Origin of the sequence: Microcoleus sp. FACHB-1515 (genome assembly GCF_014696105.1) — a bacterium.
In the GTDB taxonomy this organism is placed as follows: Bacteria; Cyanobacteriota; Cyanobacteriia; order Elainellales; family Elainellaceae; genus JAAUTJ01.
The window spans coordinates 1-115,343 of record NZ_JACJPO010000018.1 but is presented as its reverse complement, the minus strand read 5'-3'; the positions used below and the strand labels follow the sequence as shown (position 1 = coordinate 115,343).

The window sequence follows — 115,343 nt, the reverse complement described above, 5'->3', positions numbered from 1 at the left end:
AACGGCTGGGGACCTGTGGAGCGCAATCGAGCCAATGGTGAACAAGCCGCAGGTGATGGCGGCGTCCTCACGCTCAATGGCGTCACCTATGCTAGCGGTCTGGGTGTTCATGCCAATTCCGACATCACTTACGCCCTCGGCGGCAACTACACTCGCTTCATCTCTGACATCGGTGTAGACGATGCGGTGGGTGACAACGGCAGAGTCGTCTTCCAAGTGTGGGCAGATGGCACACGGCTGTTTGACAGCGGCCTCATGCGCGGTTCGACAGCAACTCGCACAGTCGATCTTGACCTGACGGGACGACAGTCGTTGCGCTTGGTGGTGACCGACGGCGGCAACGGTATTGGTTTTGATCATGGCAACTGGGCAGGAGCGCGGCTAATTCCTGCTTCCGGCACGCCCACGCCCACACCCACGCCCACACCCACGCCCACACCCACACCCACGCCCACGCCCACACCATCAGCGTCTGTGGCTTTGAGCAGCCTCAACTGGACATCGGCGACGAACGGCTGGGGACCTGTGGAGCGCAATCGAGCCAATGGCGAACAAGCCGCAGGTGATGGCGGCGTCCTCACGCTCAATGGCGTCACCTATGCTAGCGGTCTGGGTGTTCATGCCAATTCCGACATCACCTACGCCCTCGGCGGCAACTACACTCGCTTCATCTCTGACATCGGTGTGGACGATGCGATGGGTGACAACGGCAGCATAGCCTTCCAAGTGTGGGCAGATGGCACACGGCTGTTTGACAGCGGCCTCATGCGCGGTTCGACAGCAACTCGCACAGTCGATCTTGACCTGACGGGACGACAGTCGTTGCGCTTGGTGGTGACCGACGGCGGCAACGGTATTGGTTTTGATCATGGCAACTGGGCAGGAGCGCGGCTAATTCCTGCTTCCGGCACGCCCACGCCCACACCCACACCCACGCCCACACCCACACCCACGCCCACACCCACACCATCCGAAACGATCGCGCCCACCGCGACGCTTGCGGCTTCCGCGTTGAATGCGAGCCTTGCTGCTCCCTACACGTTTACCGTGACCTATGCGGATGCTTCGGCGGTGAACGTCGCCACGATCGATAGCGCGGATATTCGCGTCACTGGTCCGGACAGCTTCTCGCAGCTTGCCCAGTTTGTCAGCGTCACGCCCACCACAAACAGCAACTCCGTCACGGCGACTTATCGGCTCACCGCAGCGGATGGCATCTGGAACTGGAATGACCGGGGAACCTACACGGCAACCTTATTGTCCGGAGCGGTTCGCGATACGCTGGGCAACCGAACCACTGCCGATCTCTCACTCGGAACGTTCCAGGTCAACGTTGCCTCCACGATCGTGGTGGGAACCAACAGTTTCCAAGTCACAGAAGGCGGTGCTGTCCTCGTTCCCATTCAGCGAACAGGAGATACGACGGGCACTGCAACGATCAGTTACTACGCGGGCGGCAACACAACAGGCGTCGCGGGCGTCAACTACGTTGCCATTCCTTCGTCTACCCTGACCTTTGAGCCAGGAGAATCGCTGAAGAACATCACCGTGCAAACGCTAGATGATGGCGTGGCAGGCACCAATGTCAGTGTCAGTTTGCTGATTGAAAATCCGAGCGGAGCCGACCTTGGCCCATCGCGAACTTCGGCGATCGCCATTCGCGATCGAGTTGCCGCAACGTCGACCTATCTGAGCGATTTGCCTTGGACAACCGCAACGAACGGTTGGGGACCTGTCGAAAGAGATGAAAGCAATGGGGAAGCCGCACCTGGAGATGGCAGTCCGCTGACGCTCAACGGCACGGTCTACAGCAAAGGCTTGGGCGCTCACTCCAACTCACGAATCAGCTACAGCTTGGGAGGAGGCTATAACCGATTTACTGCCGCTGTTGGCGTGGATGATAGAGTGGGTCCGAACGGCTCAGTTGTCTTTCAGGTCGTGGCGGATGGCGAAGTGCTGTTTGATAGCGGCGTGATGACTGGCAGCAGTGCCACCCGATTGGTCAATGTGGATGTTTCCGGTAGACAATCCCTGACGCTGATCGTCAACGACGCGGGCGACGGTCTGAGTTTTGACCACGCAAACTGGGCAGACGCACAACTGATCGTTGGAGATGCGCCGCCCCCCCCACCCCCGCCCCCACCGCCAACAGGCGACACCATCCGTCGAGAATCAGTCTTCACCGGGCTTAATCAGCCCACCACGTTTGACTGGTCGCCCAACGGTCAACTGATGTTTATTGCACAGAAGGGAGGCGTCGTCAGGGTGGCTGGACCTGGTGGGCTTCAGGCGACTCCTTTCATTGACATCTCGTATCAAGTGAATGACGTTGCCGATCGCGGTTTGCTGGGGCTAGCAGTCGATCCCTTCTTCGGACAAGGCCGAGGTCGAGATTTTGTTTACCTGCTGTTCACCTACGATCCGCCCGAAACGCAGAACAGCAGCGGGCTGGCCGCTCCAGATGAATCCGGCAATCGTCCGGGTCGCCTGATTCGAGTTACGGCCAATCCAGCTACGAACTACACGACAGCGCTGCCCAACAGCGAAGTCATCCTGCTGGGTCGAAACAGCCTTTGGCAGTACACGAGCCGTCCTGATGTTGACAGCACGGCCAATTTCACGACTCTCCCGTCGGGCATCGTGAATGGCTCAAGCATCACAGCACCCGCATCTTTGATTGAAGATCCAGACAGCGCCAACATTGGTCGAGACTATCAGTCCACTGACAGTGACTTCGATCGAAACAACAACATTCGAGACTACATCTCAGGCGACAGCACCAGCCACAGCATCGGACAAATCAAATTTGGACTCGATGGCTCTTTGTTTGTCTCAATTGGTGATGGAACTTCGTACAACGGCGTTGATGCGCGCACCATTCGGGTACATGATGTCGATAACCTATCGGGTAAGCTGCTGCGAATCGATCCGCTCACGGGGCGCGGCTTGTCAGATAATCCGTTCTTTAACGGCAATCCAGACAGCAACCGCTCGAAAGTCTGGAATTCAGGATTGCGTAATCCCTTCCGGTTCACCATCCAACCGGGCACAGGCACTCCGTATATCGCGGACGTGGGCTGGACAACATGGGAGGAAATCAACGTCGGTACAAGGGGTGCAAACTTCGGATGGCCGTACTTTGAAGGAGCTTTCCAAAACAGCAGGTACAGAGCTTTGCCACAAGCTGAAGACTTCTACCGCAATGGACAAGCGACCACCCCGCTCCTGGTTCGCAACCATGATGCGGCTCAAAACCCAGATGGAATTGGCGCGACTGCTTGGATCATGGGTGATTTCTACACCGGAAATACGCTGCCTGCCGCGTATAACGGTGCATTGTTCTACAACGATGTGGGTCAAGGAACGGTCTATACAACGTTCTTGAATGCGGATGGAACCGTTCGATCGACTCAGGTTGTTGATAGCTTGCAATACATCGTTGACATGGAAACCGGACCCGATGGCTACCTATACTACGCCAGCCTTTATGGTGGTGAAGTTGGACGGTGGGAACCTGCTTAATTGATTCTTGAAGTGTGAATGGGCAGAAGATCTAGCGAGGGCGAAAACTCATCACTGACTCAAGTGTTTGATTCACTTCTAGTCATTCTGCTCACCAACACTTCAATGCAGTTAAGCTGCTAATCGGAATCCAAAGTTAGGGCGTTGTTCCGACCGCATGATCCTCTCCCGCCCTCCTTAATAAGGAGGGAGCCAAACCGCTCCTGCTAGAGCTGTTAAAGCATGTCCTAACTTCAAGACCTAGCGCTGCTACATGGACAGCGCTAGGTTTCATTATTTTCTAGCCGGAAAGATTGAATGCTGTCCTGCGATCGCTCCCGATCGATTCAGCAGATTTTGGCTTAGATTGTATGCTACTGAAGATGAGTTTATGCTGCTGGAAACAGGCGACCTGTCCACGACAAAGACGAAATACGATGTTAAGAATTGAAGGGTTACATAAGCGGTTTGGCGATCGATTGGTTCTGCGGAATTTATCGCTGCACATTGCTCCGGGAGAAATTTATGGTTTGCTAGGTGCCAATGGAGCCGGAAAAACCACAACGATCAACATTATTTGCAATTTACTCAAAGCCGATCGCGGCTCGATCGCTATCAACAATCAGCTTGTTTCTGAACAAACCAAACCGCTAATTGGTATTGCTCCGCAAGAAAATTTGCTCTACAAAACGCTAAGCTGTCGCGAAAATTTGCAGTTTTTTGGCAGAATTTACGGCTTGCGGGGCGATCGTCTCCAGCAACAGGTGCAGCGCTGTTTGGAAGCAGTGCATCTGCTCGATCGCGCTTCCAGTCCGGTTGAAACGCTCAGCGGCGGAATGCAGCGGCGGCTCAATATTGCGGTTGCGCTCGTTCATCAGCCAAAACTGGTCATTCTCGATGAACCGACAACCGGACTCGACATCGAAGCGCGGTATGAAGTTTGGGATCTGATTCGTCAGCTTCAAAAGCAGGGAATTACTGTTTTGCTGACGACTCACCTGCTAGATGAAGCGGAACGGCTATCTAATCGAATTGGCATTTTAAAAAGTGGGCAAATTGTTGCGGAAGGATCGATCGATCAGCTTCGTCAGCGCATTGCCGCACAAGAAATTGTTGTTGTCCAAACGCCTGAGCCGGAGAATGCGATCGCCCGTGCTCAATCGTTCCACTGGCAGCATCGCTACTACGGCAGCGATCTGGCCTTTTGGCTACCGGAATCGCTGGAGCTAAAAGAAATTTTGGAGCGGTTTGACGGCGTGAAGCTGGACTCGATCGCTCGTCAACCTGTTCGCCTCGAACATATCTACGTCGAGGTAACGCAATCGTAAGGGCACGGCGTGCCATGCCCTTAAAAAAATTCAACCTTTGCTTAGTCGAATATGTTCCATGATTTGCTGGCGGCGATCGGATGAGATCGTCGGATTTGCGGCAGCCTTGGTGACGTAATCTCCAGAACTGCGGGCGAGATGTTCCATGATGCGCTGTTTGCGGCTGTCGTTGCTTGCCATGATCGGACTCAATCAGTACATCTTTATTGTGTGTAGATTTTGCAACATTTGCCACCTATCTCAGGGCTGTCGCTGACTGGAAAGGCTGTCACTTACTGAGAAGCGTTGAGATGCCGCTGAAGCAGGCCAACAACGACAGCAGGCAGTTCGAGGTGCGGTAAAACGCCAGAGTCGGAAATCACGTCGAACGTCTGCACGGCTTTTGGATTCAGAGCGGCCAAGCGGCGACCTTGATCAACAGTGCCAAAGCGCGATTTTTCGCCCCAAACGATCGCCGTCGGCACATGCAGTTGATTCATATAGAGCGACAGATCAAAGCACAGATCGCCCCGCAGTGAAGACAGTGCGGCATATTCAGCGTTCATTTGCAGGGCAGAAGCGAGATAGGCCTGCACGATTTCGTCTGTGAGGCGCGATCGATCGGCAAACAAAAATTGCTCAAGAAAGTTTCGCACGGCGGCTTCGTTCGCGGCGCCAACCGAGTAAATGAAGCGATCGAGGAAGGGAATTTTGGCAATCTGAGCGGGAATGCCGCGCCCATAGTCGATGCCGAAATCGCCGTAGCCAGAAGGCGAAACGAGAAATAGCGACTTGAATAAGTTCGGCTTTTGGATGGCGAGGCGGATGGTGAGTCCCGCTGTGAGTGAGGAGGCTATCACGATCGCGCTTTCGCCCAAACTCTCAATGAATTCTGCGATCACCTGAAAGTAATCTTCGGGCTGGTAGTCCCTTACGGGATGTGTGGATTGTCCCCAGCCGATTAAATCTGGAGCAACGATCGAATAGTCGGCGGCAAAGGCGGGATAAACTTTTGACCATTCATAGGCTGAGGAGCCGCCACCTAAGCTGTGTAGAAAAATTAAGGGCGGGCGATCGCGCAGCGCTCCCGACACGGTATCGAGCGGGGTGTTCCAAAAGTCTCGATCGCTGGTGTAGTAGGCGAGGACGCCAAGAGAGGTGGAGGTGGCGCGTTGAACGAAGCCAGGCGGTTGAAATTGCAGCATGGAGAGGGCGATCGAAATCAAACTTCTCTAGGCTACTGTGGCGAATTAGGATTCGGTAGATGGATTTTTTAGGGTGAAGATTACCTCTGATTTTCTGAACCAGTAGAGGCTAGGGTGAGGTTTAACAGGAGTGATCCTCCCCAACCCTCCTTACTAAGGAGGGAGCCGAACTGCTCAAAGTCCGGGTTCTCAAGGGGAATTGAGGGGGGAGCGATCGCTCAGTCAATGTGGTCTTGGCATCGGTCGGTCGTCCGCGTCCCTCGCTTTCGAGCCTCCTGCCTTTTCTGCGTTTTCCTCATTCCTCCTTTGTGCCGTAGAGGAGGCCGAACTTGACCAGGCCGCGATCGTAGCCGCGCTGCATCAATCCCAGCGATAGGGCGGCCTGAATCGTTGTCCAACCGGATTGCAGTAAGCCCCAAATTGCAGACGGGGTGAGGGCAGAATCAATGACGACGTTCCAAAAGGGAGCGACGGCTTGTGACCAGTCGGCTGTGCGAATGTCGGCAAATCCGATCGAGCGGGCGATCGCTTCGTACTGCGGCAGCGAGATCACGTAGGGGAGACAGTAGACGCGGTAGATGTCGTTGAGGTGGTTTTGTTCGTCGGCAGTGAGCGGGGCTTGGTCGATCGATCGGTGACACCAAGTTGCCATCAGAAATGTGCCGCCCGGTTTGAGGACGCGATAGCACTCTTGCAGAAAGCGGGCTTTGTCTGGCATATGTTCGCCGCTTTCGAGCGACCAGACGAAATCAAAGCTGTTGTCGGCAAAGGGCGTGTTGAGCGCGTCGGCAACAAGGAACTGAGTGCGATCGCTCAGGTTGGCGGTGCGGGCGCGATCGATTGCGCGGTTGGCCTGCACAGGACTGAGAGTGATTCCCGTTGCGCGGGCGTTGAATTTTTCGGCAAGGTAGAGCGAACTGCCGCCGATGCCGCAGCCAACATCGAGAATGTTTTCAGCCTGGGAAACGTTTCCCCAAGCCAGCAGTTCTTCAATTAAATCAATTTGGGCTTGGCGGCGGTCTTTGCGATCGCTTCCGGTTGCGCCGTAGTAGCCGTGATGCATGTGTTCACCCCAAATCTGTTCCCACAGGCCAGAGGAGGCATCGTAGAATTCACGGATTTGCTGTTGCAAAGAAGCGGTCATCACAGGGTAATCTCAGAAAATATTCTTGCAAAATTCTAGCTGATGACCGTTTCTCGAACGATTTGTCTGGGATTTTTGGCTGTGATTGCGATCGGAACGCTGCTCTTGCTGCTGCCCGGAGCCACCAGCAGCGGCGACTGGAACGATCCGATCGTGGCGCTCTTTACGTCAACTTCGGCGGTTTGCGTAACGGGGCACATCATTGTTGATACCGGAACTTATTTTTCGGACTGGGGGCATGTTGTCATTGCCGCTCTTGTGCAAATTGGCGGCTTGGGCTACATGACGGCAACGACATTTCTGCTGCTGCTGCTGGGTCGCAGGTTTGGGCTGCGCGATAAGGTGGCCGTTCAGCAAGCGCTCGATCGCCCCGGACTCGAAGGCGTTTCACAAGTGATTCAGTCCATCATCGCGACAACGCTGCTGTTTGAGTTGACGGGCGCACTTTTGATGATCCCAGTGTTTTTGCCAGATCACGATTTCGGTCGAGCGGTGTGGCTAGCTCTTTTTCACAGCATTACAGCTTGGAACAATGCGGGCTTTAGCTTGTTCTCCGATAATTTGGTCGGCTACCAGTCTTCATGGCTGATCAATCTGGTAATTCCCGGTTTGATTATTTTTGGCGGCATCGGCTATGAGGCGATTTTTGAGATGTATCTGTGGCTGCGATCGCGACTTCACCGAGGCAAGCAGCCATCGATCGAGCGACCTGTACTCTCGCTCAATTTCAAAGTTGCCGTCAGCACCACGCTGGTTCTACTGGTGCTTGGCACGATCGGATTGTTTCTCACTGAAGTCAACAATCCCGGTACGCTTGCCCCGCTCGATCCGGTAACGCGCCTGTTGACCGCGTGGTTTGCCGCAGTGACGCCGCGCACAGCCGGATTCAACACGATCAATGTCGGTGAAATGACAACGGCAGGCTTGTTCATTTCGATCGCGCTCATGTTCATCGGCGGCAGTCCGGGCAGCACAGCGGGCGGCATCAAAACCACGACCTTGCGGGTTCTCACGCGCAGTACGGTTGCCGTCTTGCGCGGACAGGAAACGGTGCAGATCTACGAGCGCCAACTGCCGATCCCTGTTATTCTCAAAGCGATCGCCGTCGCCGTCGGGTCGATCATCACGCTGATTGTCATGACCGGACTGATCACCATTTCTGATCCGCAGCTAGACTTTATTCAAATTCTGTTTGAAGTGGTTTCGGCGTTTTGTACGGTCGGGCTGTCTACGGGCATTACGGCAGGTCTGTCGGTTTTTGCCAAACTAGTGCTGGTGGCAACAATGTATATCGGTCGGGTGGGCGTGCTGCTGCTGATCGGTGCGCTGTTGGGCGATCCCAAGCCAACCGTCATCCGCTTTCCTCAGGAAAATCTGCTGGTTGGTTAAAGCTGTTTTGGCAAGCGCGATCGCTGCTAGTTTAAAGACCGAGGCTTAGATTGAACGTTTGCTTGCAGTTGCTCGATATCCTCGGAGAAAATTCGTGAACCTGTCTTCTTTAGGCTTTTTTGGCAGTCTACGCAGCACCCGACCGAGCAAGCAGTTTGCGGTCATCGGATTGGGGCGATTTGGCCGTGCGGTCTGCCAAACGCTGCACAATTCCGGCTTTGAGGTCATGGGAATCGATTCAGACGAAAAGCGCGTCGCCCAATTGCTCAGCGACAACTTAGCCGTGCGAGCGATCGAACTCGATTCAACTGACCCTGCCGCCCTCAAAGAAGCAGGCGTCTTTGAATTCAACACGATCATCGTGGCGATCGGCAACTATGTGGAAGAAAGCGTAATTACAACGCTCAATCTTAAAGATGGCGGCGTGGAACATGTCGTTGCTAAAGCCTCGTCGCAAATTCATGAAAAGCTGCTCAAAAAAGTCGGAGCCGATCTGGTCATCTTTCCAGAACACCAAGCAGGCTGCGAACTGGCACGATCGCTCACACAGCCCAACATTCTCGATCGCTTCGATCTTGACCCGGAAAACAGCATTGTCGAACTGCTGGTTCCCGAAGCGTTTGACGGCAAAACGATCGCCGAACTGCAACTGCGTAACAAATACGACCTGACGCTGCTGGCCGTCAGCTATGATGGTCGCTTCACAATTAATCCGCTACCAAGTCGGCGGCTGCGTCGCGGCGAAGCGATCGTCGTGATCGGCTCGAATCAAGGACTTGGCGCACTTCCTACGTGAGAATTTCCATGCGCGTGATTGGCTTGATCAGCGGCACCTCGGTAGACGGCATTGACGCAGCGCTTGTTGAAATCAGCGGCACAACTCACGATTTGCAAGCTCAACTGATTGCTGCTCAGACTTATCCCTATCCTGCCGATTTGCGCGATCGCATTCTTGCGGTCGCAGGTGGAGCCTCGCTTTCCCTCGCTGATTTTGCCGCTTTGGATGACGAGATTGCGGCAGTTTTTGCGGAGGCGGCGATTGCCTTAGCCGCTAATCAGCCATCCGTCGATCTGATTGGCTCACACGGCCAAACGGTTTTTCATCATCCCCGTTCGAGCGACCACTCTCTAGCTTATAGTGTCCAACTGGGTCGCGGAGCCGCGATCGCCCGCCTCACTCAGATTCCGACAGTCAGCAACTTTCGCGCCGCTGACATTGCAGTGGGCGGCGAAGGTGCGCCAATGGTGTCGCCCGTCGATGCCTGCTTGCTGACGCATCCCACGCTCGATCGGGCGGTGCAAAACATCGGCGGCATCGGCAATGTCACCTATCTGCCTGCCGATCGCAGCCAAGTCCTCGGTTGGGATACGGGTCCTGGCAATTCGCTTCTCGATCTCGCTGTCCAGCAGCTATCGGATGGAACTCAGCGATACGATCGCGATGGCGCATGGGCAGCCAGCGGCCAGCCTGACCTGGAACTGGTCGATCGCTGGCTGGGTCACGACTTTTTTCAAGCGCCACCGCCCAAATCGACCGGACGCGAATTGTTTGGCGCGGATTACCTACGCGATCGACTGGCCGAAGCCCATGACCTTGATTCGGCTGACATTCTCGCCACGCTGACGGAACTTACCGCCGCTTCGATCGCTCATAGTTACGAGAACTTTTTGCCTCGGTTGCCAGATCAAGTGTTGCTCTGCGGCGGCGGCAGTCACAACCGCTACTTGCGATCGCGCCTTCAGGCACGATTTCAAGCAACGGTGCTTACGACGGATGAGGCCGGATTGAATGCGGATTTTAAGGAAGCGATCGCGTTTGCCGTCCTTGCCTATTGGCATCAACTCGGCATCCCCGGTAATCTTCCGGAGGTGACAGGTGCAGCGAAAGCCATGATTCTGGGGGAAAGCTACATACCGAGTCGCCAGTTCTCTAGGTAATACTGATGAAAGATAATTCAGCGTCTTTCGATCGGCCTTGGGCGAATAAGATATCAGGAATGGCTATTGTGTCTCACTCTTTTCTTTTGGAAGCAGGCCGCTGGACGCTGCAAGGAAGCTGGCTCGATCGCGATGGCCTGCCTGTCACCGTCAAAGGCAAAATCCTGGTGGCCTGGAGTCGCGACGGCTGGTATACGATGGTGACAAAGCTAATGTTTCCCACGATCGATCGCCCCGAAGTTTCTTTTCAATATCGCGGACGCCTCAATCCGGGTGAGCGCCAATACACTTTTGTTTTGCAACATAGTGAACTGGGTCGCGTCGAAGGTGAAGGCTGGATCGCGCCCGAATCGATCGTACAGCGCTACTGGGTTTTGGGCGATCGTCAGCGTCGAACCGGATTTGAAACGCTCCATCGCCTCGACACTCACAAATATTGCTTGTCCAGCAGCATCATGTCCGGCCACTATCTCAGCAGCACGATGGAAGCGATCGTCGAACGTCACGAAGCTTAATCGCGCCGCACTCAGCGATCGCTATCCTGAGAAAGCAGTTTTTCCGTTATATGTGTGGCTCACCGCAATCCGACTCCGACTGTTGATTTGATTATTGAACTGAGCGATCGATCGCAGGCGGCGATCGTCCTTATTGAGCGGCGCAATGAGCCTTTCGGCTGGGCGCTTCCCGGTGGCTTTGTTGATTATGGCGAATCAGTTGAAACCGCTGCCAAACGCGAAGCGCAAGAAGAAACAGGCTTGGAAGTCAAGCTGGTTGAGCAGTTTCACGTATATTCTGATCCCGATCGCGACCCGCGCCAGCACACGCTCAGCGTTGTCTTTCTTGCCACTGCCAGCGGCACACCTCAAGCAGGCGACGATGCCCAGAGCGTGCAAGTGTTTGAACTCGACCAACTGCCGACGAACTTGTGCTTTGACCACGATTCCATTTTGCGCGACTATCAACACTATCGCGCCACTGGTCATCGTCCTGCGCTTGGATAATTCACATGAGTCGCACTGTCATTCACACTGAACAAGCTCCTGCCCCCGTCGGGCCATACAGTCAAGCGATCGCTGCTGGGTCGTTTCTTTTTGTTTCAGGTCAAATTCCGCTTGATCCTCAGACGGGCGCGATCGTCAGCGCAGAAGTGAGTCAGCAAACCGAGCAGGCGATCGCCAACCTCGTCGCGGTTTTGCAGGCAGCAGGCGCATCGATCGCAGATGTGGTTAAAACCACTGTCTATCTTGCGGATCTGAACGATTTCAACGCCATGAACGTTGTCTATGCCCGCTGGTTTGACGAGGCAACTGCGCCCGCTCGCGCCTGTGTGGAAGTCGCTCGCCTGCCCAAAGATGTGCGGGTCGAAATTGACTGCATCGCCGTTTTGCCATCGTAAATCGTTCTGAGCGGGCACATTCGCGCTCGATCGTCCGTCAAGCCATTCGTTGTTCACAGGCAGCAGCGATGTCATTTCGTTTGAACTCAGCCCAAAGCCTCAAGGTGCGATCGAATCCTGTTCGGCTGAACGACCGACTGGGAGACGATCACAAGCTGTATCAGTTCAACCTGAAGCAGCGCAGCAGCTTGAATCTCAAACTGCGTAGCTTGGGCGCAAATGCGGATGTGGAACTGATTCAAGACCGCGATCGCGATGGACGTGCAGAGCTTGGCGAAACCGTTGCCAGTTCGCGATCGGCCAGCGGTTTAGACGCGATCGACATCCAGGGTTTATCCGCAGGAACATATTTCCTTCGCGTGCTGCCCAAGAGCGACGACGCGATGCGCTATCGGCTTCAGGTTGCCGCCACACGCACAAATAAAGTCAGCGAAGCTTATGAAATCGTGCAGCGCACCAATGCGTTTCGCGAGTCAAAAGGGTTGCCTGCGCTCGCGGTGAATACGCAACTGACGCAGGCGGCTCACGCGTATGCTCGCAGTTTGGCGATCGACGACAACTGGAGCCACACCGGAAAAGACGGCTCCTCCCCCTGGGATCGCATTAAAGCGGCAGGCTATGACTTTTCACAAGCTGCCGAAAATCTGGCAGCGGGACACACTACAGCCGAAAGCGCCATGCGCGGCTGGATCAACAGTCCCGGCCATCGCGCTAACATGCTGGCCTATCAGGTGCAGGAAATTGGCGTTGGCTATTTTGTCCTCAAGCCTGATCCTGGACGGTTCACATTTAGTTCCTACTGGTCGCAGTCGATGGGCACACCGATCGATGTCCGCGTCATCCCCAACGTCCCCGATAACGGACGCAACGGCTAGCCTTCCAGCATTTGCAGACGATAGAGGCTGGCATACAGTCCACTCAGGTTCAGCAGTTCCTCGTGCGTGCCAGATTCAACAAGCTGGCCTTGCTTGAGAACCAGGATGCGATCGACATTGCGAATGGTCGAAAGTCGGTGCGCGATGATGATCGCCGTTCGGCCTTCCAGCAGTCGCTCTAGCGCTTCTTGAATCAGCGATTCCGTTCCGACATCGAGATTGGCCGTTGCTTCATCAAGGACGAGAATCGGCGGATTCCGCACGGCAGCGCGAGCAAACGCCAAAAGCTGCTTTTGCCCGCCAGATAAATTCGTGCCGCGTTCGCGCAGTTCCGTGTTATATCCTTGGGGTAGCTGCTCGATAAACTGAGCAACGTTGGTTTGTTCGGCAGCGTGGCGAATTTGCTCGATCGAATAATCCTCCCCCAGCGCAATATTGCTTTTCACATCTCCCGCAAACAAAAAGCCGTCCTGCAAAATCACCGTCAGGCGGCGACGCAGTTCCGCTTGGGGGAGGTCGCGAATATCCACGCCGTCGAGCAAGATTCGCCCTTTCGTCGTTTCATATAGCCGACACAGCAAGCGAATAATCGAACTTTTTCCGGCTCCTGTCGGGCCAACCAGCGCAACTTTTTCACCCGGACGAATCGTGAAATCTAAATTTTTCAACACATATTCATTGGGTTTGTAGCCAAACCAAACTTGCTCAAAGCGAATTTCGCCCGGACGATTTGGAGTGTCGGAAATTGACAGGCGGAAGTCGGCAGGATCGCGAATTTCGATCGGTTCGTTGAGAATATCACCCACTCGCTCTAGCGCAGTAAATCCCGCTTGAATGGACGTGAATTTTTCTGCAAATTGACGCAGCGGATTGAACAGTCGCTGACCAAACAAAATAAATGAAGCGAGCGTTCCAAAGGTGATTTGATTTTGCGTGACGAGAACGCCGCCGAGCCAGAGAACACCACCGATCGCCACGAGCGACACCCACTCTAGCGTAGCGGAAACGGCAGAATCATAAAAAATGGTGCGATCGACTTCTTTGATGTATCGCAAATTGATTTTACGAAACAAATCAGCGTTGAACTGTTCACGTCGAAAAAGCTGCACGACGTTAATGCCGACAATGTTTTCTTGCAGCGTGGAATTGAGTGCTGATAATTCTTCTCTAGCGCGATAGTTGGCGCGGCGATAGCGCTGCTGAAACAAAATAATTAAAGCGGTAATTGGCAGCAGCATCAATACCAGCAAGAGCGCCAATTCCCACTGAAGCGTAAACATCACCACCACGATCGTCAGCATCGAAAAAAGATCGCTCAAAATGCCGATCGCGCCCGTTGAAAACACATCGCCCAATGCATCCACATCGCTGGTGAGCCGAGTGATCAGGCGACCGACCGGAGTGCGATCGAAAAACCGCACCGCTAACGACGTGACGTGATCAAACAAATCTGCGCGAATGCTGGCGGTGATTCGCTGGCCGACTTTTTGAATCAGAAAATTCTGCACCCCCGTCAGGGAAAGCTGCACCAAAATCGTCACCAGCAGCAGCCCCACCAAAAGATTGAGTCCCTGCGCCAAAGTTCGCCCCTGCAAAAATCCTACTGTCGGCTCACCCCGAATCAGCGAAATCGCCTGTCCCACCAAAATCGGCTGAATCGCATCCGAAAGCGAAAGTGGAATGAGCATGATCAGCGCGATCGCCAGCAGCCGAGTATTCTGCCGCGCATACGGAAACAGTCGCCGCAGCAGTCGCCAGTCGGTTTCACGCAGTCGAGATTTTTCGCGAATGGAATCAGAGGTCATAGCGGTCAACTGGAGGCGGGTTGCAAACAGGAGAGCCTTCTATTTTGGCATTGCGAGCGCCCCTTGCTGAATCCTCCATCAGCACGATGATCGCCGTTTTGTTCCCTGGTTCCCGCTGATAGACAGATTTTTGATTGGACTAGCGATCGCCTTTTTTTGAAACCTTCCGGAATCAGGAAAAGCGCCAGTCTACGTGAATTTGCGGCGGCAAATGTTTGGAACGACGCAGCAGCAGTTGATACAGGACACTGGCACAGTTGACAAAGTCGAACGGAACTGCACCCTAAGGCGCGATCGCCAGCAAATAATCAAAACATCACCAGAGCAATTCTACTGAAACGTTTTGAAGCTTCAATTGCTCTACTTCATCTGCCCTAGCCATCACTGACAGGTTATTCGCTATGAAATCTTCTCTTCGTCGTTCGATCGCTGCCATCGCTGCTACTGCCACTGCCGCTGCGGGTTCGATCGCCACGCTAACCCCCGCTTTGGCCGCCACGTTTGGACAGCGCGAAGTCGATCAAAATAAATTCGTTGCGGTTGCGGCTCCATATGGACAATCGCAACATCAGCTTCTTGTGCTCGAACAAGTTTCTAATGCTCGTCAGTGCTGGAGCGAGTCGGGCAATAATCCGGTTCAGGTGGAACCGCTGCTGCTCAACTTTGACTTTACGGGCATCTGTGGTCGCAGCACCGACAGCAACGGCTACTCAATTCGCATGAATGGCGAAGACTTGGGCTTGCGCTACAGCCTGCGCGTCGTCAACCGCAACGGTGACTTGGTGCTGGTGGGTGCGCCGGACAATCGCAGCCAGCCGACACTCGAAATCGGTCGCGCCAACGGAACCATTCCGGGTTTCGCCAAAATCAACCTCAATCCCGGCTGGCGCTTTACCAAGCGGACGTTTGGCGATCGCACCCTCGGCCATGTCTACCTCACCTATGACGGTGCTGCTCCGACGCCGACGCCCAGCCCAACCCCAACGCCCAACCCGACACCGACGCCCAACCCGACGCCGACCCCTAATCCCACACCGACCCCTAGCCCAACTCCGGTTCCCACGCCAACGCCGACGCCCGGCATCAGCTTCCGCGATGTTCAAGGCGACATTTATGCCAGCGAAATTCAGCAGGCAGTCAACAGCGGCTTTATTGCTGGCTTCTCGGAAGACAATACGTTCCGTCCGCAAGCGACCTTGACCCGTGAACAGTTGGTTTCGATGGTGATCGATGGTTTGCGCCAGTTGCCGCGCACGTCGCAAACAATTCCAGCGATCACAGTTCCATCTTCGGTGGCGCGATCGCCCTACCGTGATGTCAATGCTTCGCGCTGGAGTGCCGCCAAGATTCAAGTCGCTCGCGATCTCAACATCGTCAGCGGCTACCAAGACGGCTCGTTCCGTCCGGCTCAACCTGTCACCCGTGCAGAACTGATTGCCATCTTGCGCCGCGCTGCGATCTACGGTCAAACGTTGCAAGGTCGAAGCCAGCAGCTCAGCCCGACTCAGCAGGCGCGTTCCTTCTCAGATACGGCAAACCACTGGGCAAGCCAAGGCATCAGCGAAATGTCGGCTTATGGCGGTGTTGCTTCTCCTGTGAATGAAACGGGTACTAGCTTTGCACCCGACGCTCCGGCTCGCCGCAACTATGCTGCTGCCGCCACAATGCGGATGCTCAACGCCGTTCGCGCTGGACAGCCGACCGCTCAACTGTCCCCCCAGCAGCCCAATTCCGCTGAGCCTTGGGCAAACCTGCCTGTGGTGCGTCCTGCCGATCCGATCGTTGTGAACGTTCCCTAACCCGTGTGAACTTCTGTAGGGGCACGATGCGTCATGCCCCTACATCAACCGTTTCTACGATTCATCAAGAATGGCCGCAAAATCGAGCGGCGGCACGGTGCGATCGTCCAGCAGTTGATTAATCTGAGCGGCAGTTGCTTCACCCGAGCGCAACGCCGCTTCTACATTTGTGCCGCCGCACCAATCGCCACAGCACGCGATCGGCAGCGGATGCGTCGCCAACAAAGTCAAATCGGGACAGGCTCGCCGCACAAACGCATAGCGCCAGCGGTGAATCTGCAAAATTTCTGGCTGATTGAGCCAGGGCAGCAGGTTCGAGGCGCAATCGAGCAGGTGATTTGCGATCGCCTGCAAATCCTCAGCCTCCAAAAATCTGAGCGCAAATTCCGCGCTGCTGTGCAACACCATCACCGGAGCCGCAGAATTTTTGCGCTTGCTGCTGTCGATGCCAATCCAAGTCACATCGTCGTGATTCACCTCGATCGATCGCCAAGGCAAGCTTTCCACTTCAGCTTGATACTTGCGGTCATAAGTCGCGATCACCGTCAGGCACGGATCGAACTCAACCGATCGCACCTGAGTCAGCAAATCAGTCGGGGGAAACGCGATCGATTCAATCAGCGTGGCGGCCTGGGGAGCCGGAATCGCCAGCCCGATCGATCGCGCCTCAAACGCTTCGCCTGATTCGCAAGTCAGCCGCCAGCTTTCGCCCGCCGCCAGCTGAACGACGCGCAGGCTGTGGTGAATCTCAAGCTGGGTGGCGAGGGCTTTGGCGATCGCTGTCATGCCGTCTGCGGCTGCATAGCGCGGAGGAACGGCAGTCGAACCCAGTTCACCATTCAGTTGGTGTTCGGAATCCGTCCAAGCCTGAAGTAAATTGCGATCGCGCCCTGCTTGAATCAGTTCACCCGTTCGAGTGCCTTGCTCATCCAAAAAGCGAACGCCGTGATCTGCACAGGTGTTTGGCAGGCGGCGCGTGGCAAGCCGTCCACCCAGGCCGCGCGATTTTTCGATCAGGGCAACCTGATAGCCCGATCGCCTCAGTTGCTGAGCGCAAATCAAGCCTGACAAGCCTGCGCCGACAATGGCAACATCCAGCATTCTTTCAAATTCCCCCAATTACGCAGTGAGATGGAGTGCGAGCCAAAAAGCAAACTTCGGCCAGCTTTGCGACATGCCACACTTCACTGTACAGATTCATCCACCCTTGCTTCTACTTTCTCAACTGTGTGACTCCTGTGACGAGGCGATCGGTTTCGGGACGTGTCGGGCACATCATTCTTCACCCATACGGCCTGCAACCGCTAGAGTGAAAGAAACGCGATTAGAAATTGCATTGGAGCTTGAGCGGTGGAAAAGTCGAGACTTCCGATTCGATCGCTCACGCAATATCACGTCAAGCTGATTGCCGCCTTGCTGATGGTGCTCGATCACGTCGGCGCGATTTTATACCCGGATGTTGAAGGATTGCGGGTAATTGGCCGCTTGAGCTTTCCCCTGTTTGCCTGGCTGTTGACGCAAGGTGAAGCGCATACGCGCCACTTTGGGCGCTATGCATGGCGACTATTCATCTGGGGCTGTCTGTCGCAATATATCTACTGGCGGGCGTTTGGCGTACCGGGACAGTTGAATATTCTGTTTACGCTGCTGGTGGGGCTGCTGTGCCTGCGAGGGGCGCGAGTTGCTCCTGCATGGCAGGTGGCAATTTGGCTGGCGGGTGCAGGCGTCGCCACCGTCGCCAATATGGACTACTGGGGCTATGGAATCTTGATTATTGCGATGCTGGCGCAGTTTCAGCGGCATCTGCTGTGGTGGATTGGCTGGATTGGGCTGCATGTGATGTTGGCGATCGCGCTGCCCAACTTTGGCACATCTCAGTTTCCCGCCATTTTTGCCCCTTTGATCTTAATCTCGACAAGCGGACGACAAGGCGCAAAAGCACGCTGGTTCTATTTGTTCTACCCCGGACATCTGCTGATTTTGATTTTGATTCGCGCCTATCTTTCCTAAAGCAGATTCGATCGATCGCACCCGTCCGTAAAGATAGCCTTCATGCAAGTTGCTTTTGTTGCCGGAACCTATCAGCCCGATCGCTGCGGCGTCGCTCACTACACTGCTTGTTTACGCCATCAGCTTCAAGCCATTGCTGTTGAATCGATCGTGCTGACAACAACCGAACTGTTGAATTCAACTGCTGATCCGACGGTGAAACCTGTTGTGCAAGGTTGGCGACTGCGCGATTTGCCTGCGTTGGTGCGATCGATCCACATGAGCAATGCTGACCTACTGCACATTCAGCACGCAGCGGGAACCTATGGATTTGAGCGAGCCATTTTTCTGTTGCCCCTCCTCTTGCGGCTGAGCGGCTGGCGCAAACCGATCGTTACGACCGTGCATGAATATGGCTGGTGGGAATGGCAACCCAAAGGCATTCCGCTGCAATTGATTGAAAGTTTGAAGCAGTGGGGCCAAAAGCGCGGCTGGTGGGATCGCGAAGATGGCTTTTTGCTGACGGGCAGTGAGGCGATCGTCACCACAAACGCCGAAGCCGAAACCGTCCTGCTCGATCGACTCCCCGCCCTTCAACCCCGACTGCATCGGATTTCGATCGCGGCCAATGTTGAAGTTGCGCCGATCGATCGATCCACTGCACGGCGATCGATTCGCCAAAAATGCGGCTGGCCGGAGGAAGCGGAAGTTGTCGCGTTCTTTGGCTTTTTGCATCCTGTGAAAGGACTGGAAATCTTGCTGAATGCGTTTGCCGAAATTGCACCTCAGCAGCCACAGGCGCGATTGCTTTTGATTGGCGGTGTCGAAAGTTTGGCGTTGCGAGGTGTAGAGGCGGCAGCATATTGGGACAAATTGGCGGCGATCGTCTCCGATTTGGACTTGGGCGATCGGGTTCATCTCACCGGATATTTGCCTGCGGCAGAAGCGTCTCACTGTCTCAGCGGCTCGGATATTGGCGTTTTGCCGTTTCATCATGGCGTAACGCTCAAAAGCGGATCGCTGCTGGCACTGCTGGCGCATCATTTACCCACGATCGCCACCGTCTCGACCACGCCCGACCCAAACTTGGCGGCAAACGTGGTGCGGCAAATTCCGACTCGCGATCGATCGGCTTTGGCAGCGGCCTTGCTGGAATTGCTGACGAATCGAGCGTTGCGATCGCAGCTTGCCCAGCAAGGAGCAGCGTTCGTTGAGCCGTTTGGCTGGCCGTCGATCGGGCAGCAGCATCGAGACATTTATTTACGCTGTCTTAATAATTCAGCTCAGTTACAGCGCGATCGTGCGATCGTAGAAACAAGCGACCTCCTCAAGCTTTAAGAAATGAATTTTCTTCGATTTCGCTGGCTGCAACTGCTGATGATTTTGGCGCTGGCGATCGCGCTCAGCTTCCGCGCCACGTCAGCTTCTGCCCAGTCCACCGCTCAGCTTAGTTCGCAAATTTCCCGACTCGAAGCGCAAAACACGCTGCTGCAATCGCGAGTCAGTCGGCTGGAAGCCGCGATCGGTCGAGTCGGAAACAATCCGCCGCTTCCTGCCGTGCCACCACCTTCTGCTCCGGCAGGCACGTCTGCCTTGGCAAGTGACCCGATGTTTAACCGACTGGCAACTTTGGCGATCGAACTGCGCGATCGAATCATTGTCCTAGAAGACCGCTTGGGCATTCGCCGCCCTTCACCATGAACGATTTTGCTCAACTGCTGCTCGAAAAGCGCGAAGTCATTGTCGATCGCTGGGTGAACGCCGTTCGCCAAGATCCGCGCATCGAAGCGACACGTGAACTGAGCTACAAAGCCGTGCGCGACAGCTTGCCGATCGTGATCGATGCGATGGCAACAATGCTGTCGCAAACGCAAGCCAACGACGTGAAATCGCTGGTGGCTGCCAGCTTGGAACATGGCGACTTGCGAGCCGAGCAGGGCTTCGATCCCTCAGAAATTGCTCAGGAATATCATCTGGTGCGATCGACCATCTTTGAAGTGCTAGAACCCGACTTACTGAAAAGTTCGCCGCAAGAACTGCTCCGCGCCGTGCGCTTGATCGATGCCGTTGTGGACGAAGCGATCGCTCGCTGCTTCAACAGCTATACCGAAGGTCGATTGCGCGAACTGGAACAGCTTCAAACGCAACTCAAGCTCACCAATCAAGAACTCACGCGCCTCGTTCGCGCCAGCCGCACCAACCTCGCCCAGCTTGCCCACGAACTCAAAACGCCACTCACCGCAATTATTGGCTACGCCGATTTATTTTTGCGGCAGCATCGCCAAAGCGATCAGGTGAAAAACTCTGTCACCAACTTGGAAAGTATCGATCGCGTCCTGCAAGGCGGCAGGCAGCTTTTGCGGTTGCTCAACGACGCCCTGGAAATTTCGCGCTATGAAGCCGGAAAAATCTCAGTTCAGCCTGCCGCGATCGAAGTTTGCAGCTTGATTGCCGATCTGGTGGAAATGCTCAAACCGCTTGCCAGCGCGAAACAAATCGAGATTGCGATCGACACCGATCGCGCTCCCGATCAAGTCATTTGCGATCGCCTGCGCCTCCAGCAAATCCTCACCAATTTGATCAGCAACGCCATTCGCTACACCGACACAGGCCACATCCAAATTCGCAGTTGGACAATTGCGCCGGATCATTGGGCGATCGCCATCTCCGACACGGGCACAGGCATCCAGATTGAAGACCAAACCCGCATTTTTGAACCCTACGAGTGCGGCAACCACCGCAACGGCGACAGCACCGGATTGGGATTGGCAATTGTTTCTCGTTTGGTCAAACTGCTGCACGGCTCGATCGATCTGCAATCCCAAAGCGGCAAAGGCTCAACGTTCACCGTCATTTTTCCGATCGACTTTCCAATCGATACACAGACAGCGATCGCGAAAGCGTAAGGCTCCGACCGTCCAACATAGAGCTTAGTTTTACTTAACGATTGGGTCTAGAAATATAAAAATAGCTAATCACAAGCTTTGAGTATTGACATTTTACAAACTCTTCCAGCTAGGTGACGATACGGAAAGCGTTAAGAAGTGTCAAAGTTGGGAGGAAAGTGAATGGTTGCCGTTACGCCTCAGCCGCCCGCCGCCTCAGCCCGTTTAACAATGCAGTCGATCGAAATTGCCGCCGAAACAACGGCGATTCGATCGCTCGATTGGGATCGCGATCGCTTCGATATCGAATTTGGTCTTAATAATGGAACTACCTACAATTCCTTTTTGATTCGTGCCGAAAAAATTGCGCTCGTCGATACTAGTCATCAAAAATTTCGTCAGCTTTATCTGGATTTGCTAACCGGATTAATCGATCCAACTTCGATCGACTACCTGATTATTAGCCATACCGAACCTGACCACAGCGGACTCGTAAAAGATGTGTTGCAGCTTGCGCCCCAAATTACGATCGTCGGCGCAAAAGTGGCAATTCAATTTCTCGAAAATATGGTGCATCAGCCGTTCAATCATCTAATTGTCAAGAGCGGCGATCGCCTCGATTTGGGTCAAGGTCACGAATTGGAATTTGTTTCTGCTCCGAATCTGCACTGGCCGGATACAATTTTCACCTTCGACTACAAAACCGGAGTTCTGTTCACCTGTGATGCGTTTGGAATGCACTACTGCGACGATCACACCTTTGATGAAGACCCGGAAATTCTCTCGGCTGACTACAAATATTATTACGACTGTTTGATGGCTCCGAATGCGCGATCGGTTCTTGCTGCCCTGAAGCGAATTGAGAAACTTGACATCAAAACGATCGCAACCGGACATGGCCCCTTGCTGCTGCACTATCTGCCCGATTGGATCGATTCCTACCGAGTTTGGAGTCAAGAACAAACGAAAGCGGATGTTTTGGTTGTCGTTTTCTATGCCGAAGATTACGGCTATTCTGAGCAGTTAGCGCGATCGATCGCACACGGCATTGTTAAAACTGAAGCTGCTGTTGAGTTGATTGATTTAAACACAACTGAACTCCAAGAAGTCCGCGAACTGGTGAACATTGCGGCGGGGATTGTAATCGGAATGCCGCCGCAGTCAAACACTGATGCTCATGCGATTTTAAGCACTATCTTGGCCGCTGCTCATTCCAAGCAGTCGATCGGATTGTTTGAATCTGGCGGCGGTGAAGATGAGCCAATCTATCCACTCCGCAATCAGTTTCAAGAAATTGGATTGAGCGAAGCGTTCCCGCCAATTTTGGTGAAAGAAGCACCTTCTCAATCGATCGAACAGATTTGTGATGAAGCGGGTATTGATCTGGGTCATTGGGTGACTCGCGATCGTACTGTTAAGCAGATGAAATCGATCGATTCCAATCTCGATCGCGCTCTGGGACGCTTGAGCAATGGCTTGTATGTTTTGACGGCACAGAAGGGCGATATATCGAGTGCGATGATTGCCTCTTGGGTGATGCAGGCGAGTTTAGATCCGATGGGCGTCGCAATTTCGGTTGCCAAAGATCGAGCGATCGAAGCTTTACTACATCCAGGCGATCGATTTGTTCTCAATGTTTTAGAAGAAGGCAATTCGCAAGCGCTGATGAAGCATTTTCTCAAGCGATTTGCACCGGGAAGCGATCGATTTTCAGGCGTCAAAACCTACGCAGCCACGAACGGTTCACCAATTTTGGCAGATGCTTTAGCTTATTTGGAATGCGAAGTCAAAAGCCGCTTGGAAAGTAGCGATCACTGGATCGTTTACAGCAGCGTTCAGGTTGGCCGAATTGCGAAACAGGATGCGCTAACCGCTGTGCATCATCGCAAAGTTGGCAACCACTACTAAACCAACTAAAGAATTCAACGAACGGTTACGGTTCCAAAATCTACCTTCGATCGAGGCTATTCCAATGCAAAAACCACTCAGAAATTCAACAGGTCACTGGTTAGATTCGCTCTACAGCGTCAGCGTTATTCGTGTTCTCGAAGCGATTCAAGATCTGATTGTGATTTCGCTTTGCATCGGGCTGTTCAGCTTCATGGTGATGCAGTTGCGCGAGATGGTGCTGTCACTCTTGCCACCGCTGGATTTCCAAAATGTCACGTCGGATATTTTGTTTCTGTTGATCTTAGTTGAACTGTTTCGACTGCTGATCATTTATTTGCAGGAACATCGCGTTTCGATCGGTGTTGCTGTTGAAGTTTCGATCGTTTCTGTGCTGCGAGAAATCATTGTGCGCGGCATTTTGGAAACGCCTTGGACGCAAGTTTTAGCCACCTGTTCGTTTCTACTTGTTCTAGCTGTTTTACTCGTCGTGCGTGTTTGGATGCCGCCGACATTTGACGGCATTGATCCGGAACAGCAAGTATCAGAGCGGCATCGCCGTCGCACCGAAACGGATGAATTACACAGCCCCTCTGTGATCGCTACGATTTTCGATCGCACTGAATAAAGGAACTTAATCATGCTGCAAACTGCTACTCGTTCCCGCGATGTTCAAGTTGCTCAAATTGCATCGCGCACCTCGATTTTGCGATCGCGCACCTGGGATCGCCTCAAGTTTGAAATTGAATATGCTCGTCAGCGCGGCACAACTGCAAATTCTTATCTCATTCGAGGCGATCGCACTGCTTTAATTGATCCCCCAGGAGAATCGTTCACTGAGATTTTTGTGCAGGAATTGAGTCAGCAAATCGACCTCGATCGATTGGACTACATCATCTTGGGGCACGTCAATTCTAATCGAATCGCTACGCTTTCTGTGCTGATGAAAAAAGCTCCGCAGGCAACGATCGTTTGTTCGAAACCTGCGGCGAATGCGCTCAAGGCAACGAGTTTTGATTGGAAAGTGCAAGCAGTTCGATCGGACGAAACGATCGATCTGGGACAAGGGCATTTGTTGCAGTTTATTCCGGTTCCGATGCCGCGCTGGGCAGATGAACTGTGCACTTACGATCCACAAACGCGCCTGCTGTTCACCGACAAATTGTTTGGCGTTCATCTTTGTGCAGACGAAGTGTTTGATGAAAATTGGAAGCAGCTTGATGGCGATCGCCGCTATTATTTTGACTGCCTCCACGCTGCCCAAGCCAAACAGGTCGAAGCTGCGATCGATAAGCTGACTTCGTTTCCCGCCAAGGCATACGCACCCGGACACGGCGCGATCGTCCGCTACAGCCTCAGCCGCCTTAGCTACGACTATCGCCAGTGGTGTCAACAGCAAAAATCGCAGGAGTTGCGGGTTGCCCTGCTGTATGCGTCGGCTTATGGAAATACGGCGGCGTTGGCGCAGGCGATCGCGCAAGGCTTGATTCAGGCGGGCGTGGCGGTCGAGTCGATCAACTGCGAACAGGCGGAACCTGCCGAGATTACGCGATCGATTCAGGCTTGCGACGGCTTCATCATTGGATCGCCCACGCTAGGCGGTCACGCGCCGACGCAGATTCAGACGGCTTTGGGACTGGTTCTATCAGCAGCGGCGAAAACCAAGCTGGCAGGCGTGTTCGGCTCTTATGGCTGGAGCGGTGAGGCGATCGATCTGATCGAAACCAAGCTGCAAGATGCCAACTACCGCTTTGGCTTTGCGCCGATTCGCGTCCGCTTCAGTCCGGATGCAGCAACGCTAGAAGCGTGTGAAGCGGCAGGTGCAGAGTTTGCTCAGGTTCTCAAGAAGACGAAGAAATTGCGATCGCCGCGTCAGGCCGTAATTCAAACCAGCAGCGATCGCACGGCGCAAGCAGTCGGGCGGATCGTCGGTTCGCTTTGCGTGGTGACGACGCGATCGGGCGAGAATCACAGCGGCATTCTCACCTCTTGGGTGTCGCAAGCCTCGTTTAACCCGCCCGGACTGATGATTGCGGTTGCGCCAGATCAAAACGCCGATCGCCTTACATCTCCAGGCGATCGCTTCGTCCTCAACATTCTCAAAGAAGGTCGGCAGCTACGCCGCCATTTCTCCAGCCGCAGCCAGCCGAACGCCAATCCGTTCGCCGCACTGGACACGCAAACGGCCAGCAACGGCTGTTTGATTCTCAGTGATGCCTTGGCTTATCTAGAATGCACGGTGCAAAATCGCATGGCCTGCGGCGATCGCTGGCTGATCTATGCAACGGTAGACAATGGTGAAGTGCTGGAGCCGACAGGCATTTCAGCGATCGAGCATCGCAAGTCGGGAATGCATGGCCTGTAGGACGATCGGTGGTTCAGCACTCATAAAGCGGCTGAACCACCGAAACGATTAGACCGAGACAATTAGACGATTTGCAGAAGCAAGCTGTTAACGAGGGCGAGTGCGATCGCGCCCAAAATTGCGCTCACGATTCCATTTCGCAAGCGGAAACCCTGCACCAGCCAAGCGGCTAAACCAAAGATGATGATATTAATCACCCAGGTAAACAAGCCGAAGGTGATGAAGGTGAGCGGAATCGAGAAAAAGGCAATTACTGGACGCACAAACGCATTGAGCAATCCGAATACAACGCCGGAAATCAGCGCTTTCACGGGACTGTCAATTTCAATTCCCAAGAAAGGAATATAGGAGAGAATCAGCAGACTCACTGCTGTGACAAGAGCAAGAATAATAAAGCTAACAATCATTAACGTTCGTCCTGTTTGAAATTGAATGGCTGTCTGGAGTTGAACAAGCTGGCGATCGATCGAATTCTACGAATCTTGTCAGATCTCGCCCGCTAATCATTGAAATTTAATAGTTATTTAGCAAAATGTTCCAATTGGGCTGATCGGCTCGCGCCGAACTCGCACCATCGTCAACTCGAACTTGCTATCATGCAAGCTTCACCATCCGTCGATCGACATGACTGATTTTGCGCTGAGCTGGCAAACGCCGCCCGACCCGATCGCCAAAATTCTCGATGCTGCGCCGCCGCCCGCTCTGATGCTTTCGCCCGATCGCCAGTGGGTCGTTGAGCTAGAACAGCCCGCCATGCTGTCGATCGCGGAACTTGCCGAGCCAGAAGTGGCGATCGCCGGATTTCGCATTAATCCCAACACGAATACGCCCGCTCGTCACGGCACTTATCGCAGCATGAAGCTGGGCAAATTTGACGAATTTCAGCCGCAGCCCGTCGATTTGCCGGACGATCCTCGATTGAGCTATTTCAAGTGGTCGCCAGACGATCGCCACCTCGCTTTCACCTTGATGCAGCCGAATGGCCTTGAATTGTGGGTGCTGAATTTGGAGGAGGGCAAGGCGCGATCGCTCACTGCTCCGATTCTCAATGCCACGTATGGAACACCGTATCGCTGGCTGAATTCGGACACTTTGATTTGCAAATGTGTGTGGGATGAACGGGGCGAACTGCCGGATCGATCGATCGTTCCTGCTGGCCCGATCGTGCAGGAAAATCTTGGACGCAAAACGCCAAATCGCACCTACACCAATCTGCTTCAATCGCCGGACGATGAAACTCTGTTTGACTACTATGTGACTTCGACGCTGGAGGCCATCAAGCTAGACGGGTCGCGATCGCGTTTAGTCGAATCCTGCATCATTGACGAAGCGCGGCCTTCTCCTGACGGCAATTATATTCTGTTGAAAACGCTGCATCGGCCTTATTCCTATCAGCTTCCTGCCGGATTCTTTCCTAAGAAAATTCAAGTTTTGGATGCAGCAGGAACACCTGTTTATGAAGTTGATAATTTGCCGTTAGCCGACAGTCTTTCCACTAAATTCGACTCGGTGCGACCGGGATGCAGACGCAGCCATTGGCGAAACGATCGCCCCGCCACGCTCTACTGGATTGAAGCGCTCGACGAAGGCGATCCCGATCGCGATGTGCCCTATCGAGATGCACTACTTGAACTCGATGCGCCATTTGTTGAAGAACCGCGCCTCTTGTGGAAATCTGAAGACCGATTCCGTAAGGTGTCGTGGGGACGCGACGATCTCGCTTTGGCGTGGGAAAGTTCTTTCGATACGCGCCGTTTGCGACTGTGGCGACTCAATCCTGCTCAGCCCGATCGCGCCCTGCTGCTGGTCGATCGCAGTTCCGAAGACCGCTATCGCGATCCGGGAATGCCGCTGGCGACACCGGGAAAATTTGGCCGCGATGTGCTGCACATCACGCCGGACGGGGAAGGGATTTACTTTAGCGGCAGAGGGGCATCACCAAAAGGCGTGTATCCGTTTCTCGATCGCTTCGACTGCGAAACCGGAGAAAGTACGCGCCTGTGGCAGTGCGAAGATCCGTATTTTGAAAATGTGGTTGATATTTTAGACGATGGCGCTTTGCTGACGCGCCGCCAATCCCAGACGGAACCACCGAACTACTTTCTGCATCAGAACGGCACGATTCGGCAGCTTACGGACTACCGCGATCCCGCTCCAGAATTTGCCGGAGTGCAAAAAGAACTAGTGCGTTATCAGCGATCGGACGGCGTTCAGCTAACCGCGAATCTCTATCTGCCAGCGGGATATGACCGCGATCGAGACGGCGCACTGCCAACGATCTTCTGGGTGTATCCTGCCGAATTCAAAGACCGCGAACTGGCCGGACAAATCACCACCGCAACCAACACCTTCAGCCGCCCACATTACACTTCGGTTCTGTTTTTGCTGACGCAGGGTTACGCCGTTTTGGATGATCCCAGCTTGCCGATCGTCGGTGAAGGCGAGGCAGAACCGAACGATACCTACGTCGAGCAGCTAATTGCTGGAACGAAAGCGGCGATCGATTACCTGGTTGAGCGGGGCGTGAGCGATCGCGATCGATTGGGCATTGGCGGACATTCCTACGGCGGCTTCACCACTGCAAATCTGCTTGCTCATACCGACTTCTTCAAACTGGGGATTGCTCGCAGCGGCGCATACAATCGCACCCTCACGCCCTTCGGCTTTCAAGGCGAACAGCGCACCTTTTGGGACGCGATCGACACCTACATTGAAATGTCACCCTTCACCCACGCTGCCAAAATTAAAGCGCCCCTGCTGCTGATTCATGGCGGCAACGACAGCAACGCAGGCACTTACCCGATGCAAACCGAACGACTCTACGAAGCGCTTAAAGGCTTGGGCGCAACGGTTCGCTGGGTCGTTTTGCCGCTGGAAGATCACGGCTATCGATCGCGTCAAGCGGTCGGGCATGTGCTGTGGGAAATGGTGCAGTGGTGCGATCGCTATCTCAAGGGCGCACCGCCTTCAGGCGAAGATGCTGAGGTTGAGTTCGCGGGCGATCGTCTCGATTAGCGCTAGCCCAACGACCGGATTGCCAACCGAGTCAAGAGCAGGGCTGTAGCAGGCGATCGCTCCTCTTCCTGGAATCGTCGCCAGCAGCGCCCCGCTGATCCCCGATTTGATCGGTAGACCGATGCGGACGGCATAAGCGCCAGAAGCTTCATACAGGCCGCAGGTGAGCATCAAAGCGTTCACAGCAGCGCGATTCGCAGCTTGAATTTGCGGCTGCGGAAGCGCCAGCAGCAAGCCCAATCGGGCTAAATCCTGCACGTTGGCAGACAGGCAGCAAATCTGCTCATAAGTTTCTAGGGCAAGCTGTGGCCGATCGAGGCGATTGGCGGTCGTGAGTGCCTGCACGATCGCCTGATTGGGAACTCGCCCTGCCGACTGCACTGAGGCCAGCATTGCCGCATCAAACGTGAGCTTGCAGCCAGCGTAGTGGTTGAGCCACAGGCGCAGATTTTCGCAGCGATCGCCCGCCGTTTTGCCAGGAAGCTTGTCGGCCAGCACGATCGCACCGCTGTTAATCATTGGGTTGCGCGGCTGTCCGCGATCGAGCGTCAGTTGCACCAGCGAGTTAAACGGCGCATCTGAAGCTTCTGTTCCCACCCAGCCAAACACGGTTTTTGCGCCGACCTGTTGCAGCAGTTGCAGCAGCACAAACGGCTTGATCGCGCTCATCAGTACAAAGCGGCGATCGATCGATCCCCAAACCTGTCGCACTTCGCCGTCAATGCACAAGGCAAATTCATCCGGCTGTGCTTTGGCAAGCAGCGGAATTCGATCGGCCACGCGCCCGCTTGCGGCTTGCGATCGCGCCTGCTGTATCCACTGTTCGAGATCGGCCAAATTCAATTCAGCAAATAAATTCAAGATCGTTGCGCCAAAGGCATCTTGCATCATTGTTAATCAAGGTTCGTTCAAGGCGCAAAAATCAAGCAGCAAACCGCCATACTTGACTCCAGCAGATTGACAGGGCGGCGATCGAGCGAAATCGCCGCCCCATTTTTCCTCGATAGAATCTAAAAAAGCTTGCCCTCCATCTTGTCAAGTGGTAAACGATAGATTTGTTTTTTGTTAAATGCGTCTTAGGGTGTGGCAAAGTTAAACTTAACTTCAACTTAAGAAATTCGATCGCCACTCACTGCCTGAATTCATATCAACTGACTGCGATAGGAATTTGCCATGCCGCTACCTCGTGTCTTGAGCGCGATCGTTGCCATTATTTTTGCTTTAGGAATGACGCTGCTGGGCGGTTGGTACTTCACGCTGGGGTTTGGCGTGATTATCTACCTCGGTCAGCTTGAATATTTTCAATTAACGCAGGCTAAAGGCATCGCGCCCGCTGCCAAAACCACGATCGTCGTCAGTCAAGCGCTACTTGTCATCTCAACGATCGCTCCCACCACCCTTGCCGATGCCGTTCTCCCCGTTGCCGGAACCTGCATCTGCTTCTACCTCTTGTTTCAGCCAAATCTTGCCTCGATCGCCGACATTTCCGCTTCAATTCTCGGCCTGTTCTACTGCGGCTATCTGCCGAGCTACTGGGTGCGGTTGCGATCGCTCGGTCAAGCAGCCGTCAGCAATCTACCGCTCGATGGCTTCTGGCCGACTTCGCTGAACCTCGACGCTCTACCGATCGGCCTGACGACGACGCTACTTGCCTTCTTCTGCATTTGGGCAGCCGACATCGGTGCTTACGTCTTCGGCAAATTCTTTGGACGCACTAAGCTATCGAGCATCAGTCCCAAGAAAACCGTTGAAGGCGCAGTCTTTGGCGTGGCAGCAAGCGTGGCAGTCGCGATCGCAGGCTCTTGGCTGCTCGACTGGTCAGGCTGGCCGCTAACGGGACTCGCCCTCGGCCTAATCATCGGGATTGCCAGCCTCCTCGGAGACCTAACCGAATCAATGATGAAACGCGATGCAGGCGTCAAAGACTCCGGCCAACTAATCCCCGGTCACGGCGGCATTCTCGATCGCGCCGACAGCTACGTCTTCACCGCCCCACTCGTTTACTACTTCGTCACCCTCCTGCTCCCCCTCCTACCCAACTAAAGCGAGAGGCAGAGGGCAAAAAGGCAACGGTTCGGAAATGAGGGACGCGGCGGGTAAGCCAATGTGGCGCACATTGACACCCACAGATATGACCTTTGGGAGTCCAGAGGGCAGCCCCTAGATCGGGGTTGGAGGTGTGGAGGAGGGGGGAACCCCCTAGCCTCCACTGGCTCGGAAAATCAAAGGCAATCCAACCCTACGGAACTTGCCAAATCCGCTGGTGATAAGCCTCCGGTTCCGCATAGGGATCGATCGCTGCATGACTGTGATCATGTCCATGATGGTGATGATGTCCATGCTCATGACTGTGGCTGTGCCCGTGTGCGTGACTGTGCCCGTGATCATCCCCTAAAGCAGCAAGCCGGAACTTGCACATCTCACAGTTCATCTGCACCTGACCAAGCTGCGTTTCAATCTCGCGATCGCGCAACACGTGAAATAGCTGCGGATGCAACCCCATTTCCGGCAGACAGTCCACCTGAATGTCGGGGAAGTGCGATCGCTGCTCGTCGGCAATCTGATAAATCTTTTTCAGCAACGCCCCCGTAAACAAAAAGTACGGCAGCACAATAATCCGACGAGGTTGATAGAGACGTGCCCGCCGGAAGCCTTCCTCCATGCGCGGATGCGTAATTCCAATAAAGCAAGTTTCAACCGTACTATAGCCGCTGCCTTCCCACACTAATCGTGCCATCTTCGACACATCGCTATTCGCATCCGGATCGCTCGATCCCCGTCCGACAAACAGCAAAACCGTATCAGCGCGGGAAATTTCCGAAAGGCGATCGAGTTCCAAGAGCCGATCTTTCCACAAATCCAAAATTCCCGGCGTGATGCCAAAATGCCGCCCGTAGTGAAACTTCACCTGCGGATGCCGCAGCCGAGCGCGATCGAGTTCATTGGTTACATCAAACTTGTTGTGACGAGCCGCAAACAGCAAAATCGGCAGCGCAGACAACTCGGTATAGCCCAACTCAACGCAGCGATCGACTCCTTGCTGAATCGTCGGTTCGGTCAGTTCAAGGAAGCAGGGGATGACCGGACGCGATCGATCGAGTGCCTGATACGCTTCGGCAAAATCAAGCAGTCCTTGCCGACCTGCTTCATCACGGCTGCCATGTCCAATCAGCAAGACGGGGCGATCGATCGGCAGTTTAGCCAATTGTAAAGACTGTTTATCCGGGGCAGAAACCATCAAAAACTCCTTTCCTGTGTCGCGCAGGAAATAGAGTGAAGGAAGCAGCAGCGCGGCATTCTGGCTTGAGGCTGTTTAAAGTCAACGCCCTCTTACAGTTGCGGCACAGCACCGGACTTGCACCGGATTTTCCCGCTCTGTTGCTGTTCACTATTGCCTCGTTATCTTAGCGGATCGGTTGCACCTGCCAATCTGGGGGGAGGGGATGCGATCGCCATTTTCAGCCGGAATTTTGCACAGCCAACTCTTGCAGGCGAATCATCAGCCCTAAAAATGGATTTAAGTAACAAAACTTATACTTGCTCTCATGTAACTGAGGTCTATCCCTTATGATTTTCAAGTAGTCTCTTGTTGCGATCGCGACATACTTCTTCATAAAGCGGTAGGGGCGATCGAAACGTTTTAATCTAAAAACTGAACTGAATTGACCTCGATCGTCGATTTGGTGAACGCTTTCCTCGCGATGGCTTGCCCCCGTCAAGTTCGTTGCGATCGAAGCGCCTCCAGCTTGGCTAAATGTCAATCTGGGCAGATTTGACTCGAATCACTAAGGCAATCACAAGATAGGGAGCTTTTGGAATCCAATGAGTGTTACAGCAAGTGGTGGAAGCTCTGTTGCACGCCCGCAGCTATATCAAACCCTGCCGACGACAACCATTAATCAGGCAGAACAGCAAGACCGTTTTTTGGAACGGGGAGAACTCGGAGAGCTTAAAAGCTACTTCAGTTCCGGTCTTCAGCGCTTGGAGATTTCCCAAACGCTCACGCAAAACTCAGAACTGATCGTTTCGCGTGCCGCCAACCGGATTTTTGTCGGTGGCTCCCCGATGGCCTTTTTGGAAAAGCCCGCAACCGAAGATCAGCCCGTTGCTGTCGGCATGGGCGGCATCGCGATCGACACCAAAGAAGCAATGAAGCTGGGTACGGCCACGTATGTATCGAGCAGCGGCGGCTTCCTGGAAGGACTGCGATCGCTGTTCAATTCGTCCAGCAGCGGCCCCGCTCCGGCAGGTTTCCGCCCGATCAACGTGGCTCGCTATGGCCCGTCCAACATGCAAAAGTCGCTGCGGGATCTAAGCTGGTTCCTGCGCTATGTGACCTATGCGATCGTCGCTGGCGATCCCAACATCATCATCGTCAACACTCGCGGTCTGCGCGAAATCATCGAAAATGCCTGTTCGGGCGAAGCGACGATCGTGGCTTTGCAAGAAATGCGGCAAGGTGCGCTCGCCCTGTTCCGTCGGGATGCAGATGCGTCGGCGATCGTCGCTCAGTATTTTGACGTACTGATTGGCGAGTTCAAGGCTCCCGCACCTTCGGATAAACTGCGTCAGCGTCCCTCTGGCGATCTGCAAGGCTTGCAATTGCCGCAAATCTACTACAACGCCGCTGAGCGTCGGCAGAAGTACGCGATGAAACCGGGTTTGTCGTCTTCTGAGAAGAACGAAGTCGTCAAAGCGGCCTACCGTCAAGTGTTCGAGCGCGACATCACCCGCGCCTATTCGCTCAACATCTCGGATCTTGAGTCGAAGGTGAAGAACGGCGAAATCTCGATGAAGGAATTCGTTCGCCGTCTCGCCAAGTCGCCGCTGTATCGCAAGAACTTCTTCGATCCGTACATCAACAGCCGCGCTTTGGAATTGGCGTTCCGTCATATTCTCGGTCGGGGTCCCAGTTCGCGGGAAGAAGTGGCGAAGTATTTTTCGATCGTCTCTTCCGGTGGCCTCCCCGCCCTGATCGATGCCCTGGTTGACTCCAAGGAATACGGCGACTACTTCGGTGAAGAAACCGTTCCCTATCTGCGCGGCTTAGGCCAAGAAGCGCAAGAGTGCCGCAACTGGGGGCCGCAGCAAGACCTGTTCCGCTACAGCGCTCCCTTCCGCAAAGTGCCGCAGTTCATCACGACCTTTGCGGACTATCAGCAGCCCTTACCGGATCAGCATGTCTACGGTTCGGGTAACGACCCGCTGGAAATTCAGTTTGGCGCGATCTTCCCCAAACAGAACACCAATCCCAGCACTCGTCCGGCTCCGTTCGGTAAGGACACCAAGCGGATCTTGATTCACCAAGGTCCTGCGATCAACAACCAGAACAGCAATCCTGCGGCTAGAGGTGAGTTCCCCGGTTCGCTCGGTCCCAAGGTGTTCCGCTATGACCAAAGCCCCAGCTTTACGGGCATTCAGGTCGGACGGCGATCGACCAACACCCAAGGCATCAGCACCAAGTTCTCGGAAAGCTCGACACAAGCCGTGATCCGGGCTGCCTACCTGCAAGTGTTTGGCCGCGATGTGTATGAAGGTCAGCGTCAGCGCGTCGCTGAGATCAAGCTGGAGAACGGCGAAATCTCGATGCGTGACTTCATTCGCCTGCTGGCAAAATCCGACCTGTTCCGCAAGATGTATTGGACTTCTTTGTACGTCACGAAGTCGATCGAATACATCCACCGTCGCCTCCTCGGTCGCCCCACCTATGGCCGTCAGGAAAACAACAAGTACTTCGACATCTGCGCCAAGCAAGGCTTCTACGCTTTGATCGACGCGCTGATCGACAGTCCAGAGTACAGCGAAACTTTTGGCGAAGATACCGTTCCCTACGAACGCTACCTGACGCCTCAGGGTGTGGCACTGCGGACAAATCGGATCGGCAGCATTGTCGATAAGGGCACGACTGTTGAGAAGGAAGAAACCCCGCGTTTCGTCGAACTTGGCGCAGTTCCCGACAACCGCACCGAACCGGATGTTCAATTCCGCGTTGCTCAAGGCGTCAACAAGCAGCGCGAACAGACGAAGATCTTCAAGCTGCAAAATACGAACGACAAGAACGAAGTCAACACGATTATTCGCGCCGCCTATCGCCAGATTTTCGAGCGCGACATCGAGCCGTACATCGTCAAGAACGAATTCACCGAACTCGAAAGCAGACTTGGCAACGGCGAAATCAACGTCAAGGAATTCGTGGAAGCTTTGGGAACTTCGCGGCTTTACATCAAGGAGTTCTACACGCCCTACCCGAACACGAAAGTAATCGAACTGGGCACGAAGCACTACTTGGGACGCGCTCCCCAAGACCAAGCGGAAATTCGCAAGTACAACTTGATTTTGGCCTCGGAAGGTCTGAAGGCGTTCATCACCGCCCTGACGACAACCGAGGAATACACCAAGCTGTTTGGCGAAGACACGGTTCCCTACCGTCGCTTCCCGACTCTGCCTGCCGCCAACTTCCCGAATACCGAGAAGCTTTACAACCAGCTCACCAAGCAAAATGATGATGTGGTTGTGCCCAGCTTTGAGCCTGTGAAGACGCGGATGGACATCACCAAGATGCCGCTGATGGGCTTGGCGATGAACGACATGGCCGCGAAAGCGCGTCAGGTGGACATGAGCCAGCCGCTGTTTATTCAGCTCGGTCGATCGTTCTCCAACGGTGACGGTCAATCGGTCGAAGTCGGTGTCGGCACGTTCCGCCGCAAGCCTGCCCGCATCTTCCGCTCGAATCCGGATCTGCCGATCGCCGAGAAAGAACAAATCATCAACGCGATCTACGTGCAGGTGATGGATGCGTTCAGCGGTCAAATTGGCAAGGAATTCCGGCGATCGGATCTGGAAAGCCGCCTGCGGAACGGCGAAATCAACGTGCGCGAATTTGTCCGTCAACTGGCAAGCTCTGAAGGCTATCGCCGCCGCTACTACACGCCGTACCCGAATACCAAGGTGATCGAACTGCTGTTCCGCAACATCTTGGGACGCGCTCCGGCCACGCAAGCCGAGATTCGCGAGTACAACAAGCTGCTGGCCGATGGCGGCCTCAAGGCTGCGGTCGATGCAATGGTGGATAGCGCTGAGTACGCTCGCTTCTTCGGTGAAGATGTCGTACCTTACCGCCGCTATCCTTCGCTTCCGGCTGGCAACTGGCTGGGCAGCACCAAGGCAACTGCCGACTTGATTAAGCAAGCTTGGTCAGATTTGTCGCCGTCCACCACAACCGGACAGTTCAAGTAAATGCTAGAGTTTTGACAACGAATCCAATTCGTTGAATGGTTTTTTCCCGCTCTGGAGACAGGGCGGGTTTTTTATTGAAGGGCGATCGAACACCTGCTGCGGCTTGCGATCAGTGAAAACGAGCAAGAGGCATTTATTCCTTCCACACGCTGACAAATTGCTTTGAGAACTTGGAGGAGTCGCGATCGACTTTAACTAGTGAAAGTTCGATCGATCGCGTCCCAAGACCAATTCCACTGCAACAAGTTCGATCGCCCCTGAATTGCCACCGCTCCCACAAAATTCGACGCAACATTCAACTCCCAAATTGTCCAGTCGATCGGAATTTGTTCATTTAAACCGTTGGCAATTCCACAGCCGATCGCCTTCAAATACGCTTCTTTTCTTGTCCAACAGCGAAAAAAAGCAAGCTGCTGTTCTTCGGACGGAAGGCAAGCGATCGCCCTCACTTCTTGCGGATGAAAATAGCGATCGAGCAGCGATCGAAACTCGATCGATCGAATTTGTTCGACATCCACACCGACAGGCTGATCGATCGCGACGGCAATCAGCGCCCAATCGCTCGAATGTGACAGGTTAAACTCGATCGCACCATCGACCAGAAACGGTTTGCCGCGATCGCCGCAGGCAAATTGCAGGCGATCGGGCGGAGTTTGCAGGTATCGGCTGAGGATGAGCCGGAGGGCGGCGTGACTGGCGATGAAAGGGGCGGGCAGTCGGAGGCGATCGGCACGAGCTTGTTCGGCAGCGTCGAGGAGCGATCGCAGCGGGGAAGTGGAAACGGTGAGATTGACGCGCCAAACCTGCACCTGACCGGGTGAAAGGGAAGGATGCGATCGCGGAAGCTGCCAAATCACATGACCGGATGGAAGTAGAACGCTGCGCCCAACACGGTGTAGGTTGCCAGCAGCAAAGCGCCTTCGAGCCAGTTTGATTGACCGTCGAGCGTGATGATGTTGGCGACGGCAACGGCCAGCGTCACAGCAACGACTTCAAACAGATTGAAGCTCAGATCCATCGGCTGACCGATCGCCCGTCCCAGCAGCACCAAAATCGGCGCAACCAGCAGCGCGACCAGCAGGCTCGACCCCATTGCGACCGAGACGGACAGATCCATATTGTTTTTAATCGCGACTCGAACGGCGGTGACATATTCGGCAGCACCGCCGACCAGCGGCAGCAAAATCACTCCGGTAAACAGCGGCGTTAAGCCCAAGCCTGCCGTCGCTTCTTCGACTGCACCCACAAAAATTTCCGATTCAAAGGCAACGGCGATCGTCGAAATCAGCAACACGCCAATCCACAAAGTTAAATTCGGCTTTTCCCCTTCGCCGTGTCCTTCCTCTTCCAGATCCGCCACGCCCACGTCATATAAATAGCTGTGGGTTTTGAGCGAAAACAAAACGGTGGCCGCGTAGACGGCAATCAGGACGATCGCCACGAACAGCGACAGATTTTCGATCGCCTTGGGTTCCACCACGTTTGAAGTCGAGATCACCATTGCCGGAAGCACGATCGCGGTTACGGCCAAGGTCATTGTCGATCCGTTGGCGCGAGCGACGACAGGCTGAAATATTTGTTCTTTGTAGCGCAAGCCGCCCAGCAGCATCGACAAGCCCATAACGAGCAGCAGGTTACTGATGATGGTTCCGGTAATACTTGCCTTGACGATATCGACCAGTCCGGCGCGGAGGGCGACGATCGCGATAATCAGTTCAGTGGCATTTCCAAAAACGGCGTTGAGCAAGCCGCCGATCGATGGCCCCGCCACGATCGCGACTTCTTCAGTTGCGGTACTCAGCCAGATTGCCAGCGGCACGATCGCCAGTGCTGCCGTGATGAAGACGGTCAGTGCGCCCCATTCGAGCTTTTCGGCGGCGATCGAAATGGGAATGAACAGCAGCAGGCCAAAGGAAATTAAATTTTTGGTTGACATGACGAGAGATGAGCTTTCTTCAGTCAATCATAGAGGTGTGTTCTGCCGTTTCCTCTGTGATGCTGCGGATTTGAATGGCGGGAGGTGGCGGATCGAAGACGATCGCAAACTCAATCTGTGAAATCATCTGTTTCACCACCAGCAAATAAGCCTCTGCATCATTGCGCTGACGAAAGCGGGCGATCGGATGATGTTTGAGGTGCGCGTTTAAGCGATAGATCACCCAAGGATGCAGAAGATCTTGATAGCTCATTGGTTTTATCCAGGCAAATGCGACACTGATGCAAGGACAGTCGCAGCCAGTCATTCCGCAGGCTGTCCTTTGCAGTAGTTAGAAGATATCTCATTTTGAGGCATTGTTTTGAGACTGTCGATAGATGCCTCAAAATGAGCTTAGTTGCATCAACATGGCCGAGCGCAACAAGCGACAAAGACAAGCAGGCGATTCGCCGCTAGAAATCATGAGAATCGATCGCACGACGCTGACGCAGGACGAACTCGCCATGCGTTGCGGAATTCCCCGTGCAACCTATCAGCGCTGGATTTCTGGTAAAACGGAAGCGCGGCTCAGCATTTCGCAACTGAAGCGATTGTGCGAAGAACTAAAAATTGAGCGAGTGGATGAGCTTCCTGACAATTTTGCGCCGATCGCACCGTCTGAGTGAGGCGATCGGCCTGAGTTTTGCGTGATGAAAGGTTTGTCTTTAAAGCGATGAATCTTCCGAATCGCGGCGGAGATGATCGTTGAGATCCGTCATGTTGTCAAGCATCTCCGGGGCAACAGCCGGATTGCTGACGATGTCGCGAGGATTGCCCTGAAAGCCGCCTTTGTAGACGAGATCGATCGGGTCGGCCATCCGCACATCGGTTTTCACATCTTCATAGGAGTGCTGTACTTCGTCTTGATTGGGTGCGCTGTCGGGCTTCTCAGTCGTCATCGTTTCAGTTTGAATTCTTCAATTCAAGTTAGCTTTGCAGATGCGATCGCCAACACTGTCAAAAGGTCGAAATTGCTTGCTGACCGCTAGACTGAAGACAAATTGAGTTTTGTTGCTGCGATGAGCTTGACGACTCAGCTTCCGATTCCTACCTTCTTTCAGGCCGATCGCGTCGGCCAAGTGTGGCGCGTTCCCTATCAAACCAGAGCAGCGGAAGCGCAAGCCTGGGCAAAACAGCACGACATTTCGCCTGCGGCCAGCGATCGCGTGAAGATTTGCCTGATGGCGATCGACGTGCAAAACACCTTTTGCATTCCAGATTTTGAATTGTTCGTCGGAGGGCGATCGGGTCGCGGAGCCGTTGAAGATAACGTGCGGCTGTGCGAATTTGTCTATCGCAATTTGCCGTATCTGACGGCGATCGCGCCCACAATGGATACGCACACGGCAGCGCAAATTTTTCATCCCGCTTTTTGGGTGGACGAGTCGGGCAACCATCCGCCTGCGATGACGATGATCGAGCCGAAGGACGTACCGCAGCAGTGGCGCGTCAATCCGCTGATTGCGGCCAGTCTGGGCTATGAGCCGGAGTTGCTACAAATTTACGCCGAGCATTACGTGCGGCAACTGAGTCAGGACGGCAAGTATCCGCTGACGATTTGGCCGTTTCACTCGATGCTGGGCGGCATTGGTCACGCGCTTGTTTCCGCCTTCGAGGAAGCCTGCTTTTTTCACAATCTGGCGCGGCAAAGTCAAACGCGCTTTGAAATCAAAGGCAGTAATCCGCTGACGGAAAATTACTCGGTTCTGCGTCCGGAAGTGCTGGTCGATCAGGAAAGCCGATCGATCGCCCAAAAAAATACAAGCTTCTTGCAAAAACTTTTAGAGTTTGACTATCTGATTATTGCCGGACAAGCGAAAAGTCACTGCGTCGCCTGGACGATCGATGATTTGCTGAACGAAATTCAAGCGATCGATCCGACGCTGGCGCAAAAGGTGTATCTGCTGGAAGATTGCACTTCTCCAGTTGTCGTGCCGGACGTGGTGGACTTCACTGAGGCCGGAGATGCCGCGTTCGATCGGTTCTCCAAAGCTGGAATGCACCTGGTCAAATCGACCGATTCGATCGAGTCTTGGCCGGATCTGCAACTCTAGCCTGTTGCAAATATAGTTCGCCAGTCCTACCTTGAGTGCCCCTTAATTTGCAACACAGAATCTACAGACTATCTGTCCAACCAATCACTGCTAGTTTGATGCTGCAATGATTTCGCATTCTTCCTTTCGATCGCACTGGTCGATCGATCCGGCGATCACGTTTCTCAATCACGGTTCGTTTGGTGCTTGTCCGATCGCGGTGCAGCAGGAACAGCAGGCATGGCGCGATCGATTAGAGCGCGATCCGATGCGATTTTTTGTTTGGGATTATGAGGAACTGCTTGATCGATCGCGTGAGGCAATGGCTGCTTTTGTGGAGGCAGATGCGGCGGATTTGGTGTTTGTTCCCAATGCCACAGCGGGCGTAAATGCCGTGTTGCGATCGCTCCATGTGCGTCCGGGCGATGAGCTATTAACGACCAGCCACGAATACAATGCTTCGCGCAATGCCTTGGATTTTGTGGCGGCACAAGCTGGGGCGATCGTGACGGTTGCCGAGCTTCCATTTCCGATCGAATCTGCCGATCAGGTGATTGAATTCGTGTTAGCAAAAGTGACAGATAAAACACGATTACTCCTCATCGATCACGTCACAAGTCAAACAGGTTTAGTGTTACCGATCGAACCAATCATTTCTAAGCTGTCAGCCGCAGGAATTGCAACTTTGGTGGACGGAGCGCACGCACCGGGAATGCTGCCGCTGAACTTGAAAAAGCTCGGTGCAACCTATTACACCGGAAATGCACATAAATGGCTTTGTGCCCCAAAAAGTGCTGCTTTTTTAGTAGTCGATCGCGCCCAACAGTCACAAATTCGTCCGCTGGCAATCAGTCATGGCGCTAACTCTTTGCGGCAAGATCGATCGCGCTTTCAGCTTGAATTTGACTGGACAGGAACGGCTGATCCCAGTGCAGTTTTCAGCATTCCCAAAGCGATCGAATATCTCGGTTCGCTGCTGCCTGGTGGCTGGCCGGAACTGATGCAGCATAATCGAAATTTGGCGATCGCGGCTCGCCATTTGCTGTGTGATGCGCTCAAAATTTCGCCGCCTTGTCCGGCAGCAATGCTTGGTGCAATGGCCGCCATTCCATTGCCAGATGGGGACTGCGAATTGCTGTATCGACAGCTAGTCGATCGTGCTATTCAAGTTCAGCTTCAAGCTTGGCCGCGATCGCCAAAGCGCATTTTGCGAATTTCAGCACAGCTTTATAATCAGCTTGCGGACTATGAATGTTTAGCAACTGCACTGCAAATTTTGCACCAAAGCTACTGAGATTCGTCGCGATCGAGTTCCAGTACGGCGACAAGCTGCCCATGATCCGATTGCCAAAGCGGAATTTCTTCATCCATTAAAGCTTGATCGATCAGGTGATCGTTCAGCACTGAAACATGGCCGACTCGTCCAATTCGGCGCGGATTTCCTGATACAAATTCTTGGCTAACCAAGATTTGATCAAGCGTTTCGTAGTGCCCGTTGTGAATGTGCGTATAGAAAAAATCGCCGTAGCTGCGACGTGCCTGAATGTCCTTAACGTTGTAGAGCAGCACATCCCAAATTTGGCGTTTGCGATCGCTCGGCAGTTCTCGATGCGGCGGTTCTCCTGCGATGATTTGCGTTGTGACGGCAAGCGCCGTGTCATTCACATCACCCATCACAATCACAGGATAGTCTTGATTTTGCAGCGTTTCCATCAGCAGCATTCGCAAAGCTGTCGCTTCTGCCGCCCGCAAAATGAGCGATCGCGCCTGCCCTTTTGCTCGTTCGATCGGGTCGTGGCGATCGACATCTTCCGGCAAAATTGGACGTTTGGATTTGAGGTGAACGACAAAGACAATGCACTCCACACCATGAATCGCAATTTTGACAGATAAAACAGGACGCGAGAAGCGATCGAACGACAGCAGTTCTCCTTGAATATCGAGTTTGGCAGCAGCGGGAAACTGCTCGATCACCTGATAGCTCAAGATTGGAAAGTTAGAAACTAAAGCAACAGCAGGACTGTCATTGATATGCTTGGAAACAACAAGTTTTGCCGAATCATAGATTCGACTTTCGGTTAAAGTTTCCTGTAAGGCTTCAGTATGAAAAACTTCTTGAAAACCAACAATGTCGGCTCGCATTCGCTGAAGCTGATTCGCTGTCCAAGTTTTTTTGCGGCGGTAGGTTTCAGGGCTATAAACTTCACGATAGAAACGTGTATTCGGCAAAGCAAGATTGCACAGGTTAAACGTTCCAATGCGAAAGCGATGAGATGGCATGAGAATTTGGAAGAAGAAGCGATCGATCCTACCGAGAAACGCTGCCGCAAACGTCGAAACTTAAGAATTGATTTGGAGTTTTGGCGAGACTGTAAGGTTGACGAAACTGTAGCGATCGCAGCAAATCCGCGCTGAATCACCAAATACGGTAAAATCTGCCTACAGTGCCGCCCCAACTTAACGATTTGCCGCGAATGATTTCTGTTTCCGATCGCATGACCGCTCTGCGCGATCGCGCCCAGTGCGCTTTAATTCCGTTTATTACAGCGGGCGACCCCGACCTTGAAACAACGGCCAAAGCGCTGCAACTGCTCGATGCCAACGGTGCAGACATCATTGAGCTTGGCGTGCCCTATTCCGACCCGCTTGCCGATGGGCCAGTCATTCAGGCGGCGGCGACTCGCGCGTTGGAAAACGGCACGACGATCGATCGCGTCCTCGATATGCTGCGCGACATAACGCCGAAGCTGAACGCGCCGATCGTCCTATTCACCTACTACAATCCCATTCTCAATCGCGGCATCGAACCATTTTTGAAAGAGATCAAAGCGGCGGGCGTCAGCGGCTTAGTCGTGCCCGATTTGCCGCTGGAAGAAGTCGATGCGCTGCTTCAGCCTGCAACAGCGATCGGCATTGAGGTCGTGCTGCTGGTTGCGCCCACCAGTCCCAAAGAGCGAATTGAAGCGATCGCTCGCCAGTCGCAGGGCTTTGTTTATCTGGTCAGCGTGACAGGCGTGACGGGAATGCGAACACAAATTCAAGACCGTGTGCAGGAGTTGGTCAGCGATTTACGCAGTGTTACGGACAAAGCGATCGGCGTGGGATTTGGCATCTCGGAGCCGTCGCAAGCGCAGCAGGTGATGGAGTGGGGCGCAGATGCGGTGATTGTGGGCAGCGCGTTTGTCAAACGCTTGGCAGAAGGCTCGCCAGAACAGGGATTGATGGCGATCGAATCTTTCTGCCGCAGCCTCAAGATGGCACTCAGCTAGTCCACAAAAATTGCTTTTTTGAATTCTAATTTCGCCGAACTCACAGAGCAAATCAATCGGCTAAAACTGACGAATTGCTGACTGAAAGCAATCGATTTCTACGGCAAAAATCAATCGAAACCTGAATTAGAACGATCGTATTATCGAACGACTGTATTATGGAAGCAGTTCGATCGAGCGATGGTTGGCATGGAACTTGAGCAGCCTCTTGGTTCAGTGATTCAAGGCTCTTTGAGTCAAGGCTTAGAAGTGCGTTTGCATCCCGACGTTTCCGTTGAAGAAATGCGCGTCGGAAAATTTCTCGTCGTGCAGGGGCGGCGATCGCGCTTTTTCTGTATGCTCACCGATGTTGCCTTGGGAACCGCAAATCCGCGCATCCTTGCCAATCCGCCCGATCCGAATAATTTATTTTTGCAGGAAGTTCTCGCAGGCAGCGGCACTTACGGCACGGTTAGCCTCACGCCAATGCTGATGTTTACGCCGACTGCACCCAGCGAAACGCCAGAAGAATTTAAGCCAGAAAAAAAGAAGAAATCAAAAGTTTCCGAAGGTCAACTGTCACTCGGATCGTTCGAGCCGCAGTCGAATAGCGGCTTTGAACTGTTGCCTGTGAAGACGATTCCGAGCCATTTTTCGCAGGTGTTTGATGCCAGCGATCGCGACTTTCGTGCGGTTTTTGGCTGGGAAGATGACCCGCACCGACGCAATTTTGCGATCGGAATGCCGATCGATATGGACGTGCCGATTTGTATTGACCTCGATCGATTTGTCGAGCGCAGCAACGGCGTGTTTGGCAAGTCTGGCACAGGCAAATCATTTCTGACGCGCCTCTTGCTGTCGGGGATTATTCGCAAGCGGGCGGCGGTGAATTTAATTTTCGATATGCACTCGGAATACGGCTGGGAAGCGACTCGCGAAGGCAAGCAGTTCAGCACCGTCAAAGGCCTGCGGCAGCTATTTCCCGGACAGGTGCAGATCTACACGCTTGACCCGGAATCGACCAAGCGGCGTGGTGTGCGCGATGCTCAAGAGCTTTTCATCAGCTACGACCAGATCGACGTGGAAGATTTGATGCTGGTGCGCGGCGAGTTGAACCTCTCAGAAGCTAGCCTGGAGAACGCGATTATTCTCCGCAACGAATTCGGGCGAAGCTGGATTACGCGCCTGCTGTCGATGAGCAATGAGGAAATTCAGGAATTTTGTGAAGTCAAGATGGGCAGCAAGTCCTCAATTATGGCGCTTCAGCGCAAGTTGCAGCGGCTTGACGACCTGAAATATCTCAGGCAAACCTGCCCGCACAACTATGTCAGTCAAATTCTCGAATCGCTGGAAGCCGGAAAGCATGTCGTGGTGGAATTCGGGTCGCAGTCGAATTTGCTGTCATATATGCTGGCGACGAACGTGATCGCCCGCCGCATTCACGCCAGCTATGTCCACAAAGCCGAGAAATTTTTGCAGACCAAAAACGTCAGCGATCGCCCCCAACCGCTCGTCATTACGATCGAAGAAGCCCACCGCTTTCTCGACCCGTCTACGGTCGGTCAAACGATCTTTGGCACGATCGCCCGCGAAATGCGGAAATATTTCGTTACCTTACTCGTCGTCGATCAGCGTCCGTCCGGCATCGATAACGAAGTGATGTCGCAGGTCGGGACGCGCATCACCGCTTTGTTGAACGACGAGAAAGATATTGAGGCGATTTTTACCGGAGTGTCAGGCGGGCAAAGTTTGCGATCGGTGCTGGCGAAACTCGACTCCAAACAGCAAGCCTTGATTCTCGGTCATGCCGTGCCGATGCCCGTCGTGATTCGCACCCGTCCGTATGACGAAACCTTTTATGCCGAAATTGGCGCGATCGACTGGGAAGAAGTGCCGACAGAGGCCGTGATCAAAGCGGCGGAATCGGCCAAGGCGGATTTGGGATTTTAGGGAAGCTGCTTCAAATTCAAAGCAGAAAAAAGGCGCAGCCAATGCCGCGCCTTGCGAAGTTCAAATTGGATGAGGTTAGCGATCGACCGATCCCATGATGATATCGACGCTGCCCAAAATCGCCATGATGTCTGCCACCTTCACGCCTTTAAGCAGTTTCGGGAAAATTGGCAGATTGTTGAAGTCTGCCGCCCGAATCTTCCACCGCCAAGGAAACACGTTGTCATCGCCAATCAGGTAAATGCCCAATTCACCTTTGCCGCTTTCAATGCGGAAGTAGTGTTCGCCCTTGGGAATCTTGAAAGTCGGCGCGATTTTTTTGCCGATGAACTGGTAATCAAACCCGTTCCATTCAGATTTTGGCCCTGCGGCGATCCGCTTGGCTTCCAAGTTTTCGTAGGGGCCACCCGGCAAGGCTTTGAGCGCCTGCATGATGATCTTGGCGGATTCGCGCATTTCGCGGATGCGGACGATGTAGCGGGCAAAGCAGTCGCCCGCCGTTTCCCACTGCACTTCCCAGTCAAGTTCGTCGTAGACTTCGTAGTGATCGACTTTTCGTAAATCCCACTTGACGCCGGACGCCCGCAGCATCGGTCCCGACAAGCCCCAGTTGATCGCTTCGTCACGTCCGATCGTGCCCACGCCCTCGACCCGTCTACGGAAGATCGGGTTGTCCGTGATCAGGCGTTCGTACTCATCGACCTTGGGCAAAAAGTACTCGCAGAACTCTTGGCACTTGTCCACCCAGCCGTAGGTCAAGTCCGCCGCCACGCCGCCAATGCGGAAGTAGTTGTTGTTGATCAAGCGGTAGCCCGACACGGCTTCCCACAGGTCATAGATCATCTCCCGTTCACGGAAGATGTAGAAGAATGGGGTCTGAGCGCCCACGTCGGCCATGAACGGGCCAAGCCACAGCAAATGGTTGGCAATGCGGTTCAGTTCCAGCATGATCACGCGAATGTAGCGGGCGCGTCTGGGAACGTCGATGCCCGCCAGAATTTCCGGCGCGTTCACCGTCACGGCTTCGTTGAACATGCCTGCTGCGTAGTCCCAGCGAGACACATAGGGCACAAACATCGTATTCGTGCGGTTTTCTGCGATTTTTTCCATGCCTCGGTGCAAATAGCCGATGACAGGTTCGCAGTCCACCACGTCTTCACCGTCCAAGGTGACAATCAGCCGCATCACTCCGTGCATGGAGGGATGGTGCGGCCCCATGTTGATCACCATCGGTTCGGTTTTGGTTTCGATCATTGCCATAGCTAAACAGTCTCCCCTCGCGATCGATGTCAGGTGGCCTTGGTCGCGAGGGGCAATCCCTCGCCAAAACTCATATTCTGATAAATTGTTGCGCTTTCTTAATTATACGGATTGTGCATCCGTAGAAGTGTCGATCGATCGACAACTTCTAGGGCAAATTATCAGCTTTTTTCAGGGATCACGATAACCAAACCTGAAGCGATCGCCACCCAGCCGCCATACTGGAAATGCATTCCTTTTGTTCGATTGCATGATCCAGCCGTCTCCGCCTGCCTTTGTTCATATTCCCGTCCTCGGTTCAGAAGTCGTGGAAGGGCTGTCCGTGCGTCCGGGCGGACATTATCTCGATGCCACAGTCGGCGGCGGCGGCCACAGTCGGATGATTCTTGAAGCGGCGGCGGACGTGCGGATTACGGCGATCGACCAAGACGCACAAGCCATCCAAGCGGCTCAGGCGAAACTGAAGGAGTTTGGCGATCGCGTCCAGTTCCACCGGAGCAACTTTGCTGAATTTCGACCTGTGGAATTATTTGACGGCATCATTGCCGATTTGGGTGTGAGTTCGGCGCAGTTTGACACGGGCGATCGCGGCTTCAGCTTCCGCCTCGAAGCACCGCTCGATATGCGAATGGATCAGCGACAGGAATTAACTGCCGCAGACATCATCAACACTTGGGACGAAGCAAAACTGGCCGACATTTTCTTTCACTATGGCGAAGAACGCTTGTCGCGACGAATTGCGCGGCGAATTGTGGAGCGCAGACCGTTTCAGACGACGATCGAACTGGCAGACGCGATCGCCTACAGCGTTCCGCGCTCCTACCGCTACGGACGCATCCACCCCGCCACTCGCGTCTTTCAAGCCCTCAGAATTGCCGTCAACCAGGAACTTGCCGTTCTCGAAACTTTTCTGCAAAAAGCTCCTACCTGGCTGAACCCAGACGGGCGGATTGGCATTATCAGCTTTCACAGTTTGGAAGATCGCCTGGTGAAACATGCCTTCAAAGATTCACCTTGGCTGGAAGTGCTAACGAAAAAGCCGATCGTGCCGCAAGAATCTGAACTGGAAGCGAATAGTCGGGCGCGATCGGCTAAGCTGCGATTTGCGCGACGAGTTGAAGCAGAGCGCGGCTAAAGATTTACCTCTTCAAGCTGCAACTTGTCTCTTGCTAGGATAGGATGACGAGATGACAAGATCGGGGAATTTCTACCCCAATAGGTATATTAGACTCGCAACCAAATCGGTATATTTGACCTAAGCAGCTTTTGCTATCCGTTTCGCATTGCCATTGCCTGACATTTAGAAAACCATGAGTGAAATTCGTGTTGCCCTAATTGAAGACCATGACCTGACTCGCGTGGGAATGCGTACCGCCCTTCAGCAGCAAGAGGGCGTCAAGGTCATTGGTGAAGCTGCCAATGCGACCGAAGGCCTAAAGCTGTTGCAGCAAACGCAGCCCGACATTGCGATCGTTGATATCGGCCTGCCCGACATGGACGGCATCGACCTGACGCGCCAGTTCAAATCGGCACAGGCTGAGCAGGAAGACGCCACCACCAAAGTGCTGATTTTGACGCTCAACGATAATGAAGATGTGGTTTTGGCGGCGTTTGCGGCTGGCGCAGACTCCTACTGCATGAAGGATGTGAGCTTGGAGCAGCTTGTTGAAGCGCTGAGAGTCACCAACAGCGGCAATAGCTGGATCGATCCGGCGATCGCTCGCATCGTCCTCAAGCAAACCCGCCAGCCACAGTTAGGAGCTGCCGATCCAAAAAGCACCGTGTCGATCGGTGCAGTCGCTCCAGAATACAGCCAGATTCTCGAAACCTATCCGCTGACTGAGCGCGAACTGGAAGTGCTAGAGCTGATCGTGGCCGGATGCAGCAATGCGGCGATCGCTGAAAAGCTCTACATCACGGTGGGAACGGTGAAAACGCACGTCCGCAACATCCTCAACAAGCTGTGTGCCGATGACCGGACGCAAGCCGCTGTCCGAGCGTTGCGATCGGGCTTGGTTGGCTAGCAGCCAAACTTCATAAAGTTCCTGTAATTGAAATGCCCTCTTCTACCGCACCGGATGCTCATCAAAGTAGAATGAGGGTATTTTCTGCATCTACCCCCAGTCGATCGCGTCGCTAACTTGAACACTTGCTTTCACCTGCTCCTACTTTGGACTGCGGTGCTTTAAACAAACCTCAGTTCAGTGAGTCGTGGCACCAAGGAAGTTAGCGAATGTGAAGTCTGGGGTATTTTGCTGTTGGGGGCGATCGTCACGCCAAGCCGTGCATTCAAAAGATTTGATTTTTTGACTCTGTGCAAGCTTGTCTGGCAGCAATCGCGATGGCGAGCTTTCCGTTGAACGTGAGTCGCATTTTGGTTTCGCAGTGGAGTGTCGTATGGCTCTGCCAGAGAAAAGTAAGCTGAGATTGATGGTTGTTGATGACGAATCAGACAATCTCGATTTGCTCTACCGCACCTTTCGTCGGGACTTTGAGGTGTTCAAAGCCGCAAGCGCCCTCGAAGCGCTGCAAATTCTCGATCGCGTCGGCGAAATGAGCATCATCATTTCCGATCAGCGAATGCCCAAGATGAGCGGAATCGAGTTTCTGAGCCGCACCGTTGAGGCGTTTCCCGACACGATCCGAATCGTCCTGACGGGCTACACGGACGTTGAAGATTTAGTCAGTGCAATCAACACGGGCAAGGTATTTAAATATATCACCAAGCCTTGGAACCCGGATGAATTGCGATCGGTGGTGCAGCAAGCGGCTGAAACCTATCAGGTGCTCAAGCATCGCACGATCGAACTGCGTCGCGCCCTCCGTCGTGAATCTTTGTTCAATGCCGTCACCACTGCGATCCGCGAATCGCTCGACTATCGCAGTATGCTGCAAACGATCGCCAGCGCGATCGGACAAACCTTCGGTGCAGACACTTGTATCCTTCGCCCCGTCGAAACCGTGAACGGTACTGCCCAGTATCGCCTGTTGCCCGAAGCGTTTTCCTACTCGCTGCCTTCGACCGAAGCACTGGTGTCGATTGCATCCCTCTCAGCCAACGCCCCCGTCGAACTGCTCGATGCCCCCTGTTTGACTGAAGCAGAAGCGCTGCGATCGGTTTTCCAGCATCGCCAGATTCAACTGAGTCAGTGCAGCGGCGATCATCCGCCCCGCGCTCAGTTGTTCGTTCCGCTCACCTATCAGCAAGAACTGTTGGCCGTTCTCATGCTCTACCGCAATGGCCCTGCGCCACCCTGGACAAGTGAAGAAATCGAACTGCTCAACGGCGTTGCCGAACAAGCTGCGCTTGCCATTTCGCAAGCCAAGCTGTACCAGCGCATTCAGCAGCAAACCGAGCAGATGCGATCGGAACTCGCGGTCGCCCATCAAATTCAGAGCAATCTGCTTCGCCAGCAGTTGCCCGAACTGGATGCGGCCAAGGTGCAAGCCTGCTGCTATCCGGCTAGAGAAGTCGGCGGCGATTTCTTTGAGGTGTATCAGCATCCGCAGGGCGATCTGTGGCTGGCAGTCGGAGATGTTTCTGGCAAAGGCGTTCCGGCTGCGCTGTTCATGGCAAGCGCCATCTCGGTTTTGCGGCGCGAACTGGGACAGGAAACTTCACCAGAACCGGATATCGTGATGCAGCATCTAAACAGCAGCTTGTCTGACAACCTCGTTGGCAGCAACTGCTTCATTACGATCGTGCTGGCTCGCTATCGCCCCACTAGCGGCCAGCTATGCTATGCCAATGCTGGACATATCTATCCCCTAGTGTGGTCGCGCACCGAAACGCAGACTCCCACCTACCTGAAGGTGCGGGGTGTGCCGCTGGGAATTTTGCCCGTTTGGAAAGCTCCTGCGGGCGAGGTGACGTTGCGATCGAACGATATTCTGCTGCTGGCAAGCGACGGCATCACCGAGGCAACCGTCGTCGATGCCAATCACAACGGCAAAAACGCCATGCTTCAGCAGGAAGGCTTGTGGCGGTTGCTTCAGCAGCAGGCAGTGCTCGATTTGCCAAAGCTGCTGTCGCACATTCAGTCACATACCGAAATTCAGGAAGACGACCAGACCATACTTGCTTTGGAGGTTTTGTAGCTCATGCGAACCGAGTTGCATGTACCAAGTGACCTAAAATTTCTCAACATTGTAGAAAGCTGGCTGCTTGGCGCATTAGAAATCGAGCTAGGTGATGATGTTGATTGGCCGCGCCAGGCAAATCGACTCCGGCTCGTCCTAGTCGAAGCCTATTCCAACGTGGTGCGTCATGCCCATCGCGACCAGCCCAATCTGCCCGTCTTGATGCGGCTGGAGCTGAAAAATCGAGACATTGTGCTGGAAATTTGGGATCACGGACGCGGCTACGACCTTTCCACCTATCTGCCGCCCACGCCCGAAGACAAGCAGGAGGGTGGATATGGCTGGCTCATTCTCAATCGACTCATGGATCGGGTGGAATATCGCCTGCAAGTGAACGGGCGCAACTGTCTCATGCTGGAAGCAACACTGCCGCAGGAAGAGCGGAATTAGTCGAGCTTCGAGGTGGGCGCTGAGCTGAACGGTGTCTGGTAAAGCGTCGATCGCTAGCTTGCCTGTGGCGGATCTTGCCTCTTTCTAGAGGAGAAAAGCGATCGCCCGAACGACAAGTGTTGTATCTTTAGTTAAGCATTCTTTTACACGGCGCTTCATTCGCGATGTCTTCTAGCTGGCTGACGCCCAGTCATTTTGTGATGCTGGGCTTGTTGCTTACGTTTGCGGTCGCCCACAGCGGACTGGCCTCACTTCGGGCAAAAGCAGAAAAGCGAATTGGCGCAAGACTCTATCGCGTCCTGTTCGCGCTGGTTAGCTTGCCGCTTGCCGTCATCCTCATCGTTTACTTTTTCAACCACCGCTATGACGGGTTGCGCCTGTGGAACGTGCAGGGCGTTCCCACTGTGCAGTCGATCGTTTGGATTTTGTCGGCCATTTCATTTTTGTTTCTCTACCCCGCCACGTTTAATTTGCTGGAAATTGCGGCGATCGAAAAGCCGCAAGTCCACCTGTATGAAACGGGGATTATCCGGATAACGCGCCATCCACAGATGGTCGGGCAGATCATCTGGTGCATTGCCCACACGCTTTGGCTGGGGACAACGTTTACGCTGGTGACTTCGATCGGGCTGGTGCTGCATCATCTGTTTGGCGTTTGGCATGGCGATCGCCGTCTGAGTTGGCGCTATGGCGAAGCGTTTGACAAGGTGAAAGAGCGCACTTCGATCGTGCCGTTTTTGGCAATCGTGCAGGGAAGACAAACAGTGGTCTGGCAAGAATTCATCAAGCCCGCCTATTTAGGCGTAGCCGCTTTTGTCCTCCTACTTTGGTGGGGACATCCAGCTTTAATTCATGCCGCCAATCTTGTCCACTGGTAGGATGATTTTAAGCAAGATCAAAGCAAAAATTTAAGAAAACCATAGAGGGATCAACGTGGAAGCGGTTAGCGAAGAAACGTTTCAGCAAGAAGTTTTGAATGCTTCGACTCCGGTTTTGGTGAATTTTTGGGCACCTTGGTGTGGCGTTTGTCGCCTAATGTACCCGCTGCTCAATCAGCTTCAGGGCGACTGGGACGGTCAGCTTAAGCTCGTCAGCATCAATGCCGACGCCAACCTGAAGCTTGCGAGCACCTATCGTCTTTCAACTTTGCCGACAGTACTGCTGTTCGATCGCGGCCAGTTGCTCCACCGCCTCGATCAGTTCCACACACCCGCCGAGATTCGCACAGCGGCTCAAGGGCTAGCCGTCGCCCTCGAACAGCTCAAGAAAAGCTATTTGCTGCTATAACTAGCTGCTGTAGCTTTGTTGGGAAGCGTGGCGGAGGGCGGTAATTGTTTCGATCGCCACTGTCGCCACGCGATCGATTTCGGCTTCCGTGTTGAACCGTCCGATGCCAAATCGCAATGAAGCATAAGCAAGATCGTCCAATCGTCCGATCGCTCGCAGCACATGAGACGGTTCGGTTTTCGCGCTAGTGCAGGCAGAACCGGAAGAAAGCGCAACGACAGGCTGAAGACCGAGCAGTAAGGCAGAACCGTCTACGTCTGCAATACTCACATTCAGATTTCCCGGTAGTCGTTCGATAGAATGTCCATTGAGAAGAATGCCGTCGATCGCGCTGAGCTGTGTCCACAGGCGATCGCGCAGTTGCCGAATTCGCTGAAATTCTTCGGGCTGCTGGGCGATGCCGAGTTCGATCGCTTTCGCAAAGCCAACAATTTGCGGCGGGTAGAGCGTGCCCGAGCGCATTCCGCGCTCATGCCCGCCGCCGTGAAGCTGCGGTGCAAGCTGAACTCGTGGATTGCGACGCCGCACATACAACGCTCCAATTCCTTTTGGCCCGTAGATTTTGTGCGCGGTCAGAGACATCAGGTCGATCGCCATCGCATTCACGTCGATCGGAATTTTGCCGATCGCCTGCGCTGCATCAGTGTGAAACAGCACGTTGCGGCTGTGGCAGAGTGCGCCAATTTGGGCGATCGGCTGCAAGACGCCAATTTCGTTATTTGCCATCATCACCGAGACAAGAATCGTGTCGGGGCGAAACGCCTGCTCAAGCTCAGCAAGCGCGATCAGGCCGTCGGGCTGCACGGGAAGAATCGACACCTCAAAGCCGATCGACTCCAGATAGCGGCAGGGGTCAAGAACGGCGTTGTGTTCGGTTGCAACGGTGATGATGTGTCGTCCGCGATCGAAATACGCCTCGGCTACGCCCTTGATCGCAAGATTGTTTGCCTCGGTTGCGCCGCTGGTGAACACGATTTCTTCGGGCGCTGCGCCGATCGACTCGGCCAAATCCGATCGCGCCTGCTTCACGGCACTTTCGGCTTCCCAACCAAAAGTATGTGAATTGCTGGCTGGATTGCCAAACTGAGTGGTGAAGTAAGGCAGCATGGCTTCTAGGACAATCGGATCGATCGGGGTGGTGGCGTGGCAGTCGAGATAGATGGGGCGATGCGGCATGAATTCGCAGAGAAATTGAGCTTCCTTGATTGTGGCAAACCCTTTTGACAGCGATGGAGCGAGTGATGGGTCTGCATCAGGCAGTTGCTTTGGGAAAGGGAGGGCGATCGCTGCTTCGAGACGGATGCGACTGCCGCAAAATTCGCAAGTGATCTTCGAGTCCTAACTTTGCGCCTTTTTGATAGATTCGCTCTCTTGAGTTAACAGAAATAAAAGTTTGATTTGAGAGGTTGAGCTTTTCAGATTGACCCAGAAATAAGAAGCCGTTTTGCTGAAGCGCAAAATGAAAGCGAACCGCGATCGCGGCTTGCGTTTCAACATCGAGATAAATCAGAACATTGCGACAGACCAGCAAATCAATTTTAGACATCGGCGCATCTTCAGTCAAATTATGATGACCAAATACAATTCTTCGCCGCAGTGCTGAGTGAAAAACATATCCGCGATCGATTTTTTCAAAGTATTTCTCTAGCCAGTCTAGAGGAATCTCTGCAACGTCTTCTTCGGCATAAATGGCTTGTCGAGCTTGCTGGAGCGCATCCAGATCACGATCGGTTGCGTACCAGCGAACGCGCTCTAAACACGCTTCGATTCCCAACACTTCTGCAAACGTCATGACCAGGCTGTAGAGTTCTTGTCCGGTCGAGCAGCCTGCGCTCCAAACCCGAATCGACTCGCGCGATCGCTTGCTGTTCACAATTTTGGGAATGACATCTTGCGCCAGGGTTTGCCAAGCATTGCGATCGCGAAAAAAGCTAGTGAAGTTAATTAAAACAGCTTCTTGAAGGAGCCTCCACTCTTCCAATTCCTGCTGCAAATAGTATAAATAGTCTCGGTAGGAATTGATATGAAGCTGCTGCATCCGATAATTAAATCGTCGCATCAAGCTAGAACGTTTATAGTTCGTGAAATCGCAGCCCCGCTCGCGCTTAAGAAAACCAAGCAGTGCTTCAAAATCCAAATCTAGCTCAGGTGATTGAATCATATCAAAAGACGTAAAAAGTAATATTCAGGGATGTTTTAATGCTTTTGCGGAAGTCTCGGCTCGATCGCGCCTCAGCCGAAATATCTGATAGTTTCAGTCTAGTCGATGATCTTTTAGCTTGATCGTAACGATTCTTAGGTTGAAAAAAAAGGGTCTTGTGCAGACCCTCAAAGCATGATTTCTCAAGTGTTGAAGTCGATCGCCGCCTGTGAAGCGATCGCGTCAGCAAACCAAGCCGCTAATCTCCAAAAATCGCGGAGTGCCAGCCTTTGCGCTGATCGCCCGTCATGTCAAACACAACATGCTTGACGATCGTGTATTCTTCGAGCGCATAGTGCGACATATCTTTGCCCACGCCGCTTTGCTTAAAGCCGCCGTGTGGCATTTCGCTGGCGATCGGCAAATGATCGTTAATCCAAACTGTGCCGCACTCCATCGCTGCGGCCATCCGCATCGATCGCTGCACGTTTGTTGTCCAGCAGCTTCCGGCCAGCCCATACGCGATGTCGTTGGCGAGGTGGATTGCTTCGGCTTCGTCCGAGAAATGCTTGACGATCGCTACAGGCCCAAAAATTTCTTCTTGAACGCAGTTGGCATCCTGCGGCGGATCAACCAGAATCGTCGGTGGATAGAAGCAGCCAGGACTTTCCGGCTTTTCGCCGCCCAGCGCCACTTTGACGCCTTGCTGTTTGGCTTCTTCGACCATGCTGTGAACTTTGGTTTGCTGCATTTTGCTCACTAAGGGGCCGATGTCCGTTCCCTCATCGAACGGGTTGCCGACGCGCACCTGCTTGGACAAGGCGATGAAGCGATCGAGAAACTGGTCAAACACTTCGTTTTGCACATAAATTCGCGTCGCCGCCGTGCAGTCTTGGCCGCTGTTTGCATAGCAGGCGACGACCGCACCATTGGCCGCCGCTTCGATGTCGGCATCTGCAAACACCAAGAACGGCGCTTTGCCACCCAGTTCCAGCGTGACCCGCTTCACCATCGGGCTTGCCAGTTCTGCGACGCGCTTTCCGGTTCGCGTACTGCCTGTGAAGCTGACCATGCGGATGTCGGGATGCGTACAGATGGCTTCTCCGACTTCTGCGCCTCCGGTCACGACGTTGATCAGTCCCGGTGGAAAGCCGGATTCGATCGCGATTTTTGCCAGTTCGATCGTCGTCACGGGCGTATTGGGGGCGGGCTTGATCACAACCGCATTTCCTGCCGCCAAAGCAGGAGCCAGCTTCCAAATTGCCATCATGAACGGATAGTTCCAGGGCGTAATCGCGCCCACCACGCCAACGGGTTCCCGCCGCAACATACTCGTATATCCGGGAATGTAGCTTCCGGCGGCGGCTCCTTCTTGGCGGCGGACGCTGGCGGCAAAATAGCGCAGGTTGTCGATCGCAAACGGAATATCGCTATTGGTCGAAAGCTTCAGCGGCTTTCCGGCGTTTTGGCTTTCCAGTTGAGCAAGCTGCTCAGACTTGGCCTCGATCGCATCGGCGAACTTCATCAGCGCGGCACTGCGTTCACCATACGACAGTGCCCCCCAAGCCACTTGCGCTTGCTTGGCAACGGCAACGGCGCGATCGACATCTGCTGTCGTGCCCATTGCCACCGTTGCAAATACTTCTCCCGTTGCAGGGTCGATTAAGTCTTCGCTGCCCGTCGTAATTAGCTCGTCGCCGATCACCATTGGATAGTGCGTGAACTTCGCTTCCATAAATCCTCTCGGTTAAGTGCTTACCATTTCAACGGATGTTAACGGCACGCGATCGCCCTTTCGTGACTTTGGCGATCGTCTCCCTATTGTCCACAATGCCAGGGAAGCCGAATTTTGTGGGTTAAGAAAGTTACGGATCGATCGCCCTATCGCCGCGCAAAATTTGCTGGATCTTGGTCGCGGCGATGCTGAACGGGCAAGGGTGGACTTTGGCGATCGCCCACCAAAGCTGCCGTCTGCTCCAGTGCGGTTCGCAGTCGTCTGGCCGCATAGATCGACATATCGCGAGGAACGTTGATGCGATCGCGCAGATAGCGCAGGGCAATATCCGATCCGGCAGGCGGTTCGCAAGCTTCCCCGGTCATCATCGCAGTCAAGGCGCAGCGGAGGGCGCGATCGAACAGGTCGTCATCCGCCGGATTGACGCGAATAATATTGTTGCGATGCGTGATGACGCGCTGGAGTGCTTCTGCTCGCGAGGTTTCGGGTTCCGCATAGGCGACATCCGGCAGTTCGTCCCACGAGCCGCGATCGACTTTCGCCTGATTGCTCGCCGTTTGCGGATCGCTGTTTGCCCAGCACCCGCCCATTTGCGGCGGCAAATCGTGGACGTGCGTGTGGAAGTCGCTTTGTGTCCCGCGATAGGTGGAACGGCTTTCCATTGCGGCAAACCAGGCTTTGAAGTGCGGATTTTCTTCGCGCAAAGAATAGCCTTTGTAGTAGTACAGGCTGGCGTTCATCCGTTCGACATAGGGCGTGAAGATGACATCCACGATGCTGAAATCGTCAAGGAAATAAGGGCTATCCGTGCGCTCAAGTGCGTCTTCGACTTTGGCAACGACGTTAATAAACTGCTCGCGGTTGCGACGTTCTTCACGATCGTTCGATCGCTGACACAGCCAAGCGCACCATGCCCGAAACAGCAATCGCTCCAGCCACCGCAGCGGCAACACTTCCGGGTCGTTCATGCCCCAGCCCAAGCTGCCGTAGACGGTTTCGAGCGCGATCAAAATGTCGTCGCTTTCGGTGATGATGCGTCCGTCCAGTTCGATCGCAGGCAGCATTCCCGATCGCACTTTGCGCTTGTACCAGTCTTCTTTCTGCCCATAGCAGAACATCGTGACTTTTTCGATGCGGTAAGGAATTTGCTTTTCCTCTAGCCACAGCCAAACTTTTTGACAGTAGGGACACCAGGCATGATTGTCGCGATACAGCGTCACCCGCACATCTGACTCTGACTGACCAAACAGGCGTAGACGGGCTTGTGCATTGGTCGCACCGTTAATGCGATCGATTTGCCAGTCCGTGAGGGCTTCCAGTTCTGTCCAGCTTAAAGGCGCGATCGTCATAAGGAATTTCGGTAGTTTCATTTCTTATTTTGTCATTGCTTTTTTCGACATGAAGCGACGTTGCAACTCAACCCAATTCCTTTGCCAAATTTGAATCGTTTATCTTTTCGTGCCGCTGGCCTGATATAGTTTGAAGGCTTCAGCGATCGGTTCTGATGGGGAACAGCCATCAGAAGCAATGGGGAAAGTTTGGTGCAAGTCCAACGCTGTCCCGCAACTGTAATGCGATCGTCAGATCTCAAAGTCAGGATGCCCGCCGATTCTTCAAACTTCTACATTTCTGCGAGGTACAGAAGATGAATTTTTTAAACAAGTTTCGCATTCGCAAAGCTTGGCAAAAAACCGCAGCCTTGTTGAGCTTGACAAGCTGCTTTTTACTTGCCGCAACGCCTGCATTTGCTCATCATGCATTGGATGGGAAAACGCCATCCAACTTCTTTGAAGGATTTTTGTCGGGTTTAGCGCACCCAATCATCGGACTCGATCATTTTGCGATCGTCGTCTCGATCGGATTGCTAGCGGCAATTCATTCCCAAGGAATTTTTATTCCCATTTCCTTTTTGCTGACAGCAATGCTCGGCACCAGTCTTCATCTTGCAGGCGCTAGCATTCCAGGCATTGAACTGTTAGTCACGGGGTCAATTTTGCTGTTTGGTTTGCTGCTGGTGAAGCTCGATCGCTGCAAGGTCAAGCTGTTGATTGGGCTGGCAGCGATCGCAGGTTTGCTTCACGGTTATGCTTATGGCGAAGCGATTTTTGGTGCAAAAATGATGCCGCTGCTTGCTTATTTGGCAGGCTTCACCGTAATTCAGATTGTTGTGTCGCTGATTGCCTTTGTCATTGCCAAAGCAATCCTTTCACGACAAAAGCTGGAGCAGCAGGCGGAGAAGTTTCGTTCAGCAGGCTTCGTGATTTTTGGAATTGGATTCGCCTTTTTTGCATCTCAACTGGTCGAAGCTTTGTTGCCGCTACCGAACGGCTAAAGCTGAATGGACACAGAAGAAAGTCGCTATCACGATTTTCCTACAGCACTGTAAAAAATCATGTTCAGCGTGGTGCAATAGCAACCACAAGACTGTACAGCGATCAAGACTGAAAATCACACCGTTCTGGCAGTCTTGATGAACCATCGTGGGTAATGCTGTGGCACTCCAGACTTGCAGCGACGCTTGAGCGTGTCCGCTCTGGAGTGCTACACGCTGCTGATGGAGTTGTGCGAAGTGGCACTCGCTTGGGCAGCGTTAACTGGACACCCCAGCGGCAGAACCGTATCTCGACACCCGTTGCGTAATTCTGCCGCCGCGTTGATTTCTGCTGTCTGCGAAATGTGATAGATTGCCGGGAATTTAGCTTATTCAAGCAAGTTTTCTAGAATCAAGATAGCTTCCCTGTCAGCGCGGATTTCCTATGGCTTTTTCTTCTGTTACTCGTGCATTAGGTCGATCGCCCCTCACCGGGGAACTTGTCGCCAAACTCAAGCAGCAACACGCGCTGACGCTCAACGGCATTGCTCGCATTCCCAAAGGCCTCGTTGCCAGCGCGATCGCGCAATCCCAGCAGCGCAGCTTGCTGGTTGTCGCGGCTACCTTGGAAGAAGCCGGACGTTGGGCAGCGCAGATGGACGCGATGGGCTGGCAGACGATGCACTTCTACCCCACCTCGGAAGCATCGCCTTACGACCCGTTCGACCCGGAAGCCGAAATGACCTGGGGACAGTTGCAGGTGTTGGCCGATTTGGTCGGCACGGATGCCAGCCAGCCCCCGATCGCGATCGTCACCACAGAACGCGCCCTTCAGCCGCACCTGCCGCCGATCGAAATTCTGCGATCGTACTGCGTCACGCTGAAGCAGGGCATGGAGTTGGACTTGGAAGCTCTCAGTCAGCAGCTTGCCCGCTTGGGATACGATCGCGTCCCGCTCGTTGAAATGGAAGGCCAGTGGAGTCGGCGCGGCGATATTGTCGATGTGTTTCCGGTCGCGTCTGAGTTGCCTGTGCGCCTGGAACTGTTTGGCGATGAACTCGACAAAATTCGCGAATTCGATCCGGCCACGCAGCGATCGCTGGACAGTACGCCGCAAATCGTGCTGACGGCGACGAACTTCAGTCCGCTGATTCTCAAGGGCTTGGCCGATCGATCCGAGCTGGCCGATCAGTCAGAAAGCGATCGCGCTGCGGATGTGCTGTCGCCCTATCTGTCGGCGGAAGAACTCGAACGATTGGGAGAAGGCCAAACGCCCGAAGGTTTGCGGCGATTCCTCGGACTGGCGTTCACACAACCCGCCTCTCTGCTGGATTACTTGCCGTCAAATACGATCGTTGCCATTGACGAGCCAGAGCAGTGTCAGGCACATAGCGATCGCTGGGTCGAGTCTGCTGATGAAGTGTGGCGCGAAACCGGAGAGCGGCTGCCCCGGACACACCGCAGTTTCGAGGAGTCGATGCAGGCGATCGAGTCGTTCGATCGCCTCTACCTGTCGGAACTGGCGGAAGAAAATAGCAGTGCCGCAACGAATTTGTCGAGCCGTCCGGTTCCCGTCACGCCGCATCAGTTCGGAAAGCTGGCAGATTTGCTGAGGCAAGAGCGCGATCGCGGTTTCTCGGTTTGGCTGGTTTCCGCGCAGCCTTCGCGATCGGTCGCTCTCTTACAAGAGCATGATTGTCCCGCGCAGTTTGTGCCGAATCCGCGTGACTTTTTGGCGATCGAAAAGCTGCAATCTCAGCGCGTTCCGGTTGCGGTCAAGTATTCAGGACTGGCGGAACTGGAAGGCTTCATTTTGCCGACCTTCCGCTTGGTTGTCGTGACCGATCGCGAATTCTTCGGTCAGCATTCGCTCGCCACGCCCAACTATGTCCGCAAACGCCGCCGCGCCACGTCCAAGCAGGTCGATCCGAACAAGCTTCAGCCCGGAGATTATGTGGTTCACAAAAATCACGGTGTCGGGCGATTTCTCAAGCTGGAAAGTCTAACGATCAACCGGGAAACGCGGGAATATCTGGTTTTGCAGTACGCAGACGGATTGCTGCGAGTCGCTGCCGATCAGCTTAGTTCGCTGTCGCGCTTTCGGGGTGCGGGCGATCAGGTGCCGCAGCTCAACAAGATGTCGAGCAAGGCTTGGGAGAAAACCAAGACCAAAGTTCGCAAAGCAGTTAAGAAAGTTGCGGTCGATTTGCTTCAGCTTTACGCGCAGCGATCGCAGCAGCAGGGCTTCGCCTTTCCTGCCGACACGCCCTGGCAAGAAGAACTCGAAGATTCTTTCCCCTATCAGCCCACAACCGATCAGCTAAAAGCCACGCAGGACGTGAAGCGCGATATGGAAAATTCGCGCCCGATGGATCGCTTGGTCTGCGGCGACGTGGGCTTTGGCAAAACGGAAGTCGCGATTCGTGCCATTTTCAAAGCTGTCACAGCCGGAAAGCAAGTCGCCCTGCTTGCCCCGACGACGATTCTGACGCAGCAGCACTATCACACGCTCAAAGAACGCTTCGCGCCCTATCCGATTCAGATTGGCCTGCTCAATCGATTCCGTAGCGCCGATGAGCGCAAAAACATTCAGCAGCGTTTGGCAACAGGCGAACTCGATGTCGTGGTGGGAACGCATCAGCTTTTAGGCAAAGGCGTTCAGTTCAAGGATTTGGGCTTGCTGGTTGTGGATGAAGAGCAGCGATTTGGCGTGAATCAAAAGGAGAAAATCAAATCGCTCCGAACGCAGGTAGACGTATTAACCTTGAGCGCCACGCCGATTCCCCGGACGCTGTACATGGCCTTGTCCGGTGTGCGCGAAATGAGCTTGATTACGACGCCGCCGCCTTCCCGCCGTCCGATTAAAACGCATCTGGCCGCGTATGACCCGGACATGGTGCGAACGGCGATTCGGCAGGAACTCGATCGCGGCGGACAAGTTTTCTACGTGGTTCCTCGCGTCGAAGGCATTGAAGAAACCGCCGCCAAGATTCGCGAAATGATTCCCGGTGTGCGGTTGGCGATCGCACACGGCCAAATGCCCGAAGGCGAATTGGAATCCACGATGCTCAGCTTCAGCAACAGCGAAGCCGATGTTCTTGTTTGCACGACGATCATCGAATCGGGTCTCGACATTCCCCGCGTCAACACCATCTTGATCGAAGACGCGCAGAAGTTCGGCCTGTCGCAGCTTTATCAGCTTCGCGGACGAGTTGGACGCGCCGGAATTCAAGCCCACGCCTGGCTGTTTTATCCAAAACAAAGTCAGCTATCCGACACGGCGCGGCAGCGATTGCGGGCGATTCAAGAATTTACGCAGCTTGGGTCGGGCTATCAGCTTGCCGTGCGGGATATGGAGATTCGCGGCGTGGGCAATTTGCTCGGTGCGGAGCAGTCCGGTCAGATGGACGCGATCGGCTTTGACCTCTACATGGAAATGCTCGAAGACGCAATTAAGGAAATTCGCGGCCAGGAAATTCCCAAAGTGGACGATACGCAAATCGATCTCAACCTGACGGCCTTCATTCCCGCCGACTACATTCCCGACTTGGATCAGAAAATGGACGCCTATCGCGCTGTTGCCTCGGCTCAGACTAAGCAGGAGTTGACGCAGATTGCCGCTGACTGGAGCGATCGCTACGGCACAATTCCGGTTGCCGCCTTGCAACTCATTCGCGTCGTGGAACTCAAGCAGATCGCCAAAAAGGTCGGCTTCTCGCGCATCAAGCCGGAAGGCAATCAGCACATTCTCCTGGAAACGCCGATGGAAGAACCTGCGTGGAATCTGCTCAAAGCAAATTTGCCGACGCATTTGCATTCGCGCTTTGTGTATGCTCCGGGGCGCATCACCGTTCGCGGCTTGGGCGTGCTGGGAGCCGATCAGCAGCTTGAAAACCTGATCGATTGGCTGGGCAAAATGCAAGGCGCACTGCCAGAACTGGCGCTCGTGTGAGGCGATCGATCCAACAGCGGCTATTCGTGTTTGGTCAACAGCAAGAACGACTGCATCAACGCGCCGTATTCTTGCTGGTTGATTCTGCCGCTCGCGCAAATTTCCGACAGGCTGCGGTTCAATGCGCTGAAGGCAGATTTGACACGCAGCCAATGATGGCCTTCATACAGCGCTTGCTCTGCGGTCGGAAAGCTTTCGTCGGACGTGAAGCTAGAGCCGATCGGCAGGGCGACCTGCCAGCGCCAGCCAGAAGCGAACTGAGTCGAAGCGATCGAAATCCCGTAATAATCCGTCTGCATCGAATTTCTTAAGACTTTCTTCAGTATTCTACCTTGAAGAAAGATTAAGATTTGTGGATTGTCGAATTTACACGGGCGATCGCTTCAAACTCACCAGCCTCAAAATAAAATGCCCGCCGCTAAAAGCGACAGGGCAAAAAGACAGTTAAACGCTGAATTCAGTGTGCGAGAGATCAAGCGATCGCTTGTGCCACCTTGTGCCGATTTTTTCAGTGTCCCTGCTGCCAAGCGTAGTTTTGCGGCAAACCGAAAGCTGAAGCGCCCAGCACCCGCAGATATTCGCGATCGAAAGCAGTCAAACCGTTGGCGTGCATCGATCGGGCGGTGTGCCGACGCTGCATTTGTTCACAGCCAAACCAAGCTTGACGATGATTTCGCTTCCAGGTTTCCATCGCCACCGCGCTCATGGCCGATCGATCGCTCAGCCACTCGCAGACAATGCGCGTGCGATCAGCCGCTTGGGGATATAGCCGCAGGGCGATCGCATGGCTGGGATATAAACTCAGCAGCATTGTGGGAAATAAAGAGTAGTAGTAGGCGCGATTGCCTTGTTCGCCGCGCAGTCCGGGCAGCGGCAGCACATCGCGATCGATCGCTTGCGATGCGCCCAGAAATGCGCCTGCACTCAAGCTGGGCGATCGATTGGCGGTCGGCGTGTAGAGATAGCGATCGCAGTAGGCTTGAAAAATCAGCTTCCAGTTGGCCTGCACCTCATCGGTAATTTGCTCGACCACGCGCAAACTGGCAAGTCGCCAAGGCGCGAACTGACTAAGCAGTGGCGAAACCGTTTGCGTGAACGGCACTGGATTGGGTGCAAGATTCACCCAAAGAAATCCTTCCCATTCATACAGCGCACAAGCAAACAGCGCACTTTCTTCTGCCGGAACGCTTTCACGACGCGCCGATCGCAGTTGTCCTTCCAGGCTATATCGCCAGCCGTGATGAGTACAGCAAATCATTTCACCAAGCTGGCCGTGCGGCGATTGGCACAGGCGCGTGCGGCGATGACGACAGACATTGAAGAAGGCGCGAGCACATCCTTGAGCATCGCGCAAAATAATGAGATTTTCTGCGCCAATTTGAGCGAGAAAATAATCTCCTACATCAACAATCTGCTCGCCACGACCGACGCAGATCCAGTGATTGTGAAAGATGCGCTGAGTTTCTTGCTCAAAAATTTCTGGCGACGTATAGTAGTGCTCCGCCAAGGTTGATGCTTTTTGGACAGAGGCCGAACGAAAAACAGTCATAGGAGCTTGCTGGCTTGGGTCAATCTACTACAACCCATAAACGTTTAAGCTTAACCGCGCCACCGCGATCGTGATGTATCGCAGGTAGCTTTGCAAGCCGCAATTTCCTTGTTAATAGAAAAATGGCGATCGCACTTTTGAATGGAGTCGATCGCTCGTTCCTTTTTGATGTTTTGTGATGAATAAAGCGCGGCGGACTGAGGTTGCTTGATTCAACCCTCAGTCCGCCGTCACCGAGATCTTCCCGGAAGACTCGTCCTATGCAAAATAACGTGTGCGTGACAGCGTACCGACGCGCTGAGCATCTCTGCCGAAAAACTGAATGCCCGTGACGTCGACGAGCAGATCGTTTCGGGGCGAAAAGCCTGCCTTGTCATCATTCACAGATAGGTAGGTGCGGCTGCCATTTCGGAAGAAGACGGCTTCATTCGGCTTGAGCGACTGATTGCCTCTGCGGTTCGGCAGCAAATCTGCATAAGCAGACTGAGCGGCTCTACGCAGGTTGCCCCTCCGTTCTCCGGCGTTGTACAGGCGGCGCGGCAGATTTCGCGTGCTGAGATTATTGTCAAAGTCAAGCTGAAAGCGATCGCCCTCGGAAAAGGTAAAGTCCGTGATTTGATCGAGCGATCGAAAGGTGGAGGTACGCAAGGCGGCGGCTTTGGTTGTGCCAGAGAACAAGAAGCGATCGGCTCCTCCGTTGCCTGTGCTAGTGTCTCTGCCGTCGCCGCCTGTCAACACATCGTCTTGATTGTCACCAACAAGCTGATCGTCGCTGTCGCCGCCTACTTGTAGGCTGTCGCGAAACTCGCCCGCGATCGGCGTGCCTGCTGCTGTTCTTACCTGAAAGTTGCCGATTTCGTGAACGTTGGTGCTTGCACCTGTTGAAGCGGCAAAGCCAAACTTGAAGCGGCTTGGCAGCGCACCGTTGACATTGACCACGTTGAACGAATCGATCGCCAGTTCTCTGGGGTCGTCAAAGTCGTTGTCGCCGTTGAAATCGACTCGCACCGAAAGCAGGCCAGTCGGAGTCAGGTCTACCTGTGCCCGTCGCCGCGAGTTGTTGCGATTGGCGTTTGGCGCAATGTTGTCAAGGCTGATGCCAAACGGCTGTAGCGATCCGGTTCCGGTCAGGAAAGCGTAGTTGGTGGCAGCACTGCCGCGCACGGCGATCGAATCGGCCTGCCCACCCATGCCGCCAACGCGCCCTTCTGCCTCTGCCGAAAAGAACCCAAATTCATCAAAACCAATGCCAAGATAGCCCCCTGCAATTCCAGGTGCGGCATCTCCTTCAGTGGCTCGTTGAGCATAGCCCAAAGAGCCACCAAAGCCACCGGGCTGAACGGGCGACTGCGACCCATCGAGCAAAATAAAGCTGATGCCGTCGCCGCCACTTCCGCCATAGGCGTAGAAATCAAAATTGATGGACAAGCCTTGATTTGAAGGAACTGGCTTGGTGAAAAGCACTAGCGATGATTGAGAAAATTCGTCGTTCGTCAGGGTGAGAATATTGTTTGTCGCCATATCGGGTTACACAGGGGATAAGGATAGAAAGTCGGCGTTGGCGCTAGCTTGGCTGCGCTCAAGCAGACAAAAGTTTCTCAAAAGACTCGTTTGAGCGGCGATCGAGTTGGTTGCTTGTGGGATCAGTACATGCCCTCTGCAATGGACAAATTCGATCGCAGAGCAGGCGGGTCAATAATCCCTTGTAGAGTTTGTCTTAAACCGTGAAGATTTAATAGACGTTTTCCGCAATTTCACGGAACTTTTACGGGTTCAGAGCGCTTGTAAATTCAAGATAAAGATTTGTTTGCCACAGGCTCCAAAAAATTTGAGCGTCGATCGCCCGGATCAACGCTCAAATCATTTCCATCCATTGCCCATCGAACCATTGCCCATCGAATGTCAAAGCCTTCTCTTAGGCGGCCTGGACTGGAGCGATCGCTCGTTGGCTATCCTTCGCCGCCGTCTACAGGCTGAGACACCGCAGGCATTTCCCACCGCTGGCTGGGCAAAAAGCGAATTTGCTGACCTTTGATGCGATCGATTTCGGCGCGAATTTCTTCATCTTTGAGGGTGTTGGCCGTCAGCAGAAACTTGAAGATCTGGAACGATCGCGTTTGCGTTTGAAAATAGCCGCCGTGAACATCGAGCTTGCTCAGACCGAGCAGATAGAACAGCGTGTTGATCAAGTCGATCGGCAGAGCAGTGATGTGATTCATCGGCAGTGGGACGACGTTCACGCCGCCGCTGGCTTTGCCGCCGCCCATGCGCGAACAGTCGAGGTAGTTGAATTTTAAGAACAGTTCGTAAGACGAAGTAGGCCGCACTGCCCGCTCAGAGTGAAGCATGATGCGGATGTAGGGACGGAACGGCAGGTCAGCATTTTTTAGGCGCTTCAGGTAAACGTTGCCCAGTCGCAATCCGGCCATTTGCATACTCGGTTCGCCGAACCAGTTGCCCACTGTGGACAGGTAGCGCAAAACGATGTCGCGATCGCTCGACATTAAGTAGATCCGGCGACAGCGGCGCATTGCCGATCGCACATAGTTGTTTCGCCCTTCGCGCAAAAATTCCAGCGGAATATCGGGCGAAGCCAAAATCAGCTTGTCGAGCAGCAAATAGCGCCCCATCTTCTCCACCGGATCGCGACCGGGCGCAAGTTCCGTATCCGGTTTGAGTGAGCCGATGTCGTCTTTGCCAAAGCGATCGGACAAAATTCGCAGCACGTTCACCAGCACCAGCGCGCCCATGCTGTGCCCCACCAAATTCACCGTCACCAGTTCACGTGGCCGAACAACTTCACCAGAGATCGGTTCTTTGCGCTGGCTGGCATAGTTGCGAAAACTGCGATCGAGCCGCCAGAAAAATTCGGCTAGATCCGGTGCGCCATAGTGAATGGCACGATAGCGATCGCGCTGGTAAACGACAATTCGCAGCATCAAAAACGCCAGCACCCACAGCATGAAGACAGTGGGAATCAGCCAGTAGCCGCGCACGGCCAAAGCCGCTGTTTCCCAAAAATTGGTGGCGCTGAAGTAGCTTTCGACGGCGGGAATTTTGCCAATCCAATTGAGCAGCGGCAAGCCGATCAGCCGCAAAAAGACGTAGAGCAGCGTGCCGACAATGCCTGCCAAGCCGCTGAGGACAAACAAAAATTTCAGCAAAATGCCGACATTGCGATAGTCCGCCCACAAACCCGGACTGACGATCGGCTTTTCGCTCGGCCAGTGATAGCCAATGTAGCAGTGATCCGGTTGCAGCGTGCGATCGTGGGTGGCCGAGTCGTGCTGGTTCAGCGCGGTTGCTTCGCGATCGAAATTGGCGTAGAAGCTTTTGGCCGGATTGGAATAGCCGTGCGTCCGCAGCGTGACGCGCTGAATGTCGCGATCGCGCAGAATGGCCGCGAGTTCATCGATGTTGAACAAGGGGCGAAACTGGTCAATCGGCGGCAGGATGCGATCGACATTCAGCGAAACCGGAGCCGTGCTGACCGCCAGAAACACATTGGGAAACTGACGGTGTGCATACAAATCGAAATTGCGTCCGATCGCCAGCGAAAACTGCTTGGTTTTCCAGGCGTTGAGCGTTTCGATCACATAGTTTTCATCGACCTGACGGGCAAACTCTGGATATTCGTCTAGCAGATCGCAGCATCCCCGCAGGGCAAGCGCAATTTCCGCTTCGGAAGTGATGCCGCCATAAACAGGAAGCTCATAAAGCGTTTGCGGTCTGGTGTTTGGCGGCAGCGGATAAGCAAGCTGAACAATCCGCGCTTTCGTCCACCAGTCGGAAAATGGTGCGGCATTGCGGACGATCGATTCGAGCCAGCGGCGATCGTTTTGAATCGTTTCTGGCCTTTTGTGATCCCAGCGAAACGGCCAATCGCTGTAGTGGCGCTGTTTCTGTTGCTTTGCCATAGCCTGAATCCCTCAGTGATGGGTGTCGGGTGTCGGGCGTCGAAGATGGGCGGCTGATTGCGAATCTTGAACACCAAAACACACTCATGTTTCCCTGAGAAAACACCATAGCCGCATCGGTTCCCGGATGAGCGATCGCAAACGTTAAATTAATCTCCCGGACGCGAACGGTTTGGGCTAAGTTCGCGCAGCGCTTCTCTCGTGCGTTCCACGCCAGCCGTGTTGCCTTGCTGCTCATAGAGGTCTCGCGCTGCTTGGTAGGCGGCAACCGCTTCTTCATCGCGATTGCGGCCTTGCAAGGCAACGCCAAGCTGAAAATGCGCGTCGGCATCTTGCGGTGCAAGTTCAACAACTTCGCGGTAGGTAACGATCGCCCGCAAATAATCTTCGCGCTCTAGCAGCAGTTCACCCATTGCTTGATGCGCCTCGATCAAATTCGGCTGGAGGCCAACGGCTCGCTGGTAGGCAGCGAGGGCGCGCTCGGCGTTGCCCTGTGCCCGAAAGATATCGCCCATTTTCAGGTAAATCTGGCCGTTGCGCGGTTCGAGGGCGGCGGCTCGCTCCATTGCCGCAAGTCCCTCAGTTTGATTGCCGGAATTGAGCAGCGCGATCGCCAAATTAAGCTGTACGTCACCATCGCGCGGCGCTAGTCTTGCGGCTTGCTGAAGGGCAGTGACGGCTTGGGGATAGCGCTGTTGCTGGAGGTAGGCAGTTCCGATCGCTTCTTGAATCTGCGCGTTGTTGGGCTGACGAGTGGCAACTTGCTGGTAGGCACGGACGGCTCCCTCAAAATCACCTTGACGCGACAGCACAACACCGAGGCCAAGAAACGCTTGAACGTTGTTGCTGTCAAGTTCCGTTGCGCGACGATAGGCTTGGGCGGCTCCCGCATTGTCGTCGAGGTTGGCACGGCTAAAGCCCAAGGCATAGTAGAAAGCGGCGTTGTTGGCGTCAAGCTGCACGGCTCGCTCAAAGGCGGTGACGGCAGCGCGATGATTGCCCTGCCGAGCTTGCAAAAAGCCAATGCCGGAAAAAATGCGGGCGTTGTTGGGCGCAAGCGTCGCGGCTTCTTCGTAAAGGGCGATCGCGCCTGTCACATTGCCTGCATCCACCTGTTCACGCCCCTGCCTAAGCAGTTCGTTCAAGCGCGGATTGTTCGGCTGTGCCTGCGCCATCAAGACGGGCAGCGCGGCAGCGGGCAGCGGCAGGGCGATCGCACCCCCCATGAGCAACAAACTCGCGGCCTGCAATGCGCCGCGCTTTGCAGCGATCGTCGCTAGATTCATAACTTCGAGCTTTGTGTGTGAGGTCAATGGTTGATTCTATCAACAACTGCCAGTCGCAATGGAATCGGTTGCCCATCGATGTGCTGCCAGACCTTACAGCTTGTCGATCGCAATTTCAGGGCAATCGCTCGATTCAAAACCGCAAATTCCTTTAATTCGCATTAAATTTCGGCCAAAATCCCCCCTACCAGCATTGAATTGTCAAAGTGAAATCAGTGTACTAAGGCGTAAGCGTTGTGCTTCGCTCGTTCGTCAAAAACCATGCTTAAAATGACTGCTTCAACCATTTCGGATAGCTTTTTACTTCAGCCGCATCTGGCGCTACACATTCCAGACGGATATTTGAGCTTGCCTGTGAGCTTGATCTGCTGGGTGATCGCGATCGCCTTGATCGCCCTTTCGCTCAAGCGTGTCCAGTCGGAATATCAAGAGCGTGCCGTGCCGCTGATGGGCGTTTGCGCCGCTTTTATTTTTGCTGCCCAGATGATTAATTTTCCGATTCCCGGCGGCACATCCGGCCATTTGCTCGGTGGCACGCTGGCCGGAGTGCTGCTTGGCCCTTGGGCAGGCTCGCTGGTGATGACCGTTGTATTTATCGTGCAGGCCACGCTGTTTCAAGACGGCGGCTTGACCGTGCTGGGTGCAAACATCGTGGACATGGGCTTGATCGGCACGTTTGGCGGCTACTACCTCTACAAAGCCGTTCGCAGTGCGATCGGGTTCAACTCGTGGCGCGGCATGGCAGCAGGCGTTGCGGTCGCTGCTTGGTCGAGCGTCTTCATCGCTGCGATCGTCTGTGCATTTCAGCTTGCGCTTTCTGGCACGATCGCCTTGCCCGTTGCGCTCTCGGCAATGGCGTTTTGGCACGCGCTGATCGGCATTGGCGAAGCAATTATTACCCTGCTGGCCGTGAGCTATGTGTGGCGGACGCGCCCGGATCTGCTGTTTGATCCGCCTCGTCGCAAGGCTGCTTCGCTCTATGCATCGCGCTAACTGTTTTGACCTCTGACCTTCGTTTTATTCAAACTACTGGCTATGACTTCTCGATCGCGCAACCAAGCTTTCTTTGCAATTGGCCTTGGCATTGCTTTGTTCATCGGCATTTTTCTCTCTCCGTTTGCCAGCAGCAACCCGGACGGACTCGATCGCGTCGCGGGCGATCTCGAATTTGACGATCGCGCCGCTGAAGAACCCGCCGCCCATCGTTTGCCGTTCTACTCGATTTTTGAAGAGTATGCGGTGCGCGGCGTGCCCGAACAAGTTGCTACGCCGTTGGCAGGTTTGGTGGGAACGCTGGCAACATTTGCGATCGCCTGGGGAGCCGGAAAGCTGCTCATCAAGGGCACAACGCCCGATCGCGCCGTTGACGATTTTGACGAGTAGCACGAATGCTGCTGCACGTTGGCGCGTTTCAACTGGATATCGACAGCGATCGCTCCTCGCCCTGGCATCGCCTGACGCCGCAAATTCGCATCGCCTGCGCCCTGCTGTTCGTGTTTGCCGCCGCCCTGACGCCAAATGGCCGCTGGTGGACTTGGCTGATCTACAGCATCGGACTGGCGATTTTGCTGTCGATCAGCCGGATTACGTTTCCGGTTTTGCTGCGGCGCGTTGCCCTTGAATCGACGTTTGTGGGGGTTGTGCTGATCGGAACGCTGTTTCGATCGGGCGGCACAATTCTCTTCCAGTGGGGCTGGCTGCAAATCACCACAGAAGGTCTGACCGTCTTGGGCAGCGTTAGCTGGAAAGCTCTGCTGTCGCTGCTGATGCTGAATTTGCTCGTCCTCACGACTTCGATTCCCGCTTTGCTGCACGGCATGACAGCGCTGAAGATGCCGCCCTTACTCGTGGCGATCATGGCCTCAATGTATCGCTACATTGGCGTGTTGAGCGAAGAGTTTACCTCGATGCAGCGAGCCGCCGCTTCACGCAATCTGACGGGCAGCGATCGCTGGCGACGCTTGGTGGTGGGCAACATGTTCGGCTCGCTGTTCATTCGCACTTATGAGCGGGGCGATCGCGTCTATCAGGCAATGCTGGCTCGCGGCTATACTGGCCTGCCGCCCGTCCACGATCTGCCGCGTCCCCAGCGAGCCGACTGGTTTGCCCTAGCTGCCATGATTTGCCTCGTCCTTGCCGGACAAGCCGCTTACCTGTTCCCATAGATGCACCACAATCCGATCTCGATCAAAAACCTCAGCTACAGCTATCCCGACGGCACAACCGCGCTGCAATCGATTTACCTCGACATTCGAGCAGGCGATCGCGTTGCCCTCGTGGGCGCAAACGGCTCCGGTAAGTCCACGCTGCTGATGCACTTCAACGGAATTTTGCTGCCTCAAAGCGGTGAAGTCGTCGTCGGGGATTTGTCCGTTGAGCCGCGCCACCTCAAAGCCGTTCGCAACTTCGTCGGCTTGGTGTTTCAAAATCCCGACGATCAGCTTTTCATGCCCACCGTCTGGGAAGATGTCACTTTTGGTCCGATGAATCAAGGTCTGCGCGGCGAAGCACTGCGGCATCGATCGCACCATGCAATGGAAGCGGTTGGCCTTGAGCCAGAACTCTACGGGTCGCGCAACGCCAACAATTTATCGGGTGGTGAAAAAAAGCGCGTGGCAATGGCAGGCGTTTTGGCAATGCAGCCGCAGGTTTTGGTACTCGATGAACCGTCCGCCCAGCTTGATCCGCGATCGCGCCGCCAACTGATCCAGCTTTTACACCGCCTTCCAATCACCCAACTGATTGCCACCCACGATCTCGATCTTGCCCTCGAACTGTGTCCGCGCACGATCGTCCTCAGTCACGGTCAAATCGTGTTTGATGGCATCACCGAGCAGGTTTTGAGTAATCCTGACTTTCTCGACCAGCACGCCCTCGAAATGCCGCTGTGCTATTCGCGTCCGTACTGTTTGCTGGAGCATCAGCCGCGAGCGATCGCCGCCAGGCGAGACGGCGGTTAAGCGGTGTGCATCAAGCCGTCTTCCGGATTGACTAGGCGCAGCAGCTTTTGTTTAATTTGAAAATCGAAGACTTCCCACTTAATGCGCGTGTAGTCGGCGCTTTCGTTGAAGCCGGACAAAAAGCCCATCGGAATCTCGAAGCCGCCAGCCATCGATCGCCCGCCACCGAAAAAGCGTCCCTGTGCGTCCTGCCCAAACGCTTCTTTGATGAATTCGTCCGGGTCAAGCGTAATCTTGCTCGTCCGCAGCGACCCGACCACGACTTCAAGATCTTCGTCTTCGTCGTGAACGATGCCGTAAACCACAGCGGTATGCACATTTTCCTCAGTAACGAGAAAATCGGCAGCTTGGGGAATCGCATCGCGATCGTCATAGCGCAAATAGCCCACTCCGGCGATCGAAAAGTTGTTGCGTAAAATTCGGTTGCGGAGCGATCGCTCGATCACGTCCATGACCCGCTTCGATCGCGATGCCTGCAAAACCGCATTGAGCAGTTGCGCGTCGTTGAAGCGGCTCAGATACGCAGCGGCGAGGAAATCTTCTTCTTGCGCCTGCATCAAGCGGTTTGTGTCCGATCGCAACCCGTGCATCAAGGCAGTGGCGCACTTGAGATGTTCGCTGTTGCTCGTGTCAAAGCGCAGCAGTCCCGCTTGCAGATATTGGGTGAAAATCGTGGCAGTGGCGCGAACCTGCGGGCGAATGTCGGTGAATTCTGGATGCAGATCGCATTGCGGGCTGTGGTGATCGACCATGAGGACGATCGGCAGGTTTGCCTGCTGCACCACGTCGAGCAGTTGCGTGGTTGTGCCCTGGTTATCCACAAACGCACAGCTTTGGTAGAGCGCAATTTTTTCGCGCAGCATTTGCGGCGTCCAGCGCTGCACGGGCAGTCCGGTCAGCTTAACGAGGGCGATATTTTCCTGGTGGCTCAGCATTCCGGCGTAGACAATTTCGCAGCGGATGTCATACTGCTCAGCGATTAGCTTGTATGTCCAGGCGCAGGAAAGCGCATCAGGATCAGGAAAATCTTGTAGCAAAACAAGCTGGCGATCGCCCCGATGTCGCTCTAGCACTTGATGCAGGGCAGCAACTTTTTGTTCGGTGATGCGGCGTCCAGAAACGCTCAGCAAGCCCCAGTCCGGTTTGGCAGGTAAATCTTCGATGAAACTGTCTGTGCTATCGCCGTTTTTCTCAGTCACGATCGACAAGCTATCAAACGATTTGAGCGAATTAGATTGCATAAAAGCAGGTTGGTAAAGCCAGATGCGAAAACGGTTGATTTCTTTGCAGCGATACCGCTCGGCATCGGCTTTTGAAAATCAAAACAAAAGGAACACTTATGATCTTCGCAAAAATCTTCACGACCCGCATGGGGACATCCCCGATTTCTACCAATGGGGAGAACCGAATGCGAATCGAGTGAAACGATCGAAGCGATCGAGAAACGGCAACCAAATCTAGCTGCCGATCACGTACTTCTGCCATTCTTGATGCAGACCGCTCTTGATATGTTTGGTGACTTCAAAGTAAAGGCCGCTGTAGGGCTTGTGGGGTGGATGCCTCAGCAGCATATTGGCTTCTTTGGGGGTGCGGCTGCCTTTTTTGACGTTGCAGCGGACGCAGGCCGTCACCATATTTTCCCAGGAATCTTCGCCGCCTCTCGATCGCGGAATCACGTGGTCTAGCGTCAGTTCATCGCCTGCATAGCCACAATATTGGCAGGAGTGGCTGTCTCGGTGAAGAATGTTGCGACGAGTCAGGGGAATTTCTTTGTAGGGCACTCGGACATAGTGGCGCAGCCGAATCACAGTGGGCAGAGGCAGTTCGGAGTACACAATTTTGCCGTTGTGTTCAACCTGCTCTGCCTTTCCCTTAATTAACAGGACAACCGCACGCCGCCAGCTCGTAATATTGAGCGGTTCATAGGAGGCGTTTAGCACCAGAACCTTACCCATGCGTGGTAGAGAGAAGGGGTTTCGCCCATGCTAGCACAGGAAATTGGCTTTCGGGGGTTGCCAGATCACCGCTCATCACTATATTAAGAAGCAAGCCTTACGGCTTGGTGTGGAGCGTGTGGAGTGATGTGTGATGTTAAGTTGGGAATCGAGTTCGAGCGTCAAGGCGATGCGGCGCGATCGCGCCTGGGTGGAAATTGATTTGCAGGCGGTGGCGCACAATGTTCGGCAGATTCGATCGCTGCTTGCCCTCAAAACCGAACTGATGGCCGTTGTGAAAGCGGACGCTTACGGACACGGAGCCGTAACGATCGCTCGTACCGTCCTTCGGCACGGGGCAAGCTGGCTGGGTGTTGCCACGATCCCGGAAGGAATTGAACTGCGCGAAGCCGGAATTGACGCGCCAATTTTGCTGCTGGGCGCAACCAACACGCCGGATCAGGTGAAGGCGATCGCTCGCTGGAAGCTTCAGCCAACGATCTGCACGCCGAAACAGGTGTTGATTTTTGCGGAAACGCTGACGCAGCCAATTCCGGTTCATCTCAAGCTTGATACGGGAATGTCGCGTCTGGGTGCGCCTTGGCAGGATGCAGTCGCCTTTGCTCAGATGGCAAGTCGATCGCCCAATTTGCAGCTAGCAAGCGTCTATTCGCACCTCGCGACCGCAGATGATCCCGATCCGGCCATCATGCGACGGCAGCAGCAGCGATACGAGCGGGCGATCGCCGCTCTGCGTCAGGCGGGCATTACGCCGCCTCGCTTGCATCTGGCAAATTCTGCCGCAACCTTGAGCGATCGCCGCCTCCACTACGATCTCGTCCGTACCGGACTGGCCGTTTACGGTTTGCATCCGGCTCCGCATCTGCAAGCGATCGATCTTCAGCCTGTCATGCAGATCAAGGCACGAGTCACACAGGTGAAATCAATTTCAGCCGGAACGGGCGTCAGCTATGGACACAAGTTCGTGGCCGATCGCGAGATGACGCTGGCAACAGTGGCGATCGGCTATGCCGACGGTGTTCCGCGCAACTTATCGAATCAGATGGAAGTCTTGATACGCGGTGTGCGGGTTCCACAGGTCGGCGCGATCACGATGGATCAATTGATGCTCGATGTCAGCGCTGTGCCGAATCTGCAAGAGGGTGAAGTCGTAACGCTGATTGGACAAGATGGCCGATCGCGCATTACGGCTGACGATTGGGCAAACAAGCTGGGCACGATTTCCTGGGAAATTTTGTGCAGCTTTAAGCATCGATTGCCGCGCCTAAGCGTGAATTCGCCGATGCGCGTTAGAAGTGAAGAGTTGGGCGTGGGCGATCGGGGCAGCATCAGCAAGTAACCTCAGCGCAAATGCTGAACAGGAAAATCGCCATAGTGACGCTCCGGCACACGCTAGCTTAAATTTGTAAGGCGACCCTGGGTGAACGGTGGTGTAGGTTGGCTGTGATTTGGCATAGAAGCTGTGATTTGGGATAAAAAGTGATGATGGGTGTTTCCTCGCGATCGTCTTGGCTGCCAGTCTCGATCATGGACGGCTATATTTTGCGCGAGCTGCTGCTGCCATTTTTGTTTGGCGTCGGCGTTTTCTCATCGCTGGGCGTTTCGGTCGGAGCGCTGTTTGAATTGATTCGCCGCCTCACCGAAGCGGAGCTAACCTTTCCACTTGCCGCCCAAATCTTGCTGCTGCGCCTGCCGCAGTTTGTCGCCTATGCCTTTCCGATGTCGATGCTGCTTGCGGCTTTGATGACCTACAGCCGCTTGTCAAGCGACAGCGAACTGGTTGCGCTTAAAGGCTGCGGCATCAGCGTGGCGCGTTTAATTCTGCCTGCGGTGTTTTTGAGCCTTGTGGTCACAGGAGTCACGTTCGCGTTTAACGAGTTCATCGTGCCTGCGGCAAACTATCGCGCCACGCTGCTGTATGAACGGGCGATCGGCGAAGAAAAACCTACCTTCCGCGAGAAAAACATTTTCTACCAGGAATTTCAAACGGTGGGCGAGGGCGAAGACAAAGAGCGCGAACTCTCGCGATTGTTCTACGCCAAAGAATTTGACGGTCGCACGATGAAAGGCTTAACGATCCTCGACTTTTCGCGAGAAGGATTAAGTCAAATTGTCAGCGCCCAAGCTGCCCAGTGGAACGAACCCGACAGCACTTGGGACTTTGTGGACGGCACAATCTATGTCGTTTCCAGCGACGGCTCCTTTCGCAACATTCTCAAGTTCGATCAGCAGCAGTTGCCCTTGCCGCGCACGCCGCTTGATTTTGCCAGTGAAGACCGCAACACCGACGAAATGAACATTGTGGAAACCGCTCGCTATCGAGAACTCGTTGCCCAAAGCGGCGACGATGCCAAGGTGCGCCGCCTCAGCGTGCGGATGCAAAACAAAATGGCTTTGCCGTTTGCCTGCTTGACGTTTGGCTTGGTGGGAGGCGTGTTGGGCACAAGGCCACAGCGAGCCAATCGCGCCACCAGTTTTGCGGTCAGCGTCGTGATGATTTTCGGCTACTACCTGATGTCGGCGGTGACTATGGCGATCGCAGAAACCGGAACGATTTCTCCGTTCTTGGGCGCATGGCTGCCAAACATCTGCGGCGTTCTAGCTGGAATTCTACTGCTGATGCGGTTTTCGCGCTGAGCTAAGATCAACCCAGCTTTATCTCCAAAACTACTGATGTCGTCGCTCAAGCAGCCTCAAGGCTGGCGCTACCTCAAAGCCCGACTGCGCCTGCTCAACCGTCCGCAAGCGTTGGGGACGATCGCAGTTTTGCTGGTTTCGGGCGGGGCGCTGATGAACTACTGGCGGCGGCAGCCTGCCACTCCTCCTGCACCAATCAGCACTCCGGCGTCTACGCCTGCATCCACGCCTGCCTTGCCGCCCGCTGCGCCGCTAGCCACCTTGGGACAGCCTTCGAGTGCTTCGCAGACCGTTGGTAGCGAGCCATCTCCCACTCCAGACAGTTCGTTAGTTCGCACCGGAGCGATCGCTTCACCCAATTCCACGCCTGCATCTCAGCCTAATCTCGGTTTGGTCAGTCCGCCTGTCTTGCCGTCGCCCAATCGAGCCGGAGCCGCGCCGAGCAGCCTGATCGATCGCTTTCCATCCAGCTTGCCAAATTTGGACATCACACCTGCAAGTCCGGCCACGCTGCCTGCTGACCCGCTGCGTAGCGCGATCGCGAATCAAGCTCAAACGCGAAATGCGCCTGTTGTTGCGCCGCGATCGACAGTCCAGTCCAGTCCATTTGCCACTTCGCCGCCACCGGGAACCACAGGCTACATTTTGCCGCCCACCCTGGCACCCAGTCCAAGCGGTCTGCCCGCATCGCTACCCGGAGGGACTGGAGCAGCAAGACCGCCTGTGTCTAGCGTTGCGCCTGCTGCACCTGTTTTTCCGCTTGAACCTGGGTCGGAGCCGCAGGTGAGACCAGGGCAGCCGATCGGCAACAGTCCGGTCAATCTGCCAAATCCCTAGAGACCGCTCGATCGCTCGATCGGCGTGAAGCGCTTGATCAATTTGAGGCAGTTGCGATCGTCAATGTGGCTGTAGTATAGCCCGTCGGACAAGCGCTGCATCAGCAACAGTCCGCGCCCCCCTTCGGCGTTTGCGGGCACCTGGGGCGGCAGTTGAGCGAGAGCTTGCTGCAAATCAAATTCAGTTCCGCGATCCCAAATTTGCAGTTCGATCGCATCGACAAATCGCACCGCCTGAATTTCGATCGGGGTTGTGGGCGGCAGCGACTTGTGAGCATGGCGAGCGGCGTTGGTGAAGCCTTCTGCAAGTGCTAATTGGCACTGAAACCAGGTTGCCTGCGGAATTGAGCGATCATAGAACTGGTCGAACCAGGAAAGCACGATCGACAGCTCGTCAAGGTTAGAGGTGATTTGCAGCCGAGCCGTTTGCAAAGATTTCAAGAACACAAGTCCTTTTTACGATTTCACAACGTCTGACACCTTACCGCAGCCTGAATTTCTCACTTAGTATTGTACCGATGTGATCGATCGCGTTTCTTCCGCACATGCCACATATTCTTGTAATTGATGATGACCCAATTGCCCGCATGGTGCTGGAACGCGCCCTTGCCAGCCAAGGGTATGAAGTGTCGATCGCAGACAGCGGCCAAGCTGGACTGGAGCAAGCGCGTCGCTGCAAGCCCGCCTTGATCGTGTGCGACTGGGTGATGCCGGGAATGAGCGGCCTGGAAGTTTGCCGACAGGTGAAAGCCGATCCCAGCTTGGCAACCACGTTCTTCATTATGCTGACGGCGCGTGGCTCGGTCGAAGACCGAATTGAAGGCTTGGACACGGGCGCAGACGATTTTCTCGCTCGTCCGATCGAAATTAGCGAACTGCAAGCCAGAGTTCGATCGGGACTGCGGCTGCACCAGCTAACGCAAGACCTCGATCGCCAAAAGCAACTGCTCGAAGCTGAATTTGCCGAAGCTGCAATCTACGTGCGATCGCTGCTGCCCAATCCCTTGCGCGATGGCGTTGCGATCGATACTCGATTCTTGCCGTCTCAGCGCTTGGGCGGCGACTGCTTTGACTACTTTTGGCTTGACCCGGACTATCTAGCGGTTTACCTGCTGGATGTGTCAGGGCACGGACTGGGAGCTGCTCTGCTTTCAGTGACGGTGCTGAATTTGCTGCGATCGCAAGGTCTGCCAGACGTGAATTTTTATCAGCCGCATGACGTGCTGCGAGCGCTGAACGAAACTTTTCCGATGCACTGCCAAAACGATAAATACTTCACAATCTGGTATGGCGTCTACAATCGCGTTCAGCGTCAGCTCACCTATGCCAGTGCCGGACATCCGCCTGCAATTTTGGTGAATCGCTCGGCGCGATCGGCAGTGCAGTTGCGGACGCCCGCCTTACCGATCGGCATGATCCCAGACGCTCAATTTTCCAGCGATCGCTGCACTGTGCCGCCCAACAGTTCGCTGTATATCTTCAGCGATGGCGTGTATGAAGTCACAACCAGCACAGGCTGGGGCTTAGAACCTTTCGTCGATCTGCTGACCCAGCAGCCAGAGACAGCAGATCTCGACGATTTACTGCGGCAGATTCAGCGGCTCAATCAGGTTGACACCTTTGCAGACGATCTCTCGATCTTGCACATCGTGTTCGATCCGATTTCGGCACATCAAGCTCCGATCGCTGCAACAAACGCCGCACGATCGGGAAACAGTTCAAACACCTGATCGACGCTGGTCAGTTCAAACAGCATTTTCACCTGCTGATTGAGCGAACATAAGTACAGTTGACCGCCAGATGCCCGCACCGTTTTGAGCGCAGCGACGATCGCACCGAGTCCAGAACTGTCCATGAAGTTGACTTCTTTCAGGTCAAGCAAAATTACTTTATCCGTCACAAGGCGGTCTTCGATCGCTTGGCGAAAGCTGCCTGCTTGCGATCCATCGAACACTCCGCTGGGCTGAACGACTGCAAACTGCACGGTGGCCTCTGTTGATTGCGACATGAAATCCCCTATTGATTGTGGGTGTATCAATTGACCAAAACTACTCTAAGCGACAGCAACCGCAAACGTCAGCGGCGAGCGTGCGATCGATCGCGTTCAAACACAAACAGGACAATTTATTTTTAAGTTTAGGCAAATTGGTTTTGAATTTCTAATCGATCGGCGGCGAATCAAATGAAAGTTCTACTTTGTGATGGGTGATACCGCAAGGCGATCGAGTGGCTGTGATTAAGTGAAGGAGCAGATTCTAAATCGTCCAGATTAAGATCAGCAGGTGGCGGTGAAATTCCTATCAAGAAGTCGTGATTTTGTCAGAATGCTCTAGTGCAGATCAATCGCTTCTCGATAGAATTATCCAGACTGGATGCATGGCCGTCTCGATTGGCGAGATGGTTTCAAGTGACACGCGACTGCCGAATCACCCCTTTCGTATGAAGCGCTATGGCTAGCGGACTTTCTTCTTTTACCAGAAAACGCAACGACAGCGCCTCGCTGGTGCATCGATCGCAGCGCAACGCGCTGTTAGGCCGCTCAATTTTTCTGATGCTGCTGGTGACGCTAGCGATGGGCAGCTTTGCCTACCGACTGGTGCAGTTGCAGATCGTGCATGGTGTGGAAAATCGCCAGTTGGCCGAAGCCAACCGCGTCCGCCTGCTGCCGATTCCGTCCGATCGCGGCGAAATTACCGATCGCGACGGCAAACGCTTGGCGGCCAATCGCCTGACGCGATCGGTCTACCTTTGGCCGCGCCAGCAAAATCGCGCCCAGTGGCAAACCACAGCGGAAAAGCTCAGCCCGCTGCTGAACGTGCCTGCTGCTGAAATCATTGCCAAGCTGGAAAAGGCTGGATACGGCTCGCCCCTGCCCGTGCGAATCAGCCAGCAGCTCAGCCCGACCGCCTTTGTTGCCCTGGCCGAGCAGTCCGAGCAGTTTGCAGGCGTAGAAGTGATGGCCGAGTCGAGCCGCTACTATCCCAACGGCAGTCTGGGAGCGCATGTGCTCGGCTACATTGGCGAAGCGACAGCGGACGACATCCAGGAAAATCCGCACTATCCCAACGGCATCATCGTCGGGCAGATGGGGATCGAGCGCTTGGCGAATCGATCGCTGCTGGGGACCTGGGGCAATCGCCGCGTTGAAGTCAACGCTAGAGGCCAAGAACTCCGCTGGCTGGGAACACAGCCCGCCATCAGCGGTGAATCGCTGCGGATGACGCTGGATCTGGACTTGCAGCAGACCGCAGAGCGGGCACTGGGGCAGCGACGCGGAGCCGTTGTCGTCTTGAATGTGAAAACAGGTGAAGTGCTGGCGATGGCAAGCGGTCCGAGCTTTGATCCCAACCTGTTTACGCGCCGGATCACCGAAGCTGAATGGCAGCGGCTTCAAGACCCCACCGGTCCGCTGCTCAATCGCGCTCTGCAAGGCTATCCGCCCGGCAGCACGTTCAAAATTGTCACGTCTGCGGCGGCGATGCAGTCCGGCGACTATTCACCCAGTTCTCGCGTCGGCACAGCAGCCTGCATCAACGTTGGCGGCACGAATTTCTGTGAACACGGCAGTTCGGGCTACGGAGCGATCGGGTTTCAAAAAGCGCTCACCGTCAGCAGCAACACGTTTTTCTACCGCGTCGGCATGACCACAGGTCCCGAAGAAATTGCCAAGTGGGGACAGGCGCTCGGCCTCGGCACATCTAGCGACATGGGCTTAGAAGGCGCGACCCACAGCTACATTCCGGTTCCCGAAGAAAAAGAAGAACTGTTTGGCGAACCTTGGTACACGGGCGATACGGTCAGCATGTCGATCGGGCAAGGCTTGGTGCAGGCGACGCCGCTGGAATTGGCCGTGATGACCGCGACGATCGCCAACGGTGGCAAGCGCGTTGTGCCTCACCTGCTGATGTCAGAAACCAACACGCCCGAAACGGCTCCTAAGCCAACGGGAATTCGCGCTGACATCATCGAAACGATTCAGGCAGGTCTGCGTGATGTGGTTCGCTCAGGTACGGCTCGCAGCCTCAACGACGGCAGCATTCCGCTGACCGCAGGCAAAACCGGAACCGCCGAAGTCACGGGCAAATCGAACTCGATGTATGTCGGCTACGGCCCCTACGAAAATCCGGAAATTGCGATCGCCGTCGTCGTTGAAAATGGCGGATACGGAGCCGTTGCCGCCGTGCCGATCGCCCACGAAGTCTACAAAACCTACTTCGGTCGGCCTTCTGCCCCCCAGCGGCCATGAAACACTGGAAACGCTGGCTAGTCGTTTTGCTGAGCATGGTGACGATCGCCTGTGGCCCTGCTCCTTCCCTCACTTCTCCCTCCGTCGAGTCAACAACGCCAGTGGAAATTCCTGCCGCCCCGATCGATTCGATCACCACCTACCTCAGCGAGCAAACGCAAATTCCAAGCGCAGAGTTGCGCGTCGATCGCGTGGAGGCGGTGAACTGGCCGGATTCCTGTTTGGGCTTAGCGCAGCCCACCGAAATGTGCGCTCAGGCGATCACGCCGGGATTTCAAGTTGAACTGAGCGCCCGCAATCAGCGCTTTGTGGTACGCAGCGATCGCACGGGTCGCTCGATTCGCCTAGAACCCTAGCTGCGACTTGACCTGCTGCGGCACGGCCAGCACTCCGCCGAGGTGCGCCCGCCACTTGTTGCCCGATCGCAGTGCTCGACCCCAAGGATACACATGCCAAAACTGATTGACTGAGCAGGTCATGCCGTCGCCCAGCGACGTAACCTCGTGCCACCAGCCAACCGGTAGAAAAATCAGGTCGCCCGCCTTGAGCACCACCTCTTGAGCATGAGCCAAGGCGATTTTAAGGTTCGGAAACGATTCAAAATCCGGCTTATTGGGATAGGTTTGGCTAAACCACGATCGCAGCTTGGTTCCATGTCGCAAATGGACGGCGATCGGAAACGGGTAGAGATTGGCAATTTGGTCGGGCGGAAACAGCAGCAGTTTCTTTTCGCCAAAAAGCTGCATCAGCGTTCCATCAGTTGGGTCATAGTGCAGCGCTTCCACATGCCCACCGGGACCGACCCACAAATTCAGATTCGTCGCGGCAAAGCGCAAGCCCAAGCGATCGCGCAAGGCTCGAAAGCTGGTGCGCTTGCCCAAGGCGGTCGTTTTCAGCGGACATTTTGCCAGATACATATCTTTTTCTGCTGCTTCGCCGCTGCGGAGCGTCTGTGCATATTCGGTAAAGGTCATTTGACGTGGCTTGGTGCCGCTGCCGATGTCTGTCCATTGGCGTTTGTCTTGGCTGTAGCGATCGCGTCCGTAGCAGCGCACCGAGAAAGTTTGCTCGCCAAGCTGGTCGGTCAAGAAATCTAGATCCCAGTCGGGTTCATCAAGCAGTCCGGTGATGATGACGGGAATTCCGGGACGCTGATACGCTTCAAAAAATCGATCAGCCGTCAGCGAACTTGCGGAAACGCGATCGATTCCAGCCACGCCAGCCGGATTCAATTTGAGATCAAACGACACAGCTCCTCCAAAATGCAGTTTCAAAAAATTGATTCTAGCAAGGCTTTAGAACACGCCTTGCCGTCCTCGTAGCAGCAATCGAAACTGGTCGGTGTCGCGAATCTCGTCAAAGCTCGTATCGGTTTGCGCCATGACGCGATAGAGATTTGGACTGAGAACGATCGCCTGATGCAGATTTTTCAGCGCATTTTCCACATCGCCATGCACGGCATAAGCGCAGGCTTTGCCATACCAAGCTCCCGGATTGTCTTCGCGGTAGCCCAAGGCACGATCGAAACTGGCGATCGATTCTTCCAAGCGATCGAGCTTGCTGAGTACAATGCCACGATAGTTCCAGGCGTAATCACAGCTTGGCTTGATTGCGACTGCCGTATCCAGGCTGGTGAGTGCCTCTTCATAGCGCCGCAGGGCAGCGAGGGCAAGTGCCCGATTGTACCAAGCGCGGTAGTTGTCCGGCTTGAGTTCCACGGTGCGATCGAAGCTGGCGATCGCTTCTTTATGGCGATACAGGGCAGACTGGGCGTTGCCCTGGTTGTACCAAGCTTTGTAATCACCAGGGTCATACTTGACCGCCTGTGCAAAGCTCGACAGCGCCTCTTCATAGCGGCTTTGTTTGGCGAGCGCAATGCCTTTGCCATGCCACGCGATCGCATACCGCTTGTGAGCGCGGATGGCTTGCTCAAAGCTGGCGATCGCTTCGTCATACGCTTTCAAAGCGATCAGCGAATAGCCGCGATGACTCCACACTTCATAATTGTCCGGCTGCAAACTCAGCAGCTTATCAAATCGATTCACTGCACCCTCGTAGCGTCCGGCTCCGTACAGCGCATTTCCTTGTTGAAACCAGGTTTGAGCGTTTTGCTGGCTCATGGCTGAGTCCAAAATAAGAGTTGGTTGAAGGGAAACCATGCATCGATCGCCCGCTCACGGCTGTCTAGTCGATCGATGATGAACGATTATTTTTTGCTTAATCGAACCGACGATCGAACTTCTTTGCAGCTTAAAAAACAGTGTAAGCCGAATCGATCGGTTCGTCCGTAAGATAAGGTGGCAAAGGGAAATGAGGGGAACAAGATGGGTGAAACCAGCGCCAGCCGCACGGAACGCGATTCGATGGGAGAACGCCAGATTCCAGCCGATGCCTATTATGGCATTCAAACTCTGCGGGCGATCGAAAACTTCACGGTCAGCGGCATTCGGCCATTGGCGACGTTTGTGGATGCCTGCGTTTTGATCAAAAAGGCAACGGCGATCGCCAACGGTGAACTCGGCTGCATTCCGACTGAAATCAGCGAGGCGATCGTGCAGGCGGCTGACGAAATTTTGCAGGGGAAATTGCGCGATCAGTTCGTGGTGGATATCTATCAGGCCGGAGCCGGAACCTCGCACCACATGAACGTGAATGAAGTGCTGGCAAATCGCGCCTTGGAACTGATCGGAGACCACAAAGGCAACTACGCCCGCATCAATCCCAACGATCACGTCAACTACGGCCAATCCACCAACGACGTGATCCCGACCGCGATTCGGATTGGCGGACTGCTGGCCTTGGCGCATTCGCTGTATCCGCCGCTGAAGAACGCGATCGATCTGCTCGAAGCCAAAGGCGCAGAATTTCGAGATGTGGTGCGATCGGGCAGAACCCATTTACAGGATGCCGTTCCCGTGCGAATGGGCGAAACCTTCCGAGCTTGGGCGCAGATTTTGCGCGACCATCTCGATCGCATCCAGTTTGCTGCCAAAGATTTGACGCGCTTGGGATTGGGCGGCAGTGCAGCAGGGACAGGGCTGAACACGCATCCACAATATTGCGATCGCGTCGCCGCCATTTTATCCGACCTGATTGGCGAACCGCTTCAGCCTGCGCCGCACCTGATGGCCGCAATGCAAAGCATGGCTCCGTTTGTGCAGGTTTCCGGGTCTTTGCGGAATTTGGCGCAGGATTTGGTGAAGATTTCACATGACTTACGCCTGCTCGATTCTGGTCCCAAAACCGGATTCAAAGAAATTCAGCTTCCGCCCGTGCAGCCCGGATCGTCAATCATGCCCGGAAAATACAATCCCGTGATTGCCGAAATGACTTCAATGGTCTGCTTTCAGGTGATCGGCTACGACACGGCGATCGCCTTTGCTGCCCAAGCCGGACAGCTTGAACTCAACGTGATGATGCCGCTGATTGCCTATGATTTGATTCACAGCATCGAAATTTTGGGCAACACGATCGCCACCTTGAGCGATCGCTGTCTGCGCGATATCACGGTGAAAGTCGATCGCTGCCGCGATTATGCCGAAGGTTCGCTCGCCCTCGTCACCGCGCTGAATCCGCACATTGGCTATCTCAACGCCGCCGCCGTTGCCAAAGAATCACTCGAAACCGGAAAATCTTTGCGGCAAATTGTGTTGGAAAAAAACTTAATGAGCGAGGCAGATTTGGCGATCGTGCTGGATCTGGAAACGATGAGCAAAATGCCCGATCGCTAATTCGTTGACAAGTCAATTCCGGGTAGATTAGGAGTGAATTTCATCTCACAGGAGCTTTTATGTATCAAGCAGGCGTCCCCACACAAATCACGTTTCACTATATGAACGGCCAAAGTGAATCGTTTAATTTGAACACCCCGATCGAAAGCGACGGCACGGATAGTACGCTGCAACTGGAAGTGCGTCACATCCTCAAAAAAGACTGGTGGATTTTGAATTTGGCCGAACAAACCATTTTTGTGAACATCGACAACGTGATCAAAATTGAAGTGAAGCCTTCGATCGCCAATCTGCGCGGTGAAGATGTGTTCACCAATGCCGAACGAGTCACCGCCATGACGCGATCGCGCTAGCGTTCCGGGAACCGTATCGCGATAGCTTGGAAAATTGTGTGAAAGCAGCGATCGATCGGGTTGGAGATCGATCGCTTTTTTCAGGAACTTTACTGCTGCCAAACAAACACTTTCGCTTCGTATTCCGGCAGGTCGATCATCAAGCTGCTACCTTGCGCTTCGACATCATAATTGCCCGTCCATTCGTGCCATACGCCATCAGCAGGAAAGTTGGGAATCGTGTAGCCTGCTAGATATTGATCGGAGAAGTTTGCCACCACAACGACTCTTGAACCTTCATCATTCCAGCGCGTGTAGGCAATCACCTTGGCGTCTGGATTTTCGTGAAAGAATTCAACATTTTCAGTGTAGAGCGCGTGGTTTGATTTACGCAGATTGATCAGACCTTTGTAGTAGTCATGCAGATTTTGATTCAGGTCGTTCTTGAGCAGAGTCCAATCGATTTTTGACTGCTCGATCGTCTTGTGTTTGTATTCGCCAAACTCCTCACCCATCCAAATTAGCGGCACACCCATCGCTGTCATCAAAATTGCTACACCCAGGCGAATCCGCTTGAAAGCCGCTTCATCCAAAATGCCGCGATCGCCCAGTTCTGCTAACACGCGATCGTGGTCGTGATTGGTGAGATAGTTGACGATGTTGGTTGTGCCCATGAAGCCTTGCCGCTTGGCATCGATCGCATCTTTGAGCCGCTCTAAATCAAACGTATCGCCGCAAATATGTTCCAGAATGCAGTGATAAAAACTGTCGTGCCAGCAGCCATCCATTGGCCCATCAACATTCGTAATGCTGGTCGTTTCAGGAATATGTTCGGCCACATTGTAGAACGGCTTCATGCTCGCAGCATTCTTGGCTTCATTCACAATCCAGTGCATGAAATCATAGTTGGCAATTTGCCGAGCCGCATCGTAGCGAATGCCATCAATGTGATACTCATTAATCCAAAATCGCACCGTGTCGCCAATGAAATTCCAGGCCGGATTAATGTTTAGATTCTCATCATGAAGCTCATAGTTGAATTCTGGTCCCCAGTTATTATCTGGGTCGCGGGGCGAGTGGTGATACCAATAGTCGTGATCGATTTGGGTCAGTGGACTTTCAGCTTCCGAGTGATTAAAAATCCCGTCCATAATCACGCGAATGCCGCGAGCATGGCATTCATCAATCAAATTTTTGAGGCGATCGGTTGAACCGTAACTTGATTCGGTTGCAAAGAAATAGCGCGGGTTGTAGCCCCAACTGTAATCACCCGGATACTCCTTCACGGGCATCAGTTCGATCGCATTCACGCCCAAATCCGCCAGATAATCTAACTTTTCAACCACATGCTCATAGCGACCCCGCGCTAGCGGATCATCTTCACCGCCAGAAAAGTCACCAACATGCATTTCATAGATCACAAGTTCGCGATCGGCAGGCAGCGGTTTATCATCATGCTGCCAAACGTAGGTATCAACAATTCGCTGTCCATCTTTAATGTGGGCAAGGCCGTTCTGTGTTGGGTTGTCAATATCCGTTGCGTAGGGATCGACAACTTCAACCCATTGATCCGGCTCAAAAAACCAGCTTTTCGACTGCACCCGAAACTTGTATTGATAGGTGCCATCTTCGAGGTCAACCTTGACGCGGAAATATCCGTCTTTGCCTTTCTCCATCGGGGTATCTTTCCAATCGGAGAACGATCCAATTAGGGAAGCTGCCTTGTTGTAGGGAGCAAATAGATTAAACTCGATGGAGCTTGTCATTATGTTTCTCTAAACTTTGGAATGGTTCGATTTTCCGGGGTTCCAGTCGATCGAAGCATCATTCTGTAGAGATAAATACGCTTTCAGAAGCGAATTATTTCTGTCTAAAGATAGAGAAAATTGCGATCGATCCCCTTCAACCATTCAACTGCTGATAGCTTAGCAGCCAGTTTACTGCTGTCGCCCGTCGCGTTTTTCGCGGCACAAGTTCATCAACTTTGTAGCCTTGAAAGCCTAGCTTTTCTTTTAATAGCTGCTTGTTTTCTTTGGGGATCGATCGCGTCAACTTCACCGTCGCCGGACGACTTTCGATAAAGTTCGGCGGCTCTGGGTAATCCGATCGCCACTCCGAATCCACCAAGCTCAAATCCCATTTTTGGGCAGCTTCGTCATAGCGATAGCCCAAATAATGCCAGAGCAATCGATTAACGGTGTCGTCGTCGATTTCATCCTTTAAGATTGCCCAATAGGTCACTTCTGTTAGCGGCGGCAGGTCCATTACTCATATACTCCAACGGCTCCACTGCGGCGGCGATCGCCCGCACCCGACAGTTCTCCAGACTCGGATTCATACACGGCATGAACGCCGCCAAAGAACATATCAAGCTGATTCCAGCGTACCAGTTCGCCTGCAAACGGCAAATCAAAATTCAGTCGCGTTAAGTCGGGTTCCAGGTTTAACTCGCCATTTTCCCAGTGAATGCGGGGACTATTCACGGCAGCATCGACGGGCATTTTGAAGTCGATAATATTAGAAATGACCTGCAAAACTGCGCTGCGAATGCGACTGGAACCGCTCGATCCCAACACGATTTCTGGCTGCATATCTCGCAGCAGCATTGTCGGAGCCATTGCTGACGAAACGCGCACATCCGTTTGCCACTGATGAAAGCCTTGTGGATGCAAATCGGCTTCACCTAGCATATTGTTGAGCATGATTCCCGTGCCCGGAACGACATAAGAACAGCCTTCACCGTTGGAACTGGTAACGCTGGCGGCGTTGCCTTCAGAGTCGATCGCGCTCAGATGCGTTGTACTTCCCAACTTGTTCACTAAAGATGGTCGAAGCTGAACCGCATAGTGGTTCAATAAATCATTTGAAAGAAATTTCTCAACAACATCAGGCTGGTAAAGATTCGCGTCATAGCCTTCACGTCTTGCCAAATTGGTTAACTCTATCACCTGCGTTAAAGTGTACAAATGTGCGGGCGTACCAAACTGAAATTTTGATAGATTGATCTGCTCTAGTAAGCCCAATGCAAAGGCGATGAGCGCGCCACCAGAACTCGGAGGTGGATTCGTTAATAAAGTATTACCGCGATAGCTGGCGATCAAAGGTTGTCGCTCAATGACTTGATAGTTTTTCAGGTCTTCTAACGTTAGATAGCCGCCGTTTTCCGCGCAGTCTTTGACAATTTTCTGGGCAATTTCGCCTTCATAAAACGCACGTGCGCCTTCTTGAGAAAGTAGGGTTAGAGCGTCAGCCATATCGGGCATGGCGATCGCCTCTCCCGCCTTCAACAGCGTTCCATTCGGTGCGTAAATCTGTCGCGATTCCGCTGTTGCCATCAAGATTGGTTCTAAAATCTTGAGACAGTGTGCTTGGAAAGGAGCCAGTTCGATCGATTGTCGAGCGTAATCGATCGCAGGTTCACATACGACCTGAAACGGCAGTCTCCCTAATCTTTGATGAACGTAATATAAGCCGCCGAATGTGCCGGGAACACCAACTGATCCCAAGCCAATAAAAAACTCTTGTGTGACTGAGCCAAAATTGACATAGGCCGGATAGAATTCAAGCTCTTTTGGGTCTTTTTTGTGTTTTGGCGTTTGGGTGAAAAAGTCGAACAGAATGTTTTGGTTGTCGCTGGTGTGAGCGAGCATAAAGCCGCCACCGCCAAGCGATGTGAGTGTTGGTTCAACCACGCAAGAAGCAAGGACGGCAGCAACAACTGCATCAAAAACATTGCCGCCCAAGCGAAACATTTCGACTCCGGCTTCGACCGTTTTGGGGTGTCCAGCGGCGATCGCTCCCTTCGTTCCCATTATTCGACCACTGAGAGGCGGTGCACTTGGCGATCGCGAATGTCGTCAAGCTGCGTTTTGGGAATCGCCCGAATGAGTTGTTTGGTGTAGTCGCGAGTTGGATTGGAATAGATCACATCCGACTGGCCGATTTCTTCGATTTTGCCTTTGTTCATCACCATGATGCGATCGCTGACAAATTTCACAACACTCAAATCATGGGAAATAAACATGTAGGTGAGGCCAAATTCATGCTGCAAATCTTTCAGCAAATTTAACACCTGAGCCTGCACAGAAACGTCGAGTGCAGAAACAGATTCATCGCAAATGATAAAGCGTGGCTGTAATACTAAAGTACGAGCGATGCTGATGCGTTGACGTTGACCACCGGAGAATTCGTGCGGACGGCGATTCATCGCACTGGCAGGCAGACCAACGCGATCGAGCAGTCCGACCGCACGGCGATGGCGTTCCTGATTGGATGCGCCAATGTTGTGAATCTGCATCGGTTCAATCAGGGCAGATCCGATCGTTTGGCGCGGATCCATTGAACTGTAGGGATTTTGAAAGACGATTTGCATTTCGCGGCGCAGATGGCGCAGTTGCGAAGCATTTAGTCCTAAAACTTCTTTGCCGTCAAAAAAGATTTGGCCGGATGTGGGTTCAATCAGGCGGAGCAGAGCGCGGCTGAGCGTTGATTTACCGCAACCGGATTCGCCCACGAGTCCTAAAGTTTCGCCGGGAAAAATGTCGAAGCTGACATCATCAACGGCGCGAAATTCGCTTTTGCGGCCAAATAATCCGGTTCGGACAGGAAAACTTTTGATCAGATTACGAACTGCTAAAAGTGGCTGTTGGTGCGTCAATTCCTCGAAGCGCTGATAGCGTTCATTCGAGCTAATTTCTTCCCAGCGGGCATCATCTTGAACTTCAAGCGGCTTAGCGATGATTTCCTGTTCGCCTGCGGAATTTGTATTAATTTGCATGAAATCCGAAACAGTCGGTAGTCGCTTGAGAGTGCGATCGGGACGCGGACGACAGCTTAATAAACCTTTCGTGTAAGGATGTTTGGGCGCAGAAAATAATTCGTAGGCTCTGGCGGTTTCGACTGCTTTGCCGCGAAACATGACGACGACGCGATCGGCAATTTCCGCTACCACGCCCATGTCGTGCGTGATGAATAAAATCGCCATGTCGCGGCGATCGCGAATCTCCTTCAACAACTGCAAAATCGTCGCTTGAATCGTTACGTCCAGCGCCGTTGTCGGTTCGTCGGCAATCAAAACGGCAGGATTTCCTGATAGCGCCATTGCGATCATGACGCGCTGAATTTGGCCGCCCGAAAGCTGATGGGGATAGCGATCGAGCATTTCTTTGGGTGTGGGCAATTTCACTTCTTGAAACAGCGAAAGTGCTTCTTGTGCCGCTTGTTCGCGCGACATTTCTCGATGCAGCAAAATCGCTTCAATCACCTGATCGCCGCAGGTTAAAACGGGATTCAAAGAACTCATTGGTTCCTGAAAAATCATCGAGAGTTTGCCACCGCGATATCGGCGTCGATCGTCTGGTGAAAGCTTTAGTAAATCAACCTGTCTGCCATCTGGATTTTGATACCAAATTTCGCCGCTCACTCTGGCAGATTTTGGTAGCAGTCCCATCGCGGCCAGCGACGTAACTGATTTTCCTGACCCCGATTCGCCAACCACGCTGACGGTTTCTCCGGGCAGCAGGCTAAACGAAACGTTTTGCACCGCCTGCACTAATCCGGACTCACTGGGAAACTCAACCGACAAATTGCGAATATCAAGAATCGGGGTTTTCATCGCAGTAGGAGAAATAATCTTTATAGTATGCAGCGCGATCGCCCCAAGAAACTGTTACCAAAGCTGTAAATGTGTGCGATCGTACATGAATCTTTACGCTTAACATTTCTTGAGCATATTTCTAATACATCTTTAGATAGATTTTGTTTTTTGCAACACTCATTCCCCGTTGGGATTGTCTAGAGTTTGATTTGAATCTGATTGTTTCAAAGCGCATCCATCAAAGGAAGCTCGAATATGTTTATACGGTGGAAACGATGGCAGTCCGCCCTGCTGGTGATTGCCGCAGTGCTGACGGTCGGTTTAACAAACTGCACGGGCGGCAGTCAAACGCCGACAGCGGAAAGTCCCGCTGCGGGCGGCGGCAGTCCTGCTGCAACCTCAGCACTAGTGTTTGGCTCTGGCGGTGAACCCGTCAACTTGGAGCCAGGAAATATTACGGACGGTAACTCAATTTACGTTCAGCAGCAAATTTACGATCGCCTGCTCGACACCAAACCGGGAACGACCGAAATTGTTCCGGCCTTGGCAAGCGAATACACGGCTTCTGAAGACGGTCGAACCTGGACTTTTAAGCTGCGCGAGGGCGTCAAGTTTCACGATGGAACGGACTTCAACGCCGAAGCCGTCAAGGTGAACGTCGAACGCTGGTGGGATCCGCAAAGTTCGCTGGGCTTCCGCGATGCCGGAAAAACCTACGAAATTTGGACGGATTTGTTTGGCGGCTTTAAGGGAACGCCCGAATCGACCCTGCAAGCGATCAACGTGGTTGACCCAACCACGATCGAATTTCAGCTCAAAGAACCGTTTGCCGCATTTCCCGCTGCGATCGCCTCTGGCTACTTCGGCATCGCCAGCCCCGACGCCATTCAAAAAGCCGGAGCCAGCTACGGTACGGCAGGATCGACCGCAGTGGGAACGGGACCCTATGTGTTCAAAGAATGGCGCACGGGCGATCGCATCGTTCTCGACAAAAATCCGAACTACTGGAACGAAGGAACGCCCCTGCAAGATCAAGTGGTCTTCCGGTTCATCACCGACCCCGCCGCTCGACTCGCAGAACTGCGATCGGGCAGCATTGACTTTACCACTGACCTTGCGCCCGACCAGCTTTCCGAAGTCGAAGGCGACGCGAACCTAAAAGCCGTGAAGCGCCCTTCGTTCAACGTTGGCTATTTTGCTTTGAATCCTAGCTACGAACCGCTGTCAAAGCCGGAAGTGCGGCAGGCGATCGCAATGGCAATCAACCGCCCGGAAATCGTCAAGGCTTTTTGGGGCGACTTAGGCCAAACCGATGCCAGCTTCTTGCCTGCCTCGCTGGACAACTTCAAAGACAGCAGCTTGCAGCCGTATGAATACAATCCCGATCGCGCCAAGCAAATGCTCGCCTCGGCGGGATATCCCGATGGCTTCGATCTCGATTTGTGGTACATGCCCGTCTCGCGTCCGTACTTCCCGACGCCGAAACCGATCGCGGAAGCAATGGCGGCTGACCTGAGCGCGATCGGCATTCGCGCCAACCTGCAAACGAAAGACTGGGCAGCGTATCTGGACGATCGCAACAAGGAACCCGGATTCCAATCGTTCATGCTGGGCTGGACGGGTGACTATGGCGATCCCGACAACTTCTACTACGCTCACTTTGGCCCTGGTGCAACGCAAGACTTGGGCAACTGGAAAGACGAAAAGGTGATTCAACTGCTCGAAGATGGCCGCAAGAACCCGGATGCTGCCCAGCGTCAGCAGATCTACCAGCAGGTAGACAAGCTGCTGCACGAACAAGCAGTGCGAATTCCGATCGTTCACTCGCAGCCGCTCCTTGCTCAGCGCAACAACGTCAACGGCTGGGAACCGAGTCCGCTCGGTTCCGAATCGTTTGAGCGCGTCGAGAAGCAGTAAATCTCAAACTCTCACCGCTAAGCGCGATCGATCCCCGACTGGTCGATCGCGCTTTGATTTTCCTGTGGCAACCTCACCCGTTGGGCAATTTGAGGCAAAAGCACTCGCCATTCGATCGCGCTGAGGTCGCCAAACAGTGTAATCTCCGGCTCGTCGTCGATCTCCAGTTCGCTCACCAGTTCGATCGCCACGCTGGAGATCATCAGGTCAGCTTCTTCGGGATCGACGCCGCTGGTGGAGATCAAGAGCGTCAGTTGAGCGGAATCGGGATGCGTCAAAACCGAGTGCAGCAACTCGCTGAGCATCGCAAACAGTTCATCTTCCGGCTGGTTCCAGTCGGGAAAGGCGATCCAGTTGATCGATCGCAGCCTCAGTGATTCCGTCAAATCGGGTCGATCGATGAGTTGGCGCAGTCGATCGGCCTGCACCAGATTGGGCATCAGTTTGAGGACGGCTGACATTGCCGACTCCGCCAATCGATCGCCCTGACGAACAGCAGACTGCGCCCAATGCCAGCAAATCCGCCAGTAGTTGCAGTCAGGATGGGCAGCATCGCGCTTGGTGAACCAAACTCCGGTGTAGTCGATCGATCGCAGCCCAAATTCAGTGAAGCGATCGCGCTCAAATTCATGAATCGCCTGCCGACAGCCTTCCCAGTGGCCGTAGTCGTCCACCTGAATCACACCATCGGCAACGATTTGATCGTAGAGCGTGTTGAAAATGTCGAGCGTGGATTCGTACCAGTCGCCATCTGCGTGTAGGAGCGCGATCGCGCCGATTCTCGATCGAGTCGCAGGCAGCGTTTCGGCAAACAGTCCGGCGACGGGGATCACCAGATCTTGAACGCCCAGCGTTTCGCAAATCAGGTTGAGATTTTCCGCGATCGGCGCTTTCAGCGTTCCGGCTCCAAATCCCGTCTCGTTGGCAGGAATTCCTTCATGGCGATCGATCTCGGTTGGGTCAGGCATTCCCGCAAACGTATCAAAGGCATAAACGCGACGCGGACGCAAACTGTAGCGCTGCACAACAGCAGCCAAAAGTGCCGCCGCTCCGCCTCGACAAGTGCCACACTCGACGATTTCACCGGGAACATCATCCAGGCAAATTTGCTTTGCCAGCGAGTAGAGGGAAAACAGGCGATCGACACTCAGCAGCGTAAACGAACGCACGGCAGCAAGCAGCGTTTGAAATTCCTCGCCCTGCATTCCGTCTGCGATCGCATTCCCCGACAAAGCGATCGCGTGGTGATGCAGACTGCGCGGCAAATCATTTTGCTGCCAGTACAAGTGGCTGAGGTGCTGATGGGCAAGACGCGATCCGGGATTGATCGTCAAGGCGGATTGGAAGGCAGCGATCGCATCCTCCCGACGGTCTTGCCGATACGCCAATTTCCCCTGCTCTAGCCAGTCGCGCAACTGCTCTCGTTCCGTCAAACTGGGCAGCACAGGCGAAACGGGCGGCAGTCGCAGGGCGGCGATTTGCCTGAGCAATTGCGACAGGGGATCAAGGTCGATCGCGTCTATGCCGCTGATCTCGTAGTGCCGCAGATGGTCAGGCAGCGGCCAGTTCACAGTTGGATCGGGCTGATGATCGATCGGCTCCACGTTTCCGCGCCACGCCACACCCATGATCTGCATCGTTTGATAAACCCTTGTATTCCAGCCTTGTTGCTTCAAATAGTCGAGTCCGGCGGCCACATCGGGCGAAGCGAGATCGTGAAACAGAATCATCGCGTCCGATGCGGCGAACGGCAGGCAGGCGATCGCATCGTTCAACGGCGCAGGCGCATCGTGATCCCCATCGATGAAAATCAAAGACCACTGGCGACCTTCTGCGGCCAAGGTTTCAACCGCTTCGGGACTGTAGCCCGCCACGAGATTGACGCAATCGCGCACACCCGCAGCCTTCAGCGATGCATCGACGCTCTCATAGAAATCCGATCGCCCCAGCATCGGATCGATCACGTCCAACTCCACGCCAGCTAGGGCAAGATGACAAGCCGACCAGCCCAGCCAGCAGCCAATTTCCAGCGCAGGTTTGCCACAAAACTGTAGGGCGCTGTTGTACAAAATTTGGGCTTCGTCGCGGTTCAAAAAGCCCACCTGCTGCTGGCGGCGATCGACATACCAGTTGTGCCCAATCGTGCGGCGCAAATACGGCCATTCCGAAGCATCTGGATTGCCAATGATTTTGTGGGGAAAGGCAGCATCCGGACGGACGATCGCCAATCCTGGTGAGACATAATCGCCATCGGGCAAGAGGGCACGATCGATTACCATCAGCGTTTCGTGCACCATTCGATCGGCCTGAAACAAATCGATCGCCCGCTGCCTGCAAGCTTGACCGATCGCCTGTCGCAGCGAGCGATCGTCTGCCCAAGCTGCGATCGTTTGGGCAAGCTGGTCGATCGTGCCTTGGGGATCAAGGTTGGGATCAGGCAGCAGTTTTCCCGTGTCGCCAAGTTCTTCGGGGATGCCGCTGACTGCGGTGGCGATCGTCGGAATGCCTTTTGCCATTGCTTCCATCACGGCCAGCGGCATTCCTTCCGCCTCAGAGGGAAGCACGAAAATATCGGCAATATTCAGCCAGTTGGCAATGTCCCAGCGTTTTCCTAACAGTCGAATGCGATTGCCGTTGCGCTGTGCCGCCTCTTGCAGTTCCGCCTCCAAAATTCCCTCACCTGCCCAAACAAAATACAGGTCAGAGCGCTGTAGCTGATCGATCGCCCCAAGCTGATACTGATAGCCTTTGATCGGTTCCAGTCGCGCAGATGTGAAGCAGACGATCGCCTCTTTCGGGATGTCCAATTCTTCGCGCAGCCGTTGATTTTCTGCTTCGTCTCTCGGAGAAAAATAGGTGGGTGGCCGTCCGTGATAAATTACTTGTCCTTGATTGGGCGACAGGCGAAAATGCTGGCGCAGCAGTCGTAAATTTTCTTGCGAAACGGCGACGATCGCTTTGGCCTTGATATACTGTTCCGCCAGCAAAGGCAGGCAAAATTCAAAGTCTTGAGCAAGATCAGGCGTGACAAATCCTACGATCGCAACAAAAGGAATTCCAAGGGCGATCGCCGCTCGCTTCGCTGCGAAATTTGAGAAAGGACAGCCATCGCTGAACACAATCAAATCTGGTTGAAGCTGCTGGAAGTGGGCGATCGCTTCATCTGCATTCTGCAACGTCCGCTCAAATTCTTGCATCGTGTCAAACGGCAGCCAGTGATGCTCAACGCCCGCTGCTTGCTGCTGGTGAATCAGCGGATTGTCGGCTTGGCTTTGGACGCATAGGACGCGATATTGTTCTGGCGCGACGCCGCCAGAAAAGCCGATCGGTACCGAGTTGCCGTGCTGTGCCAGTCCCAGCAAAATTTCGTGGTTGTATTGGGCAACGCCGCCGACTCCGGGTTCGTCGGTGTAGAGCAAGATGCGCTTTGTCAGGAAGCCTGTGGTCATGGGCGGAATCTGACTTGGGGAATAAGACAGGAAAGTAATTTCTTGATAGCCTACGAAACATTCTTAGGCGATCGATGGTTACGCTTCAGGCTACCCCTTTTTGGATGGGCGATCGCCGATTTTCGCCAATTCACCGCCTCACCCTTCACCTTCAATGCTGCGATACACGGCTCGACGGCTTTTGAGTTTAATTCCTGTGCTGCTGGGGATCACGCTGCTGGTTTTTGCGTTTTTGCATTTCATTCCGGGCGATCCGGCTTTGGTGATGGTGGGCGAACGCGCCACGCCCGAACAAGTGGAAGCGTTGCGCGAACGGCTGGGGCTAAATGAACCGTTGCCGATTCAATATTTCAAGTTTTTGGGTGGCTTGCTGCGGTTTGATTTGGGCAACAGCATCATCAGCGGCATTCCGGTGTCGCAGGAAATTCGGACGCGCTGGCCTGCGAGTTTTGAGCTGGCGGTGGCGTCGATGCTGTTTGCGGTGATCATTGGTGTTCCAGCGGGAATCGTTGCGGCTGTCAAGAAGGACAAGTGGGTGGATAATGCGGCGATGAGCGTTTCGCTGATTGGCGTGTCGATGCCTGTGTATTGGCTGGGGCTGCTGCTGATCTATCTGTTTGCGGTGTATTTGGGCTGGTTGCCGCCTTCGGGTCGAATTGGCGTAGATGTGGGGAATGCGTTTCGACCCATTACCGGATTTTTTATTCTTGATTCGATTTTGCGATTTGATTTTCGGGCATTGGGAAATGTGCTGTCCCATCTGGTGCTTCCGGCAATCGCGCTTGGCACAATTCCCTTGGCGATCATTGCCCGCATCACGCGCAGCGCCATGCTGGAAGTGCTGTCGCAAGATTACATTCGCACGGCTCGTGCCAAAGGATTGATCGAGCGCTGGGTAATTATGAAACATGCGCTCAAGAATGCGCTCCTGCCTGTGATTACGATTATTGGATTGCAGTTTGGCACGTTGTTGAGCGGGGCGATTTTGACGGAAACGATTTTTTCTTGGCCGGGGATTGGATCGTGGATCTATCAGGGCATTTTGAATCGGGATTATCCGGTTGTGCAGGGTGGTGTTGTGTTTGTTTCGGTGACGTTTGTGCTGGTGAATTTGCTGGTGGATTTGTCTTATGCGTTTTTTGATCCGCGTATTCAGTACAAGTAGGCGATCGATGCAGACAAGCTTTTCACCTGGGCGATCGCTCTTGATCTCCGAGCCAGTGGAGGCTAGGGGCGTTGCCCCTCCTCCACACCTCCAACCCCAGCAGGGAGAGTGCCTTTCCCTGCACCCTACGCAAGGGCGTATCTGTGGGTGTCAACGTAGCGCTTCGCATTGGCTTTCCCGCCGCGTCCCTCGTCCGAGCCGTTTCCCCTTCTGCCTCCTGTACTGCTGTGACTCAACCTATCTCTCCCAATCCGCTTCAAGCTGAACCGCTGACTACTGCTGATGTGGCGGAGGGGCGGCGTGATTCGCTCAAAAAGGTGTTTCGACATTTTTTGCGATCGACTTCTGGCCGCATCGGTTTGGTTTTGACGATCGCCCTGATTCTGCTGGCGCTGTTGGCTCCGGTTTTGCGACCGTTTGATCCAGCGACGGCGCGAGACTATACGGCGCGGCTGGATGGTCCTAGCTTGGAGCATTGGTTTGGGGCGGATGGCTTGGGGCGTGATGTGTTTACGCTGGTGTGGTATGGGTTGCGAATTTCGCTGGTGATCAGTTTGCTTTCGGTCGGGCTGGGATTGATCGTGGGCACGTTTTTTGGCTTGATTGCTGGATATTTTCGCGGCTGGGTGGATACCGTCATTGGCTGGGCAACCGATATTTTGCTGGCGTTTCCTTCAATTTTGCTGGCGATCGCGGTTGTCACCATTGCCGGAGCCAGTTTGCAGAGCGTCATGATTGCGGTCGGTGTTGTTCAAATTCCGATTTTCATTCGCTTGACGCGCAGTATGGTTCTTTCGCTGCGCGAACAAGATTTTGTCCAGACGGTACGAGCGTTTGGTGCAACTTCCAATCGCATCATCTTCAAGCACATTCTGCCTGCCAGTCTTGCTCCGCTCGTCGTTCAGGCGACGCTTTCGCTGGGAACGGCAACGCTAGAAGCGGCGGGACTTGGCTTTTTGGGGTTAGGCGCCAAGCCACCGACGCCGGAGTTGGGCACGATGCTGTCGGACTCGTTTCGCAATGGCTATTCGCTGTCGGCTCCCTGGACGATTATTTTTCCCGGTTTGATGATTACGCTGATTGTGCTGGCGTTTAACCTGCTGGGCGACGGCTTGCGTGATGGCCTTGATCCGCGCAATCGCTAGGGCGACGGATCGATCGCCATTTCCACAATCGATCGACTGATATTTTGCCACTCGTCAATTGATAGCTTGTACTCTTCATACAGGTTGCGTATCAGCAGCGCAACCTCAGCGCAGGCCATCTGATAGCTGATCTGAATTCGAGCCGTTTCGATCGCTTCACTCACCGAGGCATAGAACGTTTCGTCGGCCAAGCGTTTGCAGCAAGGAGAAGAGCAACGGCTTTGAAATCCCTGTTCGTGCGAGAACACTTCAATTAGCCAACCTCGATGAAAATCTGCTTCTGCTGGTTGCATCTCAAACTCTACCTTTCAAACGCCCGCCTTTTGCCGTCGCTCCACCCTAGTGAAGGAGGACAATGACCTGCTTGCGCCATTTAGCGGATGTCCCAAAATCTCCAACTTTTGATAGAGCGATCGACCGCAAGTCTGAATTAATTAATACACCGTTTGTTTACATTTTTAGCTCAATGCTGCCAAAGCACAGCTTATTGTGTATCTGAAAATACCAAACGTCGATCGCCGCCATCATCCTCAAATTCCTGCGTTCCGCGCCCCACCACTTCCACCACGACTCGCCGCGCCGCAGGTTGCCAGCCACCTTGTCTCGCAGCAACTTCCACGATCGCGTCTTCACCTTCCATCTGCACGCGAATTTGCGTCGTCGCGAACTGTCCGGATTGATACTCAAACGATCGCCCGTCATCCTCGTATAGCGTGAACTCGCCCACTCCCGGCCAAACCTTGAGCGTCAGAACATCGATTGCCCGCTCGTCTACAAACTGCATCACAGGCTGCATCGGAATAATCGTTCCGGCTCGGACATAGAGCGGCATTCGATCGATCGGCGCATCAGCGAGAATGTGCGTTTTGCCTTCAAAGCGATCGCCCGTCCACCAATCAAACCACGTCCCCTCCGGTAGATAAACGGCGCGATGTTCGCGTTCCGGCTTCAGCATCGGAGCCGCCATCAGTCCGCCACCCAGCATCACCTGATCGTCAATTTGATAGGTTGCGTGGTCGTGCGGAAATTCGTACAGCAGCGGTCTGAGAATGGGTGCGCCCCTCATTGCCGCCTGCCAAAACAAACTGTAGTAGTAGGGCAGCAGGCGATAGCGCAGTTCGATGTATTCACGGCAGATTTGCTCAACGCGATCGCCAAACACCCAGGGTTCATGCCGTTCTGATCCGGTAATCGAGTGCGCCCGCATCAACGGATACAACAGGCCAACCTGCATCCAGCGGGCAAACAGTTCGGCTGTGGCGTTCCCCGCAAAGCCGCCAATATCACAGCCGACAAACCCGACGCCCGACAAGCCCATGTTGCACAGCATCGGCAAAGAGCCTTCCAAATAATCCCACAGCGAATGATTGTCGCCCATCCACACCGACGAATAGCGCTGCACTCCGGCAAAACCCGATCGCGTCAGCACAAACGATCGCTCGGTTGGCCGCAATCTCAGCAAGCCTTCATAAGCAGCTCTTGCCATACCCAAACCATACAGGTTGTGCGCTTCGGCGTGCGTGGTGCGTTCGTCTAAGGGACCTTGCGGCGCGTCGAGCGGAAAGTGAATTTTGACACCCGGATCTCCGAAGGGGCGATCGTTCAAGGCAGGCTCGTTCATGTCGTTCCAGATGCCCGCCACCCCCATTTCGGTGAGCGCTTTTTGGCAGTCCCCCCACCAGTGCCGCACGTCAGCCCGCAAAAAGTCTGGGAAGACCGATCGATCCGGCCACACATAGCCGTGAAACAGTTTGCCTTGAGCGGTGCGGACGAAATAGTTTTGCGCCAGTCCTTCATCGACCACGCTGTAATCCGCTTCCGGCTCGTATTTGACGCCCGGATCCACGATCGTCACCACCTTAAAGCCATCCTGCGCCACCTCCTGAATCAGTTTGGCCGGATCGGGAAAGCGCTTCGGACTCCAGGTGAACACGCGAAAGCCGCGCATGTAGTCGATATCCAGGTGAATCACATCACAGGGAATTTGGCGGGTGCGAAACTCTCTTGCCAGTTCGCGCACTTCATCCTCGGATTCATAGCTCCAGCGACACTGGTGATAGCCGATCGCCCACTTCGGCGGCAGGGGCATTCGTCCGGTCAGGTGCGTGTAGGTTTCTAGAATTTCGGCGGGCGTATCGCCATAGATGATGTAGTAGTCCAGTTCGGGCGCGGCGGTTTCCATTCGCCAAGTTCCAGCGCGATCGGCTCCCATGTCAAAGACGCTGCGAAACGTGGTGTGAAAGAAAATGCCGTAGGCCAGTTCGGGTCGCAGCGCAATGAAAAACGGAATTGCCTGATACATTGCATCCGTCAGCGAAGTGAAGTCCAGCGAGTCAGTTGTCCAGTTGGTCAGGCGGCGCGATCGCTTGTCCAGCAGTCCTGTTCGTTCGCCAAAGCCATAAAAATGCTCGTGCGCTTCGATCTGCTTCCAGCCCGCAACCGCACCCATTCGCCAGCCCATGCCAATCTCGCTATCTTGCGCGAACGGGCGTCCGGCTTTGTCATAGCAGCACAGCCGAATCGGATTGCGCTGAATCACAACGCGAATTTTTTCGGTTTCGATCGCATATTCCGTCTCACTTTCTTGAAGCGAGAACTCGATCGCCTCAAACTGATCGTCAGCCAACGCCACACCCCACGATCGATGCGGCATCAGATTTCCATGCGGGGAAAACCGGACACGCACCAAACTTGCCGTCAAAACGGTCAGTTGCAAGAGCGAACCGCTGCTGTAGAAGCGCAGTTCGTTCCCCAGTCGATCGAAGTCGTCGATCGCACCGACTTCAAACCAGGGAAGCTCAGCGGTCGGCAACTGTCCGGTAAATTCAGGCATGGCTCAAGAAAAGATGCAGCGATCGCCAAGCTAGCGAATGTCCAATGGTGCAACATCTCTCCTGCGAACGAGTCGGAACAGCGATCGATCAAACCCAATTGCTCATCTCAATTCGGTCAGATTGCTCGATCGCTCGATCGAGGCAGCACGATTCACATACGCTCCATCCACCAACATCGGAACGCAATCGCTCACGTCCAATTGCGTTGCTAGCTCCACATCCGACGCAAAACCCCGCGCAATCAGTTCTTGCCCAGAGCCACACTGTTTCAGCAGATTTCCGAGATTGGATTGAACGCCTTGATAGGCGATCGCGGCGACTTGCGCTTCCGGCGACAAACACCCGTTGAGAAAGGTGACGATCGCCCCTGCTGCAATCCAATCCTCGAAGGCAGGTCGGAGGCTATCGTCAGGCCATCGCTCTCCGGCTGGCACAACGGCAATGTTTCGCCCATACTGCATCGCCGCGATCGCCACCGCCCGACAATTTCGCAAACAGCCAGCCAAGATCAAAGTCGCATTGGTTGCCAAGCTAAGCGATGCACCGTTAGGAGAAGGCAGCACGAGGCGCGTTCCTGCCGAAATGGAAAGCAATGAACTGGGAGAAAGAGAAAATTGATCGCCGCGATCGCCTGCGAGTTCTGCTTGAACTGATTGAGCAAACAACGTTGCCGATTCATCTTTCCACTGATAGGGGTAGACGATCGCACCTCGGCTGTTGGCAATCTCCACACAGGTCGAAAACGAAAGAACATCCACCACAATCACGACATCGCTATTGGGCGCTAGCTGCAAAACACCCTGCTTGCCCCACTCCAATCGCACTTCAAAATCAGCTTGGTCAAAATTCATCACTCACTACTCGATCGCCTGGACGGAAGCGCGAAATCCCTGATTGCTCAATTGCTGAGCTGCTTCATCGGCATTGGCGCGATCGCTATATGCCCCGGTTTGCATCACAGTGCGTCCGTTCATCGACACGCGAAATGCACCGGGAACGATCGACCGCAAAGCCGCCTGATCGCGATCGGAACTGGCCTCGACCACGACCCGATAGCGCAAACCCATTGCTAAAGCGCGGTCGCCACTGGCCGCAGCCGGAGCAGTGGCAGGTCGATCGAGCGGATTGCGCGAAACGTTGACAGTGGGCAAATCGCCAAGATGACCCATCGGAATTGTGGCGCTGGGAACCGGAAGCAGATTTGCATTGGGTGCAGGGCGGGCGGCTTGCTGAACCGGAGCGGATGGTGCGGCAGGTGTGGCAGGTCGAGCAGCAGGTGAACGAGCCGGAGCAGCAGGAGCAGCTTGACGTTCAACGGTGATTTCGCGCAGGGGAGCGGGTGTGGTGGGGGCAGGAGACGATCGCGCAATCGGGGCGATCGGGCTGGGTGCACTCACACTTGCTGCCGGAACGATCGGAACCGAAACGGGAACCGCAGGAGTAGCGACAGGAGCGGGTTGCGTCTGCACTTGCCAGCCAACGGCGTTCGGTGTGGTCGGGCGCACCGCTGAATATTGTGGGGCAGCGGCAGCGGGCGGCGAAACTGGAATGGGCTGAGCGGCTTGCACTTGCGGCAGTTCAGCAAAAGCGCTGCCGCTGGTTGCAGCAGGACGAGCAGGCGGCGCAGCCGGAATCGCACTCGGACGAGCGGGCGGCGCGATCGCCGCAGGCTGGGTTGCAGCGGCAGGAACGCGAGTGTTGTTGATGAAGTTGGTGGCCTGATTGCCCACGCCCGTCACGGGCAAGAAAGCAGCAGAGGTGTTCACGTCCGATCGCCCGTTGCTGCGGAAAATGTTGTTGCCCGGATCGGCAGCGGTGCCCAAGTCCGGCTGCGATTGGGCGATCGCCACCAGTCCGTCTTGCTGGTTGTTTTCGATCGTGTTGCCGCGCAAAATTGGGCGGGCGCGTTCTTGAATCACCACGCCGCTGCGATTTTGCCGCACCTGATTATTGAGCAAGCGAGGCTGAGCAGATTCAGCAATGTTGATGCCATATCCGGTATTTTCAAAAATGTTTTCGCGCACATCGGGCTGAGCCGTTCCAAAAATGCTGATGCCGCTCGCGCCGTTTCGAGTGAAATAGTTACCTTGCACGATCGCAGCGGCATTTCCAACGATCGAAATGCCGTCGTGCGTGCTGCCTGTAAACGTATTGTTTTGCACGGTTGGACTGGTCGATTCAACCCATAATCCGTAGCCGCGAGGATTAGAATTGGTGACGGTGACGCCGACTAATCCGGCTTGATTTGCGCCCAGAATGGCAACATTTTGATTCGCCGAAGTACGGCTGCCATAAACGCCACCGCCGCGAATAATCACGCCTTGTCCACGAGTGCCGGGATCGCCTTGAATCGTCACGCCCGATCGCATCACGATCGGAAAGGTTTCACCTGTTTCGCTGCTGTAGGTTCCAGCAGCCAGCAAAATTGTCGTATTGGGCTGAGCCACGCGCAACGCTTGCGAAATCGTGCGAAACGGAGCGCTTTGACTGCCCACTCCGCTGCTGTCATTGCCCAAGGTTGGATGCACAAAAATCAACGTCATTGCTTGTGCAATTGCATTGGGTGGAACGGTTGAAGCCTGCTGTGGAACCGACGCGCCCGTAGGAGACGAAGCCATTGCCGCACCGCTTGCCATCAGCAGCGCGATCGCTCCACCACCAATTGAATAGAACCAACGCGATCGCGCCTTCTCACTTTGCTGAATCGAATGCATTGCTTTTCCCCTCACCATTGCTGACGGTTTAACTTTCATTTACTGCGGACGTCGCGATCGATCCGGTAATTTAGTTTATGAAGACGAGCGATCGTTGCCCTGCCAAATTCAATCGATCGACCGGAGTGAATCAACTCAAACGCTATTGATATTGAGATTAGATTTTGCCCGATTTTGGTAACTTTGCAACCCCCTAACCTAAATTTCTTTGAAAATACTTTGGTGAGCGAATGAAAAAAGCGATCGAGCCGTTCAGCGAGGCTGTTACGATGGGGAATTAATGGACGGGTAAGCAAAGCATGGGCGACAATCACCGCCAAACTAAAATGACGGATGCTGCGGTTTATCGCATCCTCGATGCCAATCTCGATCGCGCCCGCGAAGGTTTACGCATCATCGAAGAATGGTGTCGATTTGGCCTCAACAGCACTAGCTTGACTGAGGAGTGTAAGCAGCTTCGGCAGGCGATCGCCCAATATCACACCGACGACATCCGCGCCGCCCGCGACACAACGGGCGATGTCGGCACTGACCTTTCCCATCCCCAAGAAGAACATCGCGCCAGCGTTGCCCAACTGCTGCGCGTCAACCTTGCCCGCGTCCAAGAAGCGCTGCGCGTCCTGGAAGAATACGGCAAAATTATCGACCCCGAAATGGGCGCAGCCTGTAAGCAACTGCGCTACCGCACTTACACGCTCGACAGCAATTTGTTCGGCCAGCAGCGCCAGCAAAAGCTGTGGCGATCGCGCCTCTACCTCGTCACTAGTCCTCACGACAATCTGTTTGGCGTGGTCGAAGGTGCATTGCAGGGCGGACTAGACATTGTGCAGTATCGCGACAAGGATGCCAACGACAGCGATCGCCTTGCCCGTGCCGAAAAGCTCAAGCAGCTTTGCCAGCGGTATAACGCTTTATTTATCGTCAACGATCGCGTCGATGTCGCCCTAGCTGTCGATGCCGATGGTGTGCATTTAGGACAGCAAGACGTTTCGGTCGCGTTTGCCCGCCAGCTTCTCGGAACCGATAAGATCATTGGGCGATCGACCACCAATCCTGACGAACTCCAGCGAGCGATCGAAGAAGGCGCAGACTACATTGGCGTTGGTCCCGTCTATGAAACGCCGACCAAACCGGGAAAAGCCGCAGCGGGATTTGAATATTTGCGCTACGCTGCCGATCATGCCAAACTGCCCTGGTTTGCGATCGGCGGTATCAACGTCGATAATTTAGCGGATGTTTTGGCGGCACAGGTCGATCGCGTTGCCATTGTTCGCGCCATCATGGAAGCCGAAAACCCAACGCTCGTCACGCAGTATTTTGTTTCGCAACTGGCGCGAATTCAAACTTTGCGAACGGTGAATCATGTCTAGCTCGATCGCCCTCACAATCAACGGTGAATCTCGCACTTGCCCACCCGAAACCACACTGCCGGATTTTTTGCAGCAGATGGGCTTAAATCCGCGCTTGGTCGCAGTAGAATACAACGGCGAAATTTTGCACCGTCAGTTTTGGTCAGAAACAAAAATGCAAACGGGCGATCGATTGGAGATTGTTACGATCGTCGGGGGTGGATAACAATTCAATTACAGATCAGGCAACAACGGTAGACGACGAATACGAATACGGTTTAGCTCAACTGTAATTGCTGAACCTTGCTCCAGATCCTCCTCGCACTGAGCGATCACCGCTAATAGTAAATCCGTTAATGCTTGGGCACGTAACCTTTCAATCCGAATGCGAATGATTGAGGGAGAAGTTGCTTCCTCCAGTGCCAGTAATGTGTGGAAATCTGCATCAAGCGTCGCAACAACACGCTCCTCACTTCTGGCACTTCGAATAATTTCGGCATCTTCAGCTTCAGACAGTCCAATTTCGCCAACATGAATCGTATCGATACCTGCATCCCGTAATAATGCTGTTGCAGAGCGTGGTAATCCCTGATTAAGCAACAGTTTCATAGCAATCGGGTAGTTCAATGATGCGATCGTCCAAATAGGAAGCAGCAAAAATCAAAGCTTGCCGAATATCTTCGTCTTCTAATTCTGGAAACTCCTGACGCAATTCTTCTCGGTTTGGATAAGTGGCCAATAATTCAATCACCCGACGAACAGTAAGGCGAAAATTACGAATGCAAGGCTGTCCATTCAGGCGATTTGGATTGCTAGTGATGCGATCGAGTTTCATAACACGAATCTTGACTCCTGACTCAATTCCTCGTTGTTTCCATACGAGCCGAATTTCGCGCTTTCATCCCTCAGCAGCATAAAGCTTTCTCTAAACCATGATTCAAATTATCGCTAGTTCTAGGTATAAACGAAAGTGCAGACGATCGCCTCGAAATCACCACAGTCGGCGGCGGCTGAAGCACTAATCTTGCCGCCAGATTTTCAGCGATCGATCGCTGCTGCCGCTTACCAGTGTGCGTCCGTGATGGGCAAACGCGATCGCATTCACGGCTTTGCTGTGGCCGACCAAAGTTTGCAGCAGTTCGCCCGTTGCCACGTTCCAAATTCGCACGGTCGCGTCGCTGCTGGCGCTGGCGAGAAACTGCTGGTTGGGGCTAAAGGCGATCGCTTTCACCGAATCGAGATGGCCGCTGAACGTGCGAACCTTGCGGCTGTGCAGATCCCACACTTTCATCGTATTATCGTTGCTGCCGGATGCCAGCAGGCGACTATCCGGGCTGAAGGTGACGCTGTTGACATCGCGCTTGTGGCCTTGCAGCAGGCCGAGCGGCGTACCCGTGTAGAAATCCCACAGTTTGATTGTGTTGTCGCTGCTGCCCGATGCGAGATATTTTCCATTCGGGCTGATGGCAATGCTGTTGATCGTGCGGTTGACGTTGAACGATCGCAACAGCTTTCCAGTTTGCAAATAGCGAATCTTGATGATGCGAGCATCGCTGCCGGATGCGATCGCCACTCCGTCTGGACTGACGGCCACATTCAGTGAGAGCAGCGAATCGGCTTCGTCGTGCAAGCAGTAAATTGGCGCTTCCGTATGCAAACACCAAACGCGAATCGTATCATCGACGCTGCCGCTCACCAGCATGACGCCATCGGGACTGAACGCCAGCGAGGAAACAGGCTGCGTGTGTCCGGTCAGCGTACTCCGCAACGCGCCGATGCCCAGATGCCAAACCTTAATCGTCTTGTCAAAGCTGCCGCTGACCAGCCAGCGATCGCCCGGACTAATTGCCACACTGGAAATTGAGTTGCTGTGCGCCGCGATCGTCTGCACACACTGCCAGCCAGAATGGATCGCAGTGGCAACCACAGGCGCAACATCCAAGTCTTGCAGGGCGGCCATTGCCGAGGCGTAGCGCTGAGCGATCGCAGGTTCGATCAATCGATCGAGAACGGTGGCGAGGCTGCGATCGATCGAGTCCGGTAAATAATCGCGCCACACCCAGCGGCCTTCCGCAAACGAAAATAGCTCGAACGGTGGCATATCCGTCAGCAGATGAACGCAGGTGACGCCCAAGCCATAGAGATCGCTGGCAAACGTCGCCTTGCCGCCCGTTTGCTCTGGCGCAGCATATCCGGCAGAGCCGATCGCCGTTCCTGTTTGTGCCAAGTTCGTGGCGGTTGTCAGCTTGGACGCGCCAAAATCCACCAGCACCAAGCGCCCATCCGACGATCGCCGCACGATGTTGTCCGGCTTGATGTCGCGGTGAATGATTTGGCGATCGTGCAGATATTGCAAAACAGGCAGCAGATCGACGAGCAGTTGCCGGATGCGATCGGGCTTAAATGCGCCATTCCGCGCCAGTTCTTGCGCCAGTGTTTCGCCTTCAATGTAGGTCTGGATCAGATATTGGCATTTATCTTGCGTCACATGAGCCAGCAAGCGGGGAATCTGGTCGTGCTGAAGCTGATCGAGCCGCTGCGCTTCTTGCTCAAACAGTTCGGCGGCTTTTTTGTTCGCTTCAGTGTTTTGGCTTTGCGGAAATAGCTGCTTGATCACGCAGGTCGGACGCGACGGAATTTGCTCATCGATCGCCAAAAACGTCCGCCCAAAGCCGCCCTGCCCGATCAACTTCAGGGCGCGGTAGCGATCGCCCAGCCGCAGCTTTGCTCCACACGACACACAAAACTTGGCATCGTCCGCATTCTGCGGCATTAGACACCGAACATTCAAGCAGAGAGTCATTTCGATGGCGGATACTGAAGAGAGCCAATATCTGAGTCTATGGTACGCTTTCCACACCCGCTCCAAACACCCCACAGCGGCTACCACTGGGACGGCAGTAACCGCCGCTTCTTTGAAGGCTGGTACTATCGCATCACGCTTCCCGAACTGAAGCAAACCTTCGCCTTCATGTATTCGATCGAAGACCCGATCGGCCAGTCACCCGTCAGCGGCGGCGCAGCCCAAATTCTCGGTCCCGATGACGAATATTTCTGCCGTACCTTTCCCAATGTTCACCAGTTCTGGGGCTGGCCGGATCGCTTGGGCTTCGGCCACTGGCGCAAAAGCGATTTACCCCAGCCGCAATTTCTAGAGGCGAAACAGTTCGATCGCCACGTCTTCGAGGGCTATCAGGCAACGGCAATTTGGCATCAGGGCGTTCTGCACAGTGCAGGCGAAACCGTGCGCTGGCAGCATTCGATCGAGCCTGTCTACGGCTGGGGCGATGTCGATAAATCGCAGCAATCGACAGCCGGATGGGTGTCGCAGTTTCAAATCTTTGAACCCGGATGGCAAATTTTGATGGCGCACGGATGGGCAACGGGCTGGATCGAGTGGAAAGGCAAGCGGTATGAGTTCGATCGCGCCCCGTTCTACAGCGAAAAAAATTGGGGCGGAGCCTTTCCGCAAAAGTGGTTCTGGCTCAACTGCAACGCCTTCCAAGACCAGCCCAATCTCGCACTCACCGCAGGCGGTGGCAGGCGCGGCGTTTTGTGGTGGATGGAATCGGTGGCGATGGTCGGCATTCACTATCAAGGCAAATTCTACGAATTCGTGCCCTGGAACGCGCAGGTTCACTGGGAAATTCACCCTTGGGGCTACTGGCGGATGTGGGCAGAGAATGCCGCTTACCAGGTAGAACTGTTTGGCACAACGGATCGACTCGGCACAATTCTCCGCGCTCCCACCCAAGACGGCTTACAGTTCGTTTGTCGTGACACGATGAACGGTCAAGTGATTTTGAAGTTGCGCGATCGATCCTCCCAAAAACTCATCCTCGAAGCTCAAAGCGATTTATGCGGACTGGAAGTCGGCGGCATTCCCTGGGAAGAAGCATGGCGGAATGGTTAGCAAAAGGGCGATCTTTTATTTGCACATCAAAAAGCACTTGCTATCATGACGGTAGCAATGGGATTGTAGCTCAGCAGGATAGAGCAACCGCCTCCTAAGCGGTAGGCCGCGCGTTCAAATCGCGCCAGTCCCGTCTGAATAACCCTAGAAGCCGTAACGCTGAAAGCATTTTTTGCTTACATGTAGTTAAGAAGGTTAGGCTCGCTTTGATGCGGCAGGAGAAGCACAGCTAGTTTAGAATTCAACAAAATCAGCACGAACCCATCCGATCGCCCCTGAAGCTTGAAACTGTACTTTGTGCCAGGTGTAGCCGTCGCTGCCAGTGGTCGTTTCTTGTAATACGACGCGATCGCCCTCCAGCCCATATCGTTCAGTCGGAGTGCTTGTACTCGGTTGGTCACGAAGATTGATACGGGCGTTGGGGGTAGCTGCGACCAAGCGACCAATCTGCCCTGAAACCGGACTTGCTGATGTTGTGGTGAATTGTTCTTCAACTGCGGCGGTAGCACCAGACGGGCGTTCCCCTCGCTCCCACGCCAAAATGCCTTCAATTAAGCCATTTGAGATGTTGTAGGAAAGCTTTTCATCCATTCCCTGTTTGATGTGAAGCTGATCGGCAAAAGTTTGTTTAACCGCTTCTAATGGAATGCCTCCGTTGATAGCATCCAAAACAGCTTCAGTTAAAGTTTCACGATAGACGTACAGTTCATCTGCGCTCATGTTCTGGATTCGATCGATAGCAAACAATCCATCTGTGTGAGTTAAAACTATCTGCTTGAATTGTTCTGCCTCCGTTAAGGGTACGGGCGTAACTGATTCTTCTAATGTCGGTGTGGGAGATGGTACTGGCGTGGCAGAAGGCGATGGAGTTGGAGTTTGGAAGGCCGTTGTTGGTGTTTCGAGCGGAACAGGCGATTCCTCTGCAACTGGCGTAGCATCAAAATCGCTGGGTTCAATAATGTTGACGAGAACAATGCTCACTAAAAAGATAATGACTTTTATCAGGAGGTGAACGCGAAAACCTCGCTGCTGTGCGAATTGATTAACAGGTGGCAAACACAGTAACGCCCAAATTAGAAAAACGAGGCCACTAAATGGAGTGCCGTTGATAACACAACCGATCGCGCCCATTAAAAAAGACGCACCAAAAAACCAGCCCAGGAACGATCGAACACGCTTCATGAATCAGTTGCAAATAAAGTGCTACAGATTCAATCTGCCAAGCATCTAATAAACTTCCGTGCTATTTCTGCAAAGATTTGATGAAAACTCTGCCTGAGCGATCGGGTTTCTACTACCGCTTGAATTGCAGCGTCAAATACATTCAAACGCTCCTCTTTTCGCTACTCATCAATCTGCCAGGGGTCTTTCGCCAAGTTCTCATCGAGAATTTTCTTCGGGCGCAAGACAATCAAAATGCGGCCTAAGATCGGCTCGATCGGTTCATTTTCAAACCATTGAATTTCAAGCTGACTGTCTCGATCGACCAGAAAGTAGCTATCCGCCTGCCACTCACGCTGAGCGCGATCGACAATCACCAGCACTTCTTCCTGCTTGCCAGAAGACTCTGCCGGAAGGCGATCGGGATCAGCCAGAATCGCGACCGGATCTTCTGCGGCCAAAACCACCTGCCAGCCCGGAATTCCAATCCAAGCACCGCTGCCCTCAAACCGGACAAAGCCAAATGCACCCGACTCCTCCACCAGCGGCACGGCCTCTAAATCCGCAGGTGAGAGCGGCAGCTTGCCCACGACAGGCAGCACGCGCGGCATTTCGTCTTCAGAATCCAAGCGGTAGAACGGCAAGAGCGGGGCAGGACGCGATCGCGTCACGGTAAAATCCGTCAGCAGCTTTTCAACTTGCGATCGCGCTTCGGGCGAACTGGCAAAGCGCAGACCGTTCGCAATCAACCGCGATCGAGCCTGCAAATCCGATTGCTGCCGCGCTAACTTCCAGTAGTGATAGGCAACGGCATCGCCCGGATCAGCGGTGAAATTTTCGGGCGGCTTGCTCATCCACGAAAAATCTTTCAGCGCTCTGGCAACTTCTTTCGCCCCTTCCGAATCAACGCCTTTTTGCACAACCAGCGTGGCAGCCGCAGCGCGATCGGTCTCGGTGAGAATGCGAAATTCATACAGCGTGTCGCTTCCAGTCCGCTCAAAGCGCGATCGCACTTCATCCGCCACGCCCACATTCAAAATTGAACTGTAAACCTGTCCGGCTACCACAATTTGATTTTGCTGAATTGGCTCAAAGCCCGTTTCTTCAAAAATCTGCTGCGGCGAATAGCCTGCTTTTTGCAACTGTGCACAGGCACTCGCCCATTCTGCCCAGGTTCCTTCTTTGCGCCGGAGCGATCGCAGCAGTTCGGTTTGGGTCGAATTTTCTTCGGGCGTGGCGCTCATAACAGTTCCGGCAACGGCACAACATACGCAACTCTAGCGCGATTCCTCGATCGCCGGAGAAAACTTGCAATGTTGCTTGACAAAATGCTGCTGCATCAGCCACTATGGAATACGGACTACGGGGATATAGCTCAGTTGGTAGAGCACTTCAATGGCATTGAAGGGGTCAGCGGTTCGAATCCGCTTATCTCCATTTTTTACTTGAGCCTGAAATAGCACGTTTTTGTGGAACAACAAGCATTAAGTGGCCGCAAATGACACTTAATGCTTGTAACCGTCTGTTGACACTTAATGCTTGTCGCAGCGAATTTTGTACCAGTCCATGATTTCGGCTGTACTATAAGCTTAGCTTATTGCTCGTGGTACACCGCTTGCTAGGAAAACGGGAAGGCTAAGCTTAAAGCCCCCTAGTTGCGGAACTGTCTGGCAGAAGCCGCTCATGCTACGATCGCGCCATTGCTTGTAGAACCAAGCAGTGACAAAATTACTTGCTGCCTAAGTCTTGATCCCGAGTGCTAAGCGCTAGCTTTGCTTCTGCGATCGCAGCCCGCACTTGTTTGTATCGTAAGTAGCCTGGTCTACTCATCATCTGAGCTACACGTCCTTCAGACGGATATAAGCCAGCATTGTAGAGTTCTAAAACAGTTTGCTTGACTTCTTCGAGACTCTGTTCGATCGCCTGTTGATGACAAACTTTTTGAAACCTATCGTATTTTCTAGAAATAGCTCGACATATTTCTGGAAAGAGTCTGAAAATCGTTTCTCGATGGATGTCTAATTGTCTCGCGACTTCTTCCATTGATTGTGGTGGACAGTCATGCTTAAGGAAAATAACTTCTAACTCTCTTTCAAGCCAATCTGTGTTGATTACTCTAGCCTCAGCTTTTGGCCTAGATTGTAAAACTGCTGGTACTTTTTCCGCAGTCACATAAATGTTTTGTTCTGGTGCCTGAGTTATGAAATCTACTAGCGAACGGTTAAGGCGATAGCAAATCTGCACTAGGGTTTCTAGTTGCGGAAGATTTTTACCATTACACCAGAGCCATACAGTATTTCTGGGTAGCTGGAGCTGGCGAGCAAACGCAGCTATGTTCCCATTAGAGACAGTATCGATATGCACCGTAAAGGCCTGAGCAATGTCTTTCTTAGTTAAAGGAACAGCTAGACAAGAAGTATAAGCCAGCAAATCTTCGACAGATTCAGAAATCCAAACCAAAGTTTCTAAGTCATCTTGGGATAAATTTTCAAGCTCTTCGAACGAACTATTGAACACTAACCCAAGCCACTCCTGACATTTTGAACAGTAACCTGGACGAGCATGCCAAGCTAAACAAAGATTCTTTTGACGGCAGCAAGGGCACGTCTCCCTCAGAAGACAGCGGTGCAATGGACATACCTTAACGACTTCTAGGAACCAAAGAAGGCGCTCATAGACTACCTGTCCAGTAGAATACCACTCCTGATAACAAGCAGGACACCATGCACGATGACGCCGCAATAAATTTCTCTGCGGTAACAGGTTAGACCACCTGCTTAATGTCAGCAAATCAAGGTTCTTTTGTCCACTGAGTTTTTCTAGAGCTTGGACTAGATTGAAAGCCATTACTCCAGTGCTATTTAATGCTGAAGTATGATTGTAGATTTTATGAAGATTGGCGCCTCCATGAACTTTATCAACAATAGGCGCGATCTCTGTCTGCATCAGTACACCAACAGGCAGACAATGAGAGTTTGCTAAACGAGCAATATAACTAGTCAGGCTTTCTACCAAAAAACTTTCTTGCCCAATCGGAGCTATGTTATTAAGTTGAGTTCGTGGAGGAAGATAAGAAGATAAATCAACGACACGAATGTTAGCTTGATGTGTATTCATGGGTTTCATTAGATAATACTAAAGCCATGCTAAGATGGTAAAATTTCGTTTCTTATACTTTGGAATTCTCAGACCGATTATTGTAAGAAAAGATTCGCTCTATGTAGAGAAAGAACTATTTCTCCAACTCATTCTTTAAGGACAAAAATAGAGAATAAACTTCTTCATCCCGCATGTATGCTGGCTTAGATAAGAGTTTGCTGACCGCATAGCTAGAAATGTACGCTCCTTGAGAATGTAATTGAAGTACTGCCTGACGAACTTCTTTGCAAGCCTGCTCTATGCTCTTTTTTCTAGATTCAGATTGGAAATTTCTCCAACGTTCAGTTATGCGGTAACATAATTCTGCATGATAGTCATATAGAATGTCGATCGAATATCCTAATTCTTCTGCAATCTCTCGAACAGTTCTCGGTATATCTTCTTCAAGACAGGAAAGTAATCTATCTTGAAGCTCGGTGGGAGTTAGCAGCTCAACAAATTCTTTGCTAGTTGATCGAATTAAAGAACCTGCGTCTAATTTCACACCAGAAGCCCGAAGTTCCTGCCGTCGGTTCACTATTTGCTTGCACAAGGCAGGAGCATGATAGCGTAGAGTCTTCACGTGGATGCCTAATGTCTCAGAAATTTTGCTCAAGGAAGGAGGAGGAGAACTCCCAACAAGTAATGCTTGTAGAAAAGCTTCTACTTCACTTCGATCTGTATTTTTCTTGCGATAATGTGAATTATCAGCTATTGTTTCGACTTTTCCTTTTGTTTTTTGTCTTTGAAAAAAAGGAGAGTTATAATCTACATAATTAACAATATTAGGAGTAGAGCTTACAAGATTTAATGGTGAAATGTTTAGCTGATAGCAGAGTTCCAACAAACTTCTAAGACTTGGACTTCTCTTTCCAGAACAAGCTCTTTCAATGACTCCGTCCGTCATCTGAAGTTCTCGAGCGAACTTTCTAATATTTCCAGATGTAATGATGTTAGCAAGTTGAGATAAATTTTCTGCCAGTGTACCCGCATCTGGACTTATCCTTGATGTTGGCATATGAGCTAGCCATTCTCCAACATGCTTAGCAACCCAAGTATTGTACTTAAATTCATCATTTGAAAGTTCTGTAACATGCGTACTTTGAACAGGCAGACTGCCGAGATATTCTCCACAAGTGGAACAATAGTTCAAGGACAGTCGACGAGATACTACTGGAAGAGGTTTTTCGCATTTAGGGCATGTACAATGCAAACTCTTTTCATGAGAAATACATGTCTTGACTGAGGTGGAACCCTAAAACTGGACAGGTGAATAAGCTACACGCTTCCAACCCATGCTAGGAGTGGTTTATGAGCCAAAACAAACGCAAGCAGCATAGCGCCCAGTTCAAATCC

At 53.8% G+C, this 115,343-nt stretch carries 97 protein-coding genes, 2 tRNA genes, 1 pseudogene and 2 riboswitches (1 of these 102 running past the window's edge); of the genes and pseudogenes, 55 read left to right on the top strand and 45 right to left on the bottom strand.

Annotation, left to right across the window (positions count from 1 at the left end):
* Window positions 1-3,522 carry the 3' portion of an NPCBM/NEW2 domain-containing protein gene (locus tag H6F67_RS27280; RefSeq protein WP_199304243.1) on the top strand. Its footprint begins 543 nt before the window's first position, so only the last 3,522 of its 4,065 coding nucleotides appear in the window; the start codon falls outside the window, past its left edge; its stop codon occupies window positions 3,520-3,522.
* A gap of 416 nt (window positions 3,523-3,938) precedes the next feature.
* Entirely contained in the window at window positions 3,939-4,829 is an 891-nt protein-coding gene (locus tag H6F67_RS05020) for an ABC transporter ATP-binding protein (protein WP_190763947.1), read from the top strand.
* Between the two features lie 30 nt (window positions 4,830-4,859).
* On the opposite strand, the gene H6F67_RS05015 is transcribed toward H6F67_RS05020, so the two are convergent.
* The 3 genes from H6F67_RS05015 to H6F67_RS05005 form a co-directional block, all read right to left on the bottom strand.
* Window positions 4,860-5,009, bottom strand: a complete 150-nt coding sequence (locus tag H6F67_RS05015; protein ID WP_190763945.1) for a hypothetical protein — start codon at window positions 5,007-5,009, stop codon at window positions 4,860-4,862.
* Window positions 5,010-5,101: 92 nt separating this feature from the next.
* Entirely contained in the window at window positions 5,102-6,013 is a 912-nt protein-coding gene (locus H6F67_RS05010) for an alpha/beta fold hydrolase (protein WP_190763943.1), read from the bottom strand.
* Window positions 6,014-6,308: 295 nt separating this feature from the next.
* Complete coding sequence (locus H6F67_RS05005; protein WP_190763941.1) at window positions 6,309-7,157, bottom strand: methyltransferase domain-containing protein; 849 nt, start codon at window positions 7,155-7,157, stop codon at window positions 6,309-6,311.
* Between the two features lie 42 nt (window positions 7,158-7,199).
* Here H6F67_RS05005 and H6F67_RS05000 point away from each other — a divergent pair, with 42 nt between their 5' ends.
* The 7 genes from H6F67_RS05000 to H6F67_RS04970 all read left to right on the top strand — a co-directional run bounded on the left by H6F67_RS05000 (window position 7,200) and on the right by H6F67_RS04970 (window position 12,755).
* Complete coding sequence (locus H6F67_RS05000; protein ID WP_190763939.1) at window positions 7,200-8,546, top strand: TrkH family potassium uptake protein; 1,347 nt, start codon at window positions 7,200-7,202, stop codon at window positions 8,544-8,546.
* 94 nt (window positions 8,547-8,640) lie between these two features.
* Window positions 8,641-9,342, top strand: coding sequence for an NAD-binding protein (locus tag H6F67_RS04995; protein WP_190763937.1), 702 nt, complete (start codon window positions 8,641-8,643; stop codon window positions 9,340-9,342).
* An 8-nt stretch (window positions 9,343-9,350) separates the two neighbouring features.
* Entirely contained in the window at window positions 9,351-10,484 is a 1,134-nt protein-coding gene (locus tag H6F67_RS04990; RefSeq protein ID WP_190763935.1) for an anhydro-N-acetylmuramic acid kinase, read from the top strand.
* Between the two features lie 68 nt (window positions 10,485-10,552).
* Window positions 10,553-10,999: a hypothetical protein gene (locus H6F67_RS04985; protein ID WP_190763933.1), complete on the top strand. Its 447-nt coding sequence runs from the start codon at window positions 10,553-10,555 to the stop codon at window positions 10,997-10,999.
* Between the two features lie 54 nt (window positions 11,000-11,053).
* Window positions 11,054-11,485: an NUDIX domain-containing protein gene (locus H6F67_RS04980; protein ID WP_190763931.1), complete on the top strand. Its 432-nt coding sequence runs from the start codon at window positions 11,054-11,056 to the stop codon at window positions 11,483-11,485.
* A 5-nt stretch (window positions 11,486-11,490) separates the two neighbouring features.
* Window positions 11,491-11,880 carry a RidA family protein gene (locus tag H6F67_RS04975; RefSeq protein WP_190763929.1) on the top strand — a complete coding sequence of 130 codons (390 nt, stop codon included), beginning with the start codon at window positions 11,491-11,493 and terminating at the stop codon, window positions 11,878-11,880.
* 68 nt (window positions 11,881-11,948) lie between these two features.
* On the top strand, window positions 11,949-12,755 hold the full coding sequence (locus H6F67_RS04970; RefSeq protein WP_190763927.1) for a CAP domain-containing protein: 807 nt from the start codon (window positions 11,949-11,951) through the stop codon (window positions 12,753-12,755).
* Here H6F67_RS04970 and H6F67_RS04965 read toward each other — a convergent pair.
* Entirely contained in the window at window positions 12,752-14,560 is a 1,809-nt protein-coding gene (locus H6F67_RS04965) for an ABC transporter ATP-binding protein (RefSeq protein ID WP_190763925.1), read from the bottom strand. The genes H6F67_RS04970 and H6F67_RS04965 overlap by 4 nt on opposite strands.
* A 401-nt stretch (window positions 14,561-14,961) precedes the next feature.
* Here H6F67_RS04965 and H6F67_RS04960 point away from each other — a divergent pair, with 401 nt between their 5' ends.
* Entirely contained in the window at window positions 14,962-16,359 is a 1,398-nt protein-coding gene (locus H6F67_RS04960; RefSeq protein ID WP_190763923.1) for a DUF3747 domain-containing protein, read from the top strand.
* A gap of 54 nt (window positions 16,360-16,413) precedes the next feature.
* On the opposite strand, the gene H6F67_RS04955 is transcribed toward H6F67_RS04960, so the two are convergent.
* Window positions 16,414-17,460: an NAD(P)/FAD-dependent oxidoreductase gene (locus H6F67_RS04955; RefSeq protein ID WP_190763921.1), complete on the bottom strand. Its 1,047-nt coding sequence runs from the start codon at window positions 17,458-17,460 to the stop codon at window positions 16,414-16,416.
* Window positions 17,461-17,709: 249 nt separating this feature from the next.
* Between H6F67_RS04955 and H6F67_RS04950 the strand changes: the two genes are divergently transcribed.
* The 7 genes from H6F67_RS04950 (at window position 17,710) to H6F67_RS04920 (ending at window position 25,485) form a co-directional block, all read left to right on the top strand.
* A complete protein-coding gene (locus tag H6F67_RS04950) occupies window positions 17,710-18,369 on the top strand; it encodes a TraX family protein (protein WP_199304240.1) in 660 nt (219 codons plus the stop codon).
* Between the two features lie 42 nt (window positions 18,370-18,411).
* Window positions 18,412-19,686, top strand: coding sequence for a glycosyltransferase (locus H6F67_RS04945; RefSeq protein ID WP_190763919.1), 1,275 nt, complete (start codon window positions 18,412-18,414; stop codon window positions 19,684-19,686).
* Between the two features lie 3 nt (window positions 19,687-19,689).
* On the top strand, window positions 19,690-20,049 hold the full coding sequence (locus tag H6F67_RS04940; protein WP_190763917.1) for a hypothetical protein: 360 nt from the start codon (window positions 19,690-19,692) through the stop codon (window positions 20,047-20,049).
* On the top strand, window positions 20,046-21,254 hold the full coding sequence (locus H6F67_RS04935; RefSeq protein WP_190763915.1) for a HAMP domain-containing sensor histidine kinase: 1,209 nt from the start codon (window positions 20,046-20,048) through the stop codon (window positions 21,252-21,254). Before H6F67_RS04940 ends, H6F67_RS04935 begins: the two co-directional genes overlap by 4 nt.
* 162 nt (window positions 21,255-21,416) lie before the next feature.
* On the top strand, window positions 21,417-23,141 hold the full coding sequence (locus H6F67_RS04930; RefSeq protein ID WP_190763914.1) for a diflavin flavoprotein: 1,725 nt from the start codon (window positions 21,417-21,419) through the stop codon (window positions 23,139-23,141).
* Window positions 23,142-23,205: 64 nt separating this feature from the next.
* Complete coding sequence (locus H6F67_RS04925) at window positions 23,206-23,748, top strand: phosphate-starvation-inducible PsiE family protein (protein WP_190763912.1); 543 nt, start codon at window positions 23,206-23,208, stop codon at window positions 23,746-23,748.
* A gap of 12 nt (window positions 23,749-23,760) precedes the next feature.
* Window positions 23,761-25,485 carry a diflavin flavoprotein gene (locus H6F67_RS04920; RefSeq protein WP_190763910.1) on the top strand — a complete coding sequence of 575 codons (1,725 nt, stop codon included), beginning with the start codon at window positions 23,761-23,763 and terminating at the stop codon, window positions 25,483-25,485.
* A 62-nt stretch (window positions 25,486-25,547) separates the two neighbouring features.
* Here the strand turns inward: H6F67_RS04920 and H6F67_RS04915 are convergent, their stop codons facing one another.
* Window positions 25,548-25,892, bottom strand: coding sequence for a phage holin family protein (locus tag H6F67_RS04915; protein ID WP_190763908.1), 345 nt, complete (start codon window positions 25,890-25,892; stop codon window positions 25,548-25,550).
* A 217-nt stretch (window positions 25,893-26,109) separates the two neighbouring features.
* Here H6F67_RS04915 and H6F67_RS04910 point away from each other — a divergent pair, with 217 nt between their 5' ends.
* Window positions 26,110-28,500 carry a prolyl oligopeptidase family serine peptidase gene (locus H6F67_RS04910; RefSeq protein WP_190763906.1) on the top strand — a complete coding sequence of 797 codons (2,391 nt, stop codon included), beginning with the start codon at window positions 26,110-26,112 and terminating at the stop codon, window positions 28,498-28,500.
* Here the strand turns inward: H6F67_RS04910 and H6F67_RS04905 are convergent.
* On the bottom strand, window positions 28,453-29,391 hold the full coding sequence (locus H6F67_RS04905; RefSeq protein WP_242020502.1) for a glutaminase: 939 nt from the start codon (window positions 29,389-29,391) through the stop codon (window positions 28,453-28,455). The genes H6F67_RS04910 and H6F67_RS04905 overlap by 48 nt on opposite strands.
* A 282-nt stretch (window positions 29,392-29,673) precedes the next feature.
* Between H6F67_RS04905 and H6F67_RS04900 the strand changes: the two genes are divergently transcribed.
* Complete coding sequence (locus tag H6F67_RS04900) at window positions 29,674-30,543, top strand: phosphatidate cytidylyltransferase (protein WP_190763903.1); 870 nt, start codon at window positions 29,674-29,676, stop codon at window positions 30,541-30,543.
* A 196-nt stretch (window positions 30,544-30,739) separates the two neighbouring features.
* Here the strand turns inward: H6F67_RS04900 and H6F67_RS04895 are convergent, their stop codons facing one another.
* A complete protein-coding gene (locus H6F67_RS04895) occupies window positions 30,740-31,738 on the bottom strand; it encodes a sirohydrochlorin chelatase (protein WP_190763901.1) in 999 nt (332 codons plus the stop codon).
* Between the two features lie 32 nt (window positions 31,739-31,770).
* A riboswitch (cobalamin riboswitch) is annotated at window positions 31,771-31,913 on the bottom strand.
* A gap of 409 nt (window positions 31,914-32,322) precedes the next feature.
* Here H6F67_RS04895 and H6F67_RS04890 point away from each other — a divergent pair.
* Window positions 32,323-35,034, top strand: a pseudogene (locus H6F67_RS04890) (phycobilisome rod-core linker polypeptide); the annotation flags it as partial.
* Between the two features lie 9 nt (window positions 35,035-35,043).
* A complete protein-coding gene (locus H6F67_RS28460) occupies window positions 35,044-35,736 on the top strand; it encodes a phycobilisome rod-core linker polypeptide (RefSeq protein WP_396797620.1) in 693 nt (230 codons plus the stop codon).
* A 191-nt stretch (window positions 35,737-35,927) separates the two neighbouring features.
* On the opposite strand, the gene H6F67_RS28315 is transcribed toward H6F67_RS28460, so the two are convergent.
* From H6F67_RS28315 to H6F67_RS04875, 3 genes are read right to left on the bottom strand one after another with little or no spacing between them, the layout of a single operon-like run.
* Window positions 35,928-36,593, bottom strand: coding sequence for a 4'-phosphopantetheinyl transferase superfamily protein (locus H6F67_RS28315; RefSeq protein ID WP_190763897.1), 666 nt, complete (start codon window positions 36,591-36,593; stop codon window positions 35,928-35,930).
* The gene (cax, locus tag H6F67_RS04880; protein ID WP_190763895.1) at window positions 36,590-37,672 is read right to left on the bottom strand and encodes a calcium/proton exchanger; all 1,083 of its coding nucleotides are present in this window, start codon (window positions 37,670-37,672) and stop codon (window positions 36,590-36,592) included. The genes H6F67_RS28315 and cax overlap by 4 nt, the downstream gene beginning before the upstream one ends.
* Before the next feature lie 19 nt (window positions 37,673-37,691).
* The gene (locus tag H6F67_RS04875; protein ID WP_190763893.1) at window positions 37,692-37,925 is read right to left on the bottom strand and encodes a hypothetical protein; all 234 of its coding nucleotides are present in this window, start codon (window positions 37,923-37,925) and stop codon (window positions 37,692-37,694) included.
* Window positions 37,926-38,079: 154 nt separating this feature from the next.
* Here H6F67_RS04875 and H6F67_RS04870 point away from each other — a divergent pair, with 154 nt between their 5' ends.
* A complete protein-coding gene (locus H6F67_RS04870; protein WP_190764013.1) occupies window positions 38,080-38,337 on the top strand; it encodes a helix-turn-helix domain-containing protein in 258 nt (85 codons plus the stop codon).
* Between the two features lie 39 nt (window positions 38,338-38,376).
* On the opposite strand, the gene H6F67_RS04865 is transcribed toward H6F67_RS04870, so the two are convergent.
* Window positions 38,377-38,610, bottom strand: a complete 234-nt coding sequence (locus H6F67_RS04865; protein ID WP_190763891.1) for a hypothetical protein — start codon at window positions 38,608-38,610, stop codon at window positions 38,377-38,379.
* Window positions 38,611-38,730: 120 nt separating this feature from the next.
* On the opposite strand from H6F67_RS04865, the gene H6F67_RS04860 reads away from it, so the two are divergent.
* Both H6F67_RS04860 and H6F67_RS04855 read left to right on the top strand, forming a co-directional pair.
* The gene (locus H6F67_RS04860) at window positions 38,731-39,765 is read left to right on the top strand and encodes an isochorismatase (protein WP_190763889.1); all 1,035 of its coding nucleotides are present in this window, start codon (window positions 38,731-38,733) and stop codon (window positions 39,763-39,765) included.
* A 106-nt stretch (window positions 39,766-39,871) separates the two neighbouring features.
* Window positions 39,872-41,038, top strand: coding sequence for an aminotransferase class V-fold PLP-dependent enzyme (locus H6F67_RS04855; RefSeq protein WP_190763887.1), 1,167 nt, complete (start codon window positions 39,872-39,874; stop codon window positions 41,036-41,038).
* Here H6F67_RS04855 and H6F67_RS04850 read toward each other — a convergent pair.
* Window positions 41,032-42,024 (bottom strand): endonuclease/exonuclease/phosphatase family protein, encoded by a 993-nt coding sequence (locus tag H6F67_RS04850; protein ID WP_190763885.1) that lies wholly within the window; start codon window positions 42,022-42,024, stop codon window positions 41,032-41,034. The genes H6F67_RS04855 and H6F67_RS04850 overlap by 7 nt on opposite strands.
* 194 nt (window positions 42,025-42,218) lie before the next feature.
* Here H6F67_RS04850 and trpA point away from each other — a divergent pair, with 194 nt between their 5' ends.
* Complete coding sequence (trpA, locus tag H6F67_RS04845) at window positions 42,219-43,013, top strand: tryptophan synthase subunit alpha (protein ID WP_190763883.1); 795 nt, start codon at window positions 42,219-42,221, stop codon at window positions 43,011-43,013.
* 189 nt (window positions 43,014-43,202) lie between these two features.
* On the top strand, window positions 43,203-44,942 hold the full coding sequence (locus H6F67_RS04840; RefSeq protein ID WP_190763881.1) for an ATP-binding protein: 1,740 nt from the start codon (window positions 43,203-43,205) through the stop codon (window positions 44,940-44,942).
* Between the two features lie 75 nt (window positions 44,943-45,017).
* On the opposite strand, the gene H6F67_RS04835 is transcribed toward H6F67_RS04840, so the two are convergent.
* Entirely contained in the window at window positions 45,018-46,202 is a 1,185-nt protein-coding gene (locus tag H6F67_RS04835; protein WP_190763879.1) for an NAD(P)H-quinone oxidoreductase subunit H, read from the bottom strand.
* Between the two features lie 250 nt (window positions 46,203-46,452).
* On the opposite strand from H6F67_RS04835, the gene rsmH reads away from it, so the two are divergent.
* From rsmH to H6F67_RS04805, 6 genes are all read left to right on the top strand, one after another.
* Window positions 46,453-47,337 (top strand): 16S rRNA (cytosine(1402)-N(4))-methyltransferase RsmH, encoded by an 885-nt coding sequence (gene rsmH, locus H6F67_RS04830; protein ID WP_190763877.1) that lies wholly within the window; start codon window positions 46,453-46,455, stop codon window positions 47,335-47,337.
* Window positions 47,338-47,512: 175 nt separating this feature from the next.
* Window positions 47,513-48,226, top strand: coding sequence for a response regulator transcription factor (locus H6F67_RS04825; protein ID WP_190763876.1), 714 nt, complete (start codon window positions 47,513-47,515; stop codon window positions 48,224-48,226).
* 373 nt (window positions 48,227-48,599) lie between these two features.
* The gene (locus H6F67_RS04820) at window positions 48,600-50,300 is read left to right on the top strand and encodes a SpoIIE family protein phosphatase (RefSeq protein ID WP_190763873.1); all 1,701 of its coding nucleotides are present in this window, start codon (window positions 48,600-48,602) and stop codon (window positions 50,298-50,300) included.
* Window positions 50,301-50,303: 3 nt separating this feature from the next.
* Entirely contained in the window at window positions 50,304-50,732 is a 429-nt protein-coding gene (locus H6F67_RS04815) for an anti-sigma regulatory factor (protein WP_190763871.1), read from the top strand.
* A 164-nt stretch (window positions 50,733-50,896) separates the two neighbouring features.
* Window positions 50,897-51,610, top strand: coding sequence for an NnrU family protein (locus H6F67_RS04810; RefSeq protein WP_190763869.1), 714 nt, complete (start codon window positions 50,897-50,899; stop codon window positions 51,608-51,610).
* Window positions 51,611-51,665: 55 nt separating this feature from the next.
* A complete protein-coding gene (locus H6F67_RS04805; RefSeq protein ID WP_190763868.1) occupies window positions 51,666-52,019 on the top strand; it encodes a thioredoxin domain-containing protein in 354 nt (117 codons plus the stop codon).
* Here the strand turns inward: H6F67_RS04805 and H6F67_RS04800 are convergent, their stop codons facing one another.
* From H6F67_RS04800 to H6F67_RS04785, 4 genes are all read right to left on the bottom strand, one after another.
* The gene (locus tag H6F67_RS04800; protein WP_190763866.1) at window positions 52,020-53,195 is read right to left on the bottom strand and encodes an IscS subfamily cysteine desulfurase; all 1,176 of its coding nucleotides are present in this window, start codon (window positions 53,193-53,195) and stop codon (window positions 52,020-52,022) included.
* Between the two features lie 76 nt (window positions 53,196-53,271).
* Window positions 53,272-54,180, bottom strand: a complete 909-nt coding sequence (locus tag H6F67_RS04795) for a protein-glutamate O-methyltransferase CheR (protein ID WP_190763863.1) — start codon at window positions 54,178-54,180, stop codon at window positions 53,272-53,274.
* A gap of 238 nt (window positions 54,181-54,418) precedes the next feature.
* A complete protein-coding gene (locus H6F67_RS04790) occupies window positions 54,419-55,894 on the bottom strand; it encodes an aminobutyraldehyde dehydrogenase (protein ID WP_190763861.1) in 1,476 nt (491 codons plus the stop codon).
* 146 nt (window positions 55,895-56,040) lie between these two features.
* Window positions 56,041-57,243, bottom strand: coding sequence for a glutathione S-transferase family protein (locus H6F67_RS04785; RefSeq protein ID WP_190764011.1), 1,203 nt, complete (start codon window positions 57,241-57,243; stop codon window positions 56,041-56,043).
* A 130-nt stretch (window positions 57,244-57,373) separates the two neighbouring features.
* Window positions 57,374-57,519: riboswitch (cobalamin riboswitch) on the top strand.
* A gap of 20 nt (window positions 57,520-57,539) precedes the next feature.
* Between H6F67_RS04785 and H6F67_RS04780 the strand changes: the two genes are divergently transcribed.
* The 3 genes from H6F67_RS04780 to mfd all read left to right on the top strand — a co-directional run bounded on the left by H6F67_RS04780 (window position 57,540) and on the right by mfd (window position 62,157).
* Entirely contained in the window at window positions 57,540-58,226 is a 687-nt protein-coding gene (locus H6F67_RS04780; RefSeq protein ID WP_190763860.1) for a HupE/UreJ family protein, read from the top strand.
* 186 nt (window positions 58,227-58,412) lie between these two features.
* Window positions 58,413-58,574 carry a hypothetical protein gene (locus tag H6F67_RS04775; RefSeq protein WP_190763858.1) on the top strand — a complete coding sequence of 54 codons (162 nt, stop codon included), beginning with the start codon at window positions 58,413-58,415 and terminating at the stop codon, window positions 58,572-58,574.
* Window positions 58,575-58,650: 76 nt separating this feature from the next.
* Complete coding sequence (gene mfd / locus H6F67_RS04770) at window positions 58,651-62,157, top strand: transcription-repair coupling factor (protein WP_190763856.1); 3,507 nt, start codon at window positions 58,651-58,653, stop codon at window positions 62,155-62,157.
* Between the two features lie 20 nt (window positions 62,158-62,177).
* Here mfd and H6F67_RS04765 read toward each other — a convergent pair whose 3' ends face one another.
* From H6F67_RS04765 to H6F67_RS04745, 5 genes are all read right to left on the bottom strand, one after another.
* Entirely contained in the window at window positions 62,178-62,456 is a 279-nt protein-coding gene (locus H6F67_RS04765) for a hypothetical protein (protein WP_190763854.1), read from the bottom strand.
* A gap of 209 nt (window positions 62,457-62,665) precedes the next feature.
* A complete protein-coding gene (locus H6F67_RS04760) occupies window positions 62,666-63,706 on the bottom strand; it encodes an aromatic ring-hydroxylating dioxygenase subunit alpha (protein WP_190763852.1) in 1,041 nt (346 codons plus the stop codon).
* A gap of 258 nt (window positions 63,707-63,964) precedes the next feature.
* Window positions 63,965-65,227 (bottom strand): bluetail domain-containing putative surface protein, encoded by a 1,263-nt coding sequence (locus tag H6F67_RS04755; protein WP_190763850.1) that lies wholly within the window; start codon window positions 65,225-65,227, stop codon window positions 63,965-63,967.
* A gap of 428 nt (window positions 65,228-65,655) precedes the next feature.
* On the bottom strand, window positions 65,656-67,623 hold the full coding sequence (locus tag H6F67_RS04750; protein ID WP_190763848.1) for an alpha/beta hydrolase: 1,968 nt from the start codon (window positions 67,621-67,623) through the stop codon (window positions 65,656-65,658).
* A 149-nt stretch (window positions 67,624-67,772) separates the two neighbouring features.
* Complete coding sequence (locus tag H6F67_RS04745) at window positions 67,773-68,909, bottom strand: tetratricopeptide repeat protein (RefSeq protein ID WP_242020501.1); 1,137 nt, start codon at window positions 68,907-68,909, stop codon at window positions 67,773-67,775.
* A 270-nt stretch (window positions 68,910-69,179) separates the two neighbouring features.
* Between H6F67_RS04745 and cbiM the strand changes: the two genes are divergently transcribed.
* From cbiM to H6F67_RS04725, 4 genes are read left to right on the top strand one after another with little or no spacing between them, the layout of a single operon-like run.
* The gene (gene cbiM, locus H6F67_RS04740) at window positions 69,180-69,902 is read left to right on the top strand and encodes a cobalt transporter CbiM (protein ID WP_242020500.1); all 723 of its coding nucleotides are present in this window, start codon (window positions 69,180-69,182) and stop codon (window positions 69,900-69,902) included.
* 42 nt (window positions 69,903-69,944) lie between these two features.
* The gene (locus H6F67_RS04735; protein WP_190763844.1) at window positions 69,945-70,292 is read left to right on the top strand and encodes a PDGLE domain-containing protein; all 348 of its coding nucleotides are present in this window, start codon (window positions 69,945-69,947) and stop codon (window positions 70,290-70,292) included.
* 5 nt (window positions 70,293-70,297) lie between these two features.
* Entirely contained in the window at window positions 70,298-71,074 is a 777-nt protein-coding gene (gene cbiQ, locus H6F67_RS04730; RefSeq protein WP_190763842.1) for a cobalt ECF transporter T component CbiQ, read from the top strand.
* A complete protein-coding gene (locus H6F67_RS04725) occupies window positions 71,075-71,869 on the top strand; it encodes an energy-coupling factor ABC transporter ATP-binding protein (RefSeq protein ID WP_190763840.1) in 795 nt (264 codons plus the stop codon).
* On the opposite strand, the gene H6F67_RS04720 is transcribed toward H6F67_RS04725, so the two are convergent.
* Both H6F67_RS04720 and H6F67_RS04715 read right to left on the bottom strand, forming a co-directional pair.
* Window positions 71,866-73,110 (bottom strand): bifunctional oligoribonuclease/PAP phosphatase NrnA, encoded by a 1,245-nt coding sequence (locus H6F67_RS04720; RefSeq protein ID WP_190763838.1) that lies wholly within the window; start codon window positions 73,108-73,110, stop codon window positions 71,866-71,868. The two genes, H6F67_RS04725 and H6F67_RS04720, sit on opposite strands and share 4 nt — an antisense overlap.
* 216 nt (window positions 73,111-73,326) lie before the next feature.
* Window positions 73,327-73,824, bottom strand: a complete 498-nt coding sequence (locus H6F67_RS04715; protein WP_190763836.1) for an HNH endonuclease — start codon at window positions 73,822-73,824, stop codon at window positions 73,327-73,329.
* A 133-nt stretch (window positions 73,825-73,957) separates the two neighbouring features.
* Here H6F67_RS04715 and alr point away from each other — a divergent pair, with 133 nt between their 5' ends.
* The 3 genes from alr (at window position 73,958) to H6F67_RS04700 (ending at window position 77,298) form a co-directional block, all read left to right on the top strand.
* Complete coding sequence (gene alr / locus H6F67_RS04710) at window positions 73,958-75,163, top strand: alanine racemase (protein WP_190764007.1); 1,206 nt, start codon at window positions 73,958-73,960, stop codon at window positions 75,161-75,163.
* 143 nt (window positions 75,164-75,306) lie between these two features.
* Window positions 75,307-76,461, top strand: a complete 1,155-nt coding sequence (locus tag H6F67_RS04705) for an LptF/LptG family permease (protein WP_313926761.1) — start codon at window positions 75,307-75,309, stop codon at window positions 76,459-76,461.
* Window positions 76,462-76,497: 36 nt separating this feature from the next.
* A complete protein-coding gene (locus H6F67_RS04700) occupies window positions 76,498-77,298 on the top strand; it encodes a hypothetical protein (RefSeq protein ID WP_190763833.1) in 801 nt (266 codons plus the stop codon).
* On the opposite strand, the gene H6F67_RS04695 is transcribed toward H6F67_RS04700, so the two are convergent.
* Complete coding sequence (locus H6F67_RS04695; protein WP_190763830.1) at window positions 77,295-77,738, bottom strand: ATP-binding protein; 444 nt, start codon at window positions 77,736-77,738, stop codon at window positions 77,295-77,297. The two genes, H6F67_RS04700 and H6F67_RS04695, sit on opposite strands and share 4 nt — an antisense overlap.
* 104 nt (window positions 77,739-77,842) lie before the next feature.
* Between H6F67_RS04695 and H6F67_RS04690 the strand changes: the two genes are divergently transcribed.
* A complete protein-coding gene (locus H6F67_RS04690) occupies window positions 77,843-79,027 on the top strand; it encodes a PP2C family protein-serine/threonine phosphatase (RefSeq protein ID WP_190763828.1) in 1,185 nt (394 codons plus the stop codon).
* Here H6F67_RS04690 and H6F67_RS04685 read toward each other — a convergent pair.
* Window positions 78,970-79,305, bottom strand: coding sequence for an STAS domain-containing protein (locus H6F67_RS04685; RefSeq protein ID WP_190763826.1), 336 nt, complete (start codon window positions 79,303-79,305; stop codon window positions 78,970-78,972). The genes H6F67_RS04690 and H6F67_RS04685 overlap by 58 nt on opposite strands.
* A 441-nt stretch (window positions 79,306-79,746) precedes the next feature.
* Between H6F67_RS04685 and mrdA the strand changes: the two genes are divergently transcribed.
* Window positions 79,747-81,543, top strand: coding sequence for a penicillin-binding protein 2 (mrdA, locus tag H6F67_RS04680; RefSeq protein ID WP_190763825.1), 1,797 nt, complete (start codon window positions 79,747-79,749; stop codon window positions 81,541-81,543).
* A complete protein-coding gene (locus H6F67_RS04675) occupies window positions 81,540-81,899 on the top strand; it encodes a hypothetical protein (protein ID WP_190763823.1) in 360 nt (119 codons plus the stop codon). The genes mrdA and H6F67_RS04675 overlap by 4 nt, the downstream gene beginning before the upstream one ends.
* Here H6F67_RS04675 and H6F67_RS04670 read toward each other — a convergent pair.
* Together H6F67_RS04670 and H6F67_RS04665 are read right to left on the bottom strand one after the other, a co-directional pair.
* A complete protein-coding gene (locus H6F67_RS04670) occupies window positions 81,888-82,793 on the bottom strand; it encodes a cupin-like domain-containing protein (protein ID WP_190763821.1) in 906 nt (301 codons plus the stop codon). The genes H6F67_RS04675 and H6F67_RS04670 overlap by 12 nt on opposite strands.
* Before the next feature lie 45 nt (window positions 82,794-82,838).
* Window positions 82,839-83,663 (bottom strand): tetratricopeptide repeat protein, encoded by an 825-nt coding sequence (locus H6F67_RS04665; RefSeq protein ID WP_190763819.1) that lies wholly within the window; start codon window positions 83,661-83,663, stop codon window positions 82,839-82,841.
* Between the two features lie 204 nt (window positions 83,664-83,867).
* Between H6F67_RS04665 and H6F67_RS04660 the strand changes: the two genes are divergently transcribed.
* The gene (locus H6F67_RS04660) at window positions 83,868-85,274 is read left to right on the top strand and encodes an aspartate ammonia-lyase (protein WP_190763817.1); all 1,407 of its coding nucleotides are present in this window, start codon (window positions 83,868-83,870) and stop codon (window positions 85,272-85,274) included.
* A 59-nt stretch (window positions 85,275-85,333) separates the two neighbouring features.
* Window positions 85,334-85,627 (top strand): hypothetical protein, encoded by a 294-nt coding sequence (locus tag H6F67_RS04655; protein ID WP_190763815.1) that lies wholly within the window; start codon window positions 85,334-85,336, stop codon window positions 85,625-85,627.
* Between the two features lie 89 nt (window positions 85,628-85,716).
* Here the strand turns inward: H6F67_RS04655 and H6F67_RS04650 are convergent, their stop codons facing one another.
* The 4 genes from H6F67_RS04650 to H6F67_RS04635 all read right to left on the bottom strand — a co-directional run bounded on the left by H6F67_RS04650 (window position 85,717) and on the right by H6F67_RS04635 (window position 91,220).
* Window positions 85,717-87,372, bottom strand: a complete 1,656-nt coding sequence (locus H6F67_RS04650) for an alpha-amylase family glycosyl hydrolase (RefSeq protein ID WP_190763812.1) — start codon at window positions 87,370-87,372, stop codon at window positions 85,717-85,719.
* Window positions 87,373-87,508: 136 nt separating this feature from the next.
* The gene (locus H6F67_RS04645; protein WP_190763810.1) at window positions 87,509-87,871 is read right to left on the bottom strand and encodes a DUF1823 family protein; all 363 of its coding nucleotides are present in this window, start codon (window positions 87,869-87,871) and stop codon (window positions 87,509-87,511) included.
* A complete protein-coding gene (ggt, locus tag H6F67_RS04640) occupies window positions 87,871-89,418 on the bottom strand; it encodes a gamma-glutamyltransferase (RefSeq protein ID WP_190763808.1) in 1,548 nt (515 codons plus the stop codon). Before ggt ends, H6F67_RS04645 begins: the two co-directional genes overlap by 1 nt.
* Window positions 89,418-91,220 (bottom strand): ABC transporter ATP-binding protein, encoded by a 1,803-nt coding sequence (locus H6F67_RS04635; RefSeq protein WP_190763806.1) that lies wholly within the window; start codon window positions 91,218-91,220, stop codon window positions 89,418-89,420. The genes ggt and H6F67_RS04635 overlap by 1 nt, the downstream gene beginning before the upstream one ends.
* A gap of 237 nt (window positions 91,221-91,457) precedes the next feature.
* Between H6F67_RS04635 and H6F67_RS04630 the strand changes: the two genes are divergently transcribed.
* Window positions 91,458-93,119: an ABC transporter substrate-binding protein gene (locus tag H6F67_RS04630; RefSeq protein ID WP_190763804.1), complete on the top strand. Its 1,662-nt coding sequence runs from the start codon at window positions 91,458-91,460 to the stop codon at window positions 93,117-93,119.
* 17 nt (window positions 93,120-93,136) lie between these two features.
* Here the strand turns inward: H6F67_RS04630 and H6F67_RS27275 are convergent, their stop codons facing one another.
* Window positions 93,137-96,568 carry a TylF/MycF/NovP-related O-methyltransferase gene (locus H6F67_RS27275; RefSeq protein ID WP_199304239.1) on the bottom strand — a complete coding sequence of 1,144 codons (3,432 nt, stop codon included), beginning with the start codon at window positions 96,566-96,568 and terminating at the stop codon, window positions 93,137-93,139.
* A 154-nt stretch (window positions 96,569-96,722) separates the two neighbouring features.
* Between H6F67_RS27275 and H6F67_RS04615 the strand changes: the two genes are divergently transcribed.
* Both H6F67_RS04615 and H6F67_RS04610 read left to right on the top strand, forming a co-directional pair.
* Window positions 96,723-97,733, top strand: coding sequence for an ABC transporter permease (locus H6F67_RS04615; RefSeq protein ID WP_190763802.1), 1,011 nt, complete (start codon window positions 96,723-96,725; stop codon window positions 97,731-97,733).
* Window positions 97,734-97,876: 143 nt separating this feature from the next.
* On the top strand, window positions 97,877-98,878 hold the full coding sequence (locus tag H6F67_RS04610) for an ABC transporter permease (RefSeq protein WP_313926759.1): 1,002 nt from the start codon (window positions 97,877-97,879) through the stop codon (window positions 98,876-98,878).
* On the opposite strand, the gene H6F67_RS04605 is transcribed toward H6F67_RS04610, so the two are convergent.
* The 4 genes from H6F67_RS04605 to H6F67_RS04590 all read right to left on the bottom strand — a co-directional run bounded on the left by H6F67_RS04605 (window position 98,875) and on the right by H6F67_RS04590 (window position 104,426).
* Window positions 98,875-99,171, bottom strand: a complete 297-nt coding sequence (locus tag H6F67_RS04605) for a hypothetical protein (protein ID WP_190763800.1) — start codon at window positions 99,169-99,171, stop codon at window positions 98,875-98,877. The two genes, H6F67_RS04610 and H6F67_RS04605, sit on opposite strands and share 4 nt — an antisense overlap.
* Before the next feature lie 191 nt (window positions 99,172-99,362).
* A complete protein-coding gene (locus H6F67_RS04600) occupies window positions 99,363-101,711 on the bottom strand; it encodes a glycoside hydrolase family 31 protein (protein ID WP_190763798.1) in 2,349 nt (782 codons plus the stop codon).
* Window positions 101,712-101,813: 102 nt separating this feature from the next.
* Window positions 101,814-102,563, bottom strand: coding sequence for a 2-phosphosulfolactate phosphatase (locus tag H6F67_RS04595; protein WP_190763796.1), 750 nt, complete (start codon window positions 102,561-102,563; stop codon window positions 101,814-101,816).
* Window positions 102,564-102,569: 6 nt separating this feature from the next.
* The gene (locus tag H6F67_RS04590) at window positions 102,570-104,426 is read right to left on the bottom strand and encodes a DUF1565 domain-containing protein (RefSeq protein WP_190763794.1); all 1,857 of its coding nucleotides are present in this window, start codon (window positions 104,424-104,426) and stop codon (window positions 102,570-102,572) included.
* Window positions 104,427-104,725: 299 nt separating this feature from the next.
* Here H6F67_RS04590 and H6F67_RS04585 point away from each other — a divergent pair, with 299 nt between their 5' ends.
* Window positions 104,726-105,796, top strand: a complete 1,071-nt coding sequence (locus tag H6F67_RS04585; protein ID WP_190763792.1) for a thiamine phosphate synthase — start codon at window positions 104,726-104,728, stop codon at window positions 105,794-105,796.
* Complete coding sequence (thiS, locus tag H6F67_RS04580) at window positions 105,789-106,001, top strand: sulfur carrier protein ThiS (protein ID WP_190763790.1); 213 nt, start codon at window positions 105,789-105,791, stop codon at window positions 105,999-106,001. Before H6F67_RS04585 ends, thiS begins: the two co-directional genes overlap by 8 nt.
* 8 nt (window positions 106,002-106,009) lie before the next feature.
* Here the strand turns inward: thiS and H6F67_RS04575 are convergent, their stop codons facing one another.
* The 3 genes from H6F67_RS04575 to H6F67_RS04565 form a co-directional block, all read right to left on the bottom strand.
* Complete coding sequence (locus H6F67_RS04575) at window positions 106,010-106,384, bottom strand: DUF5615 family PIN-like protein (RefSeq protein WP_190763788.1); 375 nt, start codon at window positions 106,382-106,384, stop codon at window positions 106,010-106,012.
* Entirely contained in the window at window positions 106,368-106,610 is a 243-nt protein-coding gene (locus H6F67_RS04570) for a DUF433 domain-containing protein (protein WP_190763786.1), read from the bottom strand. Before H6F67_RS04570 ends, H6F67_RS04575 begins: the two co-directional genes overlap by 17 nt.
* A gap of 183 nt (window positions 106,611-106,793) precedes the next feature.
* Window positions 106,794-108,578 (bottom strand): serine/threonine-protein kinase, encoded by a 1,785-nt coding sequence (locus H6F67_RS04565; RefSeq protein ID WP_190763784.1) that lies wholly within the window; start codon window positions 108,576-108,578, stop codon window positions 106,794-106,796.
* Between the two features lie 39 nt (window positions 108,579-108,617).
* On the opposite strand from H6F67_RS04565, the gene H6F67_RS04560 reads away from it, so the two are divergent.
* Window positions 108,618-109,688 (top strand): tocopherol cyclase family protein, encoded by a 1,071-nt coding sequence (locus H6F67_RS04560; protein WP_190763782.1) that lies wholly within the window; start codon window positions 108,618-108,620, stop codon window positions 109,686-109,688.
* Window positions 109,689-109,747: 59 nt separating this feature from the next.
* A tRNA-Arg gene (locus H6F67_RS04555) sits at window positions 109,748-109,821 on the top strand.
* A 101-nt stretch (window positions 109,822-109,922) separates the two neighbouring features.
* On the opposite strand, the gene H6F67_RS27270 is transcribed toward H6F67_RS04555, so the two are convergent.
* A complete protein-coding gene (locus tag H6F67_RS27270) occupies window positions 109,923-110,870 on the bottom strand; it encodes a hypothetical protein (RefSeq protein WP_199304238.1) in 948 nt (315 codons plus the stop codon).
* Window positions 110,871-111,031: 161 nt separating this feature from the next.
* Window positions 111,032-112,093 (bottom strand): RuBisCO accumulation factor 1, encoded by a 1,062-nt coding sequence (locus H6F67_RS04545; RefSeq protein ID WP_190763780.1) that lies wholly within the window; start codon window positions 112,091-112,093, stop codon window positions 111,032-111,034.
* 120 nt (window positions 112,094-112,213) lie between these two features.
* Between H6F67_RS04545 and H6F67_RS04540 the strand changes: the two genes are divergently transcribed.
* A tRNA-Ala gene (locus H6F67_RS04540) sits at window positions 112,214-112,286 on the top strand.
* A 291-nt stretch (window positions 112,287-112,577) separates the two neighbouring features.
* Here H6F67_RS04540 and H6F67_RS04535 read toward each other — a convergent pair.
* Together H6F67_RS04535 and H6F67_RS04530 are read right to left on the bottom strand one after the other, a co-directional pair.
* Window positions 112,578-113,966, bottom strand: coding sequence for a TniQ family protein (locus tag H6F67_RS04535; protein WP_190763778.1), 1,389 nt, complete (start codon window positions 113,964-113,966; stop codon window positions 112,578-112,580).
* A 115-nt stretch (window positions 113,967-114,081) separates the two neighbouring features.
* Window positions 114,082-115,140 (bottom strand): hypothetical protein, encoded by a 1,059-nt coding sequence (locus H6F67_RS04530; protein ID WP_190763776.1) that lies wholly within the window; start codon window positions 115,138-115,140, stop codon window positions 114,082-114,084.
* Between the last annotated feature and the right edge of the window lie 203 nt (window positions 115,141-115,343).

Coding starts and splice junctions, on each gene's coding strand:
- H6F67_RS04720 (WP_190763838.1), bottom strand. CDS start 73,110: ATGCAATCTAATTCGCTCAAATCGTTTGATAGCTTGTCGATCGTGACT.
- H6F67_RS04745 (WP_242020501.1), bottom strand. CDS start 68,909: ATGAATCTAGCGACGATCGCTGCAAAGCGCGGCGCATTGCAGGCCGCG.
- H6F67_RS04935 (WP_190763915.1), top strand. CDS start 20,046: ATGAACGATTTTGCTCAACTGCTGCTCGAAAAGCGCGAAGTCATTGTC.
- H6F67_RS04965 (WP_190763925.1), bottom strand. CDS start 14,560: ATGACCTCTGATTCCATTCGCGAAAAATCTCGACTGCGTGAAACCGAC.
- H6F67_RS04850 (WP_190763885.1), bottom strand. CDS start 42,024: ATGCCATCTCATCGCTTTCGCATTGGAACGTTTAACCTGTGCAATCTT.
- H6F67_RS05020 (WP_190763947.1), top strand. CDS start 3,939: ATGTTAAGAATTGAAGGGTTACATAAGCGGTTTGGCGATCGATTGGTT.
- H6F67_RS04920 (WP_190763910.1), top strand. CDS start 23,761: ATGCTGCAAACTGCTACTCGTTCCCGCGATGTTCAAGTTGCTCAAATT.
- H6F67_RS04840 (WP_190763881.1), top strand. CDS start 43,203: ATGGAACTTGAGCAGCCTCTTGGTTCAGTGATTCAAGGCTCTTTGAGT.
- H6F67_RS04875 (WP_190763893.1), bottom strand. CDS start 37,925: ATGAGCTATCAAGATCTTCTGCATCCTTGGGTGATCTATCGCTTAAAC.
- H6F67_RS05000 (WP_190763939.1), top strand. CDS start 7,200: ATGACCGTTTCTCGAACGATTTGTCTGGGATTTTTGGCTGTGATTGCG.
- H6F67_RS04660 (WP_190763817.1), top strand. CDS start 83,868: ATGGGTGAAACCAGCGCCAGCCGCACGGAACGCGATTCGATGGGAGAA.
- trpA (WP_190763883.1), top strand. CDS start 42,219: ATGATTTCTGTTTCCGATCGCATGACCGCTCTGCGCGATCGCGCCCAG.
- H6F67_RS04750 (WP_190763848.1), bottom strand. CDS start 67,623: ATGGCAAAGCAACAGAAACAGCGCCACTACAGCGATTGGCCGTTTCGC.
- H6F67_RS27275 (WP_199304239.1), bottom strand. CDS start 96,568: ATGACCACAGGCTTCCTGACAAAGCGCATCTTGCTCTACACCGACGAA.
- H6F67_RS04665 (WP_190763819.1), bottom strand. CDS start 83,663: ATGAGCCAGCAAAACGCTCAAACCTGGTTTCAACAAGGAAATGCGCTG.
- H6F67_RS04755 (WP_190763850.1), bottom strand. CDS start 65,227: ATGGCGACAAACAATATTCTCACCCTGACGAACGACGAATTTTCTCAA.
- H6F67_RS04905 (WP_242020502.1), bottom strand. CDS start 29,391: ATGATGCAAGATGCCTTTGGCGCAACGATCTTGAATTTATTTGCTGAA.
- H6F67_RS04930 (WP_190763914.1), top strand. CDS start 21,417: ATGGTTGCCGTTACGCCTCAGCCGCCCGCCGCCTCAGCCCGTTTAACA.
- H6F67_RS04970 (WP_190763927.1), top strand. CDS start 11,949: ATGTCATTTCGTTTGAACTCAGCCCAAAGCCTCAAGGTGCGATCGAAT.
- H6F67_RS04715 (WP_190763836.1), bottom strand. CDS start 73,824: ATGGGTAAGGTTCTGGTGCTAAACGCCTCCTATGAACCGCTCAATATT.
- H6F67_RS04645 (WP_190763810.1), bottom strand. CDS start 87,871: ATGGACCTGCCGCCGCTAACAGAAGTGACCTATTGGGCAATCTTAAAG.
- H6F67_RS04535 (WP_190763778.1), bottom strand. CDS start 113,966: ATGAATACACATCAAGCTAACATTCGTGTCGTTGATTTATCTTCTTAT.
- H6F67_RS04870 (WP_190764013.1), top strand. CDS start 38,080: ATGGCCGAGCGCAACAAGCGACAAAGACAAGCAGGCGATTCGCCGCTA.
- H6F67_RS04810 (WP_190763869.1), top strand. CDS start 50,897: ATGTCTTCTAGCTGGCTGACGCCCAGTCATTTTGTGATGCTGGGCTTG.
- H6F67_RS04585 (WP_190763792.1), top strand. CDS start 104,726: ATGGGCGACAATCACCGCCAAACTAAAATGACGGATGCTGCGGTTTAT.
- rsmH (WP_190763877.1), top strand. CDS start 46,453: ATGATCCAGCCGTCTCCGCCTGCCTTTGTTCATATTCCCGTCCTCGGT.
- H6F67_RS04570 (WP_190763786.1), bottom strand. CDS start 106,610: ATGAAACTCGATCGCATCACTAGCAATCCAAATCGCCTGAATGGACAG.
- cax (WP_190763895.1), bottom strand. CDS start 37,672: ATGTCAACCAAAAATTTAATTTCCTTTGGCCTGCTGCTGTTCATTCCC.
- H6F67_RS04990 (WP_190763935.1), top strand. CDS start 9,351: ATGCGCGTGATTGGCTTGATCAGCGGCACCTCGGTAGACGGCATTGAC.
- H6F67_RS04945 (WP_190763919.1), top strand. CDS start 18,412: ATGCAAGTTGCTTTTGTTGCCGGAACCTATCAGCCCGATCGCTGCGGC.
- H6F67_RS04925 (WP_190763912.1), top strand. CDS start 23,206: ATGCAAAAACCACTCAGAAATTCAACAGGTCACTGGTTAGATTCGCTC.
- H6F67_RS04915 (WP_190763908.1), bottom strand. CDS start 25,892: ATGATTGTTAGCTTTATTATTCTTGCTCTTGTCACAGCAGTGAGTCTG.
- H6F67_RS04590 (WP_190763794.1), bottom strand. CDS start 104,426: ATGCATTCGATTCAGCAAAGTGAGAAGGCGCGATCGCGTTGGTTCTAT.
- H6F67_RS04595 (WP_190763796.1), bottom strand. CDS start 102,563: ATGAATTTTGACCAAGCTGATTTTGAAGTGCGATTGGAGTGGGGCAAG.
- alr (WP_190764007.1), top strand. CDS start 73,958: ATGTTAAGTTGGGAATCGAGTTCGAGCGTCAAGGCGATGCGGCGCGAT.
- H6F67_RS04615 (WP_190763802.1), top strand. CDS start 96,723: ATGCTGCGATACACGGCTCGACGGCTTTTGAGTTTAATTCCTGTGCTG.
- H6F67_RS04955 (WP_190763921.1), bottom strand. CDS start 17,460: ATGCTGGATGTTGCCATTGTCGGCGCAGGCTTGTCAGGCTTGATTTGC.
- H6F67_RS04605 (WP_190763800.1), bottom strand. CDS start 99,171: ATGCAACCAGCAGAAGCAGATTTTCATCGAGGTTGGCTAATTGAAGTG.
- H6F67_RS04790 (WP_190763861.1), bottom strand. CDS start 55,894: ATGGAAGCGAAGTTCACGCACTATCCAATGGTGATCGGCGACGAGCTA.
- mfd (WP_190763856.1), top strand. CDS start 58,651: ATGGCTTTTTCTTCTGTTACTCGTGCATTAGGTCGATCGCCCCTCACC.
- H6F67_RS04655 (WP_190763815.1), top strand. CDS start 85,334: ATGTATCAAGCAGGCGTCCCCACACAAATCACGTTTCACTATATGAAC.
- H6F67_RS28460 (WP_396797620.1), top strand. CDS start 35,044: ATGGACATCACCAAGATGCCGCTGATGGGCTTGGCGATGAACGACATG.
- H6F67_RS04735 (WP_190763844.1), top strand. CDS start 69,945: ATGACTTCTCGATCGCGCAACCAAGCTTTCTTTGCAATTGGCCTTGGC.
- H6F67_RS04765 (WP_190763854.1), bottom strand. CDS start 62,456: ATGCAGACGGATTATTACGGGATTTCGATCGCTTCGACTCAGTTCGCT.
- H6F67_RS05005 (WP_190763941.1), bottom strand. CDS start 7,157: ATGACCGCTTCTTTGCAACAGCAAATCCGTGAATTCTACGATGCCTCC.
- cbiM (WP_242020500.1), top strand. CDS start 69,180: ATGACTGCTTCAACCATTTCGGATAGCTTTTTACTTCAGCCGCATCTG.
- H6F67_RS04815 (WP_190763871.1), top strand. CDS start 50,304: ATGCGAACCGAGTTGCATGTACCAAGTGACCTAAAATTTCTCAACATT.
- H6F67_RS04650 (WP_190763812.1), bottom strand. CDS start 87,372: ATGACAAGCTCCATCGAGTTTAATCTATTTGCTCCCTACAACAAGGCA.
- H6F67_RS04635 (WP_190763806.1), bottom strand. CDS start 91,220: ATGAAAACCCCGATTCTTGATATTCGCAATTTGTCGGTTGAGTTTCCC.
- H6F67_RS04565 (WP_190763784.1), bottom strand. CDS start 108,578: ATGACTCTCTGCTTGAATGTTCGGTGTCTAATGCCGCAGAATGCGGAC.
- H6F67_RS04575 (WP_190763788.1), bottom strand. CDS start 106,384: ATGAAACTGTTGCTTAATCAGGGATTACCACGCTCTGCAACAGCATTA.
- H6F67_RS27270 (WP_199304238.1), bottom strand. CDS start 110,870: ATGAAGCGTGTTCGATCGTTCCTGGGCTGGTTTTTTGGTGCGTCTTTT.
- ggt (WP_190763808.1), bottom strand. CDS start 89,418: ATGGGAACGAAGGGAGCGATCGCCGCTGGACACCCCAAAACGGTCGAA.
- thiS (WP_190763790.1), top strand. CDS start 105,789: ATGTCTAGCTCGATCGCCCTCACAATCAACGGTGAATCTCGCACTTGC.
- H6F67_RS04960 (WP_190763923.1), top strand. CDS start 14,962: ATGAAATCTTCTCTTCGTCGTTCGATCGCTGCCATCGCTGCTACTGCC.
- H6F67_RS04685 (WP_190763826.1), bottom strand. CDS start 79,305: ATGTCGCAATCAACAGAGGCCACCGTGCAGTTTGCAGTCGTTCAGCCC.
- H6F67_RS04800 (WP_190763866.1), bottom strand. CDS start 53,195: ATGCCGCATCGCCCCATCTATCTCGACTGCCACGCCACCACCCCGATC.
- H6F67_RS04825 (WP_190763876.1), top strand. CDS start 47,513: ATGAGTGAAATTCGTGTTGCCCTAATTGAAGACCATGACCTGACTCGC.
- H6F67_RS04975 (WP_190763929.1), top strand. CDS start 11,491: ATGAGTCGCACTGTCATTCACACTGAACAAGCTCCTGCCCCCGTCGGG.
- H6F67_RS04865 (WP_190763891.1), bottom strand. CDS start 38,610: ATGACGACTGAGAAGCCCGACAGCGCACCCAATCAAGACGAAGTACAG.
- H6F67_RS04795 (WP_190763863.1), bottom strand. CDS start 54,180: ATGATTCAATCACCTGAGCTAGATTTGGATTTTGAAGCACTGCTTGGT.
- H6F67_RS04780 (WP_190763860.1), top strand. CDS start 57,540: ATGAATTTTTTAAACAAGTTTCGCATTCGCAAAGCTTGGCAAAAAACC.
- H6F67_RS04855 (WP_190763887.1), top strand. CDS start 39,872: ATGATTTCGCATTCTTCCTTTCGATCGCACTGGTCGATCGATCCGGCG.
- H6F67_RS04630 (WP_190763804.1), top strand. CDS start 91,458: ATGTTTATACGGTGGAAACGATGGCAGTCCGCCCTGCTGGTGATTGCC.
- H6F67_RS04705 (WP_313926761.1), top strand. CDS start 75,307: ATGATGGGTGTTTCCTCGCGATCGTCTTGGCTGCCAGTCTCGATCATG.
- H6F67_RS04675 (WP_190763823.1), top strand. CDS start 81,540: ATGAAACACTGGAAACGCTGGCTAGTCGTTTTGCTGAGCATGGTGACG.
- H6F67_RS04700 (WP_190763833.1), top strand. CDS start 76,498: ATGTCGTCGCTCAAGCAGCCTCAAGGCTGGCGCTACCTCAAAGCCCGA.
- H6F67_RS04835 (WP_190763879.1), bottom strand. CDS start 46,202: ATGGCAATGATCGAAACCAAAACCGAACCGATGGTGATCAACATGGGG.
- cbiQ (WP_190763842.1), top strand. CDS start 70,298: ATGCTGCTGCACGTTGGCGCGTTTCAACTGGATATCGACAGCGATCGC.
- H6F67_RS04690 (WP_190763828.1), top strand. CDS start 77,843: ATGCCACATATTCTTGTAATTGATGATGACCCAATTGCCCGCATGGTG.
- H6F67_RS05015 (WP_190763945.1), bottom strand. CDS start 5,009: ATGGCAAGCAACGACAGCCGCAAACAGCGCATCATGGAACATCTCGCC.
- mrdA (WP_190763825.1), top strand. CDS start 79,747: ATGGCTAGCGGACTTTCTTCTTTTACCAGAAAACGCAACGACAGCGCC.
- H6F67_RS04760 (WP_190763852.1), bottom strand. CDS start 63,706: ATGACTGTTTTTCGTTCGGCCTCTGTCCAAAAAGCATCAACCTTGGCG.
- H6F67_RS04600 (WP_190763798.1), bottom strand. CDS start 101,711: ATGCCTGAATTTACCGGACAGTTGCCGACCGCTGAGCTTCCCTGGTTT.
- H6F67_RS04940 (WP_190763917.1), top strand. CDS start 19,690: ATGAATTTTCTTCGATTTCGCTGGCTGCAACTGCTGATGATTTTGGCG.
- H6F67_RS04820 (WP_190763873.1), top strand. CDS start 48,600: ATGGCTCTGCCAGAGAAAAGTAAGCTGAGATTGATGGTTGTTGATGAC.
- H6F67_RS04860 (WP_190763889.1), top strand. CDS start 38,731: ATGAGCTTGACGACTCAGCTTCCGATTCCTACCTTCTTTCAGGCCGAT.
- H6F67_RS04895 (WP_190763901.1), bottom strand. CDS start 31,738: ATGGTTTCTGCCCCGGATAAACAGTCTTTACAATTGGCTAAACTGCCG.
- H6F67_RS04910 (WP_190763906.1), top strand. CDS start 26,110: ATGACTGATTTTGCGCTGAGCTGGCAAACGCCGCCCGACCCGATCGCC.
- H6F67_RS04785 (WP_190764011.1), bottom strand. CDS start 57,243: ATGACGATCGCGCCTTTAAGCTGGACAGAACTGGAAGCCCTCACGGAC.
- H6F67_RS04560 (WP_190763782.1), top strand. CDS start 108,618: ATGGTACGCTTTCCACACCCGCTCCAAACACCCCACAGCGGCTACCAC.
- H6F67_RS04545 (WP_190763780.1), bottom strand. CDS start 112,093: ATGAGCGCCACGCCCGAAGAAAATTCGACCCAAACCGAACTGCTGCGA.
- H6F67_RS05010 (WP_190763943.1), bottom strand. CDS start 6,013: ATGCTGCAATTTCAACCGCCTGGCTTCGTTCAACGCGCCACCTCCACC.
- H6F67_RS04900 (WP_190763903.1), top strand. CDS start 29,674: ATGCCGCTACCTCGTGTCTTGAGCGCGATCGTTGCCATTATTTTTGCT.
- H6F67_RS04725 (WP_190763840.1), top strand. CDS start 71,075: ATGCACCACAATCCGATCTCGATCAAAAACCTCAGCTACAGCTATCCC.